The sequence below is a fragment of the Cellulomonas shaoxiangyii genome (assembly GCF_004798685.1).
GTDB lineage: Bacteria > Actinomycetota > Actinomycetes > Actinomycetales > Cellulomonadaceae > Cellulomonas > Cellulomonas shaoxiangyii.
On sequence record NZ_CP039291.1, the window covers coordinates 1,540,801 to 1,654,066 of the forward strand.

A 113,266-nucleotide genomic window follows, 5' to 3' on the forward strand; every position below is an offset into this window, starting at 1 on the left:
CGCGAGACGCGCGTCGAGATGGTGGCACCGCGGACCGACCGGTCGCGTGTGCTCGCCGCGCTGCGCGCCGCCCACCCGTACGAGGAGCCGGCGTACGACGTGCTCGAGCTCGCCCCGGAGCCGGGTCCGACCGGGCTGGGCCGCGTCGGGTCGCTGCGCGAGCCGGTGACCCTCGCCGCGTTCGCCGCCGCGGTCGCCGGCGCCGTGCCCGCGACCGCGCAGGGCGTCCGGTACGCCGGCGACCCCGACATGCTGGTGCGGCGCGTGGCGGTGCTCGGCGGGTCCGGCGACTCGCTGTTCGACGCCGTGCGCGCCGCCGACGTCGACGCGTACGTCACCGCGGACCTGCGTCACCACCCCGCCTCCGAGCAGCAGGAGCGCGCGGCGTTCGAGGCGGGCGGCGGCGCGCCGCGGCCCGCGCTCGTCGACCTCGCGCACTCCGCGTCGGAGTGGCCGTGGCTCGTGCGCGCGGCCGCCGGCCTGGTCGCGGACCTGCAGGCGCAGGGCACTACGGTGGAGACCCGCGTGAGCACGCTGCGCACCGACCCGTGGACGGGTCACGTGCCGCAGACGGCCAGCACCCAGCCGGAAGGAACCCCGTGACGAGCGCCCCCGCAGTCGACCAGCGCCGTCTCCTGGACGTCCAGGAGCTCGACACCCGCCTCGACCAGCTCGCGCACAAGCGGCGCACGCTGCCCGCCCTCGCCCGGCTCATCGAGCTCGACGCGCAGCTCGCCGACCTCGACACCGCGCTCGTCACGTCCCGCACCGCCGCGTCCGACCTGCGCACGGAGCTGCGCAAGGCGGAGGCGGACGTCGAGCAGGTCCGCAGCCGGGCCACGCGCAACCAGCAGCGGCTCGACGCGGGGCAGGTCTCCGCCAAGGACGCGCAGGCGCTGTCGAGCGAGCTCGAGAGCCTGGCCCGCCGGCAGGGGGACCTCGAGGAGGTCGAGCTCGAGGTCATGGAGCGCCTGGAGGCCCACGAGGGGGTGCTGACGGAGCTCGAGCAGGCGCACCTCGCGCTGGTCGGGGAGCGGGACAAGGTCGTCGCGGAGCGCGACGCCGCGTACGCGGAGATCGACGCCGAGGCCCAGCGGCTCCGGTCGGTGCGCGCGACGGCGGCCGACGGCATCGACGCCGCCCTCGTCACGCTCTACGAGCGGCTGCGCGGTCAGCACCAGGGCCGCGGCGCGGCGCCGCTGCGCGGCAACCGGTGCGAGGGCTGCCGCCTGGAGCTCAACCCCCTGGATCTCGAGGGAATCCGCGCCAAGCCGGCCGACGCCGTGGTGCGGTGCGAGGAGTGCGGGCGCATCCTGATCCGCGGGACCGAGGGGGCCTGATGACCGCACCGGGCGACGGCGCGCAGGCGCTCGACCACGACACGGCGACCGACCCGGCCGGGACGGGAACCCCGGCGGGCCAGGCCCGGGCGCGACAGCCGCGCCCGTCCGGTGCCGCGGTGCGCTTCGACGCCGACGAGCCCGTGACGGTCGTGCTGGTGCGGCACGGGCAGACGACCATGACGGTCTCGCGGGGGTACTCCGGCTCCTCGGAGCCCGGGCCGCCGCTCGACGAGCACGGGCGCGCGCAGGCGGAGGCGGCAGCGGCGCTCGTGCACCGCGTCGGGCGTGACCTGTGGGGCGACATCGCGTACCCGACGGAGCTCGTCGCGTCGCCGATGGTCCGCACGCAGCAGACCGGCGGGATTATCGCCGAGCGGCTCTCCCTCGCCGTCCGCACCGACGCGGCGTTCCAGGAGGCGAACTTCGGCGACTGGCAGGGTCTGACCGCCGAGGAGATCGAGGAGCGCTGGCCCGGGCAGCTCGAGCCCTGGCACACGTCCGGCCGGCTGCGCCCGCCCGGCGGCGGGGAGTCCATCGAGGACGTCGGCGTGCGCCTGCGCGCCGGGCTCGAATCGCTGCGGACCGGCGGTCCACGCACCGTCGTCGTGGTCTCGCACGCCGTGGCCATCCGCGCGGCGCTAGGCGTCACCATGGGCGCGGACCCGGGCACGTGGAGCCAGCTGCGCGTGGCGCCGGCGTCGGTGAGCATCATCCGCCTGTACGCGGACAAGCGGGACGAGATCGCGGTCGCCGGTGCGCCCAGCGAGGGGTGGGGCGGGGCCTGACCGCCGCCGCGCGTCAGGTCGACGTGGCGTCCGTCTCCTCGTCCGCGACCAGCTCGACCTCGAAGCCGGCCGCGTTCTCCAGGTAGGCGGCGTAGTGCTCCGGTCCGCCGGCGAACGGGTGGGCGTCCGGGAACATCAGCGTCCAGCCGTGCCGTTCCGCGGCGACCACGAGGGTGTCGACGTCGGCGCGCGTCCCGGCGTGGAACGCCAGGTGGTTCACCCCGGGGCGGCGGCGGTCGTGGGCTCCCGCCAGCACGTCCGGGCCGGTCTCCAGGACCACGTACGTGGCGCCGAGCGTCCACGTCGAGCCCGTGCGCCACGTGCTCGTCCGCTCGTACCCGAGTGCGGGGAGCAGCCACGTGAACGACGCCCACGCCTCGTCGTCGTCCGGGAGCCACAGCTCGACGTGGTGCAGGGCGCCCCGCGCCGTGGCCACGTCAGGCCACCACGAGCGACAGCGTGCGGGCCCCGCGGCGCGGGGGAGCGTCGAGCTCGACGGCCAGGAGCGCGTCGCCGACCAGCGCGCTCGCGACGTGGGCGAGCTCCTCGGCGTCACGCGGCGGACGTCCGCGCCGCGTGACGAGGTGCCGCGTCAGGAGGCCCCGCGTGTGCTTCGCGTGGTGCGAGACGACCGAGCGCCGCCCGTCCACCTCGCGCAGCACGCGGACCGTCACCCAGTCGGCGTCCGCCGGTGGGGTCCACGCCGCGAGGTACGCGGCGGAGCGGCAGTCGACGACGAGAGCACCGGCGGCCTCCGCGGTGAGCGCGTCGCCGAGCGGACCGCGCCAGGCCGGCGCGAGCGGCCCCACGCCGGGGAGGTCGGTGCCCATGGACAGCCGGTAGGCGGGGATGCGGTCGTCCGGGGTGACGACGCCCCACAGGCCCGACACGATGCGGACGTGCCGCGCGGCCCGGGCACGGGCCGTCGGCGTCAGGCTGTCCAGGCCCGCCGCCCCGTAGAGCACGCCGGTGTAGACGCGGGACGCGGGCGCCGCCGGGGCGTCGCGGAGGGTCGCGTTGCGCGCGACCTCGTCCGCGAGGCCGCGGGAGACGCCGAGGACCTGGGGCCCGTCGGGGCGGCCCCCCACCTCGACGAGCGCGTCCAGCACCTTCGCCCGCAGCGGCGTGAGGTCGGCGTGCGAAAGGTCCGCGAGGTCGAGCGGCGCGCCGGAGCGAGCGGGCGTCTTGCCCTCCGAGGGCGGCAGCATCACGAGCACCCCGCGACTGTAAGGTGCCGCGACGCGGCGTCCCCGCCGTGCCTGCGGCCGGAAGGGCGTGCGATGGCTCACGTGAAGGTGCACGGGCGGCGCTCGGTCTGGGCCTCGCGCCGCCAGGAGGTCTCGGACGCGATCCACGGGGCCGTGACGTCGGCGTGGGGGCTGCCGCAGGACAAGCGGTTCCACCGCTTCTTCTGGTTCGACGACGACGACCTCGTCGCCCCGCGCGGCGACGCCTACCTCGTCGTCGAGGTCGTCTGCTTCACCGGCCGCAGCCCCGCCGCCGTGCGGGCCCTCGTCGCCGCGTTCTACGACGACGTCGCACCGGCCCTCGGCCTCGCCGCGGACGACCTGGAGGTCATCGTCCTCGAGAGCCCGCCGACGCACTGGGGCATCCGCGGCCGAGCGGGCGACGAGCTGACGCTGGACTACCGCGTCGACGTGTGAGGGTGGGCGTGCGGCGTGTCGTCGCGCGGCCGACTGCTCCCGTGGACACTGCGCGGATGACCGATCGCGCCGACCGCGGGACCACCTGGAACTTCTCGCAGAACAACCCGCTCGGGCCGGGCCAGGACGACGTGCCGGCCCTCCTGCGCCGGGTCGCCAGCTCGATCGAGCGGTTGGGACGGGTCGACGTGCAGGACGTCGTCTTCCACGAGGAACTGTCGGACGACGGCACGCCGTGGCCGTCCCTGAGGGTGTACTACCACCCGGCGGGGTCCGCATCGGTGCGGTCGCCGCTGCGACGTGGTGCGAGCCGCGCGCACGGTGCGCGCCGGCGGCGCGGCGTCCGGCGCGGGCGGGGCGGCGCCCCGAAGGGCGGATGAGTCAGCCGATACGCCGGGTTCTGTCCCCGCGCGCGGTTGCCCCCGCGCGGGTGACGGCCATCCATCTACGACGTACGTTGCCGCACGCCTCCAGCGGCCTACCCGGGAGCTCGGGCGGGCAGCCCTCGGACGCTCCCTGTCTGGCCTTGCTCCGGGTGGGGTTTACCTAGCCGCACCGGTCGCCCGGCACGCTGGTGGTCTCTTGCACCACCGTTTCACCCTTACCCCGCACGTCCGGCGGACCGGTCGCACGTGGCGGTCTGTTCTCTGTGGCACTGTCCCGCGGGTCACCCCGGGTGGGCGTTACCCACCACCCTGCCCTACGGAGCCCGGACGTTCCTCGGCGGCCCCTCCGAGGAGGGACCGACGCGGCCGCCTGGCTGACTCATCCGCGTCGCCAGGATAGCCCGCCGGGCCGTCACCGCCGCACGCACCACCTGCGCCCGAGACCGCGACCCTTGCCTGCGGCGGCGCGGCCCGGGACGCTGACGCCGTGAGAGCCACCGTGCACGACCCGCGCGACGTGACCGACGAGGACGACCACCCGGCCTACCGGGTCGAGTTCTGGATCGGTTCGACGCAGGCCGAGGAGTGGCGGCTGGTCGACGTGGACTCCGTCGAGGAGGTCCTGGCGTGGGTCCGCACGCGGGCGGACGGCCGGTCAGCCGTCGTGGGCGTCGAGCACCGGTGCGGTGAGGGGATCGCGGTCGCCCGTCTCCTCGGCCGCGCGCCTGCCTGACCCGACGGTCGGCACGCGTGCGTCCGGCGGCTGCGGCCGGTACACCCACGCCACCAGCACCACCGAGATGAGCATGAGCAGGAACCACGAGCCCAGCTTGCTCAGCGAGACCAGGTGCCACCCGTCGGCCTGCGACGGGTACAGCCACGCGTCCGCGTACGTGGCGACGTTCTCCGCCACCCAGATCGCCGACGCGACGAGCACGAAGCCCACGACGACCGGCATGCGCCACGTGCGCGCGTGCACGCGGTAGTGCATCACCGTGCGCCCCAAGACGAGCAGCACCGCCGCGACCAGCGCCCACCGGACGTCCGGCAGCCAGTGGTGCGTGAAGAAGTTCGCGTAGACCGCCGTCGCGAGCAGCGCGGTCACCCGCCGGCGGGGCCAGCGGTCGAACCGCAGGTCGAAGATGCGGAACGTGCGCACGAGGTAGGAGCCGACGGCGGCGTACATGAACCCGGAGTACAGCGGCACGTCGCCGATGCGCAGGACGCCGTCGGCGGCGTACGCCCACGACCCGGCGGACGTCTTGAAGACCTCCATCACCGTGCCGACGACGTGGAACAGCCCGACGACGCGCATCTCCCGGGCCGTCTCCAGCCGCGTGAGGAGCATGAGCACCTGCAGCACGACGGCGGCGAGGGTCAGCGCGTCGTCCCGCGCGAGCGCCGCGTCGTCCGGGTACCAGAACCGTGCCGCCAGGAGCAGGGCGAGCATGAGCGCACCGAACAGGCACGCCCACGCCTGCTTGAGCACGAACACCACCAGCTCGAGCGCCGACGTCCGCCAGCCGCGGTCGCCGAGGGCACGCAGCCGCGCGTGCGCCCAGCGGTCGATGCGCTCCTCGACGCCCGTGAACCCGCGCTCCGCCGGGGAGGCGGAGGGGACCGGAGCCGGGCGGCGCAGCACGGTCCCACCTCAGCACCCGGCGGGACGCGGGCGCGCGCGGTCCGCGCGGAAGGTCGGGGGAGAGCCCGTGGACGTCCTGTGGCGGTCGGTCAGAAGCTCGCGCCGGCGGGCGCGTCCGGCTCCTCGGCGCCGCGCTCGGCCGCCTCCGCGGCCGCGAGCTCAGCCGGTGTGCTGCGCAGGATGCAGAACTCGTTGCCCTCCGGGTCGGCGAGCACGTGCCACGGCACGTCCCCCTGGCCGATGTCGACGCGCGTCGCGCCCAGCTCGAGCACCCGCGCGAGCTCGGTCGCCTGGTCGCTGCCGTCGGCCGGGCGGAGGTCGGGGTGGACGCGGTTCTTGACGCGGCGCTCGTCGAGCACCCGCACGAACAGCCACTCGGTCGCTGAGCCGTCGGAGGGCGCGATCGCGACCTCGTCCCCCTGCTCGTCCTCCTCCACCACGGGCCAGCCCAGCACCTGCGACCACCAGCGCGCGAGCGCGGACGGGTCGGCGGCGTCGAACGAGACCTGCGAGACGACCAGGGGCATGGCGCCCACGCTAGGGGAGCGACCCGGTGTGCGCACGGTGTTTGGGCCCCCACCGAGGACGACCGGCCCGGCGTCGAGGTCCCACGGCGGCGCGGCGTCTCAGCCCCGGGCGACCGCGCGGTCGACGAGCACGAGCCCGAGGACGCAGCCCGCGACCACCAGCACCCACCCGAGCCCCGACATGGCCCCTGGATACCAGGGGCCGGCGGTCAGCGGTACTGCGTGCGCACGGGGCAGTCGAACGGGTCGCGGGCGGCGAGGCCGACCCGGTTGAGGTACTGCACGACGATCGCGTACGAGCGCACGAGCGACGTCTCCGTGTACGGGACGCCGTTGCGGGCGCAGTGCGCCCGGACGATCTGCCGGGCGCGGGCGAGGTGCGGGCGCGGCATGTTCGGGAACAGGTGGTGCTCGACCTGCGCGTCGAGGCCGCCCATGAGCATCGTGACGAACGTGCCGCCGTTGATGTTGCGCGAGGTCAGCACCTGCTTGCTGAGGAAGTCCAGCCGGCTGTCCGCGGGGATGATCGCCATGCCCTTGTGGTTCGGCGCGAACGACGCGCCCATGTACACGCCGAACACGGCGAGCTGCACACCGAGGAACGCGGCGGCCATGCCCAGGGGCAGAGCCCACACCACCAGCGCGACGTACAGCGACAGGCGCAGCGCGAGCGTCACGAGCTCGCGGGTGCGCGCGCGGCTGCCCGGCAGGGCCAGCAGGCTGCGGATCGACACCGCGTGCAGGTTGAGGCCCTCGAGCGTCAGGAGGGGGAAGAACAGCCAGCCCTGGTGACGGACGATCCGGCGCACGAGCCCCCGCGTCTCGCGGGCGTCCTCCTCGAGGAAGACGACGGTGTCGGGCGCGATGTCCGGGTCCTTGCCGACGCGGTTGGGGTTCGCGTGGTGACGCGTGTGCTTGGTCATCCACCACTGGTGGCTGATGCCGACGACGCCGTTGGCGAGCACCCGTCCCAGGCGGTCGTTGGCCGGGCCCGTGAGCAGCACCTGGCGGTGCGAGGCCTCGTGCGAGATGAACGCGAACTGCGTCAGCACGATGCCCAGCAGGCCCGCGACCAGCAGCTGCCACCACGAGTGCCCCAGCAGGACGAACGCGGTGACCAGCCCGGCGAGGGCGGTGGTGAGGCCCGCGAGGAGCGAGATGTAGAAGCCGGGCGTGCGGTCGAGCAGGCCGGCCGCCTTCACCTCCGCCGACAGCTCGTGGTACGTGCCGGCGGCCGCCACGCGGGGCGACGTCGGACGGACGGGCGGGACGGCGACGGTTGCAGCAGCCACACGGCCTCCAGGCTCGGTTCGACTTCCCAGCCGTGGGGGTGAGCGGGTGCTCGACTCGCGGATGTGACTGACGCTACGGACAGTTCCTGGGAGATTCCTGGTGAGGGCCCTTATCGGGCGCCGTAGGCACCCGTACGGATGACGGACGCCCGCCACGGTGAGCGTGGCGGGCGTCCGGCCGTGCGCGCGGGCGACGCGTCAGTGCGCGCCGTGTGCCGCCAGTCGCGCCGCACCGACGATGCCGGCGGCGTTGCGCAGGGCGGCGGGGACGATCGGCGTGCGCAGGTCGAGCAGCGGCAGGAACTCCTGGTGCTTCTTGCTCACGCCGCCGCCGACGACGATGAGGTCGGGCCAGAACAGGTTCTCGACGACCGAGAAGTAGCGCTGCAGGCGCTCGGCCCACTGCGGGAACGTCAGGTCCTCGCGGTCGCGTGCCGCGTCGGACGCGCGCGTCTCGGCGTCGTGCCCGTCGATCTCCAGGTGCCCGAGCTCGGTGTTCGGCACGAGCACGCCGTCCACGACGAGGCACGAGCCGATCCCGGTGCCGAGCGTGACGACGAGGACGACCCCGGGCACGCCCTTCGCGGCGCCGTACTGGACCTCGGCGTACCCGGCGGCGTCGGCGTCGTTGACGGCGAGCACGCGGCGCCCGGACGCGGCGCCGACCGCCTTCTCGACGTCCGTGCCGATCCACGACTTGTCCACGTTCGCCGCGGACTGCGCGACCCCGTGCAGGATCACCGCCGGGAACGTCACCCCGATCGGCACGTCCTTGTGCAGGTCGAAGGAGTCGACGACCTGCGCGACCGTCTCGGCCACCGCGGCGGGCGTCGAGGGCTGGGGGGTGGGGATGCGGACCCGGCCGGCGGCGAACTCGCCCGTCGCGAGGTCGACCGGGGCTCCCTTGATGCCCGAGCCTCCGATGTCGATGCCGAACGCGATGTCGACCTTGTGCTTCTCGTGCTTGGCGTCCTTGCTCATGGCAGCGTCAGGACCTCCGCCCCGTCGTCGGTGACCAGCAGGGTGTGCTCGAACTGCGCGGAACGCCGCCGGTCGGCCGTCACGACCGTCCAGCCGTCGTCCCACATCTCCCAGTCGGCCGTCCCCAGGTCGAGCATCGGCTCGATCGTGAAGACCATGCCCGGCTGGATGACGGTGTCGTACGCGGGCGCGGCGTCGTAGTGCGGCACGACCAGACCCGTGTGGAAGGCGGGCCCGACGCCGTGCCCCGTGAAGTCCCGGACCACGCCGTACCCGAACCGGTTCGCGTACTTCTCGATGACGCGGCCGATGACGTTGATCTCCCGCCCCGGCTTCACCGCCCGGATCCCGCGCTCGAGCGCCTCGCGCGTGCGCTCGACGAGCAGGCGGGACTCCTCGTCCACGTCGCCGGCGAGGAACGTGGCGTTGGTGTCGCCGTGGACGCCGCCGACGAACGCGGTGATGTCGACGTTCACGATGTCGCCGTCCTGCACCACGGTGGAGTCGGGGATGCCGTGGCAGACGACCTCGTTGAGCGACGTGCAGATCGACTTCGGGAAGCCGCGGTAGCCGAGCGTCGAGGGGTAGGCGCCGTGGGAGACGAGGAACTCGTGGCCGACCGCGTCGAGCTCGTCGGTCGTCACACCGGGCCGCACGTGCCGGCCGACCTCCTCCAGCGCCTGCGCCGCGAGGCGGGCGGCGACGCGGATGCGCGCGACCGTGTCGGCGTCGAAGACGTCCGGTCCGCGCCACGGCGCGGGAGCGGGACGGTCGACGTACTCGGGGCGGGGGATGCGTGGGGGCACCGGACGGCGTGGGCTCACGCGTCCCGGGACGAGAGCGGTGCGCGACGCGTGGACCGGCGACATGCCTGGCAGTCTACGGAAGGCACGGCCCGCCACCCGTCGAGCGGAGCCGGCGTCCCGGAGGGCGGAGGAGACCGTGGCCGAGTACTGGTACAACACCCGCACCCGTCAGGTGGAGGAGGGCAAGCGCAGTCAGTGGGCCGACCTGATGGGCCCGTACGCCACCCGCGAGGAGGCGGAGCACGCGCTCGACCGGGCGCGGCGGCGCACCGAGGCGTGGGACGCCGAGGAGGCGGAGGACCGCTGACTCCGGTCCCGTGCCGCCAGGAGGTCGGGCACGACGAGCCGGCCGGGCGTCAGGCGTCGAAGGAGTGTGCAGCCTCCGGGAAGGCACCGGAGCGCACCTCGTCCGCGTAGGCGCGCGCCGCCGCGGTGAGCGCCGCGCCGACCTCGCCGAAGCGCTTGGCGAACCGCGGGGACCAGTCGCCCATCCCGGCCATGTCGACCCAGACCAGCACCTGCCCGTCGCACTCGGGGCCGGCGCCGATGCCGATCGTCGGCACGGGCACCACCTCGGTGATCCGCGCGGCCACCTCGGCCGGCACCATCTCCAGCACGACGGCGACGGCGCCCGCGTCGACCACCGCGACGGCGTCGTCGCACAGCCGCTGGCCCTGGTCGCCGCGGCCCTGCACGCGCGGTCCGCCGAGCAGGTTCTCCGACTGCGGCGTGTACCCGAGGTGCGCGACCACCGGGATGCCGGCGGCCGTGAGCGCGCGGATCTGCGCGAGCGAGCGCTGGCCGCCCTCGAGCTTGACCGCCGCCACGCCGGTCTCCTTCATCATCCGCACCGCGCTCGCGAGCGCCTGCTCGGGCCCCGCCTCGTACGAGCCGAACGGCAGGTCGGCGACGACGAACGCGCGCCGGACGGCGCCCGCCACGGCGCGCGCTGCGACGACGAGCTCGTCCAGCGTGACCGGCAGCGTCGTGGTGTGGCCGTGCATGGTGTTCCCGATCGAGTCGCCCACGAGCAGCATGTCGATGCCCGCGTCGTCGAAGAGCCGCGCCGTCACGGCGTCGTACGCCGTGAGCATCGTCAGCCGCTCGCCCCGCTGCTTGGCGGCCTGCAGGTGGTGCACGCGGATCCGCGCCGGACGTGCGGGCGACGTGCCGCTCGGGGCCGTCGGGGCGCCGGTCGTGCCGGCGGCGGGCGAGTCGCTCGTGGGCATGTGCCGAGCCTAGACCGGGCCGTTCGCGGCGCACCGCGGGCCTGTGCCCCGCCACACCCGCGACCTGCGCCCGCCGAGGCCCCGTCATCAGGCAGGATGTACGCCATGGACAGGCAGCAGGAGTTCGTGCTCCGGACCGTCGAGGAGCGGGACATCCGCTTCATCCGTCTGTGGTTCACCGACGTGCTCGGGATCCTCAAGTCGGTGGCGGTCGCGCCCGCCGAGCTGGAGTCGGCGTTCGCCGAGGGCATCGGCTTCGACGGCAGCGCCATCGAGGGCCTCACGCGGGTGTTCGAGGCCGACATGATCGCGAAGCCGGACCCCTCGACGTTCCAGATCCTGCCGTGGCGCGGCGAGCGGCACGGCACGGCGCGCATGTTCTGCGACCTGCTGACGCCGGACGGCGAGCCGTCCCTCGCGGACTCGCGCAACGTGCTCAAGCGGGCGCTCAACCGCGCCAGCGAGCGCGGCTTCACCTTCTACACGCACCCCGAGGTCGAGTTCTACCTCTTCGACGCGCCCGCCGACCCGGCGCTGCCGCTCGTCCCCGTCGACCAGGGCGGCTACTTCGACCACGTGCCGCGCGGCACGGCGCACGACTTCCGGCGCGCCGCGATCACGATGCTCGAGTCGATGGGCATCTCGGTGGAGTTCTCCCACCACGAGGCCGGGCCCGGCCAGAACGAGATCGACCTGCGCTACGCCGACGCGCTCACGACGGCCGACAACATCATGACGTTCCGCACCGTGGTCAAGGAGGTCGCGCTCGAGCAGGGCGTGTTCGCGTCCTTCATGCCGAAGCCGCTGGCCGACCAGCCGGGTTCCGGCATGCACACGCACGTGTCGCTGTTCGAGGACGACCGCAACGCGTTCCACGAGGCCGGTGCGGACTACGAGCTGTCCAAGGTCGCGCGCCAGTTCATCGCGGGCCTGCTGCGGCACGCCGCGGAGATCACCGCCGTGACCAACCAGTTCGTGAACTCCTACAAGCGCCTGTGGGGCGGCGCCGAGGCGCCGAGCTTCGTCTGCTGGGGCCACAACAACCGGTCCGCGCTCGTGCGCGTGCCCATGTACAAGCCCGGCAAGGGCAACTCGAGCCGCGTCGAGTACCGCGCGATCGACTCCGCCGTGAACCCCTACCTCGCGTTCGCGGTCATGCTCGCGGCCGGCCTCAAGGGCATCGAGGAGGGCTACGAGATGCCGGAGGGCGCCGACGACGACGTGTGGGAGCTCACCGACGCCGAGCGCCGCGCGCTCGGGATCGAGCCGCTGCCGACGTCGCTCGAGGCCGCCATCCAGGTGATGGAGCGCTCGGAGCTGGTCGCCGAGACGCTCGGGGAGCACGTGTTCGACTACTTCCTGCGCAACAAGCGCCAGGAGTGGGCCGAGTACCGGGCGCAGGTCACCCCGTACGAGCTGCAGCGGTTCCTCCCGCTGATCTGACGCCGGTGAGCAGCGCGTCCACCGGCCGGGGCGCCTCGCTGGCCGGACGGCTGACCCGCGTGGGCGTCGCGGACGCGCCGCGGGCCGAGCGCCTGCTCGCGGACGCGGCGCTCCTCGAGGTCGCGCCCGACGCGGCCGAGACGCTGGTGCCCGCGCTGCGGGAGGTGGGCGACCCCGACGAGGCGCTGCTCGCGCTCGCGAAGATCGCCGGGGCCGTGCGGCGCGACGCCGCGCTGCGGGACCTCCTGCGGGACGTGCTCGCGGCGGACGGGCCGGGCCGCGCCCGCCTGCTCGCGGTGACGGGCGCGTCCTCGGCGCTCGGGAACACGCTGGCGGCGCACCCGGAGAACCTCCGCGTCGTGGCCGACCCGACGGCGGGCACCGCCGTCCCGGCGCCGGACGTGCGGGCCGAGCTGCTGACCGCCGTGGGGGCCGACCCGGACGCGCACGTCCCGGTCGCCGGCCTCACCGGGGGCGCAGGGACGGACGCGCTGCGCCGCGCGTACCGCACGCGCCTCCTGCGGATCGCGGCCACCGACCTCACGGTCGAGGACCCGCTGAGCCGGCTGCCCGGCGTGGCGGCGGCGCTCGCCGACCTCGCCGGCGCGGCGCTCGAGGGCGCGCTCGCGGTGGCCCGGGCCGATCTCGACGACCACGGCCGCGACGTGCGGCTCGCGGTCATCGGCATGGGCAAGGCCGGCGGCCGCGAGCTCAACTATGTCTCCGACGTCGACGTGGTGTACGTCGCGGAGCCGGTCGACGGCGCCGACGAGGACGCCGCGCTGGTCGCGGGCGCGCGCCTGGCCGCGGGGCTCGCCCGGGCGTGCGCGAGCCCGAGCGGCACGGAGCCGGCCCTGTGGCCGGTCGACGCCGCGCTGCGACCCGAGGGCAAGGACGGCCCGCTGGTCCGCACGCTCGCCAGCCACCGCGCCTACTACGACCGCTGGGCGAAGACCTGGGAGTTCCAGGCGCTGCTCAAGGCGCGCCCGCTCGCGGGGGATCCCGCGCTCGGGCAGGCGTACGTCGAGGCGACGAACCCGCTCGTGTGGCGGGCCGTCACGCGGGAGAACTTCGTCGAGGACTCCCAGGCGATGCGCCGGCGCGTCGAGCAGCACGTGCCGCGGGCCGAGGCGGACCGGCAGCTGAAGCTCGGCGTCGGCGGCCTGCGGGACGTGGAGTTCACGGTCCAGCTGCTGCAGCTGGTGCACGGCCGGGCGGACGAGACGATCCGCAGCGGCAACACGCTCACGGCCCTCGCCGCGCTCGCGGCCGGCGGGTACGTCGGCCGGGACCACGCCGCACAGCTCGCGGTCTGCTACCGCTGGATGCGGATGATGGAGCACCGCATCCAGCTGCACCGCCTGCAGCGCACGCACCTGGTGCCGACCGCGGACGCCGACCTGCGGCGCCTGTCGCGGACGATGGGCCTGCGCGTCGAGGGCCCGGAGGGCCTGCTCGATCGCTGGCGGCAGACCCGCCGGGACGTGCGCCGCCTGCACGAGGAGCTGTTCTACCGCCCGCTGCTGCCGGCGACGGCGCGTCTGTCCGCCGAGGAGGCGACGCTCGCGCCCGAGGCCGCGCGCGCCCGGCTCGCGGCGATCGGCTACCGCGACCCGGCGGGCGCGGTGCGGCACATCGCGGCGCTGTCGGACGGCGTCTCGCGCCGCGCGTCGATCCAGCGCCAGCTGCTGCCCGTGATGCTCGGCTGGTTCGCCGAGGGTGCCGACCCGGACGGCGGTCTGCTGGCGTTCCGGCGCCTGTCCGACCAGCTCGGCACGACGCACTGGTACCTCAAGCTCCTGCGGGACTCCGGCACGGCGGCGCAGCGCCTCGCGCGCGTGCTGTCCACCTCGCGCTACGTCGCCGACGCGCTCAGCCGATCGCCCGGGTCGGTGACGTGGCTGGCGGACGACGCGGAGCTCGAGCCGCGCACGGCCGACCGGCTGGCCGCCGAGGCGGACGCGGTGCTGCGCCGCGCCGACGAGCCCGTGCCGGCCGTGACGGCCCTGCGCGCGCTGCGGCGGCGTGAGCTGGCCCGGACCGCCGCGGCCGACGTGCTCGGCGTCGTGACCAGCACCCGGGCGTCGCAGAGCCTGACGACGGCCGCGGACACCGTGCTCGCGGGGACGCTGCGCGTCGCGGAGGCGGAGGCGCGGGCCGAGCGCGGCCTCGACACGTCCCCGACGCGGCTGCTCGTGGTCGCGATGGGCCGCCTCGGCGGACGCGAGATGGGGTACTCGTCGGACGCCGACGTGCTGTTCGTGCACGACCCGGTGCCCGGTGTCGAGCCTCGCCTCGCGCAGGAGTTCGCCGTGTCCGCCGCCACCCGCGTCCGCCAGCTGCTCGGCTCGGTCGGCCCGGAACCGACGCTCGAGGTCGACGCAGACCTGCGCCCCGAGGGCCGCAACGGGCCGCTCACCCGCTCGTTCGACGCGCACGTCGAGTACTACGGACGCTGGTCGTCGCCCTGGGAGAGCCAGGCGCTGCTGCGCGCGCGGCCCGTCGCGGGCGACACCGAGCTGGGGGAGCGGTTCGTCGCGCTGATCGACCCGCTGCGCTACCCCGAGGGTGGGGCGGACCCGTCCGTGGTGCGGGAGGTGCGGCGCATCAAGGCGCGCGTCGAGGCCGAGCGGCTGCCGCGCGGCGTCGACCCGACGCGGCACCTCAAGCTCGGCCGCGGCGGCATCGCCGACGTCGAGTGGACCGCGCAGCTCCTCCAGCTGCAGCACGCGCACGCCGTGCCGGCGCTGCGGACCACGTCCACCCTCGACGCGCTCGCGGCCGCGTCGGCGGCAGGGCTGCTCGACGAGCAGGACGCCCGGGAGCTGCGCGAGGCGTGGGAGCTGGCCTCGCGCCTGCGGGACGCGAACGTGCTCTGGACCGGGCGTGCCGCGGGCGCGCACGCCGACGTGCTGCCGCACGACCGGCAGGCGCTCGCGGGCGTCGCACGCGTGGTCGGGTACCCCGCGGGGTCGGGCAGCCTGCTCGAGGAGGACTACCTGCGCACGGCGCGGCGCGCCCGTGCCGTGGTGGAGCGCGTCTTCTACGGCTGACCGGGGCGCCGCCCGAACCCGGGGGGATGGTCGCCAGGGGGCGCGAGCCCTACGCTCGATCGGGTGACGGCCACGGCGGACGGGCAGACGCACGGCACGGTCGCCGGGCGGTGCCCGGTGCGCAAGCTCGCGCAGCCGGACGACGCCCTCGCGCCGCCGCTCGAGCGGGTCGACGGGCCCGAGCCCGCCTGGCGCATCCGCTCGTTCGAGCTGGCGCGGACCGTGCTGCGGCACGCCGACGCGACCCGGCAGGCGGGCTTCAACGCGGAGGGCTTCGACCGGGACGGCGGGTCGTCGATCCGGCCGCCGATCCTCTACCTCGAGGGCGACGCGCACCACGCGCAGCGCCGGGCGGCGGCACGCTTCTTCGCGCCGCGCACCGTCGAGGGCTACCGCCCGTGGATGCAGGAGACGGCCGACGGCCTGGTCGCGACCGTCCGCGCCGACACCTGGACGGACGTCGCCCCGCTCGGCATGCGGATGGCCGTGCAGGTCGCGGCGCGGGTGATAGGGCTCGACCGGTCCTCCTCGCGCGGCATGCACCGGCGGCTCGACACGTTCTTCGAGCCCGACACGTCGGTCGCGCGCACGCCGCTGGCGCGGTGGCGTGCGCTGCGCCGCAGCACCGCGATGCTGCGCTTCTTCCTGCTCGACGTGCAGCCGGCCATCCGGTCCCGCAGGCGCCGCCGCCGCGACGACCTCATCAGCCGGCTGCTCGACGACGGCTTCAGCGACCTCGACATCCTCACCGAGTGCGTCACCTACGCCGCCGCGGGCATGGTGACGACCCGCGAGCTCATGACCGTCGCGGTCTGGCACCTGCTGGACGACGACGCGCTGCTCGCGCGGTACCGCGCGGCGGACCGCGAGGGGCGGGTCGCGGTGCTCGACGAGGTGCTGCGGCTCGAGCCGGTCATCGGGCACCTGCTGCGCCGGACCACGGCCCCGCTGCGCCTCGAGGGGCCGGGCGGTCCTGTCGAGCTGCCGGCGGGCGCGCTCGTGGACATCGACGTCCGCGCGGTCAACGCGGACGCGGGGACGGTCGGCGACGACCCCCTCGCGCTGCGCCCCGCGCGGCCGCTGCCCCGCACGGTCCCGCCCGCGCTGCTGAGCTTCGGCGACGGTCACCACAAGTGCCCGGGGGCGCCGCTCGCGCTCGTCGAGTCCGAGATCTTCGTCTCCGCGCTGGTCCGGCACGACCTCGCCGCGTCGGGGCCCCCGCGCGTCCGCTGGAACGACGTGAGCCAGGGCTACGACCTCGCGGCGCTGCGCGTGCGGCGGGTGTCCGGGCCCGTGGCCCCGTCCGGTCGCTGAGGTCCGCTAGAGCGGCCGGCGGGCCACGAACGTCACGTGCGTCTCCGGCCACGGCACCGGGGCGCCGGTCGCGGCGTCGCGCAGCGCGGCCCCGACCGAGAGCCGGTTCTCGACGAGCCACTCGTTGCGCCACGCCCCGCTGCCGGGCTCGACGGCGAAACCGACGCCCTCGAGCAGCGCGACCCAGTCGGGCCACGTCATGTCGCAGAACCGCTCGTGGCACTCGGACAGCCAGCTGTCGACGTAGTCGCGCGTGTAGAGGAACTCCATCGCGGCGCGCAGCGTGAGCTCCGCGACGCCGTCCGCGACCCAGCGCACGTCGCACTCGCCGCCCGACAGCGCCGGGAAGTCCTGCGCGAGCTGCACCAGCCGCTCGGCCGGCGACAGCGCGGCCACGTGCCGGGCGACGGCCTCCGTCGTCCACCCGTCCAGGTCCACCGGCGCGACCCCGGCGCCGGTGCCGTCCAGCACGAGGTGCACGAGCCGGTCCCCGTCGGCCGGTCCGAGCACGTCCGAGCAGACCCACACGCCGCCGGGCGCGGTGTGCTCGTAGATCCGCTTCGCGAGGAGCTCGAGGTCGCTGCGGCCCTCGCCGTAGCTCGCGATCTCGTGGGTGAGGGCGACGGTCAGCGTCGTGCTGACCGAGGCGACGGGGAAGACGGCGGAACGGAGCAGGTTCCGCTGGGCGAAGAAGACGTTGGGGTTCGCGAACACGCCCTGCGCGCGGCGGTGCTCCGCCTCGGCGACGAGGTGGCGCGAGACGTCGACCCCGTAGAGGTCGGACTCGGCGAGCCGCGGGTCGCGTGCCGCGCGCTCGAGGAGCCCACCGGCCGCGCAGCCGAGGTCCACGACGCGCCCGGGCTCGACGAACCGGGCGACCTGGTCCCACTTGCGGTCCGACGCGTCGTCGAAGGCCGCGGTGTAGCTGCGGTAGTCGCGCGTCGTGGTGAGGTCGCCCTCCGTCGAGACCGTCGGGTCGGCGTGGATCAGCGCGATCTGCGCGTCGAGCCGGTAGCGGTCGTAGAACCGCACGACCTCGGGGTGCGCGAGGTCGCGCCAGCGCTCGTCGCCGGCGGCCAGCAGCTCGAGCACGTCCCACGGGCGCGCCGGCGCGTCCTCGCACGCGTCCTCGACCGGGACGACGCGGAACCCCAGCTCGGCGTACATCGCAGCCACCTCGGGGGTCGAGCACGCGACGACCGTGTCGAGCGGGGTCGCGGTCACGCCCGTCGACAGCTCGACGCTCGCGAGGACGGTGCGCGCGAAGCGCGGGCTCGGCGGGACGTCCGCCACGGGGGCCACGAGCGAGGGCAGCCCCTCGACGGCCGCGACCCGCTCGATCATGGCCTCGCGCCGGTGCGCGGGAACAGGGTTGCGTCGCGTACCGCTGTGGGTGGCCGAGGTGACGGCCCAGACGACGTCGGCGTCGGCGGCGCACTCGACCGGGCGGCCGGAGGAGTCCGCGAGGTCGCCGGCGAGCAGGGAGTGCAGGTAGGCCGTCTGGAAGCGCGTCACGAGGTGGTGCCGACCGGGGAGCAGGACGTGGCGGACGCGTGCGGACATGGCGAGCAGGATGCCAGCCCCCGCGCCGGACCCGGGGATCGGCGCACCGGCGGCGACGCGGGACGCGGCGGTGCCGGACGCGACGGCACCCCCGCCGCCTCGCGAGGCGACGGGGGTGCCGGTACCGCGGGTCCGCGGTCCGTGGGAGCAGCCACGGACCGCGGACGATCAGACGTCGAAGTAGAGCTCGAACTCGTGCGGGTGCGGCCGCAGTCGGATCGGGTCCACCTCGGCGGAGCGCTTGTAGTCGATCCACGTCTGGATGAGGTCGGGCGTGAAGACGTTGCCCGCCGTGAGCCAGTCGTGGTCGGCCTCGAGGTTGTCGAGGACCTCGGCGAGGGTGCCGGGGACCTGCTGGATGAGCGCGTGCTCCTCGGGGGGCAGCTCGTACAGGTCCTTGTCGACCGGCTCGGGCGGCTCGATGCGGTTCTGGATGCCGTCGAGGCCGGCCATGAGCATCGCGGCGAACGCCAGGTACGGGTTGCTCGACGGGTCCGGCACGCGGAACTCGACGCGCTTGGCCTTCGGGTTCGAGCCGGTGACCGGGATGCGGATGCACGCGGAGCGGTTGCGCGCCGAGTACACGAGGTTGACCGGCGCCTCGAAGCCCGGCACCAGGCGGTGGTACGAGTTCACCGTCGGGTTGGTGAACGCCAGCAGCGACGGCGCGTGCTTGAGCAGGCCGCCGATGTACCAGCGGGCGAGGTCGGACAGGCCGCCGTAGCCCTTCTCGTCGAAGAACAGCGGCTCGCCGTCCTTCCACAGCGACTGGTGCACGTGCATGCCCGAGCCGTTGTCGCCGAACAGCGGCTTCGGCATGAAGGTCGCCGTGCGGCCGTTCTCGTGCGCGACGTTCTTCACGACGTACTTGAACAGCTGCACCTTGTCGGCCGACTTGGCGAGCGTGTCGAAGCGGTAGTTGATCTCCGCCTGGCCGGCGGTGCCGACCTCGTGGTGCGCACGCTCGACCTGCAGGCCGAGGGCGTCGAGCTGCAGCGAGATCTGGTCGCGCAGGTCGGCGAAGTGGTCGACCGGCGGGACGGGGAAGTAGCCACCCTTGTAGGGGGTCTTGTGGCCGAGGTTGCCACCCTCCTCGACGCGGCCCGTGTTCCAGGCGGCCTCGACGGAGTCGATGTAGTAGTACGACGCGTTCTGCTTCGTCTCGAAGCGGACGTCGTCGAAGATGTAGAACTCGGCCTCGGGCGCGAAGAACGCGGTGTCCGCGATGCCGGTCGACTTCAGGTACGCCTCGGCCTTCGCGGCGACCTGGCGCGGGTCGCGGCTGTAGGGCTCGTCGGTGTACGGGTCGACGATGTGGAAGTTGATGTTGAGCGTCTTCTCCGTCCGGAACGGGTCGACGTAGGCGGTCGACACGTCCGGCATGAGCTTCATGTCCGACTCGTGGATGGCCTGGAAGCCGCGGATCGACGAGCCGTCGAACATCTGGCCGTCGGTGAAGAAGTCGGCGTCGAGCGAGGCGGCCGGCACGTTGAAGTGCTGCATGACGCCCGGCAGGTCACAGAACCGCACGTCGATGAACTTGACGTCCTCGTTCTTGATGAACGCCAGGACTTCCTCTGGCTTGGTGAACATCCGCTGCTCCTCGGTCGGTGGCGCCCGGTCGTCCCGGGCGCCCCCGAGGCTAGGCACCCGGGGTTTCCCGCCCGTGCCGCGATTGTTTCCGGCAGGTTACGGAGGGCCTGTGCGTGTAACGATCGGTCGAACTCCTGGTCGAGCGTCCGAGGTGTGGACCGCCCGTAGGCTGGACGCATGACGACGCGCGACTCGAGGGGCTCCTGGCTCGACGGGGGTCCCGGCGCGGGCGACGACCGGGACGGGAGCGGGCTGGGCCTGCCGGCCGAGGGTGCGGGATCGCTGGCACGGCTGCCTCGCCGCCTCGCCGCGCTGGCCGTGGACTGGGTGGCCTGCCTGGCCGTGTCGGCCGTGCTCTTCCCCGTCGCCTACGACGGCCTGTTCCTGCTGCGGGGGCACCAGCTCGCGACGGTCGCCGTCTTCGCCGTGGAGAACCTCGTGCTCGTCGGGACCCTCGGGCACACCCTCGGCCACCGCCTGCTCGGGATGCGCGTCGTGCCCGTCGGCGGGGCGGCGCGGGGCGGCGGCGCGGTGGCGACCGGCGCGCCCGGGCTCCTGCGGGCGCTCGTCCGGTCGGTGCTCCTGTGCCTCGTCGTCCCCGCCGTGGTGTGGGACGCGGACGGGCGGGGCATGCACGACCGCGCGGCCGACACCGCGCTCGTCCTCCGCTGAGCCGACGTCCGGCGAGCGCCGTCCGTACGACGCTCGCCGCCACCGGGTCCCGTCGCCACCCGGTGGGCGCGCACAGCGGGACGCGCGTCAGCGCCCGCGCATGCCCTTGCGGTCCGGACGCGCGCGCGTGGGGTCGATGCCCTTCGGCACGGGCAGACGGACCGCGCCGAGCGCGGTGAGCCGACGCAGGACCTCGCCGACCTCCTGCTTCGTGAGCTGCGGCTTGAGCTTCGTCACGGTGCGGGGGAGCTTGCGCAGCGGCACCTGACCCTCGCCGCCGCCGACCTGGATGACGTGCACGGGCGCGCCCGACACGACCCGGGAGGTGCGCTTGCGCTCGGACTCGAGCAGCTTGCCGATGCGGTGCGGGGGCCCCTCGCCGACGAGCACGACGCCCGGGCGCCCGACGCCACGGAAGACCATGTCCTGCGTGCGGGGGTCCACCGCCACCGGCTCCTCGCCGAACGTCCACCCACGGCGCAGGGTCCCGAGGGCGGCGAGCGACGCGCCCGGCCGGCCCTCGATCCGCGTGTACGCCGCCGTCTCCGCGCGCCGCGCGAGCACGAACAGCGCTCCGAGCACGGCGAAGGGGATGCTGAGCAGCAGGACGTACACCACGCTGCTGGTCAGCAGGCCGATGACGAGGCCGAGCGCGATGATGCCGACGAACACGGCGAGCAGGATCCAGGTGACCGCCGGATCGTTCTCGCGGGTCATCCGGTAGGCCTGCCAGACCTGGTGGTACCAGCGGGTCTTCTTGACCTTGCCCGTCCCCGCGCCGGCGCCGGCGGAGGAGCCCTGCGGGGTGGTGGAGCGCTCGCGTGCCATGGGTCGGCAGTCTACCGGCGGGGACGCCGCCGGCGGACCGGTCGTCGGACCGCGGTCGTCGGCCCCCGCGCACCCGCCCGGGCCGGGTGGGCCGGGGTCAGTGCCCGGGGGTGCGCGCCAGCAGGGCCGAGGCCTCCTGGCGGGACGTCGTCGGCTCGCCGAGGTGGGCGAGCGCCGCGGGCAGCTCGTGCCCGCGACGACGCATCGCCTGGCCCCACAGCCGCCCGGCGCGGTACGACGAGCGCACGAGCGGCCCCGACATGACGCCGAGGAACCCGAGCCGCTCGGCCTCGTGCGAGAGCTCGACGAACTCCTCCGGGCGCACCCAGCGGTCGACGGGGTGGTGGCGCACGGACGGGCGCAGGTACTGCGTGATCGTCACGATGTCGCAGCCGGCCCCGACGAGGTCGGCCAGCGCGACCTTGGCCTCGTCGATCGTCTCGCCCATGCCGAGGATCAGGTTGGACTTCGTCACCAGGCCGGCGTCCCGCGCGGCGGTGATGACCGCCAGCGAGCGGTCGTAGCGGAAGCCCGGCCGGATCTGCTTGAAGATCCGCGGCACGGTCTCGACGTTGTGCGCGAGCACCTCGGGCCGCGAGGAGAACACCTCCGCGAGCTGGTCCGGCCGGCCGCTGAAGTCGGGGATCAGGAGCTCGACGCCGGTGCCGGGGTTGACGTCGTGGATCTGGCGGACCGTCTCGGCGTAGAGCCAGGCGCCGCCGTCCTCCAGGTCGTCGCGCGCGACGCCGGTGACGGTCGCGTACTTCAGGCCCATCGCCTGGACGGACGACGCCACGCGGCGCGGCTCGTCACGGTCCAGGTCCGCCGGCTTGCCCGTGTCGATCTGGCAGAAGTCGCAGCGCCGGGTGCACTGGTCACCACCGATGAGGAACGTCGCCTCCCGGTCCTCCCAGCACTCGAAGATGTTGGGGCAGCCCGCTTCCTCGCAGACCGTGTGCAGGCCCTCCCGGCGCACCAGGCCCTTGAGCTCGCTGTACTCGGGACCCGTCGTGGCGCGCGTGCGGATCCACTCGGGCTTCTTCTCGATGGGGGTGGCGGCGTTGCGCGCCTCCACCCGGAGCATCCGGCGTCCCTCGGGGGCGATCGTCACGCGGTCAGACTAACCCGCGCCCGTCCGCACGGGGCCGGGCGCGGTGTGACGCAGACCTCGTCGGGGCGACACGCGCGGCCGCCGGTCGGGGACCTCGGTCCCGCGCGCTCGCCGGGCCGGCGAGCCACCCTGGAGACGAGCCGGTCCGGGGCGCGACGAGGCGCCCGAGGCGGTGGGGCCAGGGAGGTGGCGGACGTGCGAGTTCTGGTGAGCGTGGCGTCGCGGCACGGTGCGACGCGGGAGATGGGCGAGGTCGTCGCGGAGGAGCTGCGCGCCGCGGGCCACGACGTGGCCGAGGTGGAGCCGGAGGACGTCGAGCGGGTCGACGGCCACGACGCGGTCGTGCTCGGGTCGGCCGTGTACGTCGGCAGGCTGGCGCTCGGGCTGCGGGACCTGGTCGACCGGCAGGGCGGCCAGCTGCGCGCCCGGCCGGTGTGGTTGTTCTGGTCGGGGCCGATCGGGGACCCGCCGGTGCCGACGACGGTCCCGGACGACGTCACGGCGGTGGCGCGGGCGGTGGACGCCCGCGGCGTCGCCGTGTTCCCCGGCAGGCTCGACCGGCAGGGGCTGGACCTGTCCGAGCGGGCGCTCGTCGCGCTGACGCGCGCCGAGGCGGGGGACTACCGGGACCTCGACGCCGTGCGTGCGTGGGCGCGCGAGGTGTGCGCCGCGCTGCGGGCGGCCGGCGCCCCGGCCTGACGTCGCGCGCCGGGGGCGGACGTGCCGCGCCGACGGGGAGCCGTGGCGGTCAGACCGCGGCGGCGTTCACGGGGGCGGCCTGCGGGGCCGGTGCCGCCGCTGCCAGCAGCGGTGCGAGCGCCTCGGCGAGGTGCCGCTCGACGAGCGGGACGACCTCGCCCACGGTCACGGTCCGGCCCGTCTCGGCGGTCAGGGAGGTCACGTCGGCGTCGTCGATCCCGCACGGCACGATGCGCGCGTACCAGGCGAGGTCCGGGCAGCAGTTGAGGGCGAACCCGTGCATCGTCACGCCCCGGGCCACGCGTGCGCCGATCGCGGCGACCTTGCGCGCGCGCCGGGGCGTGGGGGTCGTCGCCGGGTCGTCGGCAGGCAGCCAGACGCCGCTGCGCCCCTCGACGCGCTCCGTCGCCACGCCGAGGTCCGCGCAGGTGCGGACGAGCGCCTCCTCGAGCGCACGCACGTAGCGCACCACGTCGACGGGCTCCGCCAGCCGCACGATGGGATAGCCGACGAGCTGACCGGGCCCGTGCCAGGTGATGCGCCCACCGCGGTCGACGTCGACCACGGGTGTGCCGTCGACGGGCCGGTCGCCGCGTGCGGTGCGCTTGCCCGCCGTGTAGACCGGCTCGTGCTCGAGCAGCAGCACGGTGTCCTCACGGGTGCCCGCCCCGACGGCGGCATGGACCTGGCGCTGCAGCGCCCACGTCGGCTCGTACGGCTGGAGCCGGGTGCCGAGCTCGAGCCGGTCGACGCGCATGCCCGACAGGCTACGCCGTCCGCCGGCCCGTCCCGGGGGTGCCCTCCGGGGCCTCGGGGACGGTGCGGGGAGTCCACGCCTCGGGATCCTCCGGCTGGACCACGAGGAGCAGCAGCTGGCGGAGCTGCTCCTGCTGCCGCTCGTCGAGCGCGGCGAAGACGCGCTCCTGCGCGGGTCGCGGGTCGGCGGACGCCAGGAACGCCTGCCGGCCGGCGTCCGTGATCGCGATGACGTGGCGACGCCGGTCGGTCGTGTCCGGACGGCGGCTCACGTAGCCCGTGCGCTCCAGGCGCGCGAGCACCCGGCTCATCGTCTGCTCCGTGACGCCGCAGGCCTCCGCGAGCCCGCGCTGCGACATGGGCCCGGCCGTGAGGTGCACGAGCACGGGGTGGCTCGCGTGGTTGAGGTCCCACGCGGCGAGGTGTGTGTTCCACTCCCGCTCGATGCGGCGCGCTGCCGCCGACAGCAACCGGCCCACCGGCCAGTGGTCGTCCACCCGGTCCTGCTCCGTGACGTCCGTCACCGCTCCACGCCCTTCCGCTTGCCCGAGCACGCTCGGGGACCCATGATGCTCAGCATGCTGAGGAAATCGTGGGTGCGCGCCCTGGCGGTCGCCGTCGCCCTGCTCGTCTGGCTGGCCGTCGGCGGAGTGGGCGGCATGGCCCAGGGCAAGCTGGCACAGGTGCAGACGAACGACGCGGCGGCGTTCCTGCCGTCGTCGGCCGAGTCCACGCGAGCCGCGGAGGCGTCGCGGGACCTGGTCGACACGCAGACCCTACCCGCGCTCGTCGTGCTGGCCCCGGCCGACGGCGGACAGGTGACCCCCGATCAGCTCACTGCGGCGCAGGAGGTCGCGGCCGCCGTGCCCGACCGCCCGGTGCCCGGCGGCGACGGCACCTGGGCCGACCGCCTGACCGGCGACGTCGTGCCCGTGCCCGCCGAGGACGGCGAGGCCGTGCTGCTGGCCGTCCCGCTCGACGCCGACGCCGCCGAGGAGCGCGTCGGTGAGGAGCGGCTGACCACCCTGCTCGTCGAGGACCTGCGCGCCCTGCTGGCCGAGGACCTCGGCGCCACCGCCGAGGAGGCGGGCGACGTGGGCCTGAACGCGTGGGTCACCGGCCCGGCCGGTTTCATCACCGACCTCGGGACCGCGTTCGCCGGCATCGACGGGCTCCTGCTCCTCGTCGCGCTCGGCGCCGTGCTGCTGATCCTGGTCGTGGTCTACCGCTCGCCGTTCCTGCCGCTCGTGGTCATCGTCACGGCCGTGTTCGCGCTCGCGCTCGCCGGGCTGGTGGTCTACGAGCTGGCCGCCGCGGACGTGCTCGTGCTCAACGGGCAGTCGCAGGGCATCCTCTCGATCCTCGTCGTGGGGGCGAGCGTCGACTACGCGCTGCTGCTCGTCGCGCGCCACCGCGAGGAGCTGCAGCGCCACGAGCACCCCGCGGAGGCGCTCGGCCGCGCGTGGAAGCGGTCGCTCGAGCCGATCCTCGCGAGCGCCGGCACGGTGATCGCCGGCCTGCTGTGCCTCCTGCTGTCGCAGCTGGGGTCGAACCGCAGCCTCGGGCCCGTCGCCGCGATCGGCATCGCCGCCGCCGTGCTCTCGGCCCTCACGCTCCTGCCCGCCCTGCTGCTGATCGCGGGGCGCCGGTCGCGCGTGCTGTTCTGGCCGCGGCTGCCGCGGTACGAGCCCTCCGTCGCGGCACCGACGACGCACGGCGCACACGCGGCGCCGGTCGTCGACGACGTGGCGGACGCGTCCGGGCTGTGGGCACGCTGGGCCCGGTGGGTCGGGCGGCACGCCCGCCCCGTCTGGATCAGCACCGCGGTCGCGCTGCTCGTGCTCGCCGCCTTCCTGCCCACGCTGCGCGCGACGGGCACGAGCCAGACCGACGTCTTCCTCACGCCCGTCGACTCGGTCGCGGGCGAGGAGGTGCTGGCCGAGCACTTCCCGGCCGGGGCCGTGCAGCCCGCGACGATCGTGGTCGACGAGACGGACGTCGACGCGGTCGTCGCCGCGGCCGAGGACGTACCGGGTGTCGCGTCGGCGGCCCCCTACACCGGTACCCCCGCGGGCGCGCCCGCCGGGGACGCCGCGCCGGTGGTCGTGGACGGCCGCGCGCGCGTCGACGTGGTCACCGAGGCGCCGTCCGACAGCCAGGAGGCGGTCGACGTCGTGGCCGACCTGCGCACCGCGGTCGAGGAGGTCGCGCCGGAGGCGCTCGTCGGTGGCGCCGCGGCCGAGACGCTGGACACCCAGCTCGCCGGCGAGCGGGACCTGCGCGTGATCGTGCCGGTCGTGCTGCTGGTCATCCTGCTGATCCTCGTCGTGCTGCTGCGCTCCGTCGCGGCCGGGCTGCTCCTCATGGCGGCGAACGTGCTCTCGTTCGCCGCCTCCCTCGGCGTCGCGGCGATCGTCTTCGACCTCCTCGGCCTGCCCGACGCCGACCCGACCGTGCCGCTCTACGGGTTCGTGTTCCTGGTCGCTCTCGGCGTCGACTACACGATCTTCCTCATGACCCGCGTGCGCGAGGAGTCGATCGCGGTGGGCACGCGCGCCGGGATCGTGCGCGGGCTGGCCGTGACGGGCGGCGTCATCACGTCGGCCGGTCTGGTGCTCGCGACGACGTTCGCCGCGCTCGCCGTCATCCCGCTGCTCTTCCTGGCGCAGATCGCGTTCATCGTGGCGCTCGGCGTGCTGATCGACACGTTCGTGGTGCGCAGCCTGCTCGTGCCCGGGCTCGTGCACGACATCGGCCCGCGCACGTGGTGGCCCAGCGCGCTGTCGCGGCGCCCGGAGCACGGCGTGCACGCCGCGGTCGAGGAGCCCGCGGAGCCGGTCGAGCCCGCCGCCCGGTGACGGGGACCAGCCGCCTAGAGTGACGCGCATGGACCCGCTGCGCGTCGGACTGGTCGGGTACGGGGGAGCCGGGCGGGGGATCCACGCCCGGCTCCTGGCGGAGACGGGGCACCGTGTCGTCGCGGCCGTCACCCGCCGTCGTGCCGAGCAGGTGCGGGCCGACTGGCCGGGCGCCCTCGTCGTGCCCGACGTCGCCGGCCTCCTGGCGCACGCGGGGGAGCTCGACCTCGTGGTCGTCGCGAGCCCCACGGGTGACCACCTCGCGCACACGCGCGCGGCGCTCGAGGCGGACGTCCCGGTGCTCGTCGACAAGCCGCTGGCGACCACGACCGCCGACGCGATCGCGCTCGTCGAGCTCGCCGAGCGGCGCCGCGGGCGGCTCACGGTCTTCCAGAACCGCCGGTGGGACCCCGAGCAGCTCACGCTGCGCGCGCTGCTCGACGCCGGGGCCCTCGGGCGCGTGCACCGGTTCGAACGACGCTGGGAGAGGTTCCGCCCCGAGCCGCAGCACCGCTGGAAGGAGCAGGACCCGGAGGCCGGGGGACTGCTGCTGGACCTCGGGGCGCACCTCGTCGACTCCGCGGTGCAGCTCTTCGGGCCCGTGCGCCGGGTCCACGCCGAGCTGCGGGCGCTGACGACGCCCGCCGTGGACGACGTGTTCCTGGCCCTCGAGCACGCGCCCGGCCCGGACGGGACGGCCGTGGTCTCGCACCTGCAGGCCGGTGGGCTCGTGGGTGCGCCCGGCCCGCGCACGCGCGTGCTCGGGGACCGCGCCGCCTACCTCGTGACGAGCTTCGAGGGCGAGCCGACGCCGTTCGCCGTCCTCGACGACGCGTACGACGCCGGGCGGGGCGCCGACGTCCCGCCGCACGAGGGGTGGCTCGTCCGGGGCGCCGAGCGCACCCCGGTGCCGCGCGCGGCCGGCGGGCACGCCGACGTCTACCGCGCTGTCGAGCGCTGGCTCCGTGCCGACGGTCCCGTGCCCGTGGACCCGTGGGACGCCGTGCGCACCGCGCGCGTGCTCGACGCCGCGCGGCTGTCGGCGGCCGACGGCGTGCCGGTCCTGCTGGACTGACACGCCGCCCCCGGGGGGGTCGGCGCGGGCGCCCGCGCCCGTCGGGCCGAGGCTGTGGACGCAGGACGACGCACCCGCCGCCACGTCGCTTGGATGGCCGGGTGCTCCCGGCCCTCGTCCCCGACGACGTCACCCGCCTCCTCGCGGAGCGCGGCCAGCGCGTTGCCGCGTCCGTCGGCACGGACGGGGCGTGGTGGGTCACGTGCCCCGTCGACGACCTCGACGCGCCGGGCCTCGAGGTGCAGGTGGCGCGCGTGCCGGCCGACGACCACCTGCGTGCGCTCGCGGACGCGCTGACCCGCGTCCGGCACCCGCACCTCGTCGCGGTGCGGGAGGTGGTCCCCCTGGACGCCGGGCGGGTCGCCGTCCTCACCGCCCACGTCCCCGGGCCGACGCTCGCGGCCGTGCGCGCCGCGCGTCCGCCGCTCACCGACGCTGAGGCGGTCACCGTGGCGGTGCCCGTCGCGCAGGCGCTCGCGGCCCTGCACGACGCCGGCCTCGCGCACGGCACGGTCGCGGCCGACCGCGTCGTGCTGCGGCCCGACGGCTTCCCCGTGCTCGTCGACCTGCGGGGCGTGCTGGCCGGCGCCGGCACCGCGGACGGCGACGTCCGACGGCTGATCGCGACCGTGCTCGGTGTGCTGCCGCCGCTCGAGGCGGAGCTCGCCGCCGGGCTCCCCGAGCTGACGCGGCTGCGGGACGCGCTGGAGGACGTCGCGCGGCGCGGGGCGCCCGCGGCGGCCGACGTCGTCGACGCGGCCTTCGGCGCGGCCGAGCCCGCGCCGGTGCACATGCCCGACCCCGACGCCCTCGCGGGCGCGCAGGTCGCGCTCGACGCCGGCCGGTCGCTGCCGCGTGGCGCCCCGACCCCCGAGGTCACGCGGCGCGCGCGCCGCCCCCGGCGGCGACGAGCGGTGCGCGCGGGCGTCACGGTGCTCGTCCTCGCCACCCTCGCCGCCCTCGCGGTCGTGGGCGTCACGGCCCTGCGCGAGGGCGCGGCGCCGGTCCCTGACGCGGTGCGGGGAGGAGCCGGAGCGGCCGCGGAGGCGACGCCCGGGCGCGCCGCCGACGACCCCGCCGCTGCCGCCGCCGACCTCACCCGGCGGCGCGCCGTCGCGCTCGCGGCGGCGTCCGCCGACGGTGTCGCTGCCCTGCACGTGGCCGGCTCCCCGTCATTCGCGCACGACGTCGCGCTCCTCGACCAGCTCGCCGGGGCGCGCAGCGACGGCCTCACGGTCGCGGTGCACGACGCCGTCGTGTCGGGGCGCACCCCGGACGGGGACGCCGTCGTGCTGGTGACCTCCTCCGTCGGGTCGCACACCCGGGTGTCGACGGCGGGGGAGCGCACGACCGTGCCGGCCACGGCGGCGCGCACGGTCGAGCTGGTGCTGCGCCGCACCGGGGAGGGGTGGCGCGTGTGGGACGTCAGGGAGCGGGCGGGGAACCCGTCCTGACCCACCGCGCGACCTCGTCCGGTGTGCCGTGCAGCGGCACGAACCCGGACCCGCGCAGGACCGCGGGGTCGGCGCGGACGGACCCCAGCACCTCGGAGGCGAAGTCGCCGAGCGCAACCCGGAGCGCGGCCGCGGGGACCGGGACCGTCAGGCGGGCGCCGTACGCGCGGCGCAGGGCGTCGAGCAGCGCGGCGTGCCGGTCGGCGCGGGTGACGAGGTTCGCGGGGCCGTGCACCGGCGCGGTGAGCAGGTGCGTGATGGCGGCCACCTCGTCGGGGAGGCTGATCCAGCTCCAGTACTGCCGCCCGTCGCCCAGTCGCGTCGCCACCCCGGCGCGCAGGGGCAGCAGCAGGCGGCCGAGCGCCCCGCCGTGCGGGCTCAGCACGATGCCGGTGCGCAGGTGCACCACGCGCACCCCGGCGTCGGAGGCGGGCGTCGTGGCGTCCTCCCACCGGCGCACCACGTCGGCGAAGAACGTGCGCCCGAGCGGCTCGTCCTCCGTCAGCAGGGCGTCCCCGCGGTCCCCGTAGGCGCCGATGCCCGAGGCCTGGAGGAGCACGCGCGGACCGTCGTCCCGCGCCGCGAGCGTGCGGGCGAGGAGCCCGGCGGTCTGGACGCGGGACGCCACCACCTCGTGCTTGCGGGCGGCCGTGAGGGGCCGGCTGCCGACGTTGACGCCGGCGAGGTCCACGACGGCGTCGGCGCTCGCGACCGCCGCCTCGTCGATCGTCCCGGCGACCGGGTCCCAGCCGATCTCGCCGCCGTCCCGCGGCCTGCGGCGCACCAGCCGGCGCACCTCGTGCCCGGCATCGGTCAGGTGGCGCACGAGCGCCGTCCCGATCAGCCCCGACGAGCCCGCCACCACCACGCGCATGCGGTCCACGCGCCCACTCTCGCGGTACGGCACGGGCCGCGCACCCCGTGGGGTGCGCGGCCCGTGACCGTGCGTGCCGTGCCGTGCGGTCAGAGACCGACCTCGGACTCGAACGCGCCCTCCTCGAGGCGGTTCTTGACCGCCGTGAGGTAGCGCGACGCGTCCGCGCCGTCGACCAGGCGGTGGTCGTAGGAGAGGCAGAGGTAGCACATCGACCGGATCGCGATGACGTCCTCGCCGTCCGGGCCCTTGATGACGACGGGCCGCTTGACGATCGCACCCGTGCCGAGGATCGCCGACGTGCCGCCGGGCACGATCGGCGTGTCGATGACGGCGCCGCCGGAACCGGTGTTCGTGACCGTGAAGGTCGCGCCGCTCAGCTCGTCCGGCGTGATCTTGTTCGACCGCGTCCGGGTGGCGAGGTCGTTGATCTTCCGGGCGATGCCGGCGAGGTTGAGGTCGCCGGCCTCCCGGATGACGGGCACGACCAGGCCGCGCGCGGTGTCGACCGCGATGCCGACGTTCTCCTGCCCGTGGTACGTGATCGTCGAGCCCTCGAGCACGCCGTTGACCTTGGGGTAGGTCTTGAGGGCCTCGACGGCCGCCTGCACGAAGAACGGCAGGAACGTCAGGTTGACGCCCTCGCGCTTCGAGAAGTCCGCCTTGGCGCGGGCGCGCAGGCGGGCGATCTTCGTGACGTCGACCTCGACGACCGTGGTCAGCTGCGCCTGCGTGTGCAGGGCCTCGACCATGCGCTCGGCGATGATCTGCCGCAGCCGGCTCGCCTTCTCGGTCGTCCCGCGCAGCGGCGAGACGGCCGGCGCGGCGGCCTTCGGTGCCGGTGCCGACGCGGGAGCCGCGGCGGCCGGCGCGGGCGCGGCCTTCGCCGCCTCCGCGGCCGCGCGGGCCTCCTCCGCCTGGCGGGCGGCCTCGAGGACGTCCTCCTTGCGGATGCGGCCGCCCACGCCCGTACCGGTGAGCGTGGACACGTCCACGCCCTTCTCCGACGCGAGCTTGCGGACCAGCGGTGTCAGGTACGAGCCACCGGCGGTCGCGGCGGGCGACTGCTGGTTCTCCTGCGACGTCGGCTGGTGCGCCGCAGCCTCCTGAGCGGCCGGGGTCTCGCCGGCGGACTGCGCCGACTCCGACTCGGGCGACGGGGCCTCGTAGCCACCCGACTGCGGGGCGGCCGGGGCCTGCGCCGGCTCCTGCTGCGCGGGCTGGGGCGCGGCGGCCGGCTCCGGCTCCGCCTGCGTTGCCGGGGCTGCCTCCGGTGCCGGGGCTGCCTCCGGTGCCGGGGCTGCCTCCGGCGCCGGGGCGGCGGCCGCACCGGAGCCGACGACCGCCAGCACGGCGCCGACCTCGACGGTCTCGTCCTCCTGCACGCGGATCTCCTGGAGCGTGCCGGCGACCGGCGAGGGGATCTCCGTGTCGACCTTGTCGGTCGAGATCTCGAGCAGGGGCTCGTCGACCTCGACCGCGTCGCCGACCTGCTTGAGCCAGCGGGTCACGGTGCCCTCGGTGACGGACTCGCCGAGCGCGGGGAGGCGGACCTCCTCGCCGGCACCACCCTGCGCGCCGGCGGACGGCTGAGCCGGCTCGGAGGGCTCCGCCTGCGCCGGCTGGGAGGACTCCGCGGGCGCCGGGGCGTCCTCGTGCTCCTCGACGCTCTGCTGGGACGACGCCTCCGCGGCGCTCTCCTCGGCGGGCGCCTGCTGGACCGGCTCGTCCTGCTGGGCCTGCTGGGGCGCCTCGGCGGGCGCCGCGTCCGACGCACCGGCGCCGTCGCCGGAGCCGATCACGGCGAGCGTGGCGCCGACCTCGACGGTCTCGTCCTCCTGGACGAGGATCTGCTCGAGCACGCCGGCGACGGGCGAGGGGATCTCGGTGTCGACCTTGTCGGTCGAGATCTCGAGCAAGGGCTCGTCGACCTCGATGGTGTCGCCGACCTGCTTGAGCCAGCGTGTGACGGTCCCCTCGGTGACGGACTCACCGAGGGCGGGGAGCTGCACGTTCTCGGACATGACCGCTCGTATCTCCTTCGATCCAGGTCAGTTGTGGGCGTGCAGCGGCTTGCCGGCGAGGGCCAGGAAGGCCTCGCCGAGCGCCTCGTTCTGCGTGGGGTGCGCGTGCACGAGGGCGGCGACGTCCTCGGGGTACGCCTCCCAGTTCACGATGAGCTGGCCCTCGCCGATGAGCTCGCCGACGCGCGCACCGATCATGTGCACGCCGACGACCGGCCCGTCCTTCTGGCGGACGAGCTTGACGAAGCCCTGGGTGGCGAGGATCTGGCTCTTGCCGTTGCCGCCGAGGTTGTACTCGAGCGTCTCGACGTTCTCGGCGCCGTGCGTCGCGACCGCCCCGGCCTCGGTGAGGCCCACCGAGGCGATCTCCGGCTCGGAGTACGTGACGCGCGGGATGCCCGACTCCACGATGGCCGGCGGGTTGAGGCCCGCGATCTCCTCGGCCACGAAGATGCCCTGCGCGAACCCGCGGTGCGCGAGCTGCAGACCCGGGACGATGTCGCCGACGGCGTAGATGTTGCCCACGCCGGTGTGCAGGCGCTCGTCGGTGATGACGAACCCGCGGTCGAGCGTGAGGCCCTGCTCCTCGTAGCCGAGGCCGGACGTGCTGGGGCCGCGGCCCACCGCGACGAGGAGCAGGTCCGCGTCGAACGTCTTGCCGTCCTCGAGCGTGACGTGCACGCCGTTGTCGTCCTGCGTGACGCCCGAGAAGCGGACGCCGAGGTTGAAGTTGATGCCGCGCTTGCGGAACGCGCGCTCGAACGCCTTGGACAGCGCCTCGTCCTCGTTGGGGACGAGGTGGGGGAGCGCCTCGATGATCGTCACGTCGGCGCCGAAGGACTTCCAGACGCTCGCGAACTCGGAGCCGATGACGCCGCCGCCCAGGATGATCGCGGACTTCGGCACGAAGTCGAGCGTGAGCGCCTGGTCGGACGTCATGACGCGGCCGCCGATCTCGAGCCCCGGCAGCGACCGGGCGTACGAGCCGGTGCCGAGCACGATGTGCTCGCCGGTGAGCGTGCGGTCGCCGACCTGCACCGTGTTCGGGCCGGTGAGCTTGCCCCAGCCCTCGACGACCTCGATCTTGCGCGCCTTGATCAGGCCCTGCAGACCCTTGTACAGCCGGCCGATCACGCCGTCCTTGTACTTGTTGACACCGTTCATGTCGATGCGCTCGAGGTGCGTGTGGACCCCGAATGCCTCGCCCTCACGGGCGGTGTCGGCGACCTCGGCCGCGTGCAGCAGCGCCTTCGTCGGGATGCAGCCGCGGTGGAGGCACGTGCCGCCCACCTTGTCCGCCTCCACCAGGGCGACGGTCTTGCCGAGCTCCGCGGCACGCAGCGCGGCTGCGTAGCCGCCGCTGCCTCCGCCCAGGACGACGATGTCGAAAGCGGTGCCGGTGTCGGCCACGTGCTACTCCTCGCAGGCTGTGGGATCGGGCTGCGGCCCCATCTTGGCATCCCGGCTGCGCACGGACGAACGCGTCGGCGGCGCCGATCGTGTGAGTCGGGTGACAGTCGTCCCATGACTGCGCCCGCGCGGGTGGTGGGGGAACCGTGCCCAGGTCGCGTCCAGCGCACGTCGGTAGGGTGCCGCGCATGGGTCTGTTCTCGCGCCGCCGCTCCGCTCGGGACGCTGCGCCCGGCTCCGGACCGGCGGTGGTGCCCGACCGCGACGCGCGTGCCGCCACGCTGGCGTACCTGCGCGACTTCGTCGCCACGCACGTGGGCGTCGAGGCGTACGTCGAGCCGCGCACCAACGTCACGCAGACGACGATCATGCTCGTCGCGACGGACGGGGAGTGGACGCGGCGCAAGGTGCCCGACGAGCGCACCGCGGGCACGCTGGCCCGCGAGCTCGGCATCCCCGTCTACGACGTCCAGCGCACCGGCTACCCGCAGCGCGTGCGCGACTGGAACACGCGCCAGCGGATCGAGCGCCGGCGCAGGGCCGCCGAGCGCGGCTGACCCCGCCCCGGCGGCGACGTGCGCCGACCCCCCGCCGGACGGGCGGGTGCGTCAGGCGCGCTGCTCCACCAGGCGCAGCAGCGTACGGACGCCGACGCCCGTGCCGCCGACCGGCGTGTAGCCGTGCGGCGCGCGCTCGTTGAAGGCCGGCCCCGCGATGTCGAGGTGCGCCCACGGCGTCGACCCGACGAACTCCTGCAGGAAGATGCCCGCGGTCAGCATGCCGCCGAAGCGGTCGCCGATGTTCGCGAGGTCCGCGACCTTCGACTTCAGGCCGGCACGCAGGTCGGCCGGGAGCGGCATGGGCCAGAACTGCTCGCCCGCCTCCTGCGCCGCGGCGACGACCTCGGCGCGGGCGTCGTCGGTGCCCATGACGGCGGACACCCGGTTGCCGAGCGCCACCATCTGCGCACCCGTGAGCGTCGCGATGTCGAGGACGAGGTCCGGGCCCTCCTCAACCGCCGCCACCAGGCCGTCGGCCATGACCAGGCGCCCCTCGGCGTCGGTGTTCAGCACCTCGACCGTCTTGCCACCGCGGATCGTGATGACGTCCGACGGGCGCTGCGCGGTGCCGGACGGCATGTTCTCGGCGAGGCAGAGCCAGCCCGTGACGGCGACGGGCAGGCCCAGGCGTGCGGCTGCGAGGACGGTGTGCAGCACCGCGGCGGCGCCTGCCATGTCGGACTTCATGGCCTCCATGCCCGCCGCGGGCTTGATCGAGATGCCGCCCGAGTCGAACGTGATGCCCTTGCCGACCAGCGCGACGCTCGCGCGCGGCTTCGACGGCGCCCACGCCACGCGGACCAGCCGGGGCCCGCGCACGGAGCCCTGGCCGACGCCGGCCAGGCCGCCGTAGCCCCCGGCGACGAGCGCCTTGTCGTCCAGCACGGAGATCTTCAGGCCGCGCACGCCCGTCTCCTTCACCGCGGCCTTGGCGAGGTCGGCGAACGCGGCGGGGTACAGGTCGTTGGGAGCGGCGTTGACGAGGTCGCGCGTGCCGTGCACCGCGGCGGCGAGGACCTCGGCGCGGGCGACGGCGTCCTTCGCCGCCTTCTCGCCGGCGCGCGGCGTGACGAGCTGCAGCCGGGCCACCGGGCCGGCCGTCTCCGGTCCGTCGCCCGTGCGGTAGCGCGTGTACGTGTAGGCCCCGAGCAGGGCGCCCTCGGCGACCGCGGCGACGTCGTCGACACCCGTCGTGGGGAGGGCTAGTGCCACCGACGCCGTCCCCGCGAGCTCGCGGGTCGCGGCGCCCGCGGCGCGGCGCAGCGTCTCGGGCCCGACCGCGGCCACCGGGCCCACACCCGTGAGGACGAGCACGGCCGCGGCGACGCCGGTCGCCGGGACGCGGCGGACCTCGTCGGGCGCGCCGGTCAGCGCGAGGGTGCGGGCGTCGCGCAGGAGCCCGGCGCGCAGGTCGGCGGGGAGGCTGCCGCCGTCGAGCAGCTCCGGGCCGCCGTCACGGGTGCCGACGGCCACCACGAGGGCGTCGACGGCGAGCTGGGCAGGGTCCTGGCTGGTCAGGGAGATCACATGCCGATGGTAGACGGCGCCCCGCCCGGGCGCGGGTACGGTGGGGCACCGTGCTCGCCCCCCTCTCCTGGCTCGTCGTGGCCACGTGCGTCGCGCTGGCCGTGTGGGCCGGGTGGTTCGTCGTCCGCGACCGTGCCGTGGTGCTGCGCCAGCTGTGGGGTGCCGCGGTGGTCGAGGGCCTGCTCGTGCTGCAGGCCGTGGCGGCCGGTGTGCTGCTGGCCACCGGCTCCGGCCAGGTCGACGGCGTGCTGTTCTGGGGCTACGTCCTCACGCAGGTCATCGTGCTGCCGATCGCTGCGGCGTGGGCGTTCGCGGAGCGCACGCGGTGGAGCTCCGTCGTCCTCGTCGTCGCCGCGCTGACGGTGGCGTTCCTCGAGTACCGGCTGCTGCAGATCTGGGGCGCGGCGTGAGCGCACCGACGCGCGGCGGCGCGGGCCACGGCCCCGGTCGCCTCCTCGTCGCGGTCTACGGCGTGCTCGCGCTCGCGGCCACGGCGCGCGGCCTCTACCAGGTGACGACCAAGCTGGGCGAGGCGCCGCTGGCGTACGCGCTCTCGCTGCTGGCGGGCGTCGTCTACGTCGTCGCGACGGTCGCGCTGGCGTCCGACCGCCGCCGGCTCGCGTGGGTCACCGTGCTGGTCGAGGCCGTCGGGGTGCTGGTCGTCGGCGCGCTCTCGCTCGTCGACGTCGGCGACTTCCCGGACGAGACGGTGTGGTCGGCGTTCGGCCGCGGCTACGGGTACGTGCCGCTCGTGCTGCCGGCGCTGGGGTTGCTGTGGCTGTGGCGCACCGGCCGGGTCGGCGTCGGGCACGGCGACGGGCACCGGCGCGACGACGGCGCCGGCAGCGGTCCCGACCAGGGCGCGGACGGCCGCTCCCGGGGCGACGCGGCGGGCTAGGTTGGGTCGCGTGTACCGCCTGCTCTTCGACCTCGTCCTGCGGCGCCTGGACCCCGAGCAGGCCCACCGCCTCGCGTTCGGGCTGATCCGCGCGGTGGCGGCCGTCCCCGGGCTGTCCCGCGTGGTCGCCGCGCTGTTCGCGCCGCCCGCCGCCGGTGCGGTCGAGGTGTGGGGCCGCCGGTTCCCCTCCCGCTTCGGCCTGGCCGCCGGGTTCGACAAGGACGCCCACGGCGTGCGTGGGCTCACGATGCTCGGGTTCGGCTTCGTCGAGGTCGGCACCGTGACGGCGCAGCCGCAGCCGGGCAACGAGCCGCCGCGGCTGTGGCGCGTGCTCGACCGCCGCGCGCTGCGCAACCGGATGGGGTTCAACAACGAGGGCTCCGCGGCGGTCGCCGCCCGGCTGCGCCGCCTCCGGGCGACGCCCCGCGGCCGCGACCTCGTGGTGGGCGTCAACATCGGGAAGACGAAGGCGACGCCGGCCGAGCAGGCGGCAGCCGACTACGCCACGAGCGCCGGCCGGCTCGCGCCGTACGCGGACTACCTGGTCGTCAACGTCTCCTCCCCGAACACGCCCGGCCTGCGTGACCTCCAGGCGGTCGAGGCGCTGCGTCCGGTGCTCGAGGCGACGCGCGTCGCGGCCGACGAGGCCACGACCCGGGCCGGCCGGGCCCCCGTGCCCGTCCTGGTGAAGATCGCGCCGGACCTGTCCGACGACGACGTGGACGCCGTCGCGGAGCTGGTCGCGGAGCTCGGGCTGGACGGCGTCGTCGCGGTCAACACCACGATCGCGCACGACCTCGGCCCCGGCGGGCTCTCGGGGCCGCCCGTGCTCGAACGCGGGCTCGACGTCGTCGCCCGCCTGCGCACGCGGCTCGGCGACGAGGCGGTCCTGATCGGGGTCGGAGGGGTCACCACGCCGGCCGACGCGCGGGAGTACCTGGCCGTGGGTGCCACGCTGGTGCAGGGCTACACGGGCCTGGTCTACGAGGGCCCGGCCTATGCCGCCCGGATCACGCGCGCGCTGGCCGCCGACGCCGCCGGCCGGCGGGAGGTGCGCCGGTGAACCTGCGGCCGCGCTGGTGCTGGGCCCTCGTCGACGCCTCCGGCACGGCGGTGGACCGCCCGGCGAGCCCCGTCTTCCTCGCCCGCTTCGAGGCCGAGCAGTGGCTCGGCGAGCACTGGCGCGGCCTGGCCGCGCAGGGGGTGCGGACGGCGTCCCTCGAGCACGACGGGATGCCCCAGGGCGCACCGGTCGAGCTGCCGGCGCCCTGAGCACCCCGGCGCCCCTCGGCACCGGTGGGACGCCGCGCCGCTCAGACCAGGGCCGGCGCGGCGCGGCCGGTCGCCGGCACCGTGGTCGGGTCGAGCACGGCCCACGCGGCGGCGAGGCCGTCGACAGCCCGGCGCAGCACGTCCACGGGCTGCGAGAACGGCACGCGCAGGCGGTCCTCGAACGTGCCGTCGACGCCGAACGCGGTGCCGGGCACGATCCGCACGCCGTGCCCGTACGCGACGGCGGCGAGGGCCGAGGACACGGGCGCCCCGAGGTCCACCCACGTCGAGAGCCCGCCCCCGGGCACGGGCACGCGCCAGGAGGGCAGCGCGTCGGCCAGCGCGTCGAGCAGCACGGTGCGCTGGTGGCGCAGGGTCACGATGCGCGCACCGAGCACGGCGTCCGCGTGCGCGAGGAGCTCGGTGGTGACGAGCTGGTCGAGCACGGACGACCCGATGTCCACGTGCGCGCGTCGCTGCGCGAGCCGGCCGACCAGGTCGGGGTGCGCGCGGACCCAGCCGACGCGCAGACCGCCCCAGAACGACTTCGACGCCGACCCCACGCACACGACGAGGTCGTCGGCGCCGTCGCCCGCGAACGGGGGCGGCGGGGGGCCGTCGAGGGTGAGGTCGGTCAGGGTCTCGTCGCCCACGACGACCGTGCGGGTGCGCCGGGCGAGGTCCCGCACGCGGGCGCGGGCGTCGGTGTCGAGGCTCGTGCCCGTGGGGTTGTGGTGGTCGGGCACGAGGTAGACGAGCCGCGGCGACGTCTGGCGCACGGTCGACGCGAGCAGCTCGACGTCCAGCCCGGTGGCGGTGACCGGCACCGGGACGGGGCGCGCGCCGGCACCCCGGGCGGCGTCGATCGCGTGCGGGTACGTCGGGTGCTCCACCACGACGCGGTCGCCCGGGCCGGCGAGGGTCACCATGAGGAGGTGGATCGCCTGCTGAGCACCCGTGGTGACGAGCACCTGCTCGGGGCCGGTCGGCACCCCGCGCGCCGTGTACCGGTCGGCGATCGCCTGGCGGAGCGCGGGCAGCCCGAGCGGGACGTAGCCGGTGTCGCCGAGGTGCCGGGGGAGCTGGTCGAGCGCCGCGGCGCACGCGTCGGCGAGCTGCGGGGGAGCGGTGGGGGCGGCGGCCGACAGGTCGACGAGGCCGGTCTCGACCGTCCCCAGCGTGGCGGGTGCCCGGTCGCCCGCGCCGGCGGGCAGCGTCGTGACCGTGCCCGACCCGCGGCGGCTCAGGAGGAACCCCTCGTCGCGCAGCAGGTCGTAGGCGGCGGTCACGGTGGTGCGCGACACCCCGAGCGAGTCCGCGACCTCGCGCTCGCCCGGGAGCCGGGTGCCGAGCGGCAGGGCCCCGGTGCGCACGAGACCCCGGACGCCGTCGGCCAGCGACTGGTACGCGGGACCCCCGTGCTCCCAGCGCCCGAGCAGAGCCTGCAGGCGCGGCCCGTTCACGCGGCGGTCGATCGGCGACATCGCGGTCATGCGTGCCACTATCCTGGAAGTGGCTATGGAGGACAAGGCCACTCGTCGGCCAGGCTCCGTTTCATGGACCTGCTCGGCGTGCTTCTCGTCCTTCTCGTCCTTCTCGGGGCCGTCGCCCTCGCCGTCGCGCTCGTGCGCGCCGTGCGGGACGACGGGCTCGGCCACCGTCCGCCGCCGCCCGTGCGGCCCCACCCACCGGGAGACCGTCCGTGGTGACCGACGCACCCGTCCCGCGCCGGACCGGTCCGCGCCGCGCGGTGCAGCTGCTCGGCGGCCTCGTGCTCTACGCCGCCTCGATCGTCATGCTGGTCCGCGCCGAGCTGGGCTCGATGCCGTGGGACGTGCTCACGCAGGGCCTCACGCGCGTCACCGGGTGGTCGTTCGGCACCGTCACGGTCGTGCTCTCGTTCGTCGTGTTCGCGTGCTGGGTCCCGCTCCGGCAGCGCCCGGGGATCGGGACGGTCGCCAACGTCGTGGTCATCGGCGCGCTGCTGGACCCGTTCCTCGCGCTCGCCGCGCACCTGCCCGACCCGCTGCCGCGGCCGGCGGCGATCGGCCTCGTGGCGCTCGGCGTCCTCACCAACGCCCTTGCGACCGCGCTGTACGTGGGCGCGCGCCTCGGCCCGGGGCCGCGCGACGGGCTCATGACCGGCATCGTCGCGCGGACCGGGTGGCCCCTGCGCCTCGTCCGCGGGTCGATCGAGGTGGTCGTGGTCGCGGGCGGGTGGGTGCTCGGCGGGACGCTGGGGCTCGGCACGCTCGCGTACGCGCTGGCCATCGGGCCGCTCGTCCACGCGCTGCTGCCGCGGCTCACGGTGCCGGTGGCGCCGTGGAGCCCGGCGGGACCGTCCGGCCCGTCGGGCGCTGAGGCGGCGGCCGCGGCGCGCGCCGACCGCTAACCTGCGGGCGACCACGAGGAGGTCCGGATGCACGCGGTGGGCGCGGTGGTGGACGGCTACGAGCTGCTGGCGTCGGGCGAGTGGGTCCGCCGTCCGCCGACCGCCGGGTCGCCGTACCGGCTGGGGGACGTGGTGAACGGGCACATGCTCACCGCCGACCTGCGGTGGACGCCGCTGCGGCACCGCACGGCCGCCCCGTACGAGCCGGGCGACGTCGTCGACGCCTACGTCCTGACCCCCGACGGTGACTGGGTGCCCCTGGCGTCGCGCCGGCGCGCGCCCGCCGACGGGCCCGCGGGGACGGGTGCCGCGCGGGGCGGGGACGCGGGTGCAGGGGACGCGCGGGGCGGACGCGGACGTGACGGCGCCGGGTCGACCGCGCGGCCGACCGCGGCTGCCGCATCGCGCCCGCGCGTGCAGCAGGCGGACGCGGGCCGGGGCGGCCACGCGCCCTCGCGGGGCCAGGCAGGCCGGCCGGCCGCGGCGTCGCGGCGGCCGGCAGAGCCGCGCCCGGTGCCCCACGCCACCACGGTGCCCGCCCCCGAGCGCCGGGCGTCCTCGCCGCGGTCGCTGCTGGGCTGGGGGCTGGTCGTGCTCGTGGCGGTCCAGGTCCTGCGCGCCTGCGGCGCCTGACCGCGTCCACGCCGTGGCCGGTCAGACGCGCACGGGACCCGTCAACGCGTGCCGCTCAGCGCCATGCATCCGGGCACGACCTCCCAGCGGCGCCGACGTCAGGCCGGGTACTGCCCGTGCTTGACCTGCGGCTTCGGCAGGCGCGAGGGACGCACCTGGAACGCGCGCAGCACCGCGTACATCGTCATGCCGCGCGGGATCTGGGTGGCGTCGAACCGCGCGTGGAGCCGCTTCTTCAGGCCCCGCCACATGAGCCAGCCGTCCACGATCGCCGCGATGATGAACACGTACAGGATCGCGAGTGCGGCGAACGCGAGCGTCGGGGCCGAGCTGGCGGTGACCATCTGCAGCACGAGGAACACCGCCGCCACGGGCAGGAAGAACTCGCCGAGGTTCCACCGTGCGTCGACGTGGTCGCGGACGTACCGGCGCACCGGGCCGCGGTCGCGCAGGGGCATGTGGCGCTCGTCGCCCGTCCGCATGGCCTGGTACTCGAGCTCGCGCTGCGCGCGCTGCTTCACGCGGGCCGCGCGGGCCGCGCCGCGCCGGTCGTCGGGCACGAGCGGACGGCGGTTGCGTGCCTCGGCCTCCTTGCGGGTGGGCGTCGGGCGCCCCTTCCTGGGCCGGACGTCGTCGGCCGACGGCTCCGACGGCGGCGGCGGTACGACGGCGGCGGGCGGGGGGTCCTGCTTGCGTCCGAACACGGTCCCAGGGTAGTCGAGTAGCGTGGCCGGACGTGACGTCCACCTCTGCCCCCACCGGCTCCTCGTCCCCGCTGCCCGCCGACCGCGTCGCCTCGCTGCGCGGGCGGACGGCCGAGCTCTTCGCCGGGGTCCGCGCGGACCTCGAGGCGCTCGTGCGCATCCCGAGCGTGTCGAACGCCGAGTTCGACCAGGCCCACGTCGAGGCATCGGCGACGGCGGTCGCCGACCTGCTGCGCGACGCCGGCGTGCCGGAGGTCCAGGTCCTGCGCGTCCCGCGCGCGGACGGCACGCCCGGGGCGCCCGCCGTCGTCGCCCGCCGCCCCGCGCCCGCCGGCGCCCCGACGGTCCTGCTCTACGCGCACCACGACGTGCAGCCGCCCGGCGACCGTGCCGACTGGCACACGGACCCGTTCGAGCCCACGCTCCGCGGCGAGCGGCTCTTCGGCCGCGGCGCAGCCGACGACAAGGCGGGCGTCATGGCCCACGTCGGGGCACTGCGGGTGCTCGCGGACGAGCTCGCCGTCGGCGTCACGGTGTTCGTCGAGGGGGAGGAGGAGGTCGGCTCGCCGACGTTCGTCGACTTCCTGCACGCCTACCGCGACCTGCTGGCCGCGGACGTCATCGTCGTCGCCGACTCGACCAACTGGCAGGTGGGCGTGCCCGCGCTCACCACGTCCCTGCGTGGTCTCGCCGACCTCGTCGTGGACGTCGAGGTCCTCGACCACGCGGTGCACTCCGGCATGTTCGGCGGACCCGTGCTCGACGCGCCGACGCTCCTCGCGCGCCTGCTGGCCACGCTGCACGACGACCACGGCGACGTCGCGGTCGAGGGCCTCGTCCACGCGGCCGACCCGGTCGTCGACATGGACGAGGACGCGCTGCGTGCCGACGCGGGGGTGCTCCCGGGCGTCCGCCTCGCCGGCACGGGACCCCTGACCGCCCGCCTGTGGACCCGCCCCGCGATCGGCGTCATCGGCATCGACGCGCCCCGCGTGGCCAGCGCCTCGAACACGATCACGCCGAAGGCGTCGGCGAAGCTCTCGGTGCGGCTCGCGCCCGGTCAGGACCCGGCGGCCGCGCTCGCGGCGGTCTCGGCGCACCTGCGGGCGAACGCGCCGTTCGGGGCGCGCGTGACGATCCACGACGGCGAGCTCGGCAAGCCGTTCCAGGCCGCGGGCGACTCGCCGGCCGCGCAGGCGGCGCGCTGGGCGCTCGGCGAGTCCTGGGGCACCCCGTCGGTCGACGTCGGCGTGGGCGGGTCCATCCCGTTCATCAGCGACCTGCTCGAGGTCTTCCCCGAGGCCGCGATCCTCGTCACCGGTGTGGAGGACCCCGACTCGCGCGCGCACGGCGCCGACGAGTCCGTCCACCTGGGGGAGCTCGAGCGCGTGGTGCTGGCCGAGGCCCTGCTCCTGGCGTCGCTCGCCCCGCGGGCCTGACCCGGGACGCCGGCAGCGCGGGCGGCGGCGGTCGGGGCACCGCTCAGCGGTGCGCCACGTCGACCGCCCGCGCCCAGGCGGCCACGTCGTCGGGGAGGTGCGGGGGCGCCGGCGGTGCGTGGTCGAGCAGCGCGACGACGTCCGGCGCCGGGACCCGGTCGCCCCGCCGGGACAGGAACCGCCCGGCGACCCATCCGCGCGCGACGTGCTGCTCGCCGCGGGCGAACACCTGCTCGAGGTACACGACCCGCGGGTCCCAGCCCAGCACGCGCGTCGTGATGGTGAACTGCTGACGCCACGTGAGCGAGCGCCGGTACGTCACCGTCGAGGCCGCCACCACGGGGTACCAGCCGCGCTCCGTGAGCAGCCCGAACGCGCCGAGGTCCGCCAGGTAGTGGGTGCGGGCGACGTCCATCATCTGCAGGTAGACGCCGTTGTTGACGTGGCGGTAGAGGTCCAGGTCGCTGGCGCGGACGCGCAGGCGCGTCACCGAGGGGTCGAGGACCGCACGCCCCGGGACGGGACGCCGCGGACGGGAGGTGGCGAGGGCGAGCTGCAGCGTTCGGGTCACGCCGCGACGCTACCGGCGTGCGGCCGCGCGCCTGACGGCGCCCCGGTGGGTGCGGGGGCCCCGGCGCCCGGTGCTCAGTGCCCCGGCAGCGCGAGCATCTGGTCGAGCGCGACGCGCGCCCAGTGCGCGTCGTCGGCGTCGACCACGATGCGGTTCGGCACGCGGCCGGCCACCAGCTCCTCGAGCGCCCACACGAGGTGCGGCAGGTCGATCCGGTTCATCGTCGAGCAGAAGCAGACCGTGGAGTCGAGGTAGTGCACCGTCAGCTCCGGGTGCGCCCGGGCGAGGCGGCGGACCAGGTTGAGCTCCGTGCCGATCGCCCACGACGAGCCCGGCTCGGCGGCGTCGAGCGCCTTGATGATGTACTCCGTCGAGCCGACCATGTCCGCCGCGGTGACGACCTCGTGCGTGCACTCGGGGTGCACGAGGACGGTCACGCCCGGCACCGCCGCGCGCACGTCCGCGACGTTGCGGGCGGAGAACCGCCCGTGCACCGAGCAGTGCCCGCGCCACAGGATCATCCGGGCGTCCCGCAGCTGCTGCGTCGTGACGCCGCCACCGGGCTTGCGGGGGTCGTAGACGACGCAGTCCGCGAGCGAGAGCCCCAGCTGCAGGACCGCCGTGTTGCGCCCGAGGTGCTGGTCCGGCATGAACAGGACCTTGCCGCGGCCCGCGACCCCGCCCGCGCGGTCGAACGCCCAGCGGAGCGCCACCTGTGCGTTCGACGACGTGCACACCGTCCCGCCGTGCCGGCCGGTGAAGGCCTTGATGGCCGCCGTGGAGTTCATGTAGGTCACAGGGACCGTCTCGTCCGCGACGCCGGCGTCCACCAGCACGTCCCACGCGTCCTCGACCTGGTCGATCGCGGCCATGTCGGCCATCGAGCAGCCGGCGGCGAGGTCGGGCAGGACCACCTGCTGGGCGTCCGTGGTGAGGATGTCGGCCGACTCGGCCATGAAGTGCACGCCGCAGAAGACGACGAACTCCGCGTCCGGGCGGGCGGCCGCCTCGCGCGCGAGCTTGAAGGAGTCGCCGGTGACGTCGGCGAACGCGATGACCTCGTCGCGCTGGTAGTGGTGGCCGAGCACGAACGCCCGGTCGCCGAGCGCGGCCCGGGCCGCGCGCGCCCGCTCGACCAGTGCCGGGTCGCTCGGGTCCGGCAGCGCGCCGGCGCACTCGACGCCACGCTCGGAGGCGAGGTCGGCGCCCCGCCCCAGCAGCAGCAGGGCGGACGGCGCGGGCTCGGTGAACGTGCCGGTCCCCGGCGTGGTCAGCGTCACGGCGGCATGATCCCACAGGCCCCGCGGCCCCCCGCCGTGCGTCCGGCGCGCGGTCCCGGCGCGGGAGCGACGACGACGCGTGCCACCATCGGCCCGTGCGCGTCCTCCTCGCCCCCGACAGCTTCGGGACCTCGCTGACCGCGGCGCAGGCCGCCGACGCGCTCGCCGACGGCTGGCGTCGCGGGGCGCCGCACGACGACGTCACCGCCTGCCCGCTCGCCGACGGCGGCCCCGGTTTCGTGGCCACCCTCCGGGAGAGCCTCGGGGGTGCGCTCGACGCGGTGACGGTCACCGGCCCGCTCGGGGTGCCGGCACCGGCGGCGCTCCTGCGGGTCGGCAGCACCGCCTATGTGGAGTCCGCGCACGCGCTGGGGCTCGACCTGGTCCCGTCGGCGCACCGCGACCCCACGCGCACGACCAGCGCCGGAGCCGGGGAGCTCGTGGCCGCCGCCCTCGCCGCCGGCGCCCGGCGGGTCGTCGTCGGCCTCGGCGGCTCGGCCACGAACGACGCCGGCGCGGGCCTCCTGCTCGCGCTCGCGGACGTCCTGCTGGGACCGGACGCCGCGGTGGGTGCGGCGCCGCTCCTGCGGGCGGGCGGCGGTGCGCTCGGTGCGGTCCGCCCCGACGACCTGCGCTGGCTCCCGGCCCTGCGCGACGCCCTGCGGGACGTCGACCTGGTCGCCGCGGTGGACGTCGACGTGCCGCTGCTCGGGCTGCAGGGCGCGTCGGCCGGGTTCGCGCCGCAGAAGGGTGCGACGCCGGAGCAGGCGCAGGACCTCGAGCGGGCACTGGGGACGTTCGCGCACGCCGCGGTGGCCGTGCTCGGGTCCGGGGACGCGCGCCCGGGGCTGCTGGCGCCGGCCGGCGGGGCGGCGGGCCGCGACGCGCGCGCGCACCGGTGGACGAGCCTGCCCGGCGCCGGCGCGGCGGGCGGCGCGGGCTTCGCGCTCGCCCTGCTCGGTGCGCGGCTGCTGCCGGGTGCGGCGCTCGTCGCCGACGCGGTGGGGCTGGCGGCGCGGATCGCCGCGCACGACCTCGTCGTGACGGGGGAGGGCCGCACCGACTGGCAGTCGCTGCACGGGAAGGTGGTGGCGGAGGTCGCGGCCCGTGCGCTGCCCCTCGCGGTGCCGACCGTGGTCGTCGCGGGGGAGGTGCTCGTCGGGCGCCGCGAGCTGTCGGCGGCGGGGGTCGCGGCCGCGTACGCCGTCGCCGAGCGTCCCGACCAGGTGGCGGCCGCGCTGGCCGACCCGGCGGGCTCGCTGGCTGCCCGCGCCACGCGTGTCGCGCGCACGTGGTCGCCCGGCTGAGGTCACCCGTGCGGTGTGACACAGGTCGCCGGCGGCGTGCCGCCGCGGGCGTACCCTGGGCGGGAACAACGGCCCGGTCGACGGTGTTGCGACCGTCGAGGACCGTCTCTGGCTGAACCGGGAGTGACATGAGCGAGACCACGCAGACCGCGACACACGGCGTCCAGCTCACGGAGGTGGCGGCCGGCAAGGTCCGCGCCCTGCTCGAGCAGGAGGGCCGCGACGACCTGCGCCTGCGCGTGGCTGTGCAGCCCGGCGGGTGCTCCGGCCTGATCTACCAGCTCTACTTCGACGAGCGCCTGCTCGACGGCGACGCGACGAGGGACTACGACGGCGTCGAGGTCGTCGTGGACCGCATGAGCGTGCCCTACCTCGACGGCGCGACGATCGACTTCGCCGACACGATCGAGAAGCAGGGCTTCACGATCGACAACCCGAACGCGGGCAGCTCCTGCGCCTGCGGCGGGTCGTTCGCCTGACCGCTGCGCACCACCACGCGGGCCCGCGACCGGAATCCGGTCGCGGGCCCGCGTGCGTCCGGGGCGGCGCGCACGGTCCGTCACGGCGGGGCGGCCCGGCGCCGGTCACCCACCGAGGCGCACGGTGACGACGACGACGTCGTCCGACCGTTCGTTCGCCGTCACCGTGTGGCCGCGCATGCGCGCCCACGCGGGCAGGTCGACCGACGCCGCCGGGTCGGTGGCGAGCACGCGCAGCACGGCGCCCGGGGGCAGGGCGCGAGCCGCGACCGCGGCGCGCAGCACCGGCGCCGGGCAGCGCAGACCACGCGCGTCCACCTCGTACCCGCCGCTCACCGGCCCGCCGCTCACAGACCCACCGCGCCCGCAGCGGCACGGACCTCCGCGACGACGCCGGGCAGCACGTCGCACAGCCGTTCGACGTCGACCCTGCGCACGTCGACGGGGAGCGTGAGCCGCACGTTGCCGTGCGTGAGCACACCCATGGCGGCGAGCACGTGGCTCGGCTCGAGTGCGCTCGAGGTGCACGCCGAGCCGGAGCCGACACCGAGGCCCTCGCGGTCGAGGCGCGTCACCAGCGCCTCCCCGTCCACGTAGAGGCAGGAGAAGGTGACGACGTGGGGAAGGCGCGCGTCGGGGTCGCCGACCACCTCGACGTCCGGGACCTCGGCCGCCACCCTGGCGCGCACGAGGTCGACCAGGTCGCGGCGGTGCGCGTCGGCCGCCGCACGGTGCGCCACCGCGTCCTGCAGCGCGACGGCGGCGGCCAGCGCGAGCGGGACCGCCACCCCGCCGGGCGACCAGCGGTCGTCGTCCTCGGGCCAGTCGGGGGAGCGGCGCACGCCCGTGCGCGTGACGAGCACGCCGAGCGGCGGTCCGCCCCAGTCGCCGGCGTCGGCCGCGAGCACGTCCCACGCGTCGCCCACGTCGACGTGGCCCAGGCTCGCGCCGGCGTCGACGAGCAGCGGGACGCCGTGCCGGCGCAGTGCGTCGCGCGCCGCCGCCACGGGCTGGAGCGTGCCGACCTCGCCGTTCGCGTGCTGCAGCGCGGCCAGCACCGTCCCCGGCCGCACCGCGCCCGCCAGCGCGTCGGCGGCCACGCGACCGTCCCGGTCGGCGGGCACGGTCGTCACGGCGCCCTGGCCGCGCTGCGCGACGAACGCGGCGGCGGCGTGCACGGCGGAGCGCTCGACGGCGCCGACGACGACGTCCGCGCCGTGCCGTCGCCGGCCGCGGGCGACCGCCCGCACGCCCGCGTGCAGCGCCGCGGTGTGCGTGGGGTGCAGGTCCACCTCCTCGGTCCGCGCCCCGACCACGGCGGCGACCGCCTCCCGCGCGCCGTCCAGCAGGAGGCGCGCGCGGCGCGCCTCGGCGAACAGCCGCCGCGGGTCGGCCCACCCCTGGTCGAACGCCTCGAGCAGCGCGGTCCGCGCGAGCGGGCGCAGCGGCGCGTGGCCGGCCACGTCGAGCACGGCGCGGGGGAGCGCGGTCTGGGCGGGGACGTCGGGCGTGGTCACCGGGGCACCGTAGTGCGGACCCGGTGCGTTCAGCGCGTGTGACGGTGCTGACACAGCGTCGCCAAAGGCATGGCGACGCACGGCGGCCGCCCATGAGCGCGATAGGCTGCTCGGGTCGAGGACGAAGGTCCCGCATGACCGCGCGCCCGTACGGGGCCACGGTCCGCTGGGACGCGAGTGGAAGGCCCCCCGTGCATCCGGATTCCCCCCGCCGCGCCCGGCGCGTGATCGCGGCCCTGCTGGCCTCGGCCACCGTGCTGGTGCTCAGCGGCTGCTCCGAGACGGTCCAGCGTGGCTGGCTCCCTGGCGACTCCGACCAGGAGGTCACCGACCAGACCGGTCGCGTCGTCTCGCTGTGGGTCGGCTCGTGGATCGCCGCGCTGATCGTCGGCATCATCACCTGGGGCCTGATCCTCTGGTGCGTCGCCGTCTACCGGAAGCGCAAGGACGACGACACGCTCCCCGTCCAGCTGCGCTACCACGTGCCGCTCGAAGTCATGTACGTGCTGCTCCCGATCGTGATGGTCGGCGTGCTCTTCTACTACACGAACCGCGACACCATGGCGATGCAGGACACGTCGGCCGAGCCGGACGTGAACATCCAGGTCGTCGGCAAGCAGTGGAGCTGGGACTTCAACTACCTGGACGAGGACGTCTACGAGACCGGGCAGCACGCCCGCAACGTCGGGGAGGACCCCGAGGCGCTCGACCGGCAGGTGACGCTCTACCTGCCCGTCGACCAGCGGGTGGAGTTCACGCTCGACGCGCGCGACGTCAACCACTCGTTCTGGGTGCCGGAGTTCCTCTACAAGATGGACATGATTCCGGGCGTCACGAACGTGTTCCAGGTGACGCCGACGCGTGAGGGCGTCTACCGCGGCAAGTGCGCGGAGCTCTGCGGCGAGGAGCACTCGTCGATGCTCTTCAACGTCGCCGTCGTCTCCCAGGAGGAGTACGACGCCCACATGGAGGAGCTGCGCGAGAAGGGTCAGACCGGCGCGCTCAGCCTCGAGTACAGCCGTCAGCACGACCTCCACGAGGTCGCAGGGGAGGACGAGAACTGATGGTCGCCCAGGCAGAGCGGATCCCGGGTCTGGCGCCGCGTCGCCAGTCGCTCGGCCGCACCGTCATCCGGTGGGTCACGTCGACCGACCACAAGACGATCGGGTACATGTACCTGATCACGTCGTTCATCTGGTTCGCCGTCGGCGGCATCCTGGCGCTGCTCATCCGCGCCGAGCTGTTCACGCCGGGCATGGACCTGTTCCAGTCCAAGGAGCAGTACAACCAGGCGTTCACGATGCACGGCACGATCATGCTGCTGCTGTTCGCGACACCGCTGTTCGCGGGCTTCGCGAACATCATCATGCCGCTGCAGCTCGGCGCCCCGGACGTGGCGTTCCCGCGGCTCAACATGTTCGCGTACTGGCTGTACCTCTTCGGTGGCCTGATCGCCGCGGGCGGCTTCCTCACCCCGCAGGGCGCGGCGTCCTTCGGCTGGTTCGCCTACACCCCGTTGTCGAGCACGGTGTACTCGCCGGGGCTCGGCGGTGACCTGTGGGTCTTCGGCCTGGCACTGACCGGGTTCGGCACGATCCTCGGCGCCGTCAACTTCATCACCACGATCATCACCATGCGCGCGCCCGGCATGACGATGTTCCGGATGCCGATCTTCACCTGGAACATCCTGGTCACGTCGCTCCTCGTGCTGATGGCGTTCCCGCCCCTGGCCTCGGCGCTCTTCGCGCTCGGCGCGGACCGCCGGCTCGGTGCGCAGATCTTCAACCCCGAGAACGGCGGCGCGCTGCTCTGGCAGCACCTGTTCTGGTTCTTCGGGCACCCGGAGGTCTACATCATCGCGCTGCCGTTCTTCGGCATCGTCACCGAGATCCTGCCGGTGTTCAGCCGCAAGCCGATCTTCGGCTACAAGGGCCTCGTCTACGCGACGATCGCGATCGCGGCGCTGTCGGTCACCGTGTGGGCGCACCACATGTACGTGACGGGCTCGGTGCTGCTGCCCTTCTTCTCCTTCATGACGATGCTCATCGCCGTGCCGACCGGTGTGAAGTTCTTCAACTGGATCGGCACGATGTGGCGCGGCAAGCTCACGTTCGAGACGCCGATGCTCTGGACGATCGGGTTCCTCGTCACGTTCCTGTTCGGCGGGCTGACCGGCATCATCCTGTCCAGCCCCGCGCTCGACTTCCACCTGTCCGACACGTACTTCGTGGTGGCGCACTTCCACTACGTCGTGTTCGGCACGGTCGTGTTCGCGATGTTCGCCGGCTTCTACTTCTGGTGGCCCAAGTTCACGGGGCGCATGCTCGACGAGCGGCTCGGCAAGGCCCACTTCTGGCTGCTGTTCGTCGGCTTCCACATGACCTTCCTCGTGCAGCACTGGCTCGGCGTCGTCGGGATGCCGCGTCGCTACGCCGACTACTCGCCGGCGGACGGCTTCACGTGGATGAACCAGCTGTCCACGGTCGGGTCGGTCATCCTCGCGGCCTCGACGCTCCCGTTCCTCTGGAACGTGTACGTGACCTGGCGCCACGCGCCCAAGGTCACCGTGGACGACCCGTGGGGCTACGGGGGCTCCCTCGAGTGGGCCACCAGCTGCCCGCCCCCGCGGCACAACTTCACGACGCTGCCGCGCATCCGCTCGGAGCGGCCGGCCTTCGACCTGCACCACCCCGAGGTCGCGGCCATGGACCAGGTCCAGCCCGACGATCCCGGCCCGCTCGACTGGACGTCCGACCGCGCCGGTGAGCGCGAGCTCGCCGAGGAGCGGGTGGCGAACGGCAGCGGCCAGGAGAGCAAGTCGTCCAGCACCGTCGTCGAGGACCGTCCCGAGGACGTCCAGCAGCGGCAGGAGGACGAGCGATGAAGTTCGAGGCGCGGCTCTTCCTCTACGGGGTCATGTTCTTCATCCCCGTCGGCCTCATCTACGCCTTCTGGAGCGGCGGTGAGCCCGTCGGCACCGTCGGCATCCCGCTCGTGGGCGGCCTGGTGGGCATGATCGGCGGCTACCTCGCCCTCCTCGCGCGGCGCATCGACGCCCGCCCGGAGGACGACGAGCTCGGCGAGATCGAGCAGGGCGCAGGCAACCAGGGCGTGTTCAGCCCGTGGAGCTGGTGGCCGCTCGTCATCGGCCTCGCGGCCGCGGTCGCCTTCCTCGCGATGGCGGTCGGCTGGTGGCTCATGGTGCCGGCCGTCGCGCTCGGCGCGATCGGCCTGGTCGGCTGGGTCTTCGAGTTCTCGCGGGGGCAGCACGCCCACTGAGGCGTCGGCCCCTCCCGTACGCACGGCTCGTCACGACTCGTCGTGACGAGCCGTCGTCGTCTCCGGTACGCGCGCGGGAGCGGGCGGGGGACGGGCACCGTGCCTGCCGTCCCCGAGGGGTGCCCGGGTCGTCGACGAGCAGCTCGGGCGCCCTCTGGTGAGCCACGTCCGTCGAGGCACCCGCGCGGGGCGTGACGGCATTGCCGTCGCCGGCCTGTCGGCGAGGGCCTGCGGGTCCCAGAACGACGACGGCCGCGCCCCCTCGGAGGGGACGCGGCCGTCGGACGACTGCGGTCGACTCAGACCGTCGGGACGATGAGCCCGGCCGTCTGCGTGCGCGCGCGCGTGAAGCGCTGCTCCGCGTCGGCCCAGTTCACGATGTTCCACCACGCCTTGACGTAGTCCGCCTTGACGTTGACGTAGTCGAGGTAGAACGCGTGCTCCCACATGTCGAGCATGACGACGGGAACCACACCGAGGGGGAAGTTGCTCTGCTGGTCGTACAGCTGGAAGATCGCGAGCTTCTGGCCCACGGAGTCCCACGCGAGCACGGACCAGCCGGACCCCTGGATGCCCGCGGCGTTGGCGGCGAAGTGCTTCTGGAACTTCTCGAACGAGCCGAAGAACTCGTCGATCGCCGCCGCGAGCTCGCCGGTCGGCTTGTCGCCGCCCTCGGGGGAGAGGTTCTGCCAGAAGACGGAGTGGTTGACGTGCCCGCCGAGGTTGAACGCGAGGTTCTTCTCGTGGAGGTTCACCGCGGCGAGGTCGTCCGCCTCGCGTGCGGCGGCGAGCTTCTCGAGGGCCGTGTTGGCGCCGGCGACGTAGGTGGCGTGGTGCTTGTCGTGGTGCAGCTCCATGATCCGGCCGGAGATGTGCGGCTCGAGCGCCGCGTAGTCGTAGGGCAGGTCCGGGAGCGTGTAGTCAGCCATCTGTTGCCTTCCTGCGTCGGGCCGCAACGGCGTGCTGCGGCGTCCTCAGAACGCCGACGCGGTGCCCACCCGCCGGAGCGGGAGGACACCGCGAGGGGCGTGTCACTCGTCAACCGTCGCGCGGGGTCACTTCTTCCGCGCGTCGTCGACAGTCTGGTCCACGGGTGCGACGAGGCGCGAGCCCCCGCCCGTGGGAGCCGGGTCGCCGGCGGGGACGTCGGCGCCCGAGATCGCGGCGTGCTCCTGGTGCACCGAGCCGAGCGAGTCGTGGTCACCGTGCGAGTGCGCCGAGGCCAGCTCGGCCGGCGTCACCGGCTCGACGCGGTCCTCGTAGAAGATCCGCGAGATGCGCTGACGCAGCTTGTCGCGGCGGTAGCCCTTGCGGCGCACGCCCCGCGAGTCCTCGGCCGGCTCGATCTCGAGCGGACGGTGCGCGTCGTGCTGCACGCGCAGCCAGCGCTCGTGCTCGTCGAGGGGCTTGTGGACCTCGATGTACTCGCCGGACGCGAAGCGGACGATCTGGCCCGTCTCGTGGCCGTGCAGCACCAGCTCCCGGTCCTTGCGCTGCAGCGCGAGGCAGATCCGCTTCGTGATGACGAAGGCGGCCCACGGACCGACGAAGAACAGGATCCGGAAGACCCACGTGATGTCGTTGATCGACAGCTGGAAGTGGGTGGCGATGAGGTCGTTGGACCCCGCCAGCACCAGGACGAAGAACGCGGTCAGGACCGAGACGCCGAACGCCGTGCGGAACGGGCGGTTGCGCGGGCGGTCGAGCACGTGGTGCTCGCGCTTGTCGCCCGTGACGGCCGCCTCGATGAACGGGTACAGGGCGAGCGCCATGAACAGGATGCCCGGGATCACGACCGCGGGGATCAGCACGTTGAGCGACAGCGTGAAGCCGTTCTCCCCGCCGATGACGATCTCGGTGCCCGCGCCGGGCATGAGGCGCAGCGAGCCCTCGAGGAACAGCATGTACCAGTCCGGCTGGGCGCCGGCCGACACGGGGGAGGGGTCGTACGGCCCGTAGTTCCACACCGGGTTGATGGACATCGTCGCGCCCATGAGCGCGATGATCCCGAAGACGATGAAGAAGTAGCCGCCGGCCTTCGCGACGTAGATCGGGAAGAGCGGGTAGCCGACGACGTTCGCGTTGGTGCGGCCCGACCCCGGGTACTGCGTGTGCTTGTGCAGCACGACGAGGAACAGGTGCAGGGCGATCAGCGCCAGGATGAGGCCGGGCACGAGCAGGATGTGCACCGTGAACAGGCGCGGGATCACGTCGTGCCCGGGGAACTCGCCGCCGAAGAGGAAGTACGACAGGTAGCTGCCGACGATCGGGATCGAGCGCACCACGCCGTCGGTGATGCGCAGGCCGTTGCCCGACAGCACGTCGTCCGGGAGCGAGTAGCCGGAGAAGCCGGCTGCGAGGCTGAGGATCAGCAGGACGAAGCCGACGACCCAGTTGACCTCGCGCGGCTTGCGGAAGGCGCCGGTGAAGAACACGCGCATCATGTGCGTGACGATCGCCGCGACGAAGATCAGCGCGGCCCAGTGGTGGATCTGCCGCATGAGCAGGCCGCCGCTGACCTCGAACGACAGGCGCAGCGTCGAGGCGAACGCCTCCGACATCTCCGCGCCGTGCAGCTCGGGCCAGGGGCCCTCGTAGTGCACCTCGTTCATGCTCGGGACGAAGAACATCGTCAGGAACACGCCCGAGATGAGCAGCGTGATGAAGCTGTACAGCGCGATCTCGCCCAGCAGGAAGGACCAGTGGTCGGGGAAGATCTTCCGCGCGAACTCCTTGACCGCGGTACCGATGCCGGTGCGCTGGTCGAGGTAGTCCGCGGTCCCCGCGGCGGCGCGTGCGCCGCGCGAGGGCGCGGTGGTCGTGGTGCTCATCGCAGACGCTCCCAGAAGCTCGGACCGACGGGCTCGTGGAAGTCGCTCTGCGCGACCAGGTAGCCCTCGTCGTCGACGGTGATCGGCAGCTGGGGCAGCGGCCGCGAGGCGGGACCGAAGACGACCTTCGCGCCGTCGGCCACGTCGAACGTGCTCTGGTGGCACGGGCACAGCAGATGGTGGGTCTGCTGCTCGTAGAGGGCCACGGGGCAGCCCACGTGCGTGCAGATCTTGGAGAAGGCGACGATGCCGTCGTACGACCAGCCGACGCCCTGCTCGGAGACGATGTCGCGCGGGTCGAGGCGGACGATCAGGACGACCGCCTTGGCCTTCTCGTCGAGCGGCGCGAGCGAGTCCTCGAGGCCCTCGGGGATGACGTGCACCACCGAGCCGATCGTCACGTCGGCGGCCTTGATGGGGCGTCCCGTCGGGTCGATCGTGAGCTTCTTGCCCCGCGACCAGAGCGTCCGCTTGAACTTGCTGATGTTCCAGTCCTCGCCGACCTCGCCGATCAGCGGCAGGACGAGCGTGAGCGGGAACAGGGCGAGCGACGACACCAGCGCGCCCTTGAGCAGGCCGCGGCGGCCGATGGCCGAGTCCTCGACGCCGTCCTTGAGCGTCTGCACCGCTTCCGCGCGCACCGTCGGGGTGCTGCGCTGGGCGTGCCGGTGCTCGAACTTCTCGTGGTCGTTCATGAGCGTCTTGGCCCAGTGGACGGCCGCGAGGCCGATGCCGAGCAGGGCCAGCGCGAGGCCGACGCCGAGTGCGAGGTTCGACGCGCGGATCGACTCGACGGTGCCCTCGGGGCGGATCGCGAAGTACGCCACGATGAAGCCGACGGCGCCGAGGATCGAGATCGCGAAGAGCGCGACGACCTGGCGCTCCGCCTTCTTGTTGGCGGCCGGGTCGACGTCGCCCTTGCGGGGACGGTGCGGGCCGAAGCCGGGGTTCTCGAACTTCTCGGGCGTCGTGTCGCCCTCGCGCAGGACGACGTCGGTCCCCGCGAAGTCGGCGGCGTCGTGCCCGCCGTCGTGGCCGTGGTCGTGGGTCATGCTCACGAGGACCTCGCTCCGATCCAGACTGCTGCGCCGATGAGAAGGCCCATGCCGACGACCCAGGCCCAGAGGCCCTCGCTGACCGGGCCGAGGGAGCCGAGGTCGACGCCGCCGGGCGAGCCCTCGCCCTGCAGCTCGAGGAAGGCGATGATGTCGCGCTTCTCCTCCGGCGTGAGGGTGGCGTCGTTGAACACCGGCATGGACTGCGGGCCCGTCACCATCGCCTCGTAGGCGTGCGTGGGCGTCGTCGCCCACAGGTTCGGGGCGTACTTGCCCTGCGAGAGGGCGCCGCCTGCACCGACCGCGTTGTGGCACATGGCGCAGTTCGTGCGGAAGAGCTCGAGACCGCTCGCGGGGTCGCCCAGCGCCGGGTCCACCTGCTCCGCGCTCGGGACAGCCGGACCGGGGCCGAGGGACGCGACGTAGGCCGCGAGGGCGGCGATCTGCTCCTCGTCGAACTGGACCGGCTTGGCCTGGATCTGCGCACCGTTCATCTGCGCCGGCATGCGGCCCGTGCCGACCTGGAAGTCGACCGCGGCAGCACCGACGCCGACCAGCGACGGGTACTCGTCCGTCCCGGTCCCGTCCGGCCCGTGGCAGGTCGCGCAGTTGGCCTGGAACAGCTTCTCACCGAGCTCGACCTGGTCCGCCGTCGCCGTCGGGGCGGCGTCGGCGGCGGTCGGCGCCAGCACGGCGTACAGCGCGCCGGTGAGCAGCAGCGCCAGCAGGAGCAGCACGACCGGCGCACGCCGGTCGTGCCTGCGGGCTGCGAGTGCCTTCACGGATCGGTCCTCGTCTCACGTCGGGGGAGTGTTCGGGTGGGGCGGTGGCGGCACCGGGCCGCCGGCGTCATCGGACGAGGTAGATGACCGCGAAGAGCGCGATCCAGACCACGTCGACGAAGTGCCAGTAGTAGGAGGTGACGATCGCGGTCGTCTCCTCGTGCTGGGTGAACCGCTTGGCGGTGAACGAGCGGCCGAGCAGGAACAGGAACGCGAGCAGACCGCCCACGACGTGCAGGCCGTGGAAGCCGGTCGTCAGGTAGAAGACGGAGCCGTACGGGGACGACGAGATCGTGAGGCCCTCGTGGACCAGCTCGGCGTACTCGAAGATCTGGCCGCCGATGAAGATCGCACCCATGACGTAGGTCAGGGTGATCCACTCGTTCATGCCCCAGCGCCAGAACTGCAGGAGCGAGCCGGTGCGCTGCGGCTGGAGCCGCTCGGCCGCCCAGACGCCCATCTGGCAGGTCACGGACGACAGCACCAGGACGGTCGTGTTCGCGAACGCGAACGCGAGGTTCAGCTTCTCGCTCTGGAGCGCGAACTCCTCGGGCACCGCCTGGCGGATCGTGAAGTACATCGCGAAGAGGCCGGCGAAGAACATGAGCTCGCTGGCCAGCCACACGATCGTCCCCACCGAGACGGGGTTCGGGCGGTTCACGGTCACGTGGGGCGCGGGGCGCGAGGCAGCCGTTGCGGTCGACACCACGCCATTATGGCTGACGCCGCGCGTGCGTGGGTCCTAGGGCCCGGTGCGGCAGGCGGGTATATGTCACACCGTCACCTCGTGCCGGGCGACGGGCGGGGCGCCGCTCACGGTACGTGTGCGGGCGGTACGCCCGCGCGCGGGGTGCTCGTGCCAAGATCCTCCCGGAGCACGTCGACGAGGAGTGAAGGGGCCAGCCATGAGCACCGCAGACCCGGGCAGCACCGCGCGGGGGCCGCGCATCCTGCTGTACAGCGACGACGTCGACGCACGTGACCAGGTGCGGCTCGCGGTGGGCCGGCGTCTCGGACGGGGCGAGCCCGACATCGAGTGGGTCGAGGTGGCCACGGCCGCCGCGGCGATCACCGAGACCGAGGCCGGCGACCTCGACCTGCTCGTCCTCGACGGCGAGGCCGACAAGGTCGGGGGCCTGGGCCTCGCGCGACAGCTCAAGGACGAGATCTTCCGGTGCCCGCCCGTGCTCGTGCTCACGGGCCGGCCGCAGGACGCGTGGCTCGCGTCGTGGTCGAACGCGGACGCGGTCGTCAGCCGCCCGCTCGACCCGGTGGTCCTGCACGACGCCGTGGAGCAGCTCGTGCGCGCCGGCACCCCCGCCTGATGGCCGCGGCGACCACCTGGCCGGACCTGCTCACGTCCCTCGTGCGGGGCGAGGACCTCATCAGCGCGCACACCGCCTGGGCGATGGACCGGATCATGAGCGGCGAGGCGTCGCCGTCGCAGGTCGCCGGGTTCCTCATCGCGCTGCGCGGCAAGGGGGAGACCGCCGAGGAGCTCGCCGGACTGGCCGACGCGATGCTGGCCCACGCGCGCCGCTTCGAGGTCCCCGGTCGTGCCGTCGACGTCGTCGGCACCGGTGGTGACCGCCTGCACACCGTCAACATCTCGACGATGGCGTCGATCGTCGTCGCTGGGGCGGGCCTGACGGTCGTGAAGCACGGCAACCGGGCGGCGTCGTCGTCGACCGGCACGGCGGACGTCCTCGAGGAGCTCGGCATCCGGCTCGACCTGCCGCTCGAGCGGGTGGCCGCCCTGGCGACCGAGGTGGGCATCACCTTCTGCTTCGCCGGTGCGTTCCACCCGTCCATGCGGCACGCGGCGGTGCCGCGCCGGGACCTCGGCATCGCGACCGCGTTCAACTTCCTCGGCCCGCTCACGAACCCGGCGCAGCCCTCCGCCAGCGCGATCGGCGTCGCGGACGCGCGGATGGCCCCCCTCGTGGCCGGCGTGCTGGCGCGCCGCGGGCGTGACGCCCTGGTGTTCCGCGGTGAGGCAGACGGCCTCGACGAGGTGGCCACCACGGGGCCGACGCGCTTCTGGGAGGTCCGGGAGGGCGCCGTCCGCGAGGAGCTCGTGGACTGGGCGGAGGTCGGCGTGGCACCGGTGACGGTGGACCAGCTGCGGGGCGGCGACGCGGCAGCGAACGCCGACGTCGTCCGCGCGCTCGTCGGCGGTGCGCGGGGGCCGGTGCGCGAGACCGTCGTCCTCAACGCGGCGGCCGCGTTCGTCGCCGACGGCACCCGGCCGGGCACCGGCGACGGAGCGCTCGTCGACCGTCTCCTGGCCGGCCGGACGATCGCCGAGGAGGCGATCGACGACGGCCGCGCGGCCGACCTGCTCGCGCGCTGGAAGGCGGCGGCCGCGGCCTGACCCGGCGGCGGTGCTCAGTCCTCGAGGCCGAGCGCGAACGCCTCCTCGAGGTCGTGCCGGGAGTAGGCGCGGAAGGCGATGTACGTCTGCGTCCGCAGCACGCCGGGGACCTTGCTGACGCGGCTGGCGATGACGTCGGCCAGCGTCTCGTGCTCGCGCACCCGCACGAGCGCGATCAGGTCCACCTCGCCGGTCACCGAGTAGACCTCGCTGACGCCCTCGATCTCGGCGATCTGTGCCGCGACCTCGGGGATGGCGGCGGCGTCGCAGTCGATGTGCACGATGGCGGTGAGCATGGCAGCCATCATGCCGTGCGCCGGGCGCCCTGCGCGGGGACGTCGGGGCCGGCGGGTGCGCTCGGTGCGCCCGCACCGGGACGCGCGGGCGGGACGTCGTCGAGGAGCGGCGGGCGCGGCAGCAGGAGGTCGACCGCGACGGCCGCCACCGCGTCGCGCACGGACTGCGCGGACCGCACCGGGGACGCCCACTCGCCGCTGATCTCGACGAGCCGCACGCCCGGCTGCTCGAGCCACGCGAGGACGAGGTCGGTCTCCTCCGGGTGCGCCGCCGTCGCGGGGGCCGTGGGTGCGGCGACGTGCTCCCCGGTCGCGCGGAGGGTCGCCACGACGGGCCGCGGGTCCGTGCGGCGGTCCACCCGTACCGTGCCGGCCAGGCGGCCGTGCCGGACGAGCACCAGCTCCCACCCGCCGTCGTCGGTCCGGCGGGCGGCGACGAGCTCGGCGCAGCGCGCCAGCGGCGCGTGCCGCTGCGTGCGGGCGGCGCCGCGCGCGAAGGCGAGCAGGCGGTCGCGCACGGTCGCGGCCTCCTCGAACCGCTCCTGCGCGACGAGCGTGCGGATGCGGGCCGCGTGGGCGGCGACGACCTCACCGGGGTCGCCCGCCATGGCGGCGCGCACCTGGTCGGCGACGGTGCCGTAGTCCGCGTGGTCCTGGCCGCCGGTGCACGGCGCGCCGCAGCGCCCCAGCTCCGCCAGCACGCAGGCATGGGCGCCGGCGGCCGGCAGGAGCGGCAGCCGGCGCGTGCACCGGCGGACGGCGAACGTCTCGTGCAGCGCCTCCACGGCGAGCTGCGCCGACGCCTGGGACGCGAACGGGCCGATGTGGGCGGTGCCGGACCGCACGTCGCGCACCACCGACAGGCGGGGGTAGGCCTCGTCCGTCAGGCGCACCCAGGGCATGCGCTCCGGGGCGCGCGAACGCCGGTTGTACCTCGGGGCGTGCTCGGCGATGAGGCGCAGCTCGCGTACGCGCGCCTCGAGCGGCGTGGCGCACACGACCGGGTCGACGCGCACGGCGAGCCGCACCATCTCGGTCATGCGGCCGCGCTTCTCGGCGGACGTGAAGTAGCTGCGTACCCGCTTGCGCAGCGACGTCGTCGACGTGCCGACGTACAGCACCTCCTCGCGCGGGCCGCGGAACAGGTAGACCCCCGGGGCGTCGGGCAGGCCGTCGGCCAGGGTGCTGCGTCGGCGGACGTCGCTCGGCACCGGGTCCGCCGCGTCCGCGAGGTCCTCGAGGTGCGTGACACCGAGCGGAGCCAGCCGGCCCAGGAGCGCGTGCAGCACGTCGACGGTCGCCCGCGCGTCCGACAGGGCGCGGTGGTTCGGCGCGACCTCCGCGCGGAACAGGGCGGCGAGCGTCGACAGCTTGTGGTTCGGCGCCTCGTCACGCAGCACCACGCGCCGTGCGAGGCGCACCGTGTCGACGACCTGGAAGCCCGGCCACGCGCGCTCGCACCGCGCCGCCGCCGCGCGCAGGAAGCCCACGTCGAACGGCGCGTTGTGCGCCACCAGCACGGCGCCGCGGGCGAACTCGAGGAAGCTCGGCAGCACCTCCTCGATGCGCGGGGCACCGACGAGCATCGAGGTCGTGATGCCGGTCAGCACCTGGATGAACGGCGGCACGGGCCCGCCCGGGTCGACGAGCGTCTGGAACTCGCCCAGGACCTCGCCGCCGCGCACCTTCACCGCGCCGATCTCCGTGATGGCGTCGGTACCCGCGCGCCCGCCGGTCGTCTCGAGGTCGACCACGACGAACGTGACGTCCGCCAGCGGCGTGCCGAGCTCGTCGAGGCCGGGTTGCACCGCCACCGCCGCCGGCGCGGGGGCGCCCGGGGGAGGCGGGACGGTTCCCGGGGTCTCGGCCCACACGGGGCGCAGACGGCGCACGCTCGGCATGGGCGGGACGGTACCGACGGGGTCCGACACCTCCGCCCGGGCCGCCGCCGTCCGGCGCGCCGCGCCCGCCTAGGCTGCACGGATGGGCGCTGCGGGGACGGGCACGGGGGACGGCGCCGCGTCCGTGCCCGACGACGCGGTCCCGGACGCGCTCCGGGCGATGCTCGTACGGGCCGCCGCGGACGTCCTCGGCGGGATGGAGCCGGCCGAGGTGCCGACCGCGCTGACGGCCGTCCGGCGGTTCGCACCGCGGCGCCGTGCGACGACCGGCGCCGTGCCGCTGTGGACCGCGCTGCGCACCGACGACGCGTTCCGGGCGCGCGTGGCCCGCGTCTGGGCAGCGGCGCACGAGGAGCCGGCGGGGACGGGGTCGGGCGAGGTCGACGACCACCCCGGCGACGACCGGCTCGAGGGGAGCGACCACGCCGCGGCCGGTGCCGCCGGCCGCGGCACGCCGCGTCCGTCCCTCGCGGCGGCGGCGGGCGCCTGGTTGCAGGGGCGCCCGTGGCGCCCCCTGGTCCCGCCGGCGCCCGGTGCGGGTGACGGGCCCGACGACGCGCCCGGCGCCGACCGCCCGTCCGACGCGCTGCGCCGCGAGGCCGAGCGCCTGCGCACCGCGCTCGGGGTCGCCCGGGACGCCGAGCGGGCGACGCGGGAGGAGCTCGCGTCGCTGCAGCGCGAGCTGCGGCGCCTGCGCTCCGACGCCGACCGTGCGCGCAGCGAGGCGCGGCGCCTGGCGGACGACGCCGCGGCGGACGCCGCGCGTGCGGCCGAGGAGCGGCGTGCGGCCGCGGACCTGGCCGCGCAGGCCGCCGACGCACGACGCGCCGCGGCGGCGGAGCGGGCGGCGGCACGCGACCAGGTGCGCACGGGCCGGGCCCTCGCGGACGCGCGGACCCGGCTCCTGCTGGACACGCTCCTCGACGCGGCGGCGGGTCTGCGGGCGGAGCTCGCCCTGCCACCGGTCGCGCGCACACCGGCGGAGATCGTCGCGCCGAGCGCCCCGCCCGCCGGCGACCGACCGACGTCGCGCGGCCGGACCGTCGAGGACCCGGCGCTGCTGGACGAGCTCCTGCGGCTCCCGCGCGCACACCTGCTCGTCGACGGCTACAACGTGAGCAAGACCGGGTGGCCGGGGTTGCCGCTGGCGGACCAGCGTCGGGTGCTCGTCGACTCGCTGGCCCGTCTCGTGGCGCACAGCGGCGCCGAGGTGACGTGCTGCTTCGACGGCGCCGACGGGCACCGGGCGCCGGCGCAGCAGCGCGGCGTCCGGGTGGCGTTCTCGTCGGGCGAGATCGCGGACGACCTGCTGCGTCGCCTCGTCGCGGCGGAGCCGGCAGCCCGGTGCTCGTCGTCGTCACGAGCGACCGGGAGGTCGTCCGCGACGTCGAGGCGGCCGGCGCCTGGGCGGTGCCGTCGGCCGTCCTGGTGGCCCGGCTGCGGCGCGTCTGAGGGCCGGACCGGCCGGTCCGCACGGGGACGGACCGGTCCGTGACGCACCGTGCCCCCGCCGCCCGGTGGGCGCGCGGGGGCACGGTCGGGCCTGCCGGCGTCAGTGCTCGCCGGCCGACTCGTACAGCGCCTCCACGTCGGCCGCGAAGTCCTTGAGCACCTCGACGCGGCGCACGCTCAGCTTGGGCGTGAGGTAGCCGTCCGCGATCGTCAGGTCGCGGTCGAGGATGCGGTACTTGCGGATCGACTCCGCCCGGGACACGGCGCGGTTCGTGCGTTCGACCGCCTTGTCGAGCGACGCCAGCACGTCGGGGTCCGTCGCGGCCTCGGCCAGCGACATCGGCGGCTTGCCGTGCGCGGTCAGCCACCCGGGCACCCCCTCGGGGTCGAGCGTGACCAGCGCGCCGATGAACGGCCGCTGGTCGCCGACGACCACGACCTGGCTGATGAGCGGGTGCGCCCGCAGCCGGTCCTCGAGCACCGCGGGGGCGACGTTCTTGCCGCCGGCCGTCACGATGATCTCCTTCTTGCGGCCCGTGATGCGCAGGTACCCGTCCTCGTCGATCGTGCCGAGGTCACCCGTGCGGAACCAGCCGTCGCGCATGGTCTCGGCCGTCGCCGTGGGGTTGTCGTGGTACCCGCGGAACACCTGGATGCCGCGGATCTCGACCTCGCCGTCCGCGGCGAGGCGCAGCGACGTGCCGGGCAGCGCGGGGCCGACCGTGCCGATCTTCGTGCGGCCGGGCAGGTTCACCGTGGCGGGCGCGGTGGTCTCGGTGAGGCCGTAGCCCTCGAGGACCTTGAGCCCGACGCCGCGGTAGAAGTGGCCGAGCCGCTCCCCGAGCGGCGCGCCGCCCGAGATCGCCCACTCGACCTGCCCTCCGAGCACCGCACGCAGCTTCGACAGCACGAGGACGTCGGCGACCTTGTGCTGCAGCCGCAGCCAGGGGCTCGGCCCCGACGGCGTGTCGAGCGCGCGCGAGTAGACGATCGCCGTCTTGGCGGCGCGCTGGAAGATCGCGCCCTTGCCGCCGGCGGCCGCCTTCTGCTCGGCCGAGTTGTAGACCTTCTCGAACACGCGCGGGACGGACAGGATGAAGGTCGGCCGGAAGGCGCCGATGCCCTCGACCAGCGTCTTCGTGTCCGGCCAGTGGCCCAGCACGGCGCCCGCGGGGATCGTCAGCACGTGCACGAAGCGCGCGAAGACGTGTGCGAGCGGCATGAACAGGAAGGTGCGTGCGCCCGGCGTCTGGACGACCTCCTTCAGCTTCTCGACCGCGTTCGTCGTCAGCTGCGCGAAGTTGCCGTGGGTCAGCTCGACGCCCTTGGGACGCCCGGTGGTGCCGGACGTGTAGATGATCGTCGCGACGTCGTCCCGCGCGGCGAGCCCCCGCCGCCGCGCGATCTCCTCGTCGGGCACGTCGGCACCGGCCGCGACGAGCGCGTCGACGGCTCCGTCGTCGATCACCAGCACCTCACGCAGGGTCGGTGCCTGCGCGCGGACCTCCTCGACCACGGCCGCGTGCTCGGGGGTCTCGACGACCAGCAGGCTCACGCCGGCGTCCGTGAGGATCCACTCGACCTGCTCGGCCGAGGACGTCTCGTACAGCGGCACCGGCACGGCGCCGGCGGCCCACGCGGCCCAGTCGAGCAACGACCACTCGTACCGCGTGCGCGACATGATGCCGACGCGGCCGCCGGGCGCGACGCCGCGCGCGACGAGGCCCTTGGCCACGGCGACGACGTGGTCGTCGTACGCGCGCGCCGTGAGGGGCTCCCACGTGCCGGCCGCGGTCACGCGCTCGACGACGGGACGGTCGGGCGTCGCGCGCACGCGCGCGGCGAAGAGGTCGTTGAGGTTGTCCGACGGGTCCGTCTCGACGAGCAGGGGGGTGTGGAACTCGTCCATGCTGACTCCAGTGGCAGGGGGGCGACGGGTGCGACGAGGATACGGGACCTGCGGTCCTGGTCAGCAGCCTCCGACCGGGTAGCGTCGCCCGTCTGCGAGGCGCGTGCCGGCCCCTTCCGGACCGGGTGCCGTGCGCGCGCTCCCACCGCGGACCGCTAGCGTGGTCCCGGCGCGCGCGGTGGTCGTGGGCGCGATCGACGGCAGGAGCGGACGAGGACATGCACGCCATCGGTGTCGACATCGGCGGGACGAAGATCGCAGCCGGAGTCGTGGACGACGACGGCGTCATCGTCGCCCAGACCCGTCGGGACACCGACCCGGACGACGTCGCGAGCATCGACGCGGCGATCGCGGACGTGTACCGCGAGCTGAGCGCCTCCTACGAGGTGCGCGAGGTCGGCCTCGCGGCCGCGGGGTTCGTCGCCGCCGACCGGTCCGGCGTGCTGTTCGCGCCCAACATCGCGTGGCGCGAGTACCCCCTGCGCGACAGGGTGGCGGCGCTCATCGGCGACCCGGCGGTGAAGATCGTCGTGGAGAACGACGCCAACGCGGCCGGCTGGGCGGAGTTCCGGTACGGCGTCGCACGCGACGTCTCGGACATGGTCATGCTGACGCTCGGCACCGGGCTCGGCGGCGCGATCGTCACGCACGGCAGGCTGGTGCGCGGCGCCTGGGGCGTCGCTGCGGAGATCGGGCACATGCGCGTGGTGCCGGGCGGGCACTACTGCGGCTGCGGGCACGAGGGCTGCTGGGAGCAGTACGTGTCCGGGTCCGCGCTCGTGCGCAACGCGCAGGCCGCGGCCGTCACCCAGCCCGAGCGGGCGGTGCGGCTCATCGAGCTCGCAGGCGGTCGGGCGGACAAGATCACGGGTCCGCTCGTGACCCAGTGCGCCCAGGAGGGCGACCCGCTCGCGACCGAGCTGCTGGGCGACGTCGCCCGGTGGGTGGGCGAGGGGGCCGCGACCGTGGCCGCCCTGCTCGACCCCGAGATGTTCGTGCTCGGCGGCGGGGTGAGCGCCGCGGGCGACCTCCTGCTCGCACCGGCGCGCAACGCGTACGCCGAGCAGCTGTCGGCACGCGGGCACCGTCCGGAGGCCGCGATCGTCGTCGCGTCCATGGGCAACGACGCCGGCATGGTCGGCGCGGCGGACCTCGCCCGCGTCTGAGGCGCACCACCCGGGCCGGTCGGGCCGGCGGCGCGCGTCAGACGACCGCGCCGGGGTCGTCGTCCGACGGGTCGCGGCGGTGGGGCATCCGCCACACCAGCACGCCCACGGCCACGACGAACAGCACGACCGCCGCACGGACCAGCAGCACGGGCGCGTCGCGCCAGCCGACGACGACCACGAGCAGGAAGAGCGGCACGCCGACCGCGGCGCTCCACGCCATCGTCAGCAGGGGCTCCCCGCCGAGGACCGGGCCGGGGTCCGGCGGGACGAAGTGCTCGGCCTCGTCGACGACGTCCTCGGCCGCGTCGTACTGCGACGTCCCGTCCCAGTCGCGGCCCGAGAGCCGCGCGGCGGGCTGGTCGTCCGCCGCCTCCGGCGTGCGGGCGGGATCGGACGCCGCCGGGCGCACGACGCGGCCCGACGACGGGCTCTCGGCGTCGGCCGCCAGGTCGACGTCCTGCAGACGCGCGACGATGGCCGCCCACACGGCGTCGTCGCCGGTGGCCGGTGGTCCGGCGGCGGGCGCCCCGTCGTCTCCACCGTCGCCAGCCCCGCGGCCGGCCGCGGGGGCGCCGCCGCCCGGCGCGGCCCCCTCGGCGGGGGACGTGTCGTCGGCACCGGCGGCGTCGTCGGGGCGTGCGGCCATGGGAGCACTCTAGAGTCGGACCCGACGTGCCGGCCCCCGCGGGTCGGCGACAGGTCCGCACCGCGCCCGGGCAGGGCCGTACGCGGCGTCGGCGCGGGCGTCAGGACGAGGAGACACGTTGTTCTACTGGTTGATGAAGCGGGTGTTCGTCGGGCCCCTGCTGCACCTGGTCTACCGGCCGTGGGTGCGGGGGGCCGAGAACGTGCCCGCGGAGGGGGCGGCGATCCTCGCGAGCAACCACCTCGCGGTCATCGACTCGTTCTTCCTCCCGCTCGTGCTCGACCGCGAGATCGTGTTCATCGGCAAGCAGGAGTACTTCACCGGCCGCGGCCTCAAGGGGCGTCTGACGGCGGGCTTCATGCGCGGCGTCGGGACGATCCCGGTGGACCGCGGCGGCGGCAAGGCGAGCGAGGCAGCCCTGCGCACGGGCCTCAAGCGCCTGCGCGAGGGCGGCCTGTTCGGCATCTACCCCGAGGGCACGCGCAGCCCGGACGGCCGCCTCTACCGCGGCAAGACCGGCATCGCCCGCCTCGCGCTCGAGTCCGGTGCGCCGGTCGTCCCGCTGGCGATGGTCGGCACCGATGTCGCACAGCCGCTCGGCCGCAAGATCCCGAAGGTCATGCGCATCGGCGTCGTCATCGGCGAGCCCCTCGACTTCAGCCGCTACCGCGGCATGGAGAACGACCGCTTCATCCTCCGGTCGGTCACCGACGAGATCATGTACGCGATCATGAGCCTGTCCGGCCAGGAGTACGTCGACGTGTACGCGGCCACCCAGAAGGCCCGCATCGCCACCGGGCACCCGGCCGCGGACGAGGCCGGGCAGCTCCCGGACGCACCCGGCGGACGACCGCGTCCCGATGTCCAGGTTCCGGTCCCGCCGGAGGACGGCCCGTCCGCGTCAGTAGGATGAGGTCGGTCCCGGCCGTGTGCCGGGGGCGTGCGCACCGTGCCGGTGCGACCGCCGTGCCGCACGACCCGTCGTCGCCGCGCCCGGACCTCGGTCCCGCGCCCCCGGCCCGACGGGGAGGCACGCTGGGCGCGTCCGCCGACGCGGACGCCGCAGTCCTGTGCTCGACCAACGAGAGGTGTCTCCCATGTCGGTCCGTCGCGTCGCACTCCTGACCGCCGGCGGTTTCGCTCCGTGCCTGTCCTCCGCCGTCGGGGGGCTCATCGAGCGCTATACGGAGATCGCCCCCGAGGTCGAGATCATCGCCTACCAGCACGGGTACCACGGTCTGCTCCTCGGCGAGAAGCTCGTCGTGACGCCCGAGGTGCGCGCCAGGGCCGGCGTGCTGCACCGGTTCGGCGGGTCGCCGATCGGCAACTCCCGCGTCAAGCTCACCAACGCGGCCGACTGCGTCAAGCGCGGCCTCGTGCAGGAGGGCCAGGACCCGCTGCAGGTCGCGGCGGAGCAGCTCAAGGCCGACGGCGTCGACGTGCTGCACACGATCGGCGGCGACGACACGAACACGACGGCTGCCGACCTGGCGGCCTACCTGCACGAGAACGGCTACGAGCTCACGGTCGTCGGCCTGCCCAAGACGATCGACAACGACGTCGTGCCGATCCGCCAGTCGCTCGGTGCGTGGACCGCGGCCGAGGAGGCCGCGGGCTTCGCCGCCAACATCATCGGCGAGCACCGCTCCGGGCCGCGCATGCTGATCGTGCACGAGGTCATGGGCCGGCACTGCGGGTGGCTCACGGCGGCGGCGGCGGCGGAGTACCGCAAGTGGCTCGACCTGCAGGAGTGGGTCCCCGGCATCGGCCTGACGCGCGAGCGCTGGGACGTGCACGCCGTCTTCCTGCCCGAGCTGGCGCTCGACATCGACGCCGAGGCCGAGCGCCTCAAGGCGATCATGGACGAGCAGGGCAACGTCAACGTCTTCCTGTCGGAGGGTGCGGGCATGCACGAGATCGTCGAGCAGCTCGAGGCGGCCGGCGAGACCGTCCAGCGCGACCCGTTCGGCCACGTCAAGCTCGACACGATCAACCCGGGGCAGTGGTTCGCGAAGCAGTTCGCGAAGAAGCTCGGCGCCGAGAAGACCATGGTGCAGAAGTCGGGCTACTACTCGCGCGCCGCGGCCGCCAACGCCGAGGACCTGCGCCTCATCAAGTCGATGACCGACTTCGCCGTCGACTCCGCGCTGCGCGGGGAGTCCGGCGTCATCGGGCACGACGAGGAGCAGGGGGACCGGCTGCGTGCCATCGAGTTCCCGCGCATCGCCGGCGGTAAGGCGTTCGACGTGACGCAGCCGTGGTTCGGCGCACTCCTCGCGGACATCGGGCAGCCCCTCGTGCCGGCGAGCCACGCATGAGCGTCGAGCCGGACCCGCGGGTCGTCGAGGGCCTCGACGCGTGGGAGGGCCTGACGGCGCTCCAGCAGCCGCAGTGGCCCGACCGCGCCGAGCTCCGTCGCGTGCGCGACCGGCTCGCGACGCTGCCCCCGCTCGTGTTCGCGGGCGAGGCGGACGCGCTGCGCGCCCAGCTCGCGGCCGCGGGCCGCGGCGAGGCGTTCGTGCTGCAGGGCGGCGACTGCGCGGAGACGTTCGCGGACTCCACCGCGGACAACATCCGCAACAAGATCAAGACGATCCTGCAGATGGCGGTCGTGCTCACGTACGGCGCGAGCCTGCCGGTCGTGAAGATGGGTCGCATGGCGGGGCAGTACGCCAAGCCGCGGTCGTCCGACAGCGAGACGCGCGGCGACGTGACGCTGCCCGCGTTCCGTGGCGACATCATCAACGGGTACGACTTCACGCCGGAGGCGCGGACGCCCGACCCGCAGCGGCTGCTCGAGGCGTACCACACGTCGGCGTCGACGCTGAACCTCATCCGCGCGTTCACGACGGGCGGCTTCGCGTCGCTGCTGCGGGTGCACGAGTGGAACCGGGGCTTCACGACCAACCCCGCGTACGCGCGCTACGAGGAGATCGCCGCGGAGATCGACCGCGCGATCCGGTTCATGGCGGCGTGCGGCGCGGACTTCGACGCGCTGCGCACCGTCGACTTCTACGCGTGCCACGAGGGCCTGCTGCTGGACTACGAGCGCCCCCTCACGCGCGTCGACTCGCGCACCGGGCTGCCGTACGACTGCTCGGCCCACCTCCTGTGGATCGGGGAGCGCACGCGCCAGCTCGACGGCGCGCACGTCGACTACTTCTCGCGCGTGCAGAACCCGCTCGGCGTGAAGCTCGGCCCGACCTCCACCGGTGACGACGCGATCGCGCTCATGGACAAGCTCAACCCGTCGGGGGAGCCGGGGCGGATCACGTTCGTCACGCGCATGGGTGCCGGCAAGGTCCGCGACCTGCTGCCCGCGCTCGTCGAGAAGGTCACGGCCGACGGACGCCCCGTCACGTGGGTGTGCGACCCGATGCACGGCAACGGCATCACGTCGGCGTCCGGGTACAAGACCCGCCGGTTCAGCGACGTCATCGACGAGGTGGCCGGCTTCTTCGAGGTCCACCGCGCGCTGGGCACCGTGCCGGGCGGCCTGCACATCGAGCTCACCGGCGACGACGTCACCGAGGTGCTCGGCGGCTCGGAGGAGATCGACGACGAGGGCCTCGCGCGCCGGTACGAGACGCTCGTCGACCCGCGGCTGAACCACCAGCAGTCGCTGGAGATGGCGTTCCGCGTCGTGGAGCTGCTGCGCCGGGCGTGAGCCGACCGAGGCCCGCACGGCGACGCCCCGACCTGCCTCGCAGGTCGGGGCGTCGTGTGTCCGGGGGTGCCGCCGGGCGTCCGTCGCCTCAGACGACCGTCAGCGTGATGGTCGACCCCTTCGGGGCCGTCTCGCCGCCGGCGACGCTCTGGTCGACCACCCGGCCGATGAGGCCGCCCCAGCTGTTCTTCCGGTCGACGCGGAACCCCGCCGCCTCCAGCGTCGCCTTCGCGTCGTCGAAGCCGGTCTGGATCACGTTGGGCACCTGAACGGGCTCGGGGCCCTTCGAGACCGTCACCTCGACCGTGTCGCCGCGGTGGGCGGTCGCCCCCGCCTTCGGCAGCTGCTCGATGATCTGCCCGGCGGGCACGGTGTCGGAGAAGGCCTCGGTCGGCGTCACCGCCAGCGCGTCGGGCGCGAGCTGTTCGGTGGCGCGCTGGACCGAGATCCCCACGACCGACGTCACCGTCACCGGCGCCGGGCCGTCCGAGAGGACCAGGTCCACGGCGCTGCCCCGCTTCACCTGCGCGGCGTCCGTGACCGGGGTGCCGTCGGGGAGCGTCGCGCGCAGCACCAGGCCGCGCGCCACGTCGTCGCTGTGCTCGGGGTCGCCGTAGGCGGCGGTGAGCTCCGCGGCCTGCAGGGCGGCCTCGGCGGCCGCCTGCTCCTGGCCGACGAGGCCGTCCGGCACGTCGACGAGGTCGACGCCCCGCGACACCGTGTAGGTCACCGCGCCGTCCTTGCGGACCGGGTCGCCCGGGCCCGGGTCCGTGGCGACGACCGACCCCGCCGGCACGTCGTCGTCGAACGCCTCGGCCCGCTCGTGGCGCAGCCCGGCGTCCTCGAGCGCCGAGACGGCGTCCGCCTCGGTGAGGTCCACGACCGCCGGCACCGCGGTGTAGGCGCCGGGGCCGTGCTCGAGGTACCACCACGTGCCCAGCCCCACGAGCGCCAGCACGGTCGCCACGGCCACGGGCAGCACCCAACGCGGGCGGCGGGCGCGGTCGCGCTCGGCGCCCGCGGGTGGCGGCTGGGGCGCCGAGACGCCCAGGCCGATGGGCAGCGCGACGGTGCCCCCGCGGCGGTCCGCCGGGGACAGGCGCGTGGTCGCCGCGTGGTCGAGGTCCTCGTCGTCGAGGTCCGCGTCGCCCGTCGCCGCGGGCAGCGTGACCGTCGGCGGGACGTCGGCCCGGCGGTCGAGGGTGGCGTCGTCGAGGCTCGCGCGCGTGCGGCGCAGCAACTGGCACGCCGCGGTGGCGTCGACGGGGCGGTCGTCGGCGTCGCGCGCGGCGAGCGCGGCGACGAGCTCGTCGATCTCGGACGGCAGCCAGTCGACCAGGGTCGACGGCGCCGGGACCTCGGAGCTGACGTGCTGGAAGGCCACCTGGATCGGGGTCTCCCCGGTGAACGGCTGACGGCCCGTGAGCATCTCGTACAGCAGGACGCCGCAGGCGTACACGTCGGTCCGCGCGTCGCTCACCCCGCGCGTGACGAGCTCGGGGGCAAGGTACGCGACCGTGCCGAGGACCGTGCCGGTCGTGGTCGACGTCACCTCGGTCACGGCACGCGCCAGGCCGAAGTCGCCCAGGCGCACCCGGTCGTCCTCGCTCATCAGCAGGACGTTCTCGGGCTTGACGTCGCGGTGCACGAGTCCGGCGCGGTGCGCCGCGGCCAGCGCGTCCAGCACCGACTCCAGGACGCGCAGCGACTCACGGACCGTGAGCGCACCCTCCTCGGAGATGCGGCGGCGCAGGTTCGCGCCGTCGACGTACTCCATCGTCAGGTAGCTGGTGTCGCCGTCGACGCCCTGGTCGTAGACGCCGACCAGACCGGGGTGCGTCAGCCGCGCGGCAGTGCGGGCCTCCCGGCGGAAGCGCGCGACGAAGGCGCTGCCCGACGCGCCCTCCGCGAGGTGGGGGTGCATGACCTTGAGCGCGACCTCGCGGTCGAGCCGGCGGTCGACGGCCAGGTACACCGTCGCCATTCCGCCGCGCGCGAGGCGCGAGACGACCTCGTACCGGCCGTCGACCAGGCGGCCGACGAGCGGATCGGTGACGGTGGCTCCCACGCGCGGAAGTCTACGGGCGGGGGCGCGCCGATACGGGGAGCCGTGCCGGTCAGCGGAAGCGCGTCATCAGCGTCTGCACGTTCGCGACGTACCGCCGCGTGTCGGCGTACATGCCGTTGCGCTGCACCGAGGACGCGCCCTGGTAGTAGGACGCGATCGCCGTCGGCAGGTCGGGGGACGTGCGCACGAGCGAGCGGAGGATGGCGACGCCGGCCACGACGTTGTCGTCCGGGTGCAGGAGGTTGAGCTGCCGGCCGACCATGTCGGAGGCCCACTGGCCCGACGACGGGATGACCTGCATGGCGCCGATGGCGTTGGCGGGGGAGACGGCGCTGTGGTTGAAGCCGGACTCCTGGAACGCGATCGCCTGGGCCAGGGACGCGTCGACGCCCATGGACCGTGCGGTGGCCGCCACCTTCGCCTGCATCTGGTCGCGCGACGGCACCCCGGCGGCGAGCAGGCTGGCCTTGTTCTCGTTGGCGGAGGCGACGACCTTGTCGGAGTAGGTGCGCCCGGCGAAGGTGTTCCCGACGAGGCCGGTCGACGCGGCCGCGGGTGCGGTCGCCGCCCCCGCGCCGGGGACCACGAGCCGCTGTCCCGCCCGGATGAACGCGCGCGCGTCCAGGCCGTTGGCGGCGACGACGGCGGCGACGGTGGTGCCGTGCGCCCGGGCGATCCCCGAGACGGTGTCGCCGGTGCGCACGGTGTAGGTGCCCCCGGTCGGGGCCGCGGCCGCCGGCGCCGGGGCAGCGCTGGCCGCCCCGGGGATCCTGAGCGTCTGCCCCGCCCGGATGAACCCGCGCGCGTCGAGGCCGTTGGCCGCCACGACGGCCGGCACGGTCGTGCCGTGCGCTCGGGCGATCGCGGAGACCGTGTCGCCCGTCCGGACGGTGTAGCTGCCGGACGCGGCTGCGGCCGCCGGGGCCGGCGCGGCGCCCGTGGCGGGAACGAGCCGGAGCACCTGTCCGACGCGGATGCGCGACGGGTCGGCCAGCGCGTTGCCGGCTGCGAGCGCCCGCACGTTCGTGCCCGTGCGCTTCGCGATGGCGGACAGCGTGTCGCCCTCGCGGACGGTGTAGGTGTCGGCGGCGTGGCCGGCGGTGCCGGTGACGGCGATCGCGACCGTGGCGAGCGCGAGCGTCGCGCCCGTGCCGGTCGCGACGCGGGTCATCGGATTCGTGCGACGGCGAGCGGCTGCGGGCATTGGGTCCCCCCCGGGATGTGGCACAGGAGGCTCCTGTGGCGCGTGTTGCTGGTGTGACAGAAGTCGACGCTAGAGGACGATGGACGCCGGGGAAAGCGCGCGGCCCGAATTACAGGCGTGTGGTCGAGCGCCGTAGGCTGACCGGGTGAGCGCACGCACCACTCCCGACGACCTCGTCGACGCCTGGCTGACCGTCCCCGACGTCGCCGAGCGGCTCGGCACCGACGCCGGCCGCGTCCGGCGCATGCTGCAGGAACGCCGCATCGTGGGCGTCCGCCGCGGCGAGCCGCCGGTCATGAGCATCCCCGAGGCGTTCCTCGTGCCCGGGCACCTCGCGAATCCCGCGGCCCCCAGCCGCGCCGAGGACCTGCCCGAGTGGACCGTCCTGGCCGCGCTCCAGGGCACGCTGACCGTGCTCGCCGACACGGGGTTCGCCGACGAGGAGGCCGTCGTCTGGCTGTTCTCGCCCGACGAGCAGCTCGGCACCACGCCCGTCGCGGCGCTGCGCAGCGGGCGCAAGACCGAGGTCCGCCGCATCGCGCAGGCGCTCCTCTGAGCCAGGAGTCTCCGAGGCAGGGCCTCTGAGGTAGGCCCCCCCGAGGCGGGACTCCTCGGACGCACGGGCGGCTCTGGCGTGGCGCCGGGCCGGGCCGCGCGACGGCCGGACCGTCAGGCGCGGCGGTCGACCGCCGCGCGCGCCAGCGCGAGGAGCTGCCCGCGAGCGGGCTCGGGCCATCCGCGCGCGTCGAGGGCGGCGAACGCGCGCGCGGTGAGGTCGTCGATGAGCTGCTCGACCTCGGTCGGCGCGCCGGTGGCCGTGATCGTGGCCGCGAGGGAACGCACCCGCTCGTCGCTGAGCGTCCGGTCGCCGAGGCCGCTCGTGAGCGCGTGCACCGTGGCGTCGTCGCCGGCCGCGCGGGCGTTCCGCAGTGCGCGCGCGACGAGCACGGTGCGCTTCCCCTCGCGCAGGTCGTCGCCCGCCGGCTTGCCGGTGGTCGCGGGGTCGCCGAACACCCCGAGCAGGTCGTCGCGCAGCTGGAACGCCTCGCCGAGCGGCAGCCCGACCTCCCGGCAGCCCGCGAGCGCGGACTCGTCGGCGCCCGCGAGCGCGGCACCGAGCACGATCGGGTGCTCGACGCTGTAACGCGCGGACTTGGTGCGCAGCACGTCGAGGGCGCGTCGCTCGTCGCCGTCGTCGTCGCCCCAGGGGAGGGCCTGCGCGAGGACGTCCAGGAACTGCCCGACGGTCACCTCGGTCCGCATCCGGTCGAACACGGTGCGTGCGGTCGTGGCGACGTCGTCGGGCAGCGGGCCGACGGCCTCCGCCCACTCGCGCTCGCTCGCCACGAGAGCGAGGTCGCCGAGCAGGATCGCCGCCGCCGACCCGAAGCGCTCGCCGTCGCCGAGCAGGCTGCGCGCGGTGTGGTCGCCGGCGAACACCCGGTGGGCCGCGGGCAGGCCGCGGCGGGTGTCGGAGTCGTCCATGACGTCGTCGTGGAAGAGGGCGGCTGCCTGGAAGAGCTCGAGGGCCGCGCCGACGCGCAGGACGGCCGACTCCTGCGGCGTGCCCGGCGTGCCGCCGTGCGCCCGCCACGACCAGTAGCAGAAGGCCGCCCGCAGCCGCTTGCCGCCGGCGACCATGCGCTCCACCGCGTCGACGAGGGGCGCGGCGTCGGGCGACAGGGAGGCGACCTCGATCCGCAGCCGCGCGACGTGACCGGCCAGGGCCGCGTCGACCCCCGCGCGGAGGTCGACGAGGTCCACGTGCGGGGGCGCGTCGGTCACCCGACCCACCCTAGGGGCCCCCTCAGGGTGCGGTCGTGCGCACCGTGCCGCCGAGCGTCATGGTGCGCGTGCCGTCGCGGTCGAGGATCCCGACGACGAGCAGCTCGGCTCCGTCCGACCGCGCGAACGCAGCCTGGGCGGCGAGCCCCGCCTCGGGCACGGCGGGCGCCGACTCGGTGAAGCCTGCCGCCACCAACGGTGCGCGCACCGCCTCGAGGAGCCCCCCGGTGTCCTGCTCCGTCCGGAGGTTGAGGCTGATCTCGACGGCGCCGTCGGCGGCCGGCGCTGCGGACGACACCAGGACCTCGGCACCCTCCGGCACGGGGACGAGGTCGGCGGGGAACGCGTCGGCGAGCCGGCCGACGGCCGTGTGCCCGCCGATCTGGTCGGTCAGCAGGCTCTCGGAGGCCGAGGGCGTCGGCGTGGCGCCGGCGGTGGTCGTCGGGGAGGCGTCCGGCGCGGTCGTGCCGGTGCAGGCCGCGAGGACGACGATCGTGGCGAGGCACGCGGCCGCGCGGACGGGCGTGCGAGGCGTCGGACGTGGCACGGCGGACAGGGTAGCCATGCGGTCTGAGCCGACCACAGCGCGTGCCCCGGCGCCGGTGCCCACAGGTGGGCCGCTCGCCCACCCGGCGCAGGCGCGCGCTGCGCTGGAGTGGCGGCATGGACCCCGTCATCCTCCGCATCGACGAGCCGCGCGAGCTGCTCGCCTACGTGCCCCACCGGCTCGGCTTCCGCCCGATCGAGAGCGCCGTGGCCGTCGGCCTGCGCGGTGCCCGCGCCCGCGTCGGCCTCGTGGTGCGGGTCGATCTCGACGACCTGGCGTCGCCGACGCACGGCCCGCAGCTCGCGCGCACGCTCGCGGGCCATCTCGGCCAGGACGGCGCGACGCGCGTGCTGCTGGTCACGTACACCGAGCGCGACGTGGGGGAGCGCCTCGCCGACCGCGCCGCCGCGCACCTGGCCGAGGCGTGCGACGTGCCGGTCGGGCCGCTCGACGCGCTGCTCGTGACGGGCGGCTCCTACCGGTGCCTGGCCTGCCCGCCGGGGTGCTGCCCGCCGGGCGGGCGACCGCTGGACGACCTGCGCGGCACGCGCGTGGGGGCGGAGATGGTGCTGGCGGGCTCGGTCGTGGCCGACCGGCGTGAGGACGTCGCACGGATCGCGAACGCGAACGCGGACGCGCGGCGGTCGGTGGCCCGGGCGCGACGGCGCTGGGAGGCTGCGCGGCTGCGTGCCGCCTGCAGGGACGAGGCCGCCGTGGCGGTGTGGCGCTCGGCGTCGCTGCGCGCGTGGCGGGAGGAGGTCGCCGAGGGCGCCGCGCCGCACTCCGCTGTCGAGGGCGGGCCGGACGGCGACGAGGCGGCGTCGGTCGACGGCTCCGTGGATCGCACGGACGCAGCAGGGGCGGCGGGCGGACGCACGACCCTCAGCCGGCTCGGCCGGATCGAGGCGGGCCTGGCCGACCGCCGGGTCCGGGACGCGGTCCTCGTCACCCTCGTGCCCGGTACGGGCCTGCTCCCGGAGAGGTCCGTGCGGTCACCGCACCCGGACCCGGCGGACGACCGGCTGCTCGGGGAGGCGATGGCGCGGGTCGCCGACCCCTCGGCCGGCGTGCCGCCACCGGTCACGAGCCGCCGGCACGAGCTCGTGCTCGAGGAGGTCGTCGCGCACGGCCGGCGGGACGCGCAGGCACCCGCGCTCACCCTGCTGGGTCTCCTCGCGTGGTGGCGGGGGGACGGTGCCCGCGCGGGGCTGCTCCTCGAGCGGGCTCTCGAGCACGACGAGGCGTACCGGCTCGCCGCACTGCTGGCGCGTGCGCTCGGGGCGGGGCTGCCACCGGGCTGGGTGCGCCGCGTCCCGTGAGGCGAACGGCGCGGTCGTGAGCGGCCGCACGCTCCGGTAGCGTCGCGCCGGAGGCCAACGTGGTCCGAGAGGGGCCGACATGGCCCGAGAGGGAGAGTGCGGCGATGGGCATCGTGGTCGGCTACCTGGCGACGCCGGAGGGACGTGCGGCGCTCGACGCGGCGGTCGACGAGTCACGGCTTCGCTCCACGCCCGTGGTCGTGGTCGCCAGCGTGCGGCCCGACGCGCCTGCCGAGGGCCGCGCCGCGACGGCGGAGGCGCTCGACCGTGCCCGCGAGGAGCTCGTGGGCCTGGGCGTCCAGCACGAGGTGCGGCTCCTGGACGGCGGCGACGTCGCCGACGACCTCATCACGACGGCCGAGCAGGTCGACGCCCAGCTCATCGTGCTGGGTCTGCGCCGCCGCAGCCCGGTGGGCAAGCTGATCCTGGGAGCCAACGCGCAGCGGGTGCTGTTCGACGCCCCGTGCCCCGTCCTCACCGTCAAGCCGCGCGGCTGATCGCGTCGCCCCGGGCCCGGGAATCATCCGGGCGCGGGCGGCGTTGGCACCGGTGAACCCCCACGACCCCCGGCGCGTGCCAGCGCGCCACGCCGCGGCGCGCGCTGCTGGCCCCGGTCGTCGGTACAATATCCGTCTGTCTTCCGGTCCTGCGGGCCCCTCCTCGGATCCGGTCGCCGTGCTGACGAAAGGTCCTTCGTGACGTCCCAGACCCCGCACCCCGCACTTCCGCGCGAGTTCCAGCACCCGGCGCTGCAGGAGCTGGTGAAGCGCGGGCACACCCACGGCAGCGTCGACACCGACTCCGTGCGCGCCGCCTGCGAGGCCGCCGGCGTCGAGGGCCCCAAGCGCCTGCGCGCCGTGGTCCGCGGGCTCGGCACCGCCGGTGTGACGGTCAACGACCTCGGCTCTGCCGGCCGCGCCGTCGCGGCGACCAGCGCCAAGTCCCGTCCCGCCGCGAAGGCGTCGGTCGTCGTCGACGCTGCTCGTGCCGAGGCCCCCGCCGCGCGGCCGAAGGCCGCGGCGAAGCCGGCCACCAAGGCAGCGGCCAAGCCCGCGTCGACCGGTCCCAAGACGGCCGCCGCGAAGGCCGCCGCCGCCAAGGCCGCCAAGGCCGCGCCCGGTGACGAGGCCGTCGACGAGGCCGTGGTGCTCGAGGACGTCGAGATCGAGGACGTCGTGATCGAGGACGTCGAGACGCCCGACGACGAGGTGACCGCGACGGACGAGGAGGCCACTCCCGTGGCCGGTGCCGTCGCCGCGGCGCCTGCGGCGAAGGAGGAGACGTCCACGTCCGAGGACGTCGGCTTCGTGTACTCCGACGCGGACGACGACGACGCCCCCGCGCAGCAGGTCGTCACGGCCGGTGCCACCGCCGACCCCGTGAAGGACTACCTCAAGCAGATCGGCAAGGTCGCCCTCCTCAACGCCGAGCAGGAGGTCGAGCTCGCCAAGCGGATCGAGGCCGGCCTCTTCGCCGAGGAGCGGCTGAACGCCGGGCTGCAGCTCGAGCCCAAGGCACGCCGGGAGCTCGAGTGGATCGCGCAGGACGGTCGCCGTGCCAAGAACCACCTGCTCGAGGCCAACCTGCGGCTCGTCGTCTCGCTGGCCAAGCGCTACACGGGCCGCGGCATGCTCTTCCTGGACCTGATCCAGGAGGGCAACCTCGGGCTCATCCGCGCGGTCGAGAAGTTCGACTACACCAAGGGCTACAAGTTCTCGACGTACGCGACGTGGTGGATCCGCCAGGCCATCACCCGTGCCATGGCGGACCAGGCGCGGACCATCCGCATCCCGGTGCACATGGTCGAGGTCATCAACAAGCTCGCGCGCGTCCAGCGCCAGATGCTCCAGGACCTGGGCCGCGAGCCCACGCCGGAGGAGCTGGCCAAGGAGCTCGACATGACGCCCGAGAAGGTCGTCGAGGTCCAGAAGTACGGCCGCGAGCCCATCTCGCTGCACACCCCCCTCGGCGAGGACGGCGACAGCGAGTTCGGCGACCTCATCGAGGACTCCGAGGCGGTCGTCCCGGCCGACGCGGTGAGCTTCACGCTCCTGCAGGAGCAGCTGCACCAGGTCCTCGACACGCTGTCCGAGCGTGAGGCGGGCGTCGTCTCGATGCGCTTCGGTCTCACCGACGGCCAGCCGAAGACGCTGGACGAGATCGGCAAGGTCTACGGCGTCACGCGGGAGCGGATCCGCCAGATCGAGTCGAAGACGATGTCGAAGCTGCGGCACCCGTCGCGCTCGCAGGTCCTGCGCGACTACCTCGACTGACCCGCAGCCCCGGACGCGCCGCGCGCCCCGACGTACGGCCCCGTCACTGCGGTGACGGGGCCGTCGTCGTCCCGGCGGCCCGCGTGGGGCGGCCGTGCTGCGGCGCCGCGGGCGCCGCCACGCACAGCACCGCGCCGGACAGCACCGCCACGGACAGCATCGCGCCGGACAGCACGAGGGCCCGGACCGTCCGGTCCGGGCCCTCGTGGGGTCGGTGGTGCGCCGTGGCGCCTGGCTCAGGACAGCGCCCGCGCCCCCGAGCCGTGCTCGGCGTGGAGGCGGTCGGTCTCGTCCTGCACATGCGTCGCGACGGTGGCGAACTTGGGTGCGTGCTCACGCGCGTGGTGCGCGCAGAACAGCAGCTCGCCGACCGGGAGCACGACGCGGACGTACGCCTGCGCGCCGCAGCGGTCGCAGCGGTCGGCAGCCGTCAGCGGAGCGGTGTTGTCGATCGTCGTCCCAGTCACGTTTCCATACAACCATCCGCACCCCGGATCCATGTCGCCCAGCGGGCGAGGTTCGCTCTTCGCGTACAAGATCGTGACGCGATGTCACACGTTCGTGACGTGCGCCACGTCCGAGCCGGGCCGGCGGTGCACCGGGCGGCATGGCGGCGGGGCGCTGTCGGCGGCCGCGGCTACCATCGCGGCGTGACCACGACCTCCTCGACCCCCGGGTACACCGCGCGGCACCTGTCGGTGCTCGAGGGCCTCGAGGCCGTCCGCAAGCGCCCGGGCATGTACATCGGCACGACCGACAGCCGCGGGCTCATGCACTGCCTCTGGGAGATCATCGACAACTCGGTCGACGAGGCGCTCGGCGGCCACGGCGACCGGATCGAGATCGTCCTGCACGCCGACCAGTCGGTGGAGGTGCGCGACAACGGGCGCGGCGTCCCCGTCGACCTCGAACCGAAGACCGGCCTGACGGGTGTGGAGGTCGTCTTCACCAAGCTGCACGCCGGCGGCAAGTTCGGCGGCGGCTCGTACGCCGCCTCGGGCGGTCTGCACGGCGTCGGCGCATCGGTGGTCAACGCCCTCTCCGCGCGGCTCGACGTCGAGGTGGACCGGCACGGCCGGACGCACCGCATGAGCTTCCACCGCGGCGAGCCCGGCGTCTTCGACGACAGCGCCGGCATCGGTCCGGAGTCCCCGTTCGAGCCGTTCGTCTCGGGGTCCGAGCTGGCGGTCGTGGGCAAGGTGGCCAAGGCCCGCACCGGGACGCGCGTGCGCTACTGGGCGGACCGGCAGATCTTCCCGTCCTCGGCCGTCTTCTCCTACGACGAGCTGGTGACGCGGGCCCGGCAGACGAGTTTCCTCGTGCCCGGGCTCGCCCTCACCGTGCGTGACGAGCGCGGCATCCCCGGCACCCCCGGCGCGGACGGCCCGCACGAGGAGACGTTCCTGCACGAGGGCGGGGTCGTCGACTTCGTGGACCACCTGGCCCCCGACGCCGCGGTGACCGACGTGTGGCACCTGACCGGCGAGGGCACGTTCACCGAGACGGTGCCGGTGCTCGACGAGCGCGGGCACATGTCCCCGCAGGAGGTCTCCCGCACGTGCGAGGTGGACGTCGCCGTGCGCTGGGGGACCGGCTACGCGACCGAGGTCCGCAGCTTCGTCAACATCATCGCGACCCCCAAGGGCGGCACGCACCTCGCGGGGTTCGAGGCGGCGCTGCTCAAGACGCTGCGTGCGCAGGTGACGGCGAACGCGCGCCGGCTCAAGGTGTCGTCCAAGGACTCGTCCGAGCGGATCGAGAAGGAGGACGTGCTCGCGGGCCTCACGGCCGTGGTGACCGTGCGCCTGGCCGAGCCGCAGTTCGAGGGTCAGACCAAGGAGGTCCTCGGCACCGGACCCGTGCGCGGCATCGTCGCCCGCGTCGTGGAGCAGGAGCTCACGGCGCTGCTGACGTCGGCGAAGCGCGAGCACAAGGCGCACTCCGGCGCACTGCTCGACAAGGTCGTCGGCGAGATGCGGGCGCGCATCTCCGCCCGCAAGCAGAAGGAGATCTCCCGGCGCAAGACGGCGCTGGAGTCGTCGTCGCTGCCGGCGAAGCTGGCCGACTGCCGCATCGACGACGTCGAGCGCAGCGAGCTGTTCATCGTCGAGGGTGACAGCGCCCTCGGCACGGCCAAGCTCGCGCGCAGCTCGGACTACCAGGCGCTGCTGCCCATCCGCGGCAAGATCCTCAACGTCCAGAAGGCGTCCGTGGGCGACATGCTCAAGAACGCCGAGTGCGCGTCGATCATCCAGGTCATCGGCGCGGGTTCGGGCCGCACGTTCGACCTCGAGGCCGCCCGCTACGGCAAGGTCGTGCTGATGACCGACGCGGACGTCGACGGCGCGCACATCCGCACGCTGCTGCTCACGCTGTTCTTCCGGTACATGCGCCCGCTCGTGGAGGACGGCCGGGTGTACGCGGCGGTCCCGCCCCTGCACCGCGTCGAGGTGATCGGCGCCGGCTCACGCAAGAACGAGTACGTCTACACCTACTCGGAGGCGGAGCTCGCGGCGACGCTCAAGAAGCTCGACCGCTCGGGCCGCCGGTACAAGGACGACATCCAGCGCTACAAGGGCCTGGGAGAGATGGACGCCGACCAGCTCGCGGAGACGACGATGGACCCGCGGTACCGGACGCTGCGGCGCGTGACGGTCGCGGCGGCGCAGCGGGCCGAGGAGATCTTCGAGCTGCTCATGGGCTCGGACGTCGCTCCCCGCAAGGACTTCATCGTCGCCGGTGCGCACGCGCTGGATCGCTCGCGCATCGACGCCTGACGGCGCCGCGCCGGTCGGGTCAGCGCTAACCGCTGGCCGGCTCGCACCCCGCACGCGAGGCTGACCCCATGAACGACACGACCGACGTGGCCGCACCCGCCGCCGACACCGACTCACACGTCGAGGCGCGGACCGGCACGGCCGCTGAGCATCCTGACCTCGCACCCATCGCCGAGCGCGCCGCCGCCCCGGCGGTGCTCGACCCGCCGCCGGCCGACCTCGGCCTGACGTGGCGCCCGCTGGCGGTCGAGGACGCGAGCGCCCTGACCGAGCTCGTCCAGGTGGTCGAGGAGGCCGACGGCCAGCCGTTCCGGACGTCCACGGAGGAGATCCAGGAGGAGCTCGCGGCGGACTGGCGCGACCTGACGCGCGACACGCTCGTCGGGCTCGACGCCCAGGGCACCATGCGCGCCTGGGCGCAGGTCGACAGCGCGCCCGGCGACACGCGGGTCGTGCGCGCGTTCGTCTCCGGCGGGGTGCACCCGCTCTGGCGCGGCCGGGGCATCGGGCGCGCGGTGGTGGCCTGGCTGCAGGGCCGCGCGCGCCAGGTGCTGGCGGCATCGGGCAAGGACGTGCCGGGCCGGATCGCGGCGTACCTGGAGGACACCGCACCGGCGAGCGCGCGCGTGTACCGCGCGGCGGGGTTCACGCCGATCCGCTACTACACCGAGATGCGGCGCTCGCTGCGCGATCCGCTGCCCGAGGTCCCGCTCGTCGAGGGCATCCGGGTGGTCCCGTGGTCGGACGAGCTCGACGACGCGGTGCGGCTGGCCCACAACGAGTCGTTCGCGGACCACTGGGGCAGCGAGCCCCGCACGCCCGAGCAGTGGCAGGGGCACCGTGCGATGTTCGCGCCGACGTGGAGCTTCGTCGCCGTCACGGACGACGGCGAGGTCGCGGGCTACGCGACGTCGGGGCGCTACGAGCACGACTGGGAGGTCGCCGGGTACAGCTCGGGGTACACGGAGCTGCTCGGGGTTCGGCGCGCGTGGCGCGGCCGGGGCGTCGCGGTGGCCCTGCTCGCGACGGTGATGCGCGCCTACGCCGCCGACGGCGTCGACTACGCCGAGCTCGGCGTGGACACGGCGAACCCCTCCGGTGCGCACGGGCTCTACGCGCGCCTCGGCTACGAGGTCGTCCACAGCTCGACCATGTACTCGGTCGAGCTGTGACGTCGTCGACCTGGTCCGGCGCGTCCGCCCGGGAGGCTCCGGGCGGACGCGCGCGGACGTTAGGGTCTGTGGAATGACCAGCGTGCTCGACCTGCAGGCCGTGACGATCCGCCGGGGGACGACGACGATCCTCGAGGACCTGTCGTGGCAGGTCCGCGAGGACGAGCGCTGGGTGGTTCTGGGGCGCAACGGCGCCGGCAAGACGACGCTGCTCCAGGTGGCCTCGGGGCGCATGCACCCGACGCGGGGCACCGCGACGCTGCTGGGCTCGCGCCTCGGTGCGACGGACGTGTTCGAGCTGCGGCCCCGGATCGGGCTGTCCAGCGCGGCCCTGGCGGACCGGATCCCCTCCGGCGAGACCGTCAAGGACGTCGTGCTGACCGCCGCCTACGGCGTGACGGGCCGCTGGCGCGAGTCCTACGAGGAGCTCGACGAGACACGCGCCAACGACCTGCTCGCGGCGTTCGGCGTCGCGCACCTCGCCCAGCGCTACTTCGGGACCCTGTCCGAGGGCGAGCGCAAGCGCGTGCAGATCGCGCGGTCGCTCATGAGCGACCCGGAGCTGCTGCTCCTCGACGAGCCGGCCGCGGGCCTGGACCTCGGCGGCCGGGAGGAGCTCGTCGGTGCGCTGGCCGAGCTCGCGCGCGACCCGCGGTCGCCGGCACTCGTGCTCGTGACGCACCACGTCGAGGAGATCCCGCCGGGCTTCACCCACCTGCTGCTCCTGCGCGGCGGCAAGGTGTTCGCCGCGGGGCCGATCGGCGAGGTGCTGACCGCGGAGAACCTCTCCGGGGCGTTCGACGTGCCGCTGCGCCTGGAGCACGGGGACGGCCGGTGGACGGCGCACGCCTCGGCCGGAGCGGCGTCCAGGCACTGACGCACGCCCGCGGTCGGAGGAGTCCGACGGGTCGGGCGGTGCGCAGCGGGGTCCGCCACGGGATGGCAAAGCCGTGGAATAGGATCGTCACGGACCCGACGGCGGGACGACCTGCGGAGGTGGCGTGATGGGCTGGCTGTGGTGGGTCGGCGGGGCACTCCTGCTCGGCGTGCTCGAGATGGTCTCGCTCGACCTGGTCCTCATCATGTTCGCCGGCGGGGCTCTCGCCGGCGGGGTGGCGTACGCGCTCGGCGCGCCGCTCGTCGTGCAGTTCGTCGTGGCCGCCGTGGCGGCCGTCGCCCTGCTGCTGCTGCTGCGTCCGTGGCTGCTGCGCCACCTGCGCTCGCGCGTGGACCTGCCGGAGACGAACACCGCGGCGCTCCTCGGGCGCCCGGCGGTCGTCGTCGCCGACGTCGACGGCATGACGGGGCGCGTCAAGCTCGCCGGCGAGGTCTGGAGCGCGCGGACCGCCGACGGCTCGGTGCTGCCACCGGGCACGGCGGTCGTGGTCGCCCGCATCGAGGGCGCCACCGCGGTGGTCGCCGCGGCCGCGCCCGCACCCCGCCCCGACGCTCCGCCTGCCACCGGCGCCGCGTCCGCCTGAACCACCCGGTCCGGTGCCGCCGGGCCGTCCTCGCCGCCGTGGACGGCGGCACGAACCGCGGAGGCTCCATGTCCGACAACCCGGGACAGATCGCCCTGATCGTCGTCCTCGGCCTCGTCCTGCTGTTCGTCGTCGTCGCCCTCGTGCGCGCGGTGCGGATCGTGCCGCAGGCCGTCGCCGTCATCGTCGAGCGCCTCGGCCGCTACAACCGGACGCTCGACGCCGGTCTGCACCTGCTCATCCCGTTCGTCGACCGCGTGCGGGCGAGCGTCGACCTGCGCGAGCAGGTCGTGTCCTTCCCGCCGCAGCCGGTCATCACCTCGGACAACCTCGTGGTCAGCATCGACACGGTCATCTACTTCCAGGTGACGAGCCCGAAGGACGCGGTCTACGAGATCGCGAACTACATCACCGGCATCGAGCAGCTGACCGTGACGACGCTGCGCAACGTCATCGGGTCCATGGACCTCGAGCAGACGCTCACCAGCCGCGACCAGATCAACGGGCAGCTGCGCGGCGTGCTCGACGAGGCGACCGGCAAGTGGGGCATCCGCGTCAACCGCGTCGAGCTCAAGGCGATCGACCCGCCCGCGTCCGTGCAGGGCTCGATGGAGCAGCAGATGCGCGCCGAGCGGGACCGTCGTGCCGCCATCCTCACCGCCGAGGGCGTCAAGCAGTCCCAGATCCTCACGGCCGAGGGCGAGAAGCAGTCGGCGATCCTGCGCGCCGAGGGTGACGCGCAGTCCGCCATCCTGCGGGCCGAGGGCGAGGCGCGCGCGATCCTGCAGGTCTTCGACGCGGTGCACCGCGGCGACGCCGACCCCAAGCTGCTCGCGTACCAGTACCTGCAGACCCTGCCGAAGATCGCCTCGAGCCCGTCGAACAAGATGTGGTTCCTGCCCGCCGAGCTCAGCGGGGCGCTGGGGTGGCTCTCCAAGGGCTTCACCGGCGGGGGCGAGGGTGACGGTGGCGGGTACGAGACGCGACCCGCCGGGAGCTCGCCGCTCGCCGCGGACGACCTGCCGCCGACCTCGCTCACGGACCCGAGCGAGGCGCTCGCCGAGGCGCGCCGCGAGTCGGCCGCCGCGACGGCCGACGCGACGAGCGCGGGCACGCTGACGGGGGTGCCCTTCGACCGCACCGCCGAGCACGGCCAGCGACCGGGCGTCGACGCGCCGGGCCGGACCGCGACGCCGTCGCCGGACGTGCCCTCCGCGCGGCCGCAGCCCGAGCCGCCCACGGCCGGCGCCTGACAGCCGGGGACCGTCGCACCGGCGCCCCGCCCCGCCCCGCCCTGCCGTCCGCCCTGAGCGGACGGCGGGGGGCACGGGGTTGGCTCCCCGGGGGACGCGTGGGAGCGTGTGACCGGCCGTCGAGGAGGTAGACCCGTGCTCATGCCACTGCTGCGCGAGCAGCTGAGCCCGTACCGGGCCGCCGTGCTCGCCGTGCTCGTGCTCCAGCTCGTGCAGACCCTCGCGACGCTGTGGCTGCCCAGCCTCAACGCGGACATCATCGACGACGGCGTCGCGCGGGGGGACACCGGCACGATCTGGCGGATCGGCGGCGTGATGCTCGCGGTGAGCCTGGTGCAGGTCGTCGCGGCCGTCGGTGCGGTGTGGTTCGGCGCGCGGACGGCGATGGCGTTCGGGCGGGACGTGCGTGCCCGCCTGTTCGACCGCGTGCAGTCCTTCTCGCAGCAGGAGATGGGCCGGTTCGGGGCGCCGACCCTCATCACGCGGACGACGAACGACGTCCAGCAGGTGCAGATGCTCGTGCTCATGACGTTCGTGTTCCTCGTCATGGCGCCGCTCATGCTCGTCGGCGGCGTCGTCATGTCGCTGCGGGAGGACGTCGGCCTCTCGGGCCTGCTGCTCGTCGTCGTGCCCGTCCTCGCCGGCATCATCGCGCTCGTCGTGACCCGCATGGTGCCGTGGTTCCGGCGCATGCAGAAGCGCATCGACGCGATCAACCGCGTCATGCGCGAGCAGCTCACCGGCGTGCGCGTCGTGCGGGCGTTCGTCCGGGAGCGGCAGGAGCGCGCGCGCTTCGAGGTCGCCAACCAGAGCCTGTACGAGGCGTCGCTGCGCACCGGCCTGCTCATGGCGCTGCTGTTCCCCGCGGTCATGCTCGTCATGAACGCCTCGAGCGTCGCCGTCGTGTGGTTCGGGGCGCGGCGGGTCGAGGCGGGGGCGATGGAGATCGGCTCCCTCATCGCGTTCCTCAGCTACATCATGTTCGTCCTGATGGCCGTGATGATGGCGTCGATGATGGTCGTGATGGTGCCCCGCGCGATGGTGTCGGCCGAGCGCATCACCGAGGTCCTGGCGACGTCGTCCAGCGTCGTGCCGCCCGCGGTGCCCGTGCGCTTCGACGCCGTCCGGGCGCGCGCCGCGGCGGACGGGTCCGCCGGGGAGGGGCCGGACCGCACCGGGGTCCTCGAGCTGCGCGGTGTGGAGTTCCGCTACCCGGGCGCCGAGCACCCGGTGCTGCACGACGTGTCGTTCGTCGCCGAGCCGGGGCGCACGACGGCGATCATCGGCTCCACCGGCGCGGGCAAGACCACCCTGCTCGGCCTCGTCCCGCGCCTCTACGACGTCACGGGCGGGCAGGTGCTCGTCGACGGGGTGGACGTGCGCGACGCCGACCCCGAGGCGCTGTGGTCGCGCATCGGCCTCGTGCCGCAGCGCCCGTACCTCTTCTCCGGCACCGTGCGGTCCAACCTGCAGTTCGGTCGCCCGGAGGCCACCGAGGACGAGCTGTGGCACGCGCTGACCGTCGCGCAGGCACGTGACTTCGTCGAGGCGCTGCCGGACGGTCTCGACGCGCCCGTCGCACAGGGCGGCACCAACCTGTCCGGTGGCCAGCGGCAACGCCTCGCGATCGCGCGGGCGCTCGTGCGCCGCCCGTCCGTCTACCTCTTCGACGACTCGTTCTCCGCGCTGGACTACGCGACCGACGCGGCGTTGCGCGCGGCCCTGGTGCCCGAGACGCGCGACGCGACCGTGCTCGTGGTGGCGCAGCGCGTCGCCACGATCCGGTTCGCCGACCGCATCCTGGTGCTGGACGAGGGGCGCGTCGTGGGCGACGGCACGCACGACGAGCTGCTCGCCGCGAACGAGACGTACCAGGAGATCGTGTACTCCCAGCTGAGCGCGCAGGAGGCGGCATGAGCGGCGCACGGCCGACGCCGGGCGGGGCGAACGCGACCGGTGCCGCGGCGCCCGGCGGTCCCGCGCCCGCAGCACCCGCCGCGCCGGTGCGACCGGGCGGTCCGCGTGGTCACGGGCCGATGGGCATGGGAGCGGGCATGCCCGTGCAGCGCTCGCTCGACTTCCGCGGGTCGCTGCGCCGCCTGCTCACGGTGCTGCGACCCGAGCGCGGACGGCTCGTCGCCGTCCTCGTGCTCGGCGCGCTGTCGGTCGCGGCGGCCGTCGCCGGCCCGAAGCTCCTGGGCGACGCGACGAACGTGATCTTCGAGGGCGTCGTCTCCCGCGGCCTGGCGGACGTCGTGCCCGCAGGGGCGAGCCAGCGGGAGGCCGTCGACGCGCTGCGCGCTGCCGGTCAGGACCAGCTCGCCGACATGGTCGCCGGGATGACGGGCGTCGTGCCGGGACGCGGCGTCGACGTCGAGCGGCTCGGCGACATCCTGCTCGTCGTCCTCGTCGTGTACGTGGCGGCGTTCGTGCTCGGCTGGCTGCAGGGCCGGCTGACCGCACGTGCCGTGCAGGCCACGGTGCTGCGCATGCGCGCCCACGTGGAGGAGAAGCTCGCGCGCCTGCCGCTGTCCTACTACGACCGCCAGCCGCGTGGCGAGCTGCTCAGCCGCGTGACGAACGACATCGACAACGTCGCGCAGACCATGCAGCAGACGCTGTCCCAGCTCGTCACCTCCGTCCTGACGGTGGTCGGGGTGCTCGGCATGATGTTCTGGCTCTCCCCGCTGCTCGCCGTCGTCGCGCTCGTGACCGTGCCGCTGTCGGTCGTCGTGGCCGGCGCCATCGCGAAGCGGTCGCAGCCGCAGTTCGTGCGGCAGTGGGCGTCGACAGGGCAGCTCAACGCGCACATCGAGGAGATGTTCACGGGGCACGCGCTCGTCACGGTCTTCGGCCGGCAGCGCCAGGCGGCGCGCACGTTCGCCGAGCGCAACGACGAGCTGTTCGAGTCGAGCTTCCGCGCGCAGTTCATCTCGGGGATCATCCAGCCGGCACTCGGGTTCCTCTCGAACCTCAACTACCTCGTCATCGCCGTCGTCGGCGGGCTGCGGGTCGCGTCGGGGACGATGACGCTCGGCGAGGTGCAGGCGTTCATCCAGTACAGCCGGCAGTTCACCCAGCCGCTCACGCAGATCGCGTCGATGGCGAACCTCCTGCAGTCCGGCGTCGCGTCGGCCGAGCGGGTCTTCGAGCTGCTCGACGCCGAGGAGCAGGAGCCGGACCCGGTGGCCCCCGCGCGGCTCCCGCGTCCCGTCCGGGGCCGCGTCGCGTTCGAGCACGTGTCGTTCCGCTACGAGGCGGACACCCCGCTCATCGAGGACCTCAGCGTGGTCGCCGAGCCGGGGCAGACGGTCGCGATCGTGGGACCGACCGGTGCGGGCAAGACCACGCTGGTCAACCTGGTCATGCGCTTCTACGAGGTGGGCTCCGGGCGGATCACGCTCGACGGCGTCGACACGCGCACGCTCACGCGCGACGAGCTCCGCGGGCAGATCGGCATGGTCCTGCAGGACACGTGGCTGTTCGGCGGGACGGTCGCGGAGAACATCGCGTACGGCGTCGACCACGCGACGAGCGAGCAGGTCGTCGAGGCCGCGGTCGCGACGCACGTGGACCGGTTCGTGCGGACCCTGCCCGAGGGGTACGACACGGTGCTCGACGACGAGGGCGGCTCGGTGTCCGCGGGGGAGAAGCAGCTGCTGACGATCGCGCGCGCGTTCCTCGCGGACCCGGCGATCCTCATCCTCGACGAGGCCACGTCGTCGGTCGACACGCGGACCGAGGTCCTCGTGCAGCAGGCGATGAGCACGCTGCGCAGCGGGCGCACGTCCTTCGTCATCGCCCACCGGCTGTCGACCATCCGCGACGCCGACGTCATCCTCGTCATGGAGCACGGCCGCATCGTCGAGAAGGGGTCGCACGACGAGCTGCTCGCCGCCGAGGGCGCGTACGCGCGCCTGTACGCGAGCCAGTTCGCCGCGGCCACGGCGCCGGTCGACTGACGGGCCGCCCGCGGGGGGCGCGCGCGGCGAAGCGCGACGCGCCGGGCGTGCGGTGTGCGATCCGCGGCGACGGCGGCGATGCTGTGCCGTAACGATTCGAGGAGGAACCCGTTGTCGACCACGCCTGCCCCTTCCGCCCGCGCCGACGCACCGGTCGTCGGTGACCCGGAGCTCGCCCACCGCGTCCGCAGCCTCACGGTCCGTCTGACCGACCCCGCGGGACGTCCGCTCCCCGGTGCGCGGGTGCGCGCCGAGCAGCAGGGCCACGCGTTCTGGTTCGGGAACATCGGCTTCGACGAGGTGGCGCGCGCGGCCGCGTCGCTGCCCGGCGGCACGCCGCTGGCGCCGCACGAGGCCGACCTGCTCGCCCGCCTCGACGAGCTCTGGCTCGACGTGTTCAACCAGGCGACCCTGCCGTTCTACTGGGGCACGTTCGAGGCGACGCAGGGGCGGCCGCGCACGGCCGCACTGCGCGCCGCCGCACAGCACTACGTCGACCGCGGCGTGACGGTGAAGGGCCACCCGCTCGTGTGGCACACGGTGCAGCCGGACTGGCTGAAGCCGCTGCCGGACGAGGAGGTGCTGCGCCTGCTGCGGGCACGCGTGCAGCGGGACGCGGGCGAGTTCGCCGGCCTCATCGACGTGTGGGACGCGATCAACGAGGTCGTGATCATGCCGGTCTTCACCCAGGACGACAACGCGGTGACGCGGGTCGCCAAGACCGTCGGGCGCATCGGCATGATCCAGCTCGCGTTCGACGAGGCGCGTGCCGTCAACCCCGGCGCGATGCTGCTGCTCAACGACTTCGACATGTCGGCCGACTACGAGCACCTCGTGGAGGAGGCGCTGGCGGCGGGGGTCCGCATCGACGCTCTCGGCCTGCAGAGCCACATGCACAAGGGCCCGTGGGGCCGCGACAAGACCCTCGACGTGCTCGAGCGGTTCTCGCGCTTCGGTCTGCGGCTGCACTTCACGGAGACCACGCTGCTGTCGGGCGACCTCATGCCGCGCGAGTACGAGGACCTCAACGACTACCAGGTCGACGTGTGGCCGTCGACGCCGGAGGGCGAGGAGCGCCAGGCGCGCGAGCTCGAGGAGCACTACCGTGCCCTGCTCGCGCACCCCATGGTCGACGCCGTCACGTACTGGGGCCTGTCCGACCACGGGATGTGGCTCAACGCGCCCGGCGGGCTCGTCCGCGCGGACGGCACGCCCAAGCCGGCGTACGAGGCGCTCCGCGGCATGGTCAAGGGCGAGTGGTGGCTGGCGCCGACCGACGTCACGACCGACGCGGACGGGGCGCTGCAGCTGCGCGGGTTCGCCGGCCGCTACGTGCTCGACGTCGACGGCACGCGGTACGACGTGGAGCTGCCCGCCGCGGCGGTCGACGAGTCGGTCACGCTGACCGTCGGCTGACGCACCCGGCACGACGACGGTTCCACCGGGCCGTCCCCCCGTCCGCTCGCACCCCGTCCGCCCGCCTCGTGCCGGGCGGGGTGCGGGCGGACCCGACCCCACCCCACGAGGAGTCCGCGTGCCCGCCCCGCTACCCCGTGCACGCCTCCTGCGTGACCGGCCGACCGTCGGCCTGTACGCGCCGTTCGTGGTGTGGGGCTGGCTGCTCTACAGCTTCAACCCGAGCGTCCCGCTGCTCGCCGACGAGCTCGGCGTCAGCGCGGCCCAGGCGGGGCTGCACGGGACCGCCATGGCGGCGGGTGGGCTCGTCGCGGCGCCGCTCATCCCACGCGCGGCCCGGCGGCTCGGGCGGCGCACGACGCTCGTCGTGGCGGTGCTCGTCGTGGCGGTCGGCGTGGTCGCGCTGCTCACGGGTCCGTCGCTGCCGTGGACGCTCGGCGGGGTGCTGGTGACGGCGGTCGGCGGGAACCTGCTCCTGGCCACCGCGCAGGTCGCGCTCTCGGAGCACCACGGGCGCGCGGCGTCGGCGGCCATCACCGAGGCGAACGGCGTGGGGGCGGGAATCGGCCTGCTCGGCCCGCTGGCGGTCGGCGCGTGCGTGGCGCTCGGCTGGGGGTGGCGACCCGGCGTGGCGGTGACCGCGGCGCTGGCGCTGCTGACGGCGCTCGTCGTGCTCCGGCTGCCGCGGACCGGCGCGCTGGACCTCGGCGCGCCGCCGCGCGACGCCGGCGCAGGGGTGGTCGACGCGCCCGGGGGGCCGCCGGCGGGCACCCGGCCGGCTCCGCGTCCCCGCGCCGCCCCGTACTTCCTCGCCACCCTCGTCGCCGCCACGTCGCTGGAGTTCGCGACGACGTTCTGGGCCACCGACCTCGTGCTCGAGCGCACCGACGCGGGTGCCGGCATCGCGACGGCCACGACGGCGGGCCTGGTCGCCGGCATGACGGTGATGCGGTTCGTCGTCGGGCCGCTGTCGCTGCGCGTGCCGCCCGCACTCCTGCTCGCCGCCTCGTTCGTCATCTCCGTCGGCGGCTGGGCGGTGCTCTGGACCGCGACGAGCACGGCCGTCGCGCTCACCGGCCTGGTGGTCGCCGGCCTCGGCTACGGCGCGCAGTACCCGCTCGCCGTGGCCCTGCTGCTCGCCGCCTCACCGGGGCGCGGCGACCGCGCCCAGTCGCACGCCACCCTCGCGGGAGCGCTGGCCGTGGGCGTCGCCCCCTTCGCGCTCGGCGCGCTCGCGGACCGCGTCGGCAGCCACCAGGCGTTCGTGCTCGTGCCCGTCGTCGCCGTCGTCGGGCTCGTCACGGCCGTCCTCGGAGGGCGCGCGGTCCGCCGCACCGGTGTGGCCCTGGGAGGATCGACGCCGTGGCACGACCCGACATCCGACCCGTCACCGACCGCGACGACCCCCGCCTCGCCGACTACGTCTCCCTGACCGACGTCGCGCTGCGCACGCGGCTCGAGCCCACGCGCGGCCTGTACGTCGCGGAGAGCTCCACCGTGCTGGGCCGGGCCCTGCGCGCGGGGCACCGCCCCCGGTCGGTGCTGCTCGCCCCCCGCTGGCTGCCCGACGTCGAGGAGATGCTCGCGCGGGTCCCGGGGGAGGACGTGCCCGTCTACGTCGCCGACGAGCCCGTGCTCGAGGCGATCACCGGCTTCCACGTGCACCGCGGCGCGCTCGCGGCCATGCACCGCCCGGAGCTGCCCACGGTCGCCGACGTCCTCGCCGGCGCCCGCGACGGTGCGGGTGCGCGGCGCGTCGCCGTGCTCGAGGACCTCGTCGACCACACCAACGTCGGGGCCGCGTTCCGGTCCGCCGCCGCGCTCGGCGTCGACGCCGTGCTCGTCACCCCGCGCTGCGCCGACCCGCTCTACCGGCGGTCGGTCCGCGTCTCGATGGGCACGGTGTTCCAGGTGCCGTGGACGCGCGTCGACCCGTGGCCCGACGGCGTCGCCGCGCTGCACGACGCCGGGTTCGTGGTCGCGTCGCTCGCCCTGGCCGACGACGCGATCACGCTCGACGAGCTCGCCGCGGACCCGCCCGAGCGCCTCGCGCTCGTCCTCGGCGCCGAGGGCGACGGGCTCAAGCCGCGGACCGTCGCGGCGTCCGACCGCGTGGTGCGCATCCCGATGGCGGGCGGCGTGGACTCGCTCAACGTCGCGGCGGCCGCGGCCGTCGCGTTCTGGGCGACGCGGGTCTGACCGGGACGGCGGTCGTCTCGCCCGGGGGGACACGGGGCGAGAGGGTACGGACGGGCCGGATCGACCGGGGCGTCCCCGCGGTGACGCTCGGCGGCAACGAGGCCCGCGGCAACTCCGGCTGGGGGATCCACGCGCCGGGTGTCACCGACGCCGGTGGGAACACCGCGCGCGGCAACGGCAACCAGCCGCAGTGCGTCGGCGTGGTGTGCACGCTCCCCTGACCGGGAGACGGGCGCGGGGCGCGTGAGCGGCGCGGGTCAGGCGAGCGCGAGCCCGTCGACGACCTCGACCCCGGGGGCACGCACCAGCAGGGCGCCCGGCAGGGAGAGCTTCGAGCGGCGCAGGCCGCTGCCGATGACCACCGTGCCGCCGGAGCCCGCGTCGTCGGCCGCGACGGCGGCGTCGGCGAGCACGCGGTAGCCGGCGGGCAGCCCGAGCGGGGTGATGCCGCCGTACTCCATGCCGGACTCGGCGGTCGCACGGTCCATCGGCAGGAACGACGCCTTGCGCACGTCGAGCAGGCGCTTGACGGCGTTGTTCACGTCGGCGCGGGTTGTGGCCCGGACCAGCGCGGCGGCGACCTTCTCCGCACCCGCGCGACGCCCGCCGACGAGCACGCAGTTGACCGACGCCGACAGCGGCACGCCGTACGCCTCGGTCATGGCCGCGGTGTCCGCGAGCTCGGGGTCGATCTCCGCGACGAGCACCGCGCCGGCGACCTGCGGGTCGTCCGCCGCCCACGCGCGGATCGCGGCCGCGGTGCTGTCGGCGAGCAGGTCGGGGCGGTCGACGGCGCGCTCCCACGTGAGCGAGCCGAGCGTGGCGGTCGTCATGCGAGGCAGGGTAGCCGCCGCCGGTGACAGCTCCGCGCGCCCGCGTCAGCGCTGGTAGGTCGCCATGAGGAGGCCGCGCGCGAGCGTGTGGAACACCAGGGCGGCGCTGGCGGCGCCCGGCAGGGTCTGCGGCGTCAGGCCGAGGTCGTCGGTGTCGAGCGCGTGCACGGCGACGTAGTAGCGGTGCACCTGGTCGCCGGGCGGCGGCGCGCTGCCGCGGTACGCCGCCACGCCGTCGTCACCGCGCAGCTGGAACGCGCCGGGGGGCAGGCCGGCGCCGTCCTCGGCGCCGACGCCCCGCGCGAGCTCCGTCACGTCCGCCGGGACGCCCAGCACGGTCCAGTGCCACCAGCCCGCGACGCCGGGTGCGTCGGGGTCGAAGACGTTGACCGCGAACCCGCGCGTGCCCGCCGGGAAGCCCGACCACGACAGCTGCGGGGAGACGTTCGCGCCGACCTCGGTGTTCGTGTGGACGTCGGGGACCCGCTCGCCGTGCACCCAGTCCGCGCTCGTCACGGCGAAGGCCGGGACGGCGGGCAGCAGGGCGTACGGCTCGGGTGCGACGGGGCGGGTGAGGGACGCGGCCACGGTGACCTCCGGTCGGCCCGGCGCGGTCGCCGGGCGGTCCGTCCCATCCTCGCGGGGGTGCGCCGGTGTCGCACCCGCGGCCCGTCGCCGCAGGTGGGCGTCGCCCCGTCGGGCGGATTGACACCCCCGCGGGTGTCAGCGTGTACTGGCATCATCGAACACGTGTTCGAACGGCCGCCGGCGGTGGCCGCGTGCTCGACGGATCGTGCGGGAGGTGGACCGGTGGGTACGAGCACCGCGGAGCGGGCCGAGCGGGCGCGTGCGGCGCTCGCGGCCGCGGAGCAGCGCACCGGGGCCCGGGCGGTGCGCACGCAGCATGCGGCGGCGTGGACGGTGCCCGCACCGCGGGCGGAGGCGCGGGCAGAGGTGTGGGCAGAGGCGCGGGCAGGCGTCCGCACGGAGCCCGGCACGGCACCGGCGACTGGGCCCGACCGGGACCCCACGGTCGACCGCGCGCCCGTGCACGCGGTGCCGGACCGCGTGCCGGATCGCGTGCCGGACCGCCTGGCTGCGGCGGCCACCGAGGGGACGCGGCGCACGTCGCTGCTGACGACCGAGCGCCCGCCGCTGCCCGTCCCGCCCGGCCTCGCGACGGTGCTGCCCGACGGGCTGCGGCGCGGCGCGACCACCGCGGTGCTCGGCTCGACGTCGCTCGCGCTGGGCGTGCTCGCGCACGCGTGCGCCGGCGGGGCGTGGGCCGTCGCGGTCGGGCAGCCGGACCTCGGCCTGCTCGCGGCGTCCCAGGCCGGTGTCGACCTGGCACGGTTCGCCGTCGTGCCGACCCCCGGGCCGGACACGGCGACGGTGCTGGGTGCGCTGCTCGACGGTGTCGACGTGGTGCTCGTGGGGCCGGCCGCCGCGCTGACGGACGCCGACCGGCGCCGCCTGTCCGCCCGGGCGCGCGAGCGCGGGTCGGTGCTGCTGCCGACCGTCGCGTGGTCCGGCGCCGCGGTCGTGCTCGAGGTCGAGCACGCGCGGTGGACGGGGGTCGGCGCGGGCGACGGGCGGCTGCGCGCGCGCGAGCTGCGGGTGCGCCGCACCGGCCGCGGGAGCGCCGCCGTCCCGCACGCCGTGGACGTCGTGCTGCCGTTCCCCCCACCGGGCGACGGCGCCCCGGCCGGGCCCGGGCGCCCGCGCACCGTCGACGCGCCGCGCACCGGCCTGCGGCTGGTGGGCTGATGACCACGCGGACGACGGTCGTCTGGGTGCCCGACTGGCCGGTGGTCGCGGCGACGGTCGCGGACGAGGTGCCCGGCCACCTGCCCGCCGCGGTGCACGACGGTCGACGCGTCACCGCCGTGTCGGCGCTCGCCCGGGCCGAGGGCGTGCGCCGCGGCATGCGCCGGCGGCAGGCGCAGGGCTGCTGCCCCGAGCTCGTGCTGCTGCCCGCCGACGACGCGCGCGACGTGCGGCTGTTCGAGCCGGTCGCCGCCGCGGCCGAGACCGTGGTCGCCGGCGTGGAGGTCGTGCGTCCCGGGCTGCTCCTGCTGCCCGCGGACGGCGCGAGCCGGTACCACGGCTCGGAGGAGGCGCTCGCGGAGCGGCTCGTGGACGCGGTCGCGCGCGGGACGGGGCACGAGTGCGGCGTCGGCACCGCCGACGGGCTGCTCGCGGCCGTCCTGGCGGCGCGCACGGGCGCCGTCGTCGAGCCCGGTGCGTCGCCGGTGTTCCTCGCGCCGCACGGCGTCACCGAGCTCGTGCACGCGACCGTGACCCCCGAGGCCGCGGCCGAGGTGTCCGGCCTCGTCGACCTGCTGCACCGGCTGGGCCTGCGCACGCTCGGCGCGTTCGCCGCGTTGCCGCCCGGGGACGTGCACGCACGGTTCGGGCGGCTCGGCACGTGGGCGCACACGCTCGCGCGGGGCCTCGACGAGCGTCCGCCGGCGCGGCGCCGGCCGGAGGCGGACCTCGAGGTCGCGGCCGTGCTCGACCCGCCCGTCGAGCGCGTCGACGCCGCGACGTTCGCCGGCCGGCGCCTGGCCGAGCAGCTGCACGACGAGCTCGTGGCGCGGTCGGTCACGTGCGGGCGCCTGCAGGTCAGCGCGCGCACCGACGACGGGGTCGAGCTCGTGCGCACCTGGCGCACCGACCTCGGCGGGTGGGGCGGGCTGACGCCCGCGCGCATCACCGACCGCATCCGGTGGCAGCTCGACGGGTGGCTGACGGCGAGCGCGGTGGCCACCGCGGGGGACCGGCGGGTCGCGGCACGCGCCGGACGGGGTGCCCGCGGCGGCGGTGACCTGCTCGACCCGCCCGGCGCGGCGGACCCGCTCGGCGCGGCGGACCTGCCGGCCGTCGAGCCCGAGGACGAGCAGCCGGTCGCGCTGGTCCGGCTCGTGCTGACGGCGCTCGACGTCGCGCCGGCGGGTGCCGAGCAGAGCCGCCTGTGGGGCGGGCCGTCGGGCGGCGACCTGCGGGCCCACCGCGCGTTGGAACGCGCGCAGAGCATCGTCGGCGGCGCGGGCGTGCTGACGGCGACGCTGCAGGGCGGGCGCGACCCCCGGGACCAGGTGCACGTGCGCCCGTGGGGCGAGCAGAGCGCCCCGCCGCGCGAGGCCGCGCTGCCCTGGCCGGGGCGGCTGCCGGACCCGGCGCCGGCGACCGTGCTGACCGCGCCCGTGCGCGTCGACGTGCGCGACGGTGCGGGGCGCCCGGTGGGCGTGGACCGGCGCGGGCGCCTGAGCGGGCCGCCGACGACGGTGCGCTGGCCGGTCGCGGCCGCGCCGCCCGGGGCCGGTCCGCGCGTCGTCGCCGGCTGGGCCGGGCCGTGGCTGCTCACCGACCGCTGGTGGGCGCACCCGGGCAGCCCGCCGCAGGTCCGGGCGCACGCGCAGGTCGCGTTCGAGGACGGCGGCGCCGTGCTGCTCACGTGGGCGGACGGGGCGTGGACGTGCGAGGCGGACTATGACTGACACCCGCCCCGGCGCCGGCCCCGCCCGCTACGCCGAGCTGCACGCGCACTCGGCGTTCAGCTTCCTCGACGGTGCGAGCCAGCCCGAGGAGCTCGCCGCCGAGGCCGCCCGGCTGGGCCTGCGGGCGCTCGCGCTCACCGACCACGACGGCCTGTACGGCGTCGTGCGCTTCGCCCAGGCGGCCCGCGCGGTCGGCCTGCCGACCGTGTTCGGCGCCGAGCTGCACCTGCCCGCCCCGGACGGGCGGCGCCACGCGCGTGAGCGACGCGCGTCCCCGGCGCCCGTGCTCGACGCGCCGACCGGCACGCCCGACCCCCGGTCCACCCACCTGCTCGTGCTCGCGCGCGGGCCGGACGGCTACCGGTCGCTGTCGCGCGCCATCGGCGAGGCGCACCTGCGCACGGGCCGCAAGGGCGCCGCCGACCACCGCCTCGAGGACCTCGCCGCGGCCGCGGACGGGCAGTGGCTCGTGCTCACCGGCTGCCGCAAGGGAGCGGTGCGTCGCGCGCTCGCGGGCGGCGACCCGTCGGGCGTCGGCGGCGTCGCGCCCGGCGGCGCGCAGGCAGCGCGCCGCGAGCTCGACCGGCTGGTCGCGCTGTTCGGGCGCGGCAACGTCGCGGTCGAGACGACCGGCGCCGGCGACGCCTGGGACGCCGACCGCGCCGACGCGCTCGCCGCGCTCGCGGCCGACGCCGGGCTGCCGCTCGTCGCGACCGGGAACGTGCACTACGCGACGCCGCGGGACGCCGACCTCGCGCAGGCGCTCGCGGCCGTGCGGGCGCGCTCGTCCCTCGACGACCTCGACGGCTGGCTGCCCGCGTCGCCGACCGGGCACCTGCGCTCGGCCGCCGAGATGCTCGACCTGCACCGCCGCCACCCGCACGCCGTCGCCACGGCTGCCGACCTCGCCGCGGAGTGCGCGTTCGACCTGTCGCTCGTCGCGCCGCGCCTGCCGCCGTACCCGGTCCCGCCCGGGCACACCGAGGCGACCTGGCTGCGGGAGCTCGTCCGCCGCGGCGCGCACGAGCTCTACGGCCCGCCGGACGGCGAGCGCGTGCCGGGTGCGTACGCGCAGCTCGAGCACGAGCTGCGCGTCATCGAGGACCTCGGGTTCTGCGGCTACTTCCTCGTCGTGTACGACCTCGTCGACTTCTGCCGCCGCAGCGGCATCCTCGCGCAGGGCCGCGGGTCCGCCGCGAACTCGGCGGTCTGCTACGTGCTGCGTGTCACCGCGGTCGACCCCGTGCGCCACGGCCTGCTGTTCGAGCGCTTCCTCGCGCCGGAGCGCGACGGGCCGCCCGACATCGACGTCGACATCGAGTCCGCCCGGCGCGAGGAGGTCATCCAGCACGTCTACGCCACCCATGGCCGCACGCACGCCGCGCAGGTCGCGAACGTCATCTCCTACCGCCCGCGCTCCGCCGTGCGCGACGCCGCCCGTGCGCTGGGGTACGACGTCGGCCAGCAGGACGCGTGGAGCACGTCGATCGAGCGGTGGGGGAGCCTGCGCGGGCCCGAGCGGCCGTCGTCGTGGTGGCACCTGACGACGGCGGGACCGGTCGGCCCGGTGCCCGAGGGGGCGGGCCGGGCGACGGGCGACAAGCACGACGTGGTGCCGGACGTGCTGCCGCCGTCCGCGGCGGAGAGCGAGGACATCCCCGACCACGTCATCGACCTCGCCGAGCGGTTCCTGCGGCTGCCGCGGCACCTCGGCATCCACTCCGGCGGCATGGTCATGTGCGACCGGCCGGTCATCGAGGTGTGCCCCGTGGAGTGGGCGCGCATGGAGGGCCGCACGGTCCTGCAGTGGGACAAGGAGGACTGCGCCGACGCGGGGCTCGTGAAGTTCGACCTGCTGGGCCTCGGCATGCTCACCGCGCTGCGCCTGGGCTTCACCGAGGTCCAGAAGCACGAGGGCGTCGTGCTCGACCTGCACGCGCTGCCGTACGAGGACCCGCTCGTGTACGAGCTGCTGTCCGCGGCGGACACCGTCGGGGTCTTCCAGGTGGAGTCGCGCGCGCAGATGGGCACGCTGCCGCGGCTGCAGCCGAAGCGGTTCTACGACATCGTCGTCGAGGTCGCGCTCATCCGGCCCGGGCCCATCCAGGGCGGGTCGGTGCACCCCTTCATCAACCGCGTCCGGGGCCGCGAGAAGGTCACGTACCTGCACCCGCTGCTGGAGAAGTCGCTCGGCAAGACCCTGGGCGTGCCGCTGTTCCAGGAGCAGCTCATGCAGATGGCGATCGACGTCGCCGACTTCACCCCCGCCGAGGCCGACCAGCTGCGCCGCGCCATGGGCTCGAAGCGGTCGGCCGAGCGCATGGAGGCGCTCCGTGCCCGGCTCATGGCCGGGATGGCGCGCAACGACATCCCGCCGGACGTGCGCGAGCAGATCTTCGACAAGCTCAAGGCGTTCGCGGACTTCGGGTTCCCCGAGTCGCACGCGTACTCGTTCGCGTTCCTCGTGTACGCCAGCGCCTGGCTCAAGGTCCACCACCCGGCGGCCTTCTACGCCGGGCTGCTCGCCGCGCAGCCCATGGGCTTCTACTCGCCGCAGAGCCTCGTCGCCGACGCGCGCCGGCACGGCGTCGAGGTGCTGCGCCCCGACGTGCTGGCCTCCGACGCGCTCGCGGTCGTCGAGCGCGTCGGTCCCACGCCGCCCGGCGCAGAGCCCCGGCTCGTGCCGACGCCCAGCGGCACGGGGCCGGTCGCCGCCCCCGGCGTGCGCACGGGCGCGGGCGACGCCCGCCCGCGCTCGCTGGCGGTGCGCCAGGGGCTGTCGTCCGTGCGGACCATCGGCGAGGACCTCGCGCGCCGGCTCGTCACCGAGCGGACCGCGCACGGGCCGTTCGCCGACCTGCACGACCTCGTCCAGCGCGTCCGGCTGAGCACCCCGCAGCTCGAGGCGCTCGCCACGGCGGGCGCGCTCGCGGGGCTCGGCGTCGACCGGCGCGCGGGGCTGTGGGCGGCCGGGGCGCTCGCGCAGGAGGGTCCGGACACGCTGCCCGGCGTCGCGGTCGGCGTCCGGGCACCGACCCTGCCGGGGCTCGCCGACGTCGAGGTCGCGACCGCGGACGTGTGGGCGACCGGGGTGTCGGTGGACTCCTACCCGACGCAGTTCGTCCGCGACGGCCTCGACCGCGCGGGGGTGCTGCGCGTCGAGCAGGTGTTCCGGACCGACGAGGGGCGGCGCGTGGCCGTCGCGGGCGTCGTGACGCACCGGCAGCGGCCCGGCACGGCGCAGGGCGTGACGTTCCTGTCGCTGGAGGACGAGACCGGGCTGGTCAACGTCGTGTGCTCACCGGGGCTGTGGCAGCGGTTCCGGCGCACCGCGCGCACGGCGAAGGCGATGGTCGTCCGGGGGCGGCTGGAGAAGGCGGACGGCGCGACGAACCTCGTCGCGGAGCACCTGAGCCCGCTGTCGCTGCGGGTGCGCACGGCGTCGCGCGACTTCCAGTGACGCGCGCGTGACGGCCTTCGGCGTCGACGCGCCGGCACGCGACCGGGGCGGGGTGAGCGGACCGGGGCGGGGTCAGGCGACCGGGGGAGCGGTGACCGACGTGCCCACGACGGGCGGCATGTCCTCGTCGTCGTCCTCGTCGTCCTCGGGCTCGGTCACGCCCTCCTCGTCCATCGGCGGGTCCAGCGTGCGCAGGTGGGAGTACACCGCCCACGCGACGGCGACGAGGGGCACCGAGATGACGGCGCCCAGGATCCCGGCCACGAGCGTGCCCGCGGTGACGGCGAGCGCGACGACCACCGGGTGCAGCGACACCTGCTTGCCCATGATGAGCGGCTGCAGCACGTGCCCCTCGAGCTGGCCGATGAGGGCGATGCCCACGCCGACCGCCACCGCGCCCCACAGCCCGTTCGCGGCGAGCGCCACGATCATCGCGACGACCATCGCGGCCGGTGCGCCGATGAGCGGGATGAACGCGCCGATGAGCACGAGCACCGCCAGCGGCGCCGCGAGCGGGACGCGCAGGACGCTCAGCAGCACGAACGCGAGGATCCCGTCGGCGAGAGCGATGAGGACGGTCCCGCGCGTGTACCCGGAGAACGTGTACCAGCCGGCGCCGCCGGCGGTGACCCACGACTCCCGCACCCGTGCGGGCAGCTGGTTGAGGAACCACGTCCACATCTGCGTGCCGCGCGCGAGGAAGAAGACCGTGCAGAAGATCGCGAGGGCGATCGCCGTGAACGCGATGGCCACCGACCCGGCGCCGGCGGCCGCCTGCGTCGCGATGTCACCGGCGTGCTCCCGCACCCAGGCGACCCCGTCGTCGATCGCGTCGACGATCTGGTCGTTGGTGATGGTGAACGGCAGCGCGCCGCTCTCGAGGAAGTCGGTGATCTGCCCGATGCCCGTCTCGAACTGCCGCGCGAGGTCGTTCCACTGCGTGGCGATCGAGTAGGCGACGTACGTGAGCATGCCGAGGAAGAAGAGGATCCCCCCGAGCAGCGCGAGCGCCGTCGCGAGCCCGCGCGGCATCACGCGGGCCATCACGTCCACCAGCGGGCGCAGCACGGCGGTGAAGACCAGCGCGAGGAACACGGCGACGAACAGCAGCTGCACCCGCGACGTCGCGTAGAAGACGAGCACGATCGCGGCGACGACCACGAGCAGGCGCCACGAGATCCCGGCCGACCGGCGCAGCCAGCGCGGCGCGGTCTCCTCCGTGCCGACGACGTGCGGGTTGCGCCGACCGCCGGCGACGCGGCGCGCGACGGGGCTCACCGCGCCGGCGCGGGGACGGGACGAGTTCGTGCCGCTCACGTCCGCCATGCGGTGCCTCCGTGGTCCGTCGGTGCCCTCACCAGGGAGTCTGCCCCTGCCGGGCGTCGTCGTCGCGTCGGCCCGCCGGTGTCCTGAGGATCCGCCCCGCACCGGGACGGCACCGGCGGCGTCGTCCCGGCCGCCGGGCGCCGATGCGGGGATCAGGCGGGCGCCGTGCTATGTTTTCTGCCGCGCCGAGGGGTCCGCAAGGGCCGCCGAGGTTCCACCTGTCCGGGTGGCGGAATGGCAGACGCGCTAGCTTGAGGTGCTAGTGCCCTAACGGGCGTGGGGGTTCAAGTCCCCCTCCGGACACTCGTTGAGACAGCGACGACGAAGGCCCCCGACCCGCCGGTCGGGGGCCTTCGGCGTTCTCGGGCGGGCCGCCGCGGCGCAGCCCTCCGCCGGGCCGCGGGGGCGTGCGACACCTAACCTCCTGGACATGGACGGTCGCGACCCGGGTGCCCCGACCGCTGCGCGGGCGGCCGGGGCCGTGCCCCGCGCACCCGACGCGCCTGCGGGCCCGCCGTGGCCGCGCCTGCGCCGCGTGCTCCGGGGTGCCGGGGCGTCCCTGCTGCTCGCGGCGCCCGTCGTCGCGATCGCCGTCGCCGTGCGCGGGGAGTCGTCGTACCTCCACGGCCTCGACGTGCGCGCGGTGGCGGGCGTGACGGACCTGACGCGTGCCGAGCCGGCCCTGCACGCCGCGCTGCTCGGGTGGCAGGAGGTCACGCAGCCGGGCTGGCTCGTCCTCGCGGGGGCCGGCGTCTGCCTGTGGGCGGCGCGCCGGCACGGGTTGGGGTCGCGGGCGCTCTGGGGCGTGGTGACGATGCTGGCGGCGTGGGGCACGTCGACGGTCGTGAAGCAGCTCGTGCAGCGCGCCCGCCCCGCGCTCGAGGACCCGTTGGCGCACGCGTCGGGCTTCAGCTTTCCCTCGGGGCACGCGGTCGGCGCGGCCGCGGTGGGTGCCGTCCTGACGACCGTCCTGTGGCCGCTGCTCGGCCGCCGCGCGCGCGTCCTCGTCGCGACCGCGGCAGCGGCAGTCGCCGTCCTCACCGCCGCCGACCGCGTGCTGCTCGGCGTCCACCACCCGTCGGACGTGGTGGCGGGGCTGCTCCTCGGGTGCGCCGTCACGGCGGGCTCCTGGTTCGGCCGCTCGGCGGCGCCGCCGCCCGCGCGCGCCGACGGGGGCGTGCCGGCCGACGGCTCCTGACCGGGCGCCCTGCCGGGGCGTTCCGCGGCGTTCTGCCGTGAGCGGATCGGCTGCCGCGGGCACCGGGAGCAGGGCTAGCGTCGGGCCATGCCGCACGACGTCGTCGCCCACGTCCCGGCCCGCCGGCGCCCCACGGCGTGGCGGCGGACCATCGGCGCGCTGCTGCGCCGCGAGCGGGAGGTGCAGGGCCTGCGGCTCACCGACGTGGCGGTGCGCGCGAGGCTCTCGCCGCAGTACCTGTCGGAGGTCGAGCGCGGGCTCAAGGAGCCGTCGTCGGAGGTGCTCGCGGCGCTGACGGAGGCGCTCGGCCTCACGCTCGTCGACCTCGCGCAGGGCATCGTCGACGCCCTCGGGGTGCCGGCGGCGCGGGACCGCGGCGGGCGGCCGGTGCTCGCGCTGACGTCGTCGCCGGACGGCTGGGGACGGTCGGGCGCGGTCGCGGTGCCGTCCGTGCCGACCGGCGGGCCGGTGCTCCGCGCCGCCTGAGACGGGCGCTGCCTGAGACGGGCGCCGCCCGAGACACCTGCCACGCCGGCCGCGGACCCCAGGACCCCCCGGACGCGTGTGCCGCCGTGTCGTCAGCGCGGCCGGGCGGTCAGCACCTCGTCGGCCAGCCCGTACGCGACCGCCTGCTCCGCGGTGAGCACGAGGTCGCGGTCGGTGTCGTGGCGCAGCGTCTCGACGTCCTTGCCGGTGTGCCGGGCGAGCACCTCCTCGAGCTGCCCGCGCACGCGCAGGATCTCGTCGGCGGCCAGGATGAGGTCCGGGATGGTGCCCTGGCCCCGTGTCGCGGGCTGGTGCAGCACGACCCGGCCGTGCGTGAGGACCCCGCGGCGGCCGGCGGCGCCGCCCGCGAGCAGGACCGCGGCCGGGCCGCCCGCCTGCCCGACGCACGTCGTCGCGACCGGGGCGCGCACGTACTGCATGGCGTCGTAGACGGCGAGCATGGCCGACGTCGAGCCGCCGGGGGAGTTGACGTACAGCTGGATCGGCAGCTCGCTCTCGGACTCCAGGTGCAGGAGCTGGGCGACGAGGACGTTCGCGACGCCGTCGTCGATCTCGGTGCCGAGGTAGACGATCCGCTCGGACAGCAGCCGGCTGAAGATGTCGAGGGTCCGCTCGACGCCCGCCCGTCGCTCGGTCACGTAGGGCACGGTGTAGGTGCTCACGGCCGGACCCCCACGCGCGGGGCGGCGCCCGCCGTCGGCCGCACGTCGGCCAGGGATCCGACGACCGCGTCGACGAACCCGTACGCGCGGGCCTCCTCGGCGCTGAACCACCGGTCCCGCAGCGAGTCCTCCCGGATCCGCTCGACCGGCTGACCGGTGTGCTGCGCCACCAGCCCGAGCACGGTGTCCCGCGTGTGCCGCAGGTCGTCCGCCTGCAGCTCGACGTCGACCGCGGTGCCGCCGATGCCGGCGGAGCCCTGGTGCAGCAGGACGCGCGCGTGCGGCAGCGCGTACCGCTTGCCGGGCGTGCCGGCCGAGAGCAGGAACTGCCCCGCGCTCGCGGCCATGCCGGCGGCGACGGTGCGCACGTCGTTGGGGATCATGCGCATGACGTCGTGGATCTCGAGCATGGCCGGGACCGACCCCCCGGGCGAGCTGATCCACAGCGTGACGTCGGTGCGCGGGTCCTCGGTGGACAGCAGGAGCAGCTGGGCGGCGATGCGGTGCCCGTTGTGCTCGTCGAGCGCCGTGCTCAGCACGACGATGCGCTCGTACGCGAGCCGCGCGAGCAGCTCGTCGTCGTAGGACCGGGTGGGTGTCTGCGTGGTCATGCCACCACCCTGCGCCGCCGACCGCGCCCGACGGGGCTCGCGCTGCCGACGGCGGATCGGCCCTCGGCAGCGCGGCGACCTAGGCTCTGTCCCCGTGAGCACCGCGTCCGCCCCCGAGACCGTCAGCACGACGAGCGTGGGGGACACCGGCGCACCGGTCGTCTTCCTGCACGGGCTGTTCGGGCAGGGCCGCAACTTCACGCAGGTTGCCAAGGCGCTGCAGCCGCAGTTCCGCGCCCTGCTGGTGGATCTGCCCAACCACGGGCGGTCGGCGTGGACCGACCGCTTCGACTACGTGCAGACGGCTGACCTCGTCGCGGCGCACCTGCGCACCGGGTTCGCCGCGGACGGGCCCGTGCACGTCGTCGGCCACTCGATGGGCGGCAAGGTCGCGATGGTCCTGGCGCTGCGCCACCCGGACCTCGTGGACCGGCTCGTCGTCGCGGACATCGCCCCGGCCTCGGGCGGGTCCCTGGGGGAGTTCGCGCACCTGCTGGACAGCCTCGCGGCGATCGACCTGACGACGGTGACCCGGCGCGGCGAGGCGGACGAGCGGCTGGCGGAGCGCGTCGCAGACGCACGCGTGCGCGGGTTCCTCCTGCAGAACCTGCGGGCCGACGGCGACGGCTTCCGCTGGCAGGCGAACCTCGACCTGCTGCGCCGCGACCTGCCGACGATCGGCGGGTTCCCCGACCCCGGCGACGCGACCTTCGACCACCCGGTGCTGTGGGTCGCGGGGGACCGCTCGGACTACGTGCGCCCCGAGCACGGCCCGGTCATGCGAGGGCTGTTCCCCCGCACGACGCTGGTCACGCTCAAGGGCGCGGGGCACTGGGTGCACTCCGAGCAGCCCGAGGCGTTCGTCTCGGCGCTGCGCACGTTCCTCGGCGCACCGGACCGCTGACGGCCGGCGTCAGAGGACGTCGGCCGCGCGCAGGCCGCGCTCGGCGTGCAGGCCGCGGTACACGCCGGTCCGCAGCTCGACGGCGTACGCCTCGAGCTGCGGCATGCCGAGGTCGCGCGCGACGGCGATCTCCGCCTCCACGTCGTAGGGCACCCGGACCACCTGCAGCGAGAACGGCGCGGACCGGTCGCCGCCCGGCTCGCCCTCGAGCACGACGTAGGACGCGGTCGGCTCGTCCAGCGGGTTGCCGACGCTGCCGACGTTGAACAGCGTGCGCCCGTCCTGCGTCTCGACGTACGCGTCGTGCACGTCGCCGTACCCGACCATCGACGGCTCCGGCCCGTCGCCGGTGAGCTCGGTGGTGGCGAACATGCCGGCGAACTCCTCGGCGGTGTGGTGGAACCGCACGCGCACGTGCACGCTGCGGGCGGACGCGTGCAGCAGCCGGACGCGCCGGCCGCTCAGCTCGACGTGGTGCACGAGCGGCAGGCCGACGAGCCACGCGTGGTCGTCGGGGGTCAGCTCGTCGAACCACCACGTGAGCGCCTCGTCGCGCACCGTCTCCGGGCGCGGCAGGAAGTCGTCCCAGTTGCCGCGCACGGTCACGGCGCAGCGCTCGCGGCTCCGGGCGACGGCCTCGTGCCCGCGCGGCCCCTTGCCGACGACGTCCCCGAGGTTCAGCACGGTGGTGATACCCCGCGCGTCGACGTCGCGCAGCACCGCGTCGAACGCCGCCATGTTGCCGTGCACGTCGGACAGCACCGCGATGCGCTCCACGGGCGCCTCCCTCCGTCGTCCCGGCGAGGCTAGCCGGGCGGCGGCGCGCACGCCCGGGCCGTCAGGCGTACGCGGGCGACGGGACCTGCGCGGGGAGCTCGTGCAGCGCGTCGAGCAGGACCCGGTTGAACGCGGCGGGCGCCTCGCTGTTGACGTCGTGCCCGGCACCGGGGACGACCGTCAGCCGCACCCGGGGCTGCGCGCGCAGGAAGCGCCGCTCGTCGAGGCGCAGCGGGTCGCGCTGCCCGTTGACGACCCAGACCGGCAGCAGCAGGCGGCGCAGGTCCCGCAGCGGGGAGTACCCCGCGAGCGCGTCCAGCATGTCCGTCACGACGTGCCACGTGCCCTGCCCGCGGCCGAGCCAGCGGGCCACGTGCGTCGACGCGCGCCGGTAGAGGCTCACCGGCTTGCCCTTGATCTCCGTCGAGCACCCGGCCAGCACGACGCCCGCGAGCTTGTCCTCGTGCTGCCCCGCGTACGCGAGAGACACGTAGCCGCCGAGCGACAGCCCGACGAGCAGTGGCGGCACCGGGCACGCGTCGACCGCCTCGTCGATGGCAGCCAGGGCGCCCTCGAGCGTGAACCGCTCGTCGCTGCGGCTGCCGTGGCCCGGCAGGTCGATCGCATGGGTCGGGTGACCGCGGTGGCGCAGCGCGGCGACCTGGGCGTGCCAGATCTCCGCGGACGTGCGCGTGCCGTGGACGAGGACGATGGGGCGACGGATCGTGCACCTCCCGAAGGGTGGCCGGACGGTCGGGTCCCGTCCGGGGCTGGCACGACCGTAGACCCGGACCCTGGGCGGTGCCTGGGCACCGGCGGTACCGGTGCGCACCCGCTACGCGCGGGCCCAGCGGTGCGCGACGGCCAGCGTCTGCGCGACGTAGCCGCCGCCGAACAGCAGCGCGTGCACCGCCAGCGGGTAGAGCTGGTGCAGGCTCGTGCGGTGCCGCCACCCGCGCGGCAGCGGGTGCACGGAGGCGTAGCCGCCGAGCACCTCGTCGAGGTGCGGCAGGCCGAACAGCGCGAGCATCGCGAGGTCGGTCTCCCGGTGCCCGCCGTGCGCGGCGGGGTCGATCAGCGTGGCGCCCTGCGCCGTCCACACGACGTTGCCCGACCAGAGGTCGCCGTGCAGCCGGGCCGGCGGCTCGTCGTCGTCCCAGGTGCCGGCCCGGAGCCGGTCGGCGAGCAGGGCGAGGGCGGCGTCGTCCGCGGCGTCCGTGCGGCCCGCGCTGCGCAGCGCCGCCGCGACGGGCGCGATCCGGCAGTCGGCGAGGAAGGCACCCCACGACGCGTACGCGCCCGCCCGCATCGGCAGGGGGTCGTGCAGCGGGCCGAAGAACCCGTCGCCCGACCAGCCGTCGGGAGGCACCCCGAACGCGGCCGCGCCGGCGTCGTGCGTGCGCGCGAGAGCGGCGCCGAACGCCCGCGCGGCGGCCCGGTCGGGCCGCACGGGCGTCAGCCGGACGAGGTCGAGGTGGTCGTCGGCGACGTCGAGCACGTCGACGACGCGGGCGCCGCCGGGCACCCGGAGCCAGCGCAGACCGGCCGCCTCGCACGCGAAGAAGCCGGCCGGTGCGCCGGTGCGCGCCTTGCGGTGGACGCGGGAGGCGTCGGCGGCCATGCAGCGACGGTACCCACCGGGGCCCGTGGCCACCCACGCGCACCGCAGGACGTCCACACTGGGAGGTGACCGCCGTCACGCCGGCGTCGCGCTCACCGCGGCGGCGCCGTCCGCGCCCGCCCCCGCACCCAAGGAGCACGCTCATGCAGGTCGGCATCCCCCGTGAGGTCAAGAACCAGGAGCACCGCGTGGCCGTCACGCCCGCGGGCGTCGACCGGCTCGTCCGGGCGGGGCACGAGGTGCTCGTCGAGACGGGCGCCGGCGCGGGCTCCCGGCTCGACGACGCGGACTACGTCCAGGCCGGCGCGCGCATCGTGCCCACGGCCGCCGACGCCTGGTCCGCCGCGCTCGTGTGCAAGGTCAAGGAGCCCGTCGCGCAGGAGTACGGCTACCTGCGTGCCGACCTCGTGCTGTTCACGTACCTGCACCTCGCCGCCGACCGCCCCGCCACCGACGCGCTGCTCGCCGCCGGCACGACGGCAATCGCCTACGAGACGGTGCAGGCGCCCGACGGCTCGCTGCCGCTGCTCGCGCCCATGAGCGAGGTCGCCGGTCGCCTCGCCACGCAGGTCGGCGCGTACCACCTGATGCGCGGCGGGGGTGGCGGCCGGGGCGTGCTGCTGGGCGGCGTCCCGGGGACCGCGCCGGCGAAGGTGGTCGTCCTCGGGGGCGGCGTCGTCGGCAGCCACGCGGCGGAGATCGCCGTCGGCATGCGCGCGGACGTCACGGTCCTCGACCTGTCCGTGCCGCGGCTGCGGGGGCTCGACGCGAGGTTCGGCGGGTCGGTGCGGACCCTCGCGTCGTCGGTCTGGACGCTCGAGCGTGAGCTCCTCGACGCCGACCTCGTGGTCGGCGCGGTCCTGCGGCCCGGTGCCCGTGCCCCCCACCTCGTCAGCACGGAGCTCGTCGCCGCGATGCGCGCCGGCTCGGTGCTCGTGGACGTCGCCGTCGACCAGGGCGGGTGCTTCGCGGACACGCGTCCCACGACGCACGACGACCCCACGTTCGGTGTGCACGAGTCCGTCTTCTACTGCGTCGCCAACATGCCCGGCGCCGTGCCGGTCACCTCGACCCGGGCGCTGACCAACGTCACCCTGCCCTACCTCGGCGCGCTCGCGGACCGCGGGTGGCGCGGCGCGGTCGCCGCCGACCCGTCGCTCGCCGCCGGCCTGACCACGCACGCCGGCCTGCTGTGCAGCGCGGCCGTGGCCGACGCCCACGGGCTGCCCGCCACGCCGGTCGGCGCGCTCGTGGATGGACCCCCCGGGGCCGCGCCGTCTGTGACGATGGGCGCATGACCTCCCCCGACGCGGCCACCCTCGACCCGACCAACCCCTTCGCGCACCCGTCCGTGCTGCCCTACGGCCTGCCGGACTTCCGCGACGTGCGTGAGGAGCACTACCTGCCCGCCCTGCTGGCCGGCATGGCCGAGCAGCGCCGCGAGGTCGAGGCCGTCGCCACCGACCCCGCCGCACCGACCGTCGAGAACACGCTCGTCCCGCTCGAGCTGTCCGGGCACCTGCTGCACCGCGTCGCGTCCGCGTTCTACAACCAGGCGGGCTCCGACTCCACGCCCGGGCTGCAGGAGATCGAGGAGCAGCTCGCCCCGCTGTACGCGGCGCACCAGGACGCCATCTGGCTCGACGCCCGCCTGCACGCGCGGGTCGAGGCGCTCGCGGCGTCGCTCGAGGGCACCGAGCTCGCGCCCGACACCGCGTGGCTGCTGCACCGCACGCGCCGCGCGTTCGCCCGCTCCGGCGTCGGCCTGCCCGAGGCGGAGCAGGACCGGCTGCGGGCGATCAACGCGGAGATCACGTCGCTCGACGCGGCGTTCGGGCGCAAGCTCCTCGCCGGCGCGAACGCCGCGGCGGTGCTCGTCACCGACGAGGCCGAGCTCGACGGCATGCCGCAGGACGCGCGCGACGCCGCCGCCCAGGCCGCCGCCGAGCAGGGGCACGAGGGCGCGTGGCTCATCGAGCTGCAGCTGCCCACCCAGCAGTCGGTGCTCGCGTCGCTGCGCGACCGCGGCCTGCGCGAGCGCGTGCACCGGGCGTCCGTGACGCGCGGCGCCACGGGCGACGAGAACGACACGCGCGAGACCCTCCTGGCGCTCGTGCGCCTGCGGGCCGAGCGCGCCCGCCTGCTCGGGTACGAGCACCACGCCGCCTACGTCGCCGAGGACGCGACAGCCGGGTCGGCGCAGGCGGTCGCCGGCATGCTCGCGCGCCTGGCACCGGCGGCCGTCGCGAACGCGCGGGCCGAGGCCGCGGAGCTCGAGGTCGCGCTCCGGGCCGACCACCCGGGCGCGACCCTCGAGGCGTGGGACTGGTCCTACTACGCCGACCGCGTCCGGCAGGAGAAGCGCCAGCTCGACGACGCCGCGCTGCGCCCGTACCTCGAGCTCGACCGCGTGCTCACCGAGGGCGTCTTCTTCGCCGCGCACCACCTGTACGGGCTGACGTTCGCCGAGCGGCACGACCTCGTCGGCTACCACCCCGACGTGCGCGTCTTCGAGGTCTTCGACGCGGACGGCTCCGGCATGGGCCTGTTCCTCGGTGACTTCTGGACGCGCCCCTCCAAGCGCGGCGGTGCGTGGATGAACACGCTCGTCGACCAGTCCGACCTGCGGGGCGAGCTGCCCGTGGTGCTCAACAACCTCAACGTCCCCAAGCCGCCCGCGGGTCAGCCGACCCTGCTCACGTGGGACGAGGTCATCACGCTCTTCCACGAGTTCGGCCACGCGCTGCACGGCCTGCTCGCCCGGGTGCGCTACCCGTCGCAGGCCGGCACCAGCGTGCCCCGCGACTTCGTCGAGTACCCGTCGCAGGTCAACGAGATGTGGGCGTGGGACCCGCAGGTGCTCGCGTCGTACGCCGTGCACCACGAGACCGGTGAGCCGATGCCCGCCGAGTGGGTGCGCACGCTGCTCGAGGCGCGCCAGGACGGCGAGGGCTTCGCGACGACCGAGTACCTCGCCGCGGCGCTGCTCGACCAGGCGTGGTACCGGCTCGCCCCCGAGGACGTGCCGACGGACCCGGCGCAGGTGGAGCCGTTCGAGGCGGCCGCGCTCGAGGCGGCGGGCGTCGCGTTCGCCCCCGTCCCGCCGCGGTACCGCACGTCCTACTTCAACCACGTCTTCGGCAGCGGCTACTCGGCCGGCTACTACGCCTACATCTGGTCGGAGGTGCTCGACGCCGACACGGTGGAGTGGTTCGCCGAGAACGGCGGCCTGAGCCGGGAGAACGGTGACGCGTTCCGCGCCCGCCTGCTCGGCCGGGGCGGCTCGATCGACCCCCTGCAGGCGTTCCGCGACCTGCGCGGCCGCGACCCGGAGATCGCGCCGCTGCTCGCCCGCCGCGGCCTCGACCGGGCCGACGCCTCGTGAGCGCGCAGCCGCAGGCGACCCCGGCCGCCGAGGACGAGGTCGTCGACCTGTGCCGCGAGCTCATCCGGTTCGACACCTCCAACCCCGGCGACGGCACGGGGCCGGGGGAGCGCGCGGCGGCGGAGTACGTCGTGGGCCTCCTGCAGGACGTCGGCCTGGAGCCCGAGCTGTTCGAGAGCGAGCCGGGCCGGGCGAGCGTGGTCGTCCGCGTCGAGGGCGCGGACAGCAGCCGGCCGGCGCTCGTCGTGCACGGCCACCTCGACGTCGTGCCGGCGCACGCGCCCGACTGGAGCGTCGACCCGTTCGCCGCCGAGGTCCGCGACGGCCTCGTCTGGGGCCGCGGCGCCGTGGACATGAAGGACATGGACGCGATGGTCCTGTCCGTCGTGCGGCAGATGGTGCGCGCGGGGCGCCGCCCCGCCCGCGACCTCGTCGTGGCGATGTTCGCGGACGAGGAGGCCGGCGGGCGCCTGGGCGCAGGGTGGGCCGTCGACCACCGGCCCGAGCTGTTCCACGGCGCCACGGAGGCGATCAGCGAGGTCGGCGGGTTCTCCGTCGACGTCGCCGGGCAGCGCGTCTACCTCCTGCAGACCGCCGAGAAGGGGCTCGGGTGGCTGCGGCTCGTCGCGACCGGACGCGCCGGGCACGGCAGCCAGGTGCACACCGACAACGCGGTCGTGCACCTCGCCGAGGCCGTCGCCCGCATCGGGCGCCACCCGTGGCCCGTGCAGCTGACGCCGACGGTGCGCGCGCTGCTCGAGGGCGTCGCCGAGCTCACCGGCCTGCGGTTCGACCCCGAGGACCCGGCGTCGCTGGACGCGCTCGTCGACGCCCTCGGACCGGCGAGCCGCTTCGTGGGGGCGACGCTCCGGCACTCGACGAACCCCACGCGCCTGGCCGCCGGGTACAAGGAGAACGTCGTGCCGGGGTCCGCCACCGCCGCCGTCGACGGGCGCTTCCTGCCCGGCCTGTCGCAGGAGTTCGACGAGCAGGTCGCCGCGCTCGCGGGCCCGCACGTCCGCGTCGAGGACATCGTGCGCGACACGGGCCTGGAGGTGCCGTTCGAGGGTGCGCTCGTCGACGCCATGGTCGCGGCTGTGACGGCCGAGGACCCGGGCGCGCAGGTGCTGCCGTACATGCTCTCGGGCGGCACCGACAACAAGGCGCTGTCGCGCCTCGGCATCACCGGCTACGGGTTCGCACCGCTGCGCCTGCCGCCCGACCTGGACTTCGCGGGCATGTTCCACGGCGTCGACGAGCGCGTCCCGGTCGACGCGCTGCGGTTCGGTACGCGCGTCCTGGACCGGCTGCTCAGCACCTGCTGACGGGTGCACGCACGAGCGCCCCGCACCACGACGGTGCGGGGCGCTCGCGCGTGCGGGCTCGTGCGCTCAGCCCGGCGCCGAGACGAGGGTCGAGCGGACCCTGATGATCTTGCGCCGCAGCCACACGCGTCGCTCGCCGCCGGCGTACAGCCGCGTGCGGGCGAGCTCCCAGCGGCCGTACTCGGCCTCGTCCGTGAGCAGGCGGCGGGCGTCGCCGGTCGACGTCGTGCGCGGGATCGTGAGCACCCGGTACTCCCACTGGCCGCCCTGGGTCACCCACTCGTTGCGCCCCGCCGGTGTGCGCCGGTCGGCCATACGCCTCACCCCGTCCGTGTCGTCCGCCACAGGTGCCCCGGCCCGCGGCGTGCCGGGCCGTGAT

General features: G+C 75.1%; 108 protein-coding genes, 1 tRNA gene and 1 other RNA gene (1 of these 110 cut by a window edge). 61 read left to right on the plus strand and 49 right to left on the minus strand.

Features of this window, described 5'->3' with window-relative positions; genetic code table 11:
- The 3 genes in view from E5225_RS07090 to E5225_RS07100 are tightly spaced (each overlapping or abutting the next) and all read left to right on the plus strand, a layout consistent with a single transcriptional unit that may run on beyond the window.
- Positions 1-603: the 3' portion of a Nif3-like dinuclear metal center hexameric protein gene (locus tag E5225_RS07090; RefSeq protein WP_135973076.1), read on the plus strand. 594 nt of this gene lie to the left of the window's left edge; the window shows 603 of its 1,197 coding nt (coding positions 595-1,197); its start codon lies off the left edge, out of view; its stop codon occupies positions 601-603.
- Positions 600-1,340 (plus strand): zinc ribbon domain-containing protein, encoded by a 741-nt coding sequence (locus tag E5225_RS07095; protein WP_135973077.1) that lies wholly within the window; start codon positions 600-602, stop codon positions 1,338-1,340. Before E5225_RS07090 ends, E5225_RS07095 begins: the two co-directional genes overlap by 4 nt.
- A complete protein-coding gene (locus E5225_RS07100; RefSeq protein ID WP_135973078.1) occupies positions 1,340-2,128 on the plus strand; it encodes a histidine phosphatase family protein in 789 nt (262 codons plus the stop codon). Before E5225_RS07095 ends, E5225_RS07100 begins: the two co-directional genes overlap by 1 nt.
- Positions 2,129-2,141: 13 nt before the next feature.
- Here E5225_RS07100 and E5225_RS07105 read toward each other — a convergent pair whose 3' ends face one another.
- On the minus strand, positions 2,142-2,564 hold the full coding sequence (locus tag E5225_RS07105) for a VOC family protein (protein WP_135973079.1): 423 nt from the start codon (positions 2,562-2,564) through the stop codon (positions 2,142-2,144).
- A 1-nt stretch (position 2,565) separates the two neighbouring features.
- Positions 2,566-3,345 carry a YaaA family protein gene (locus tag E5225_RS07110; RefSeq protein WP_135973080.1) on the minus strand — a complete coding sequence of 260 codons (780 nt, stop codon included), beginning with the start codon at positions 3,343-3,345 and terminating at the stop codon, positions 2,566-2,568.
- Positions 3,346-3,408: 63 nt separating this feature from the next.
- On the opposite strand from E5225_RS07110, the gene E5225_RS07115 reads away from it, so the two are divergent.
- Together E5225_RS07115 and E5225_RS07120 are read left to right on the plus strand one after the other, a co-directional pair.
- A complete protein-coding gene (locus tag E5225_RS07115; RefSeq protein ID WP_135973081.1) occupies positions 3,409-3,792 on the plus strand; it encodes a tautomerase family protein in 384 nt (127 codons plus the stop codon).
- Between the two features lie 56 nt (positions 3,793-3,848).
- Positions 3,849-4,172, plus strand: a complete 324-nt coding sequence (locus E5225_RS07120) for a hypothetical protein (RefSeq protein ID WP_135973082.1) — start codon at positions 3,849-3,851, stop codon at positions 4,170-4,172.
- Here E5225_RS07120 and rnpB read toward each other — a convergent pair.
- An RNA gene (rnpB, locus tag E5225_RS07125) (RNase P RNA component class A) lies at positions 4,166-4,560 on the minus strand. The two genes, E5225_RS07120 and rnpB, sit on opposite strands and share 7 nt — an antisense overlap.
- A 105-nt stretch (positions 4,561-4,665) precedes the next feature.
- Here rnpB and E5225_RS07130 point away from each other — a divergent pair.
- A complete protein-coding gene (locus E5225_RS07130; RefSeq protein WP_135973083.1) occupies positions 4,666-4,911 on the plus strand; it encodes a hypothetical protein in 246 nt (81 codons plus the stop codon).
- Here the strand turns inward: E5225_RS07130 and E5225_RS07135 are convergent.
- The 5 genes from E5225_RS07135 to map all read right to left on the minus strand — a co-directional run bounded on the left by E5225_RS07135 (position 4,834) and on the right by map (position 9,489).
- A complete protein-coding gene (locus E5225_RS07135) occupies positions 4,834-5,820 on the minus strand; it encodes a DUF817 domain-containing protein (RefSeq protein WP_243738168.1) in 987 nt (328 codons plus the stop codon). The two genes, E5225_RS07130 and E5225_RS07135, sit on opposite strands and share 78 nt — an antisense overlap.
- Positions 5,821-5,909: 89 nt before the next feature.
- On the minus strand, positions 5,910-6,347 hold the full coding sequence (locus tag E5225_RS07140; protein ID WP_135973084.1) for a VOC family protein: 438 nt from the start codon (positions 6,345-6,347) through the stop codon (positions 5,910-5,912).
- Positions 6,348-6,556: 209 nt separating this feature from the next.
- On the minus strand, positions 6,557-7,639 hold the full coding sequence (locus E5225_RS07145; protein ID WP_135973085.1) for a fatty acid desaturase family protein: 1,083 nt from the start codon (positions 7,637-7,639) through the stop codon (positions 6,557-6,559).
- A 198-nt stretch (positions 7,640-7,837) separates the two neighbouring features.
- Positions 7,838-8,620, minus strand: a complete 783-nt coding sequence (ppgK, locus tag E5225_RS07150; protein ID WP_135973086.1) for a polyphosphate--glucose phosphotransferase — start codon at positions 8,618-8,620, stop codon at positions 7,838-7,840.
- The gene (gene map, locus E5225_RS07155; protein ID WP_135973087.1) at positions 8,617-9,489 is read right to left on the minus strand and encodes a type I methionyl aminopeptidase; all 873 of its coding nucleotides are present in this window, start codon (positions 9,487-9,489) and stop codon (positions 8,617-8,619) included. Before map ends, ppgK begins: the two co-directional genes overlap by 4 nt.
- A gap of 73 nt (positions 9,490-9,562) precedes the next feature.
- Between map and E5225_RS07160 the strand changes: the two genes are divergently transcribed.
- Positions 9,563-9,733, plus strand: coding sequence for an SPOR domain-containing protein (locus E5225_RS07160; RefSeq protein ID WP_135973088.1), 171 nt, complete (start codon positions 9,563-9,565; stop codon positions 9,731-9,733).
- Between the two features lie 49 nt (positions 9,734-9,782).
- On the opposite strand, the gene panB is transcribed toward E5225_RS07160, so the two are convergent.
- The gene (panB, locus tag E5225_RS07165; RefSeq protein ID WP_135973089.1) at positions 9,783-10,655 is read right to left on the minus strand and encodes a 3-methyl-2-oxobutanoate hydroxymethyltransferase; all 873 of its coding nucleotides are present in this window, start codon (positions 10,653-10,655) and stop codon (positions 9,783-9,785) included.
- A gap of 105 nt (positions 10,656-10,760) precedes the next feature.
- Here panB and E5225_RS07170 point away from each other — a divergent pair, with 105 nt between their 5' ends.
- From E5225_RS07170 to E5225_RS07180, 3 genes are all read left to right on the plus strand, one after another.
- Complete coding sequence (locus E5225_RS07170) at positions 10,761-12,098, plus strand: glutamine synthetase family protein (protein ID WP_135973090.1); 1,338 nt, start codon at positions 10,761-10,763, stop codon at positions 12,096-12,098.
- A gap of 5 nt (positions 12,099-12,103) precedes the next feature.
- Positions 12,104-15,151 (plus strand): bifunctional [glutamine synthetase] adenylyltransferase/[glutamine synthetase]-adenylyl-L-tyrosine phosphorylase, encoded by a 3,048-nt coding sequence (locus E5225_RS07175; protein ID WP_135973091.1) that lies wholly within the window; start codon positions 12,104-12,106, stop codon positions 15,149-15,151.
- A 63-nt stretch (positions 15,152-15,214) separates the two neighbouring features.
- Positions 15,215-16,465: a cytochrome P450 gene (locus tag E5225_RS07180; protein WP_135973092.1), complete on the plus strand. Its 1,251-nt coding sequence runs from the start codon at positions 15,215-15,217 to the stop codon at positions 16,463-16,465.
- Positions 16,466-16,471: 6 nt separating this feature from the next.
- Here E5225_RS07180 and E5225_RS07185 read toward each other — a convergent pair whose 3' ends face one another.
- Together E5225_RS07185 and glnA are read right to left on the minus strand one after the other, a co-directional pair.
- Complete coding sequence (locus tag E5225_RS07185) at positions 16,472-18,028, minus strand: class I SAM-dependent methyltransferase (RefSeq protein WP_135973093.1); 1,557 nt, start codon at positions 18,026-18,028, stop codon at positions 16,472-16,474.
- 168 nt (positions 18,029-18,196) lie between these two features.
- A complete protein-coding gene (gene glnA, locus E5225_RS07190; protein WP_135973094.1) occupies positions 18,197-19,621 on the minus strand; it encodes a type I glutamate--ammonia ligase in 1,425 nt (474 codons plus the stop codon).
- Positions 19,622-19,798: 177 nt separating this feature from the next.
- On the opposite strand from glnA, the gene E5225_RS07195 reads away from it, so the two are divergent.
- On the plus strand, positions 19,799-20,293 hold the full coding sequence (locus tag E5225_RS07195) for an RDD family protein (protein ID WP_135973095.1): 495 nt from the start codon (positions 19,799-19,801) through the stop codon (positions 20,291-20,293).
- Between the two features lie 87 nt (positions 20,294-20,380).
- Here the strand turns inward: E5225_RS07195 and E5225_RS07200 are convergent, their stop codons facing one another.
- Together E5225_RS07200 and lipA are read right to left on the minus strand one after the other, a co-directional pair.
- Positions 20,381-21,121, minus strand: coding sequence for a DUF4191 domain-containing protein (locus E5225_RS07200; RefSeq protein WP_135973096.1), 741 nt, complete (start codon positions 21,119-21,121; stop codon positions 20,381-20,383).
- A 97-nt stretch (positions 21,122-21,218) separates the two neighbouring features.
- Entirely contained in the window at positions 21,219-22,232 is a 1,014-nt protein-coding gene (gene lipA / locus E5225_RS07205) for a lipoyl synthase (protein ID WP_135973097.1), read from the minus strand.
- A 195-nt stretch (positions 22,233-22,427) separates the two neighbouring features.
- Here lipA and E5225_RS07210 point away from each other — a divergent pair, with 195 nt between their 5' ends.
- The gene (locus E5225_RS07210) at positions 22,428-22,931 is read left to right on the plus strand and encodes a flavodoxin domain-containing protein (protein WP_135973098.1); all 504 of its coding nucleotides are present in this window, start codon (positions 22,428-22,430) and stop codon (positions 22,929-22,931) included.
- A 49-nt stretch (positions 22,932-22,980) separates the two neighbouring features.
- Here E5225_RS07210 and lipB read toward each other — a convergent pair whose 3' ends face one another.
- A complete protein-coding gene (gene lipB / locus E5225_RS07215) occupies positions 22,981-23,688 on the minus strand; it encodes a lipoyl(octanoyl) transferase LipB (RefSeq protein WP_135973099.1) in 708 nt (235 codons plus the stop codon).
- Positions 23,689-23,698: 10 nt separating this feature from the next.
- Positions 23,699-24,211, minus strand: a complete 513-nt coding sequence (locus E5225_RS07220; RefSeq protein ID WP_135973100.1) for a MarR family winged helix-turn-helix transcriptional regulator — start codon at positions 24,209-24,211, stop codon at positions 23,699-23,701.
- A 54-nt stretch (positions 24,212-24,265) separates the two neighbouring features.
- Here E5225_RS07220 and E5225_RS07225 point away from each other — a divergent pair, with 54 nt between their 5' ends.
- From E5225_RS07225 to E5225_RS07235, 3 genes are all read left to right on the plus strand, one after another.
- Positions 24,266-26,545: an MMPL family transporter gene (locus E5225_RS07225; RefSeq protein WP_243738169.1), complete on the plus strand. Its 2,280-nt coding sequence runs from the start codon at positions 24,266-24,268 to the stop codon at positions 26,543-26,545.
- 28 nt (positions 26,546-26,573) lie between these two features.
- Positions 26,574-27,620: a Gfo/Idh/MocA family protein gene (locus E5225_RS07230; protein ID WP_135973102.1), complete on the plus strand. Its 1,047-nt coding sequence runs from the start codon at positions 26,574-26,576 to the stop codon at positions 27,618-27,620.
- A 101-nt stretch (positions 27,621-27,721) separates the two neighbouring features.
- Positions 27,722-29,074 (plus strand): protein kinase family protein, encoded by a 1,353-nt coding sequence (locus E5225_RS07235; protein ID WP_135973103.1) that lies wholly within the window; start codon positions 27,722-27,724, stop codon positions 29,072-29,074.
- On the opposite strand, the gene E5225_RS07240 is transcribed toward E5225_RS07235, so the two are convergent.
- From E5225_RS07240 to lpdA, 3 genes are all read right to left on the minus strand, one after another.
- Positions 29,046-29,948: a TIGR01777 family oxidoreductase gene (locus E5225_RS07240; protein WP_135973114.1), complete on the minus strand. Its 903-nt coding sequence runs from the start codon at positions 29,946-29,948 to the stop codon at positions 29,046-29,048. The two genes, E5225_RS07235 and E5225_RS07240, sit on opposite strands and share 29 nt — an antisense overlap.
- Positions 29,949-30,037: 89 nt before the next feature.
- Complete coding sequence (sucB, locus tag E5225_RS07245; RefSeq protein ID WP_135973104.1) at positions 30,038-31,972, minus strand: 2-oxoglutarate dehydrogenase, E2 component, dihydrolipoamide succinyltransferase; 1,935 nt, start codon at positions 31,970-31,972, stop codon at positions 30,038-30,040.
- Positions 31,973-31,999: 27 nt separating this feature from the next.
- Entirely contained in the window at positions 32,000-33,382 is a 1,383-nt protein-coding gene (gene lpdA, locus E5225_RS07250; RefSeq protein WP_135973105.1) for a dihydrolipoyl dehydrogenase, read from the minus strand.
- 188 nt (positions 33,383-33,570) lie between these two features.
- Between lpdA and E5225_RS07255 the strand changes: the two genes are divergently transcribed.
- On the plus strand, positions 33,571-33,939 hold the full coding sequence (locus E5225_RS07255) for an oxidoreductase (RefSeq protein WP_135973106.1): 369 nt from the start codon (positions 33,571-33,573) through the stop codon (positions 33,937-33,939).
- Between the two features lie 51 nt (positions 33,940-33,990).
- On the opposite strand, the gene E5225_RS07260 is transcribed toward E5225_RS07255, so the two are convergent.
- Complete coding sequence (locus E5225_RS07260; RefSeq protein WP_135973107.1) at positions 33,991-35,469, minus strand: leucyl aminopeptidase; 1,479 nt, start codon at positions 35,467-35,469, stop codon at positions 33,991-33,993.
- A gap of 50 nt (positions 35,470-35,519) precedes the next feature.
- Between E5225_RS07260 and E5225_RS07265 the strand changes: the two genes are divergently transcribed.
- The 4 genes from E5225_RS07265 to E5225_RS07280 are packed head-to-tail and all read left to right on the plus strand — an operon-like array spanning position 35,520 to position 37,639.
- Positions 35,520-35,879: a hypothetical protein gene (locus E5225_RS07265; protein ID WP_135973108.1), complete on the plus strand. Its 360-nt coding sequence runs from the start codon at positions 35,520-35,522 to the stop codon at positions 35,877-35,879.
- Entirely contained in the window at positions 35,876-36,367 is a 492-nt protein-coding gene (locus E5225_RS07270; RefSeq protein ID WP_243738170.1) for a hypothetical protein, read from the plus strand. The genes E5225_RS07265 and E5225_RS07270 overlap by 4 nt, the downstream gene beginning before the upstream one ends.
- 10 nt (positions 36,368-36,377) lie before the next feature.
- On the plus strand, positions 36,378-37,430 hold the full coding sequence (locus E5225_RS07275; RefSeq protein WP_135973109.1) for a quinone-dependent dihydroorotate dehydrogenase: 1,053 nt from the start codon (positions 36,378-36,380) through the stop codon (positions 37,428-37,430).
- The gene (locus tag E5225_RS07280) at positions 37,427-37,639 is read left to right on the plus strand and encodes a hypothetical protein (RefSeq protein ID WP_135973110.1); all 213 of its coding nucleotides are present in this window, start codon (positions 37,427-37,429) and stop codon (positions 37,637-37,639) included. The genes E5225_RS07275 and E5225_RS07280 overlap by 4 nt, the downstream gene beginning before the upstream one ends.
- 41 nt (positions 37,640-37,680) lie before the next feature.
- Here E5225_RS07280 and yczR read toward each other — a convergent pair whose 3' ends face one another.
- The gene (gene yczR / locus E5225_RS07285) at positions 37,681-39,132 is read right to left on the minus strand and encodes a MocR-like transcription factor YczR (RefSeq protein WP_208012508.1); all 1,452 of its coding nucleotides are present in this window, start codon (positions 39,130-39,132) and stop codon (positions 37,681-37,683) included.
- A 63-nt stretch (positions 39,133-39,195) separates the two neighbouring features.
- Here yczR and E5225_RS17495 point away from each other — a divergent pair, with 63 nt between their 5' ends.
- Genes E5225_RS17495 through E5225_RS07295 form a run of 3 tightly spaced genes read left to right on the plus strand, consistent with a single transcriptional unit; the run spans position 39,196 to position 40,664 of the window.
- Positions 39,196-39,348, plus strand: a complete 153-nt coding sequence (locus E5225_RS17495; RefSeq protein WP_166435934.1) for a hypothetical protein — start codon at positions 39,196-39,198, stop codon at positions 39,346-39,348.
- A complete protein-coding gene (gene yczE, locus E5225_RS07290) occupies positions 39,345-40,031 on the plus strand; it encodes a membrane protein YczE (RefSeq protein ID WP_135973111.1) in 687 nt (228 codons plus the stop codon). Before E5225_RS17495 ends, yczE begins: the two co-directional genes overlap by 4 nt.
- Before the next feature lie 27 nt (positions 40,032-40,058).
- Positions 40,059-40,664, plus strand: a complete 606-nt coding sequence (locus E5225_RS07295) for a hypothetical protein (RefSeq protein ID WP_136225378.1) — start codon at positions 40,059-40,061, stop codon at positions 40,662-40,664.
- 98 nt (positions 40,665-40,762) lie between these two features.
- Here the strand turns inward: E5225_RS07295 and E5225_RS07300 are convergent, their stop codons facing one another.
- The gene (locus E5225_RS07300) at positions 40,763-41,368 is read right to left on the minus strand and encodes a DUF3043 domain-containing protein (protein ID WP_135975484.1); all 606 of its coding nucleotides are present in this window, start codon (positions 41,366-41,368) and stop codon (positions 40,763-40,765) included.
- Positions 41,369-41,400: 32 nt separating this feature from the next.
- Here E5225_RS07300 and E5225_RS07305 point away from each other — a divergent pair, with 32 nt between their 5' ends.
- Complete coding sequence (locus E5225_RS07305) at positions 41,401-42,807, plus strand: dipeptidase (protein WP_243738417.1); 1,407 nt, start codon at positions 41,401-41,403, stop codon at positions 42,805-42,807.
- A gap of 43 nt (positions 42,808-42,850) precedes the next feature.
- Here the strand turns inward: E5225_RS07305 and E5225_RS07310 are convergent, their stop codons facing one another.
- Positions 42,851-43,378: an acyl-CoA thioesterase gene (locus tag E5225_RS07310; protein WP_135975486.1), complete on the minus strand. Its 528-nt coding sequence runs from the start codon at positions 43,376-43,378 to the stop codon at positions 42,851-42,853.
- Positions 43,379-43,452: 74 nt separating this feature from the next.
- Positions 43,453-44,658, minus strand: coding sequence for a quinolinate synthase NadA (nadA, locus tag E5225_RS07315; RefSeq protein ID WP_135975488.1), 1,206 nt, complete (start codon positions 44,656-44,658; stop codon positions 43,453-43,455).
- A gap of 95 nt (positions 44,659-44,753) precedes the next feature.
- On the opposite strand from nadA, the gene E5225_RS07320 reads away from it, so the two are divergent.
- Entirely contained in the window at positions 44,754-45,965 is a 1,212-nt protein-coding gene (locus E5225_RS07320) for a glycerate kinase family protein (RefSeq protein ID WP_136225380.1), read from the plus strand.
- 128 nt (positions 45,966-46,093) lie between these two features.
- Complete coding sequence (gene erpA, locus E5225_RS07325) at positions 46,094-46,444, plus strand: iron-sulfur cluster insertion protein ErpA (protein WP_135974847.1); 351 nt, start codon at positions 46,094-46,096, stop codon at positions 46,442-46,444.
- A 105-nt stretch (positions 46,445-46,549) separates the two neighbouring features.
- Here the strand turns inward: erpA and E5225_RS07330 are convergent, their stop codons facing one another.
- Together E5225_RS07330 and E5225_RS07335 are read right to left on the minus strand one after the other, a co-directional pair.
- Positions 46,550-46,795: a sulfurtransferase TusA family protein gene (locus E5225_RS07330; RefSeq protein ID WP_243738373.1), complete on the minus strand. Its 246-nt coding sequence runs from the start codon at positions 46,793-46,795 to the stop codon at positions 46,550-46,552.
- Positions 46,792-47,961, minus strand: a complete 1,170-nt coding sequence (locus E5225_RS07335; RefSeq protein ID WP_243738372.1) for a cysteine desulfurase family protein — start codon at positions 47,959-47,961, stop codon at positions 46,792-46,794. The genes E5225_RS07330 and E5225_RS07335 overlap by 4 nt, the downstream gene beginning before the upstream one ends.
- A 191-nt stretch (positions 47,962-48,152) precedes the next feature.
- On the opposite strand from E5225_RS07335, the gene ctaC reads away from it, so the two are divergent.
- Genes ctaC through E5225_RS07350 form a run of 3 tightly spaced genes read left to right on the plus strand, consistent with a single transcriptional unit; the run spans position 48,153 to position 51,240 of the window.
- Positions 48,153-49,025, plus strand: coding sequence for an aa3-type cytochrome oxidase subunit II (gene ctaC / locus E5225_RS07340; protein WP_135974843.1), 873 nt, complete (start codon positions 48,153-48,155; stop codon positions 49,023-49,025).
- Complete coding sequence (gene ctaD / locus E5225_RS07345; protein ID WP_135974841.1) at positions 49,025-50,845, plus strand: aa3-type cytochrome oxidase subunit I; 1,821 nt, start codon at positions 49,025-49,027, stop codon at positions 50,843-50,845. The genes ctaC and ctaD overlap by 1 nt, the downstream gene beginning before the upstream one ends.
- The gene (locus E5225_RS07350) at positions 50,842-51,240 is read left to right on the plus strand and encodes a cytochrome c oxidase subunit 4 (protein WP_135974839.1); all 399 of its coding nucleotides are present in this window, start codon (positions 50,842-50,844) and stop codon (positions 51,238-51,240) included. Before ctaD ends, E5225_RS07350 begins: the two co-directional genes overlap by 4 nt.
- Before the next feature lie 299 nt (positions 51,241-51,539).
- On the opposite strand, the gene E5225_RS07355 is transcribed toward E5225_RS07350, so the two are convergent.
- The 5 genes from E5225_RS07355 to ctaE all read right to left on the minus strand — a co-directional run bounded on the left by E5225_RS07355 (position 51,540) and on the right by ctaE (position 56,614).
- Positions 51,540-52,169, minus strand: coding sequence for a superoxide dismutase (locus E5225_RS07355; RefSeq protein ID WP_135974837.1), 630 nt, complete (start codon positions 52,167-52,169; stop codon positions 51,540-51,542).
- 126 nt (positions 52,170-52,295) lie between these two features.
- Positions 52,296-54,071, minus strand: coding sequence for a cytochrome bc1 complex cytochrome b subunit (qcrB, locus tag E5225_RS07360; RefSeq protein WP_135974834.1), 1,776 nt, complete (start codon positions 54,069-54,071; stop codon positions 52,296-52,298).
- On the minus strand, positions 54,068-55,123 hold the full coding sequence (qcrA, locus tag E5225_RS07365) for a cytochrome bc1 complex Rieske iron-sulfur subunit (RefSeq protein WP_135974850.1): 1,056 nt from the start codon (positions 55,121-55,123) through the stop codon (positions 54,068-54,070). The genes qcrB and qcrA overlap by 4 nt, the downstream gene beginning before the upstream one ends.
- A gap of 2 nt (positions 55,124-55,125) precedes the next feature.
- Complete coding sequence (qcrC, locus tag E5225_RS07370; protein ID WP_135974832.1) at positions 55,126-55,908, minus strand: cytochrome bc1 complex diheme cytochrome c subunit; 783 nt, start codon at positions 55,906-55,908, stop codon at positions 55,126-55,128.
- Positions 55,909-55,975: 67 nt separating this feature from the next.
- The gene (gene ctaE, locus E5225_RS07375) at positions 55,976-56,614 is read right to left on the minus strand and encodes an aa3-type cytochrome oxidase subunit III (protein WP_135974831.1); all 639 of its coding nucleotides are present in this window, start codon (positions 56,612-56,614) and stop codon (positions 55,976-55,978) included.
- Positions 56,615-56,813: 199 nt separating this feature from the next.
- On the opposite strand from ctaE, the gene E5225_RS07380 reads away from it, so the two are divergent.
- Both E5225_RS07380 and trpD read left to right on the plus strand, forming a co-directional pair.
- A complete protein-coding gene (locus E5225_RS07380) occupies positions 56,814-57,233 on the plus strand; it encodes a response regulator transcription factor (RefSeq protein WP_135974829.1) in 420 nt (139 codons plus the stop codon).
- Positions 57,233-58,282 carry an anthranilate phosphoribosyltransferase gene (gene trpD / locus E5225_RS07385; protein WP_135974827.1) on the plus strand — a complete coding sequence of 350 codons (1,050 nt, stop codon included), beginning with the start codon at positions 57,233-57,235 and terminating at the stop codon, positions 58,280-58,282. The genes E5225_RS07380 and trpD overlap by 1 nt, the downstream gene beginning before the upstream one ends.
- Positions 58,283-58,296: 14 nt before the next feature.
- On the opposite strand, the gene E5225_RS07390 is transcribed toward trpD, so the two are convergent.
- Complete coding sequence (locus E5225_RS07390) at positions 58,297-58,578, minus strand: Lrp/AsnC family transcriptional regulator (RefSeq protein ID WP_135974825.1); 282 nt, start codon at positions 58,576-58,578, stop codon at positions 58,297-58,299.
- Between the two features lie 8 nt (positions 58,579-58,586).
- The gene (locus E5225_RS07395; RefSeq protein ID WP_135974823.1) at positions 58,587-60,479 is read right to left on the minus strand and encodes a DEDD exonuclease domain-containing protein; all 1,893 of its coding nucleotides are present in this window, start codon (positions 60,477-60,479) and stop codon (positions 58,587-58,589) included.
- Positions 60,480-60,561: 82 nt separating this feature from the next.
- On the opposite strand from E5225_RS07395, the gene E5225_RS07400 reads away from it, so the two are divergent.
- Positions 60,562-61,974 carry an NYN domain-containing protein gene (locus E5225_RS07400; RefSeq protein ID WP_244243689.1) on the plus strand — a complete coding sequence of 471 codons (1,413 nt, stop codon included), beginning with the start codon at positions 60,562-60,564 and terminating at the stop codon, positions 61,972-61,974.
- Positions 61,975-62,031: 57 nt separating this feature from the next.
- Here the strand turns inward: E5225_RS07400 and E5225_RS07405 are convergent, their stop codons facing one another.
- Positions 62,032-63,840, minus strand: coding sequence for an AMP-dependent synthetase/ligase (locus E5225_RS07405; protein WP_135973679.1), 1,809 nt, complete (start codon positions 63,838-63,840; stop codon positions 62,032-62,034).
- A 218-nt stretch (positions 63,841-64,058) separates the two neighbouring features.
- Between E5225_RS07405 and E5225_RS07410 the strand changes: the two genes are divergently transcribed.
- Positions 64,059-65,006, plus strand: a complete 948-nt coding sequence (locus tag E5225_RS07410; protein WP_135973680.1) for an ROK family glucokinase — start codon at positions 64,059-64,061, stop codon at positions 65,004-65,006.
- Positions 65,007-65,043: 37 nt separating this feature from the next.
- Here the strand turns inward: E5225_RS07410 and E5225_RS07415 are convergent, their stop codons facing one another.
- A complete protein-coding gene (locus E5225_RS07415) occupies positions 65,044-65,655 on the minus strand; it encodes a hypothetical protein (RefSeq protein ID WP_135973681.1) in 612 nt (203 codons plus the stop codon).
- Positions 65,656-65,773: 118 nt separating this feature from the next.
- Here E5225_RS07415 and E5225_RS07420 point away from each other — a divergent pair, with 118 nt between their 5' ends.
- From E5225_RS07420 to E5225_RS07430, 3 genes are all read left to right on the plus strand, one after another.
- Positions 65,774-66,568: a lysophospholipid acyltransferase family protein gene (locus E5225_RS07420; protein ID WP_424945139.1), complete on the plus strand. Its 795-nt coding sequence runs from the start codon at positions 65,774-65,776 to the stop codon at positions 66,566-66,568.
- A gap of 184 nt (positions 66,569-66,752) precedes the next feature.
- A complete protein-coding gene (locus E5225_RS07425) occupies positions 66,753-67,973 on the plus strand; it encodes a pyrophosphate--fructose-6-phosphate 1-phosphotransferase (protein WP_136225382.1) in 1,221 nt (406 codons plus the stop codon).
- Positions 67,970-69,322 carry a class II 3-deoxy-7-phosphoheptulonate synthase gene (locus tag E5225_RS07430; RefSeq protein ID WP_135973683.1) on the plus strand — a complete coding sequence of 451 codons (1,353 nt, stop codon included), beginning with the start codon at positions 67,970-67,972 and terminating at the stop codon, positions 69,320-69,322. The genes E5225_RS07425 and E5225_RS07430 overlap by 4 nt, the downstream gene beginning before the upstream one ends.
- An 88-nt stretch (positions 69,323-69,410) precedes the next feature.
- Here E5225_RS07430 and pknB read toward each other — a convergent pair whose 3' ends face one another.
- Positions 69,411-71,390 (minus strand): Stk1 family PASTA domain-containing Ser/Thr kinase, encoded by a 1,980-nt coding sequence (pknB, locus tag E5225_RS07435; protein WP_135973684.1) that lies wholly within the window; start codon positions 71,388-71,390, stop codon positions 69,411-69,413.
- 49 nt (positions 71,391-71,439) lie between these two features.
- The gene (locus E5225_RS07440) at positions 71,440-72,561 is read right to left on the minus strand and encodes a lytic transglycosylase (protein WP_243738247.1); all 1,122 of its coding nucleotides are present in this window, start codon (positions 72,559-72,561) and stop codon (positions 71,440-71,442) included.
- Positions 72,562-72,739: 178 nt separating this feature from the next.
- On the opposite strand from E5225_RS07440, the gene E5225_RS07445 reads away from it, so the two are divergent.
- Entirely contained in the window at positions 72,740-73,150 is a 411-nt protein-coding gene (locus E5225_RS07445) for an Rv2175c family DNA-binding protein (protein ID WP_135973686.1), read from the plus strand.
- 113 nt (positions 73,151-73,263) lie between these two features.
- Here the strand turns inward: E5225_RS07445 and E5225_RS07450 are convergent, their stop codons facing one another.
- Together E5225_RS07450 and E5225_RS07455 are read right to left on the minus strand one after the other, a co-directional pair.
- Positions 73,264-74,379, minus strand: coding sequence for a polyprenyl synthetase family protein (locus tag E5225_RS07450; protein WP_135973687.1), 1,116 nt, complete (start codon positions 74,377-74,379; stop codon positions 73,264-73,266).
- A gap of 22 nt (positions 74,380-74,401) precedes the next feature.
- Positions 74,402-74,926, minus strand: coding sequence for a hypothetical protein (locus E5225_RS07455; RefSeq protein ID WP_243738248.1), 525 nt, complete (start codon positions 74,924-74,926; stop codon positions 74,402-74,404).
- Between the two features lie 116 nt (positions 74,927-75,042).
- Here E5225_RS07455 and E5225_RS07460 point away from each other — a divergent pair, with 116 nt between their 5' ends.
- The 3 genes from E5225_RS07460 (at position 75,043) to E5225_RS07470 (ending at position 78,518) form a co-directional block, all read left to right on the plus strand.
- Entirely contained in the window at positions 75,043-76,245 is a 1,203-nt protein-coding gene (locus E5225_RS07460; RefSeq protein ID WP_135973688.1) for a DUF4192 domain-containing protein, read from the plus strand.
- Between the two features lie 104 nt (positions 76,246-76,349).
- A complete protein-coding gene (locus tag E5225_RS07465; protein WP_135973689.1) occupies positions 76,350-76,742 on the plus strand; it encodes a universal stress protein in 393 nt (130 codons plus the stop codon).
- A gap of 198 nt (positions 76,743-76,940) precedes the next feature.
- Positions 76,941-78,518, plus strand: a complete 1,578-nt coding sequence (locus E5225_RS07470) for an RNA polymerase sigma factor (protein WP_135973690.1) — start codon at positions 76,941-76,943, stop codon at positions 78,516-78,518.
- Between the two features lie 43 nt (positions 78,519-78,561).
- Here E5225_RS07470 and E5225_RS18120 read toward each other — a convergent pair whose 3' ends face one another.
- Positions 78,562-78,693: a hypothetical protein gene (locus E5225_RS18120; protein ID WP_279536548.1), complete on the minus strand. Its 132-nt coding sequence runs from the start codon at positions 78,691-78,693 to the stop codon at positions 78,562-78,564.
- Between the two features lie 61 nt (positions 78,694-78,754).
- A complete protein-coding gene (locus tag E5225_RS07475; RefSeq protein WP_135973691.1) occupies positions 78,755-79,018 on the minus strand; it encodes a DUF7455 domain-containing protein in 264 nt (87 codons plus the stop codon).
- Between the two features lie 150 nt (positions 79,019-79,168).
- Here E5225_RS07475 and E5225_RS07480 point away from each other — a divergent pair, with 150 nt between their 5' ends.
- The 11 genes from E5225_RS07480 (at position 79,169) to E5225_RS17500 (ending at position 92,999) form a co-directional block, all read left to right on the plus strand.
- Entirely contained in the window at positions 79,169-81,295 is a 2,127-nt protein-coding gene (locus tag E5225_RS07480) for a DNA gyrase/topoisomerase IV subunit B (RefSeq protein WP_135973692.1), read from the plus strand.
- 68 nt (positions 81,296-81,363) lie between these two features.
- Complete coding sequence (locus E5225_RS07485; protein ID WP_135973693.1) at positions 81,364-82,467, plus strand: GNAT family N-acetyltransferase; 1,104 nt, start codon at positions 81,364-81,366, stop codon at positions 82,465-82,467.
- Positions 82,468-82,540: 73 nt separating this feature from the next.
- Positions 82,541-83,344: an ABC transporter ATP-binding protein gene (locus E5225_RS07490; RefSeq protein ID WP_135973694.1), complete on the plus strand. Its 804-nt coding sequence runs from the start codon at positions 82,541-82,543 to the stop codon at positions 83,342-83,344.
- A gap of 127 nt (positions 83,345-83,471) precedes the next feature.
- Complete coding sequence (locus E5225_RS07495) at positions 83,472-83,948, plus strand: NfeD family protein (protein ID WP_135973695.1); 477 nt, start codon at positions 83,472-83,474, stop codon at positions 83,946-83,948.
- 68 nt (positions 83,949-84,016) lie between these two features.
- The gene (locus E5225_RS07500) at positions 84,017-85,201 is read left to right on the plus strand and encodes an SPFH domain-containing protein (protein ID WP_135973696.1); all 1,185 of its coding nucleotides are present in this window, start codon (positions 84,017-84,019) and stop codon (positions 85,199-85,201) included.
- A 135-nt stretch (positions 85,202-85,336) separates the two neighbouring features.
- On the plus strand, positions 85,337-87,118 hold the full coding sequence (locus tag E5225_RS07505) for an ABC transporter ATP-binding protein (RefSeq protein WP_135973697.1): 1,782 nt from the start codon (positions 85,337-85,339) through the stop codon (positions 87,116-87,118).
- Positions 87,115-89,163 (plus strand): ABC transporter ATP-binding protein, encoded by a 2,049-nt coding sequence (locus E5225_RS07510; protein ID WP_135973698.1) that lies wholly within the window; start codon positions 87,115-87,117, stop codon positions 89,161-89,163. The genes E5225_RS07505 and E5225_RS07510 overlap by 4 nt, the downstream gene beginning before the upstream one ends.
- A 111-nt stretch (positions 89,164-89,274) precedes the next feature.
- The gene (locus E5225_RS07515; RefSeq protein ID WP_243738249.1) at positions 89,275-90,579 is read left to right on the plus strand and encodes an endo-1,4-beta-xylanase; all 1,305 of its coding nucleotides are present in this window, start codon (positions 89,275-89,277) and stop codon (positions 90,577-90,579) included.
- A gap of 118 nt (positions 90,580-90,697) precedes the next feature.
- Positions 90,698-92,011 (plus strand): MFS transporter, encoded by a 1,314-nt coding sequence (locus E5225_RS07520; RefSeq protein WP_135973700.1) that lies wholly within the window; start codon positions 90,698-90,700, stop codon positions 92,009-92,011.
- Positions 91,942-92,778 (plus strand): TrmH family RNA methyltransferase, encoded by an 837-nt coding sequence (locus tag E5225_RS07525; protein ID WP_135973701.1) that lies wholly within the window; start codon positions 91,942-91,944, stop codon positions 92,776-92,778. The genes E5225_RS07520 and E5225_RS07525 overlap by 70 nt, the downstream gene beginning before the upstream one ends.
- An 80-nt stretch (positions 92,779-92,858) precedes the next feature.
- Positions 92,859-92,999: a hypothetical protein gene (locus E5225_RS17500; protein ID WP_166435968.1), complete on the plus strand. Its 141-nt coding sequence runs from the start codon at positions 92,859-92,861 to the stop codon at positions 92,997-92,999.
- A gap of 36 nt (positions 93,000-93,035) precedes the next feature.
- On the opposite strand, the gene E5225_RS07530 is transcribed toward E5225_RS17500, so the two are convergent.
- A complete protein-coding gene (locus tag E5225_RS07530; RefSeq protein ID WP_135973702.1) occupies positions 93,036-93,611 on the minus strand; it encodes a YbaK/EbsC family protein in 576 nt (191 codons plus the stop codon).
- Between the two features lie 45 nt (positions 93,612-93,656).
- The gene (locus E5225_RS07535) at positions 93,657-94,199 is read right to left on the minus strand and encodes a YbhB/YbcL family Raf kinase inhibitor-like protein (protein ID WP_135973703.1); all 543 of its coding nucleotides are present in this window, start codon (positions 94,197-94,199) and stop codon (positions 93,657-93,659) included.
- 222 nt (positions 94,200-94,421) lie between these two features.
- Here E5225_RS07535 and E5225_RS17730 point away from each other — a divergent pair, with 222 nt between their 5' ends.
- Genes E5225_RS17730 through dnaE form a run of 3 tightly spaced genes read left to right on the plus strand, consistent with a single transcriptional unit; the run spans position 94,422 to position 100,571 of the window.
- The gene (locus E5225_RS17730) at positions 94,422-95,378 is read left to right on the plus strand and encodes a hypothetical protein (protein ID WP_208012550.1); all 957 of its coding nucleotides are present in this window, start codon (positions 94,422-94,424) and stop codon (positions 95,376-95,378) included.
- The gene (locus E5225_RS07545) at positions 95,378-97,111 is read left to right on the plus strand and encodes a DNA polymerase Y family protein (protein WP_136225384.1); all 1,734 of its coding nucleotides are present in this window, start codon (positions 95,378-95,380) and stop codon (positions 97,109-97,111) included. Before E5225_RS17730 ends, E5225_RS07545 begins: the two co-directional genes overlap by 1 nt.
- Positions 97,104-100,571 carry a DNA polymerase III subunit alpha gene (gene dnaE, locus E5225_RS07550; protein WP_135973761.1) on the plus strand — a complete coding sequence of 1,156 codons (3,468 nt, stop codon included), beginning with the start codon at positions 97,104-97,106 and terminating at the stop codon, positions 100,569-100,571. Before E5225_RS07545 ends, dnaE begins: the two co-directional genes overlap by 8 nt.
- A 72-nt stretch (positions 100,572-100,643) precedes the next feature.
- Here dnaE and E5225_RS07555 read toward each other — a convergent pair whose 3' ends face one another.
- A complete protein-coding gene (locus E5225_RS07555) occupies positions 100,644-101,897 on the minus strand; it encodes an AI-2E family transporter (RefSeq protein WP_135973762.1) in 1,254 nt (417 codons plus the stop codon).
- 220 nt (positions 101,898-102,117) lie between these two features.
- On the opposite strand from E5225_RS07555, the gene E5225_RS07560 reads away from it, so the two are divergent.
- From E5225_RS07560 to E5225_RS07570, 3 genes are all read left to right on the plus strand, one after another.
- Positions 102,118-102,200 (plus strand) — tRNA-Leu (locus tag E5225_RS07560).
- A 127-nt stretch (positions 102,201-102,327) separates the two neighbouring features.
- Complete coding sequence (locus E5225_RS07565; protein ID WP_135973763.1) at positions 102,328-103,095, plus strand: phosphatase PAP2 family protein; 768 nt, start codon at positions 102,328-102,330, stop codon at positions 103,093-103,095.
- A gap of 87 nt (positions 103,096-103,182) precedes the next feature.
- Positions 103,183-103,581, plus strand: a complete 399-nt coding sequence (locus tag E5225_RS07570; protein WP_135973764.1) for a helix-turn-helix domain-containing protein — start codon at positions 103,183-103,185, stop codon at positions 103,579-103,581.
- A 92-nt stretch (positions 103,582-103,673) separates the two neighbouring features.
- Here E5225_RS07570 and E5225_RS07575 read toward each other — a convergent pair whose 3' ends face one another.
- Together E5225_RS07575 and E5225_RS07580 are read right to left on the minus strand one after the other, a co-directional pair.
- Positions 103,674-104,264, minus strand: a complete 591-nt coding sequence (locus E5225_RS07575; RefSeq protein WP_135973765.1) for a ClpP family protease — start codon at positions 104,262-104,264, stop codon at positions 103,674-103,676.
- Positions 104,261-104,875, minus strand: a complete 615-nt coding sequence (locus E5225_RS07580) for a ClpP family protease (protein WP_135973766.1) — start codon at positions 104,873-104,875, stop codon at positions 104,261-104,263. Before E5225_RS07580 ends, E5225_RS07575 begins: the two co-directional genes overlap by 4 nt.
- Before the next feature lie 94 nt (positions 104,876-104,969).
- Between E5225_RS07580 and E5225_RS07585 the strand changes: the two genes are divergently transcribed.
- The gene (locus E5225_RS07585) at positions 104,970-105,779 is read left to right on the plus strand and encodes an alpha/beta fold hydrolase (protein ID WP_243738260.1); all 810 of its coding nucleotides are present in this window, start codon (positions 104,970-104,972) and stop codon (positions 105,777-105,779) included.
- A 9-nt stretch (positions 105,780-105,788) separates the two neighbouring features.
- Here the strand turns inward: E5225_RS07585 and E5225_RS07590 are convergent, their stop codons facing one another.
- From E5225_RS07590 to E5225_RS07600, 3 genes are all read right to left on the minus strand, one after another.
- Positions 105,789-106,556, minus strand: a complete 768-nt coding sequence (locus tag E5225_RS07590; protein ID WP_135973768.1) for a metallophosphoesterase family protein — start codon at positions 106,554-106,556, stop codon at positions 105,789-105,791.
- A 61-nt stretch (positions 106,557-106,617) separates the two neighbouring features.
- A complete protein-coding gene (locus E5225_RS07595; RefSeq protein ID WP_243738261.1) occupies positions 106,618-107,388 on the minus strand; it encodes an alpha/beta fold hydrolase in 771 nt (256 codons plus the stop codon).
- Positions 107,389-107,391: 3 nt separating this feature from the next.
- Positions 107,392-108,177: a fructosamine kinase family protein gene (locus E5225_RS07600; RefSeq protein ID WP_135973769.1), complete on the minus strand. Its 786-nt coding sequence runs from the start codon at positions 108,175-108,177 to the stop codon at positions 107,392-107,394.
- A gap of 143 nt (positions 108,178-108,320) precedes the next feature.
- Here E5225_RS07600 and ald point away from each other — a divergent pair, with 143 nt between their 5' ends.
- From ald to E5225_RS07615, 3 genes are read left to right on the plus strand one after another with little or no spacing between them, the layout of a single operon-like run.
- Complete coding sequence (gene ald / locus E5225_RS07605; RefSeq protein ID WP_135973770.1) at positions 108,321-109,475, plus strand: alanine dehydrogenase; 1,155 nt, start codon at positions 108,321-108,323, stop codon at positions 109,473-109,475.
- Positions 109,472-111,562: a M3 family metallopeptidase gene (locus E5225_RS07610; protein WP_135973771.1), complete on the plus strand. Its 2,091-nt coding sequence runs from the start codon at positions 109,472-109,474 to the stop codon at positions 111,560-111,562. The genes ald and E5225_RS07610 overlap by 4 nt, the downstream gene beginning before the upstream one ends.
- Positions 111,559-112,887: a M20/M25/M40 family metallo-hydrolase gene (locus E5225_RS07615; protein ID WP_135973772.1), complete on the plus strand. Its 1,329-nt coding sequence runs from the start codon at positions 111,559-111,561 to the stop codon at positions 112,885-112,887. Before E5225_RS07610 ends, E5225_RS07615 begins: the two co-directional genes overlap by 4 nt.
- A gap of 66 nt (positions 112,888-112,953) precedes the next feature.
- Here the strand turns inward: E5225_RS07615 and E5225_RS07620 are convergent, their stop codons facing one another.
- Positions 112,954-113,202, minus strand: coding sequence for a DUF5703 family protein (locus E5225_RS07620; RefSeq protein WP_135973773.1), 249 nt, complete (start codon positions 113,200-113,202; stop codon positions 112,954-112,956).
- Between the last annotated feature and the right edge of the window lie 64 nt (positions 113,203-113,266).

Excerpts from the sequence above, each read along its gene's own strand:
- E5225_RS07355 (WP_135974837.1), bottom strand. The coding sequence starts at position 52,169 with ATGGCTGACTACACGCTCCCGGACCTGCCCTACGACTACGCGGCGCTC.
- E5225_RS07405 (WP_135973679.1), bottom strand. The coding sequence starts at position 63,840 with ATGGACGAGTTCCACACCCCCCTGCTCGTCGAGACGGACCCGTCGGAC.
- ppgK (WP_135973086.1), bottom strand. The coding sequence starts at position 8,620 with ATGAGCAAGGACGCCAAGCACGAGAAGCACAAGGTCGACATCGCGTTC.
- E5225_RS07490 (WP_135973694.1), top strand. The coding sequence starts at position 82,541 with ATGACCAGCGTGCTCGACCTGCAGGCCGTGACGATCCGCCGGGGGACG.
- E5225_RS17495 (WP_166435934.1), top strand. The coding sequence starts at position 39,196 with ATGGACCTGCTCGGCGTGCTTCTCGTCCTTCTCGTCCTTCTCGGGGCC.
- E5225_RS07495 (WP_135973695.1), top strand. The coding sequence starts at position 83,472 with ATGGGCTGGCTGTGGTGGGTCGGCGGGGCACTCCTGCTCGGCGTGCTC.
- sucB (WP_135973104.1), bottom strand. The coding sequence starts at position 31,972 with ATGTCCGAGAACGTGCAGCTCCCCGCCCTCGGTGAGTCCGTCACCGAG.
- E5225_RS07620 (WP_135973773.1), bottom strand. The coding sequence starts at position 113,202 with ATGGCCGACCGGCGCACACCGGCGGGGCGCAACGAGTGGGTGACCCAG.
- E5225_RS07430 (WP_135973683.1), top strand. The coding sequence starts at position 67,970 with ATGAGCGTCGAGCCGGACCCGCGGGTCGTCGAGGGCCTCGACGCGTGG.
- E5225_RS07565 (WP_135973763.1), top strand. The coding sequence starts at position 102,328 with ATGGACGGTCGCGACCCGGGTGCCCCGACCGCTGCGCGGGCGGCCGGG.
- panB (WP_135973089.1), bottom strand. The coding sequence starts at position 10,655 with ATGCCCACGAGCGACTCGCCCGCCGCCGGCACGACCGGCGCCCCGACG.
- E5225_RS07350 (WP_135974839.1), top strand. The coding sequence starts at position 50,842 with ATGAAGTTCGAGGCGCGGCTCTTCCTCTACGGGGTCATGTTCTTCATC.
- E5225_RS07500 (WP_135973696.1), top strand. The coding sequence starts at position 84,017 with ATGTCCGACAACCCGGGACAGATCGCCCTGATCGTCGTCCTCGGCCTC.
- E5225_RS07185 (WP_135973093.1), bottom strand. The coding sequence starts at position 18,028 with ATGTCCGCACGCGTCCGCCACGTCCTGCTCCCCGGTCGGCACCACCTC.
- ctaD (WP_135974841.1), top strand. The coding sequence starts at position 49,025 with ATGGTCGCCCAGGCAGAGCGGATCCCGGGTCTGGCGCCGCGTCGCCAG.
- E5225_RS07195 (WP_135973095.1), top strand. The coding sequence starts at position 19,799 with ATGACGACGCGCGACTCGAGGGGCTCCTGGCTCGACGGGGGTCCCGGC.
- trpD (WP_135974827.1), top strand. The coding sequence starts at position 57,233 with ATGGCCGCGGCGACCACCTGGCCGGACCTGCTCACGTCCCTCGTGCGG.
- E5225_RS07200 (WP_135973096.1), bottom strand. The coding sequence starts at position 21,121 with ATGGCACGCGAGCGCTCCACCACCCCGCAGGGCTCCTCCGCCGGCGCC.
- E5225_RS07530 (WP_135973702.1), bottom strand. The coding sequence starts at position 93,611 with ATGACGACCGCCACGCTCGGCTCGCTCACGTGGGAGCGCGCCGTCGAC.
- E5225_RS07555 (WP_135973762.1), bottom strand. The coding sequence starts at position 101,897 with ATGGCGGACGTGAGCGGCACGAACTCGTCCCGTCCCCGCGCCGGCGCG.
- E5225_RS07425 (WP_136225382.1), top strand. The coding sequence starts at position 66,753 with ATGTCGGTCCGTCGCGTCGCACTCCTGACCGCCGGCGGTTTCGCTCCG.
- glnA (WP_135973094.1), bottom strand. The coding sequence starts at position 19,621 with ATGTTCACCAAGCCAGAGGAAGTCCTGGCGTTCATCAAGAACGAGGAC.
- erpA (WP_135974847.1), top strand. The coding sequence starts at position 46,094 with ATGAGCGAGACCACGCAGACCGCGACACACGGCGTCCAGCTCACGGAG.
- ald (WP_135973770.1), top strand. The coding sequence starts at position 108,321 with ATGCAGGTCGGCATCCCCCGTGAGGTCAAGAACCAGGAGCACCGCGTG.
- E5225_RS07610 (WP_135973771.1), top strand. The coding sequence starts at position 109,472 with ATGACCTCCCCCGACGCGGCCACCCTCGACCCGACCAACCCCTTCGCG.
- E5225_RS07120 (WP_135973082.1), top strand. The coding sequence starts at position 3,849 with ATGACCGATCGCGCCGACCGCGGGACCACCTGGAACTTCTCGCAGAAC.
- E5225_RS07460 (WP_135973688.1), top strand. The coding sequence starts at position 75,043 with ATGGACCCCGTCATCCTCCGCATCGACGAGCCGCGCGAGCTGCTCGCC.
- qcrB (WP_135974834.1), bottom strand. The coding sequence starts at position 54,071 with ATGAGCACCACGACCACCGCGCCCTCGCGCGGCGCACGCGCCGCCGCG.
- E5225_RS07570 (WP_135973764.1), top strand. The coding sequence starts at position 103,183 with ATGCCGCACGACGTCGTCGCCCACGTCCCGGCCCGCCGGCGCCCCACG.
- E5225_RS07475 (WP_135973691.1), bottom strand. The coding sequence starts at position 79,018 with ATGGATCCGGGGTGCGGATGGTTGTATGGAAACGTGACTGGGACGACG.
- E5225_RS07485 (WP_135973693.1), top strand. The coding sequence starts at position 81,364 with ATGAACGACACGACCGACGTGGCCGCACCCGCCGCCGACACCGACTCA.
- E5225_RS07510 (WP_135973698.1), top strand. The coding sequence starts at position 87,115 with ATGAGCGGCGCACGGCCGACGCCGGGCGGGGCGAACGCGACCGGTGCC.
- E5225_RS07545 (WP_136225384.1), top strand. The coding sequence starts at position 95,378 with ATGACCACGCGGACGACGGTCGTCTGGGTGCCCGACTGGCCGGTGGTC.
- E5225_RS07600 (WP_135973769.1), bottom strand. The coding sequence starts at position 108,177 with ATGGCCGCCGACGCCTCCCGCGTCCACCGCAAGGCGCGCACCGGCGCA.
- E5225_RS07400 (WP_244243689.1), top strand. The coding sequence starts at position 60,562 with ATGGGCGCTGCGGGGACGGGCACGGGGGACGGCGCCGCGTCCGTGCCC.
- E5225_RS07140 (WP_135973084.1), bottom strand. The coding sequence starts at position 6,347 with ATGCCCCTGGTCGTCTCGCAGGTCTCGTTCGACGCCGCCGACCCGTCC.
- E5225_RS07395 (WP_135974823.1), bottom strand. The coding sequence starts at position 60,479 with ATGCCGAGCGTGCGCCGTCTGCGCCCCGTGTGGGCCGAGACCCCGGGA.
- map (WP_135973087.1), bottom strand. The coding sequence starts at position 9,489 with ATGTCGCCGGTCCACGCGTCGCGCACCGCTCTCGTCCCGGGACGCGTG.
- E5225_RS07295 (WP_136225378.1), top strand. The coding sequence starts at position 40,059 with ATGCACGCGGTGGGCGCGGTGGTGGACGGCTACGAGCTGCTGGCGTCG.
- E5225_RS07380 (WP_135974829.1), top strand. The coding sequence starts at position 56,814 with ATGAGCACCGCAGACCCGGGCAGCACCGCGCGGGGGCCGCGCATCCTG.
- E5225_RS07100 (WP_135973078.1), top strand. The coding sequence starts at position 1,340 with ATGACCGCACCGGGCGACGGCGCGCAGGCGCTCGACCACGACACGGCG.
- E5225_RS07440 (WP_243738247.1), bottom strand. The coding sequence starts at position 72,561 with ATGACCCGCGTCGCGACCGGCACGGGCGCGACGCTCGCGCTCGCCACG.
- dnaE (WP_135973761.1), top strand. The coding sequence starts at position 97,104 with ATGACTGACACCCGCCCCGGCGCCGGCCCCGCCCGCTACGCCGAGCTG.
- E5225_RS07390 (WP_135974825.1), bottom strand. The coding sequence starts at position 58,578 with ATGCTCACCGCCATCGTGCACATCGACTGCGACGCCGCCGCCATCCCC.
- yczR (WP_208012508.1), bottom strand. The coding sequence starts at position 39,132 with ATGACCGCGATGTCGCCGATCGACCGCCGCGTGAACGGGCCGCGCCTG.
- E5225_RS07415 (WP_135973681.1), bottom strand. The coding sequence starts at position 65,655 with ATGGCCGCACGCCCCGACGACGCCGCCGGTGCCGACGACACGTCCCCC.
- E5225_RS07410 (WP_135973680.1), top strand. The coding sequence starts at position 64,059 with ATGCACGCCATCGGTGTCGACATCGGCGGGACGAAGATCGCAGCCGGA.
- E5225_RS07580 (WP_135973766.1), bottom strand. The coding sequence starts at position 104,875 with ATGACCACGCAGACACCCACCCGGTCCTACGACGACGAGCTGCTCGCG.
- E5225_RS07170 (WP_135973090.1), top strand. The coding sequence starts at position 10,761 with ATGGACAGGCAGCAGGAGTTCGTGCTCCGGACCGTCGAGGAGCGGGAC.
- lipB (WP_135973099.1), bottom strand. The coding sequence starts at position 23,688 with ATGCGCGTCGACCGGCTCGAGCTCGGCACCCGGCTCCAGCCGTACGAG.
- qcrA (WP_135974850.1), bottom strand. The coding sequence starts at position 55,123 with ATGACCCACGACCACGGCCACGACGGCGGGCACGACGCCGCCGACTTC.
- E5225_RS07240 (WP_135973114.1), bottom strand. The coding sequence starts at position 29,948 with ATGCGCGTGGTGGTGGCGGGCTCGTCGGGGCTGATCGGGACGGCGCTC.
- E5225_RS07465 (WP_135973689.1), top strand. The coding sequence starts at position 76,350 with ATGGGCATCGTGGTCGGCTACCTGGCGACGCCGGAGGGACGTGCGGCG.
- E5225_RS07230 (WP_135973102.1), top strand. The coding sequence starts at position 26,574 with ATGGACCCGCTGCGCGTCGGACTGGTCGGGTACGGGGGAGCCGGGCGG.
- E5225_RS07115 (WP_135973081.1), top strand. The coding sequence starts at position 3,409 with ATGGCTCACGTGAAGGTGCACGGGCGGCGCTCGGTCTGGGCCTCGCGC.
- E5225_RS07225 (WP_243738169.1), top strand. The coding sequence starts at position 24,266 with ATGCTGAGGAAATCGTGGGTGCGCGCCCTGGCGGTCGCCGTCGCCCTG.
- E5225_RS07255 (WP_135973106.1), top strand. The coding sequence starts at position 33,571 with ATGGGTCTGTTCTCGCGCCGCCGCTCCGCTCGGGACGCTGCGCCCGGC.